This is a genomic window from Mesorhizobium qingshengii (assembly GCF_027563465.1).
GTDB classification, from domain to species: Bacteria; Pseudomonadota; Alphaproteobacteria; order Rhizobiales; family Rhizobiaceae; genus Mesorhizobium; species Mesorhizobium qingshengii_A.
The window spans coordinates 169,398-283,664 of sequence record NZ_JAPFQA010000007.1; the positions used below are offsets into that span (position 1 = coordinate 169,398).

Here is a 114,267-nt window from a genome sequence, read left to right on the forward strand (position 1 = left end):
GCCGGCAAATCGACATTGATGAAGATCCTGTCCGGCGTGACGACGCCGACATCGGGAAGCATCGAGCTCGACGGCCAGTCCGTTACTTTCTCCTCGGCCTCCGACGCCCGCGACCGCGGCATCTCGATCATCCATCAGGAACTCAGCCTCGCCCCCAATCTGAGCGTACGTGACAACATCTTCATGGGCCGGGAAATACCCGGCGCGACCGGCGTCGATTTCGCCGAAGAAGCCCGCCAGACGCGGTTGCTGATGGCCGACCTCGAGGAAGACATCGATCCGCTGACGCTGGTCCAGGACCTGCGCCTGGGGCAGCAGCAGATCGTCGAGATCGCCCGCGCGCTCTCGGTGGATTCGCGGATCCTGATCATGGATGAGCCGACCTCGGCGCTGAGCGCGACCGAGGTGGAGGTGCTGTTCAGGGTGATCCGCGACCTGACGGCCCGCGGCGTCTCGATCGTTTACATCTCGCACCACCTCGAGGAGGCGTTGCAGATCACCGACCACGCCGTGGTGCTGAGGGACGGAGCGATCACCGCGACGGCCAACGCCAGGCACATCAACCTCGAATGGATCGTCCGCAACATGGTGGGCGAGAACTTCGATTTGGGTTCGCCACCCACCGGATACGCCTTCGGCGAGGTCGCCTTGTCGGTCGAGGACGTCAGCGTCGCCGATGCCTCGAGTTCGGAACGCTCGGTGGTCGACAGGCTGTCGCTCGATGTGCGCAGCGGCGAGATCGTCTGCATCTACGGGCTGATGGGCGCCGGGCGCACCGAATTGCTGGAATGCATCGCCGGGCGCCTGCAGCCCTCGGGCGGACGCATTTTGCTCGGGGGCAAAGACATCTCCCGCCTCGGCATCGCCGAGCGCATCGCAAGGGGGCTTGTCCTGGTGCCCGAGGACCGCCAGCGCGACGGCCTGGTTCAGACGATGTCAGTGGGCGCCAACCTGTCGCTCGCCAGCATCGGCTCCTTCGTCAGGGGAATGCTCTTGTCCCGGTCGCGGGAGCGGTTGCTGGTCGAAGCCTCGATCCGCGACGTGCACGTCAAGACCGCGGGCGGCAGCGCCCCGATCGGATCGCTGTCCGGCGGCAACCAGCAAAAGGTCGTCATCGGCAAGATGCTGACCACCAATCCCAAGGTCATGCTGCTGGACGAGCCGAGCCGTGGCATCGACATCGGCGCCAAGGCGGAGGTCTTCCGCCTGCTCAGCGAACGGGCGGCACGTGGGCTCGCCGTCGTCTTCTCGACCTCGGAAGTCGCCGAGTGCCTGAGCATCGCGCACCGGATCATCGTCATGCATCGCGGCAGGATCTCGGCCGAGTTCGGTGGCGATGCCACGAAGGAGGAGATCATGGCCGCTTCGGGCGAGGCCGTGGTCACCGACCATGAGGAACACAGGAGCCACCACCGTGACCGACGCTAGCCCCGATCGCAGCCGCTCCCGTCCAAGGGTTTCGGCCGACGGCTTCAGCCTGGCCAAGCTTTTGCTGGAGGGCCGCGCGTTCTTCGCACTGATCGCGATCATCATCGTCTTCTCGCTTCTGTCTCCCTATTACTTCTCGGTCGGCAATTTCCTGACCATGGCCTCGCATGTCGCCATCTTCGGCATACTGGCGGTCGGCATGCTGCTGGTCATCCTCAATGGCGGCATCGACCTGTCGGTCGGCTCGACGCTGGGCTTCTCCGGCGTGATCGCCGGCTTCCTGATGCAGGGCGTGCAGCTGACCACGTTCGGCGTCATCCTCTACCCGCCGGTCTGGGTCGTCGCGGTGCTGGTATGCGTGCTCGGCGCGCTGGTTGGCCTGGTCAACGGCGTCCTCATCGCCTGGCTGAAGGTGCCCGCCTTCGTCGCCACGCTCGGCATGCTCTATGTCGTGCGCGGTGCAGCCCTGCTGATGACCAACGGCCTGACCTACAACGACCTCGGCGGCAAGCCGGAGCTCGGCAACACCGGCTTCGAATGGCTGGGCTTCAACCGCCTGCTCGACATCCCGATCGGCGTGCTGGTCATGGCAGTCATCGCCATCATCGGCAGCATCATCCTCAACCGCACCGCCTTCGGCCGTTGGCTCTATGCGTCCGGCGGCAACGAGCGCGCCGCCGAGCTCTCCGGCGTGCCGGTCAAGCAGGTGCAGGTTTCGGTCTATATGCTCTCGGGTATCTGCGCCGCGGTGGCCGGCCTCATCCTGTCCTCCGAGCTGACTTCGGCGGGCCCGACCGCCGGCACGTCATACGAGCTCACTGCCATTGCCGCCGTCGTCATCGGCGGCGCCGCACTGACCGGTGGCCGGGGGAACATCCGCGGCACGCTGGTCGGTGCCTTCGTTATCGGCTTCCTGTCCGATGGTCTGGTGATCATCGGCGTCTCCGCATATTGGCAAACAGTGTTCACCGGCGCGGTCATCGTGTTGGCGGTGCTGCTCAACGCCATCCAGTATCGCCGCCGCGTCAAGCTTCCGAGCCCGGCCGGCGGCTCGCCCACTTCTCCACAAAAGGACAAGGCCACAACGGCCGATCCCGCCCTCGAGAAGACCGCCGGTTGACCGGCGCGATTGCTAACCAAAGGAGGAACTCTATGTATCGCAGTGCCAGAATTCTGATGCTCTCGGCCTTCGCCCTAGCCGCACCGATCGTCGCGGCAAGCGCGGCGTCGGCCGGCGGCCTCATCTCGGTCATCGTCATCGATCCCGCCAACCCCTACTGGCTCACCGAAGGCAATGTCGCCAAGGCCGAGGCCGAGAAGCTCGGCTATACCGCGACTGTCGGCGCCTCCAAGGCCGACACCAACACCGAGAGCAAGCTGATCGACACGGCGATCACCAACAAATCCGTGGCCATCATCCTTGACCCGGCCGATGCCAGCGGCTCGATCGGCGCGGTGAAGAAGGCGATCGCCGCCAACATCCCGGTCTTCCTTGTCAATGCCGAGATCAACCAGGAGGGCCTCGCCAAGGCGCAGCTCGTCTCGAACAACGCCCAGGGCGCAGCGCTCGGTGGCCAGCAATGGGTGACGGCCATCGGCGAGAAGGGCAACTATGTTGAACTGTTGGGCGCCCCGTCCGATAACAACGCCGCGACTCGGTCGAACGGCTACGAGACCGTGATCAGCCAGTATCCGGACCTCAAGAAGGTCGGCTCGGAAGTCGCCAACTGGGATCGCACCCAGGGCCACGACAAGATGCAGAGCCTGCTGCAAGCCCATCCCGACATCATCGGCGTGACCAGCGGCAATGACGAGATGGCGCTCGGCGCGATCGCGGCTCTGAAAGAGGCCGGAAAACTGGCGAGCATCAAGGTCGGCGGCTTCGACGGCTCACCGGACGCTGTCGCCGCCATCAAGGCCGGCGACCTGCAATACACCGTGCTGCAGCCGGTGGCCGTCTACTCGGCGAAAGCCGTGCAGCAGGCGGACTCCTTCATCAAGACCGGCAAGACTGGCGCCGCGACCGAAAAGCAGCTGTTCGACTGCCTCCTGATCACCAAGGACAATGTCGACAAGTATACGGCTCCGTTCACGCTCTCGGAATAAAAAACGACGAGGAGTGATCCGGGATCACTCCTCGTATCCATTGGCGAGGGATCGCCTCAAGTGTCCATCAGCGCCGCCCACCGGCAGCGCTCAGCCAAATTATCCGGCCCAAATTATCCGGCATCGATCTCCGCCTGCAGCGCATCCATATGCGTCGCCGCTGCAGCTGTCGCTGCGCGCTCGATGGCTCGGAAACGGCTGACCACCGCCAGGCCGACCGCCGTCAGTTGCGCGCCGCCACCCTTGCGGCCGCCGGTCTGCGCCGCGACCAGCGGCTTGCCGAACACCCGGTTCATGTCCTCGACCAGGTCCCAGGCGTGCTTGTAGGACATCTCCATGCCGCGCGCGGCGGCCGAGATCGAGCCGAAGGCGGCGATCTGCTCCAGCAGTTCGATCTTGCCCGGTCCGATGCGCCCGTCTGGATCGAGATTTATCCGCAAGCTCAGCGACGGCATTTTTGCTCCTCCGCGGTCACGCCCGACGCCATACTAGAAGCTCCCCGGCCATACCGCTATTCCAAAAAAACATAGCGATGATCATCCATCCGCCTCGGCGGGCAGACCGGCGCCGGTGTTGGCCCGGTCGAAGCTCACCGTCTTGATCACGGCAAAGACATGCCCCCCGAGCCGCAGCTTCAGCGCATGCCGCGATTGTTCGGTGATGCGGGCCAGCACGGTCGCGCCATTGCAGTCGATGCCAACCTCGACCGCCGGCCCCTCGCCTGGGCTGATCGCAACAATGGTGCCGGGCAGGATGTTGAGCGCGCTGAGGCCCGCCGGTTGTTCGGTGGCGATCATCACGTCGCGGGCGCGGATGCGAATGCGGACCGGCGCTCCCGCCGCAGCCGCCAGCCGCGGCACCCGAATCTCACCGGCGGCGGAGCCCAGCACGGTCATGCCGAAATTCTCGTCGTGACGCAGCACCCTGGTGTCCAGCACGGCTCCGCCCTCGCCGCGCTCCTCCGCCGGCAACAGGTCGAGCCTTTGCATCACCGCCTCGGTCGGTCCGCTGGCGATGACATTGCCTTGCGCCAGCATCACCACGTCTCTCGCCAGCCGCGCCACCTCGGCGACCGAATGGCTGACATAGACGATCGGGATCTTCGTCTCGTCGCGCAGCCGCTCGATATAGGGCAGGATCTCGGCCTTGCGCGCCTCGTCCAGCGAGGCCAGCGGCTCGTCCATCAGCAGAAGCCGAGGACTGGCAAGCAGCGCCCGACCGATGGCCACGCGCTGTCTCTCGCCGCCCGACAGCTTTGCCGGTCGCCTGTCCATGAGTGGGCCGATGCCGAGCAGTTCGACCACGGCGTCCATGTCCGCGTAGCGCTCCGCCGCCGGCGTGAACCAGCGGCCGTAACGCAGATTGCCGGCCACGCTCATATGTGGAAACAGGCGCGCGTCCTGGAACACCATGCCGATGCGGCGCCTGTGCTTCGGCACGAAAATGCCCGCGCCGGTGTCGACCAGCACGCGGCCATCGGCCTCGATGCGACCCTTGTCGGGCCGGATCAGCCCGGCGATCATGTTGATCAGCGTCGTCTTGCCCGATCCCGAAGGTCCGAACAGCGCCGTCAGCCGCCCTGCGCTCTCGAAGCGAACATCGAGGCTGAAGTCGCCGAGGCGATGGCTGATGTCGACGAGGACCGTCATTCCATGTCCATGCGCCGGCCGACACGCCGCGCCAGCACTTCGGAGGCGACCAGCGCGCCCATCGAGATGACAATGGAGATCAGCGTCAGCCGGAGCGCGCCTTCATCGCCCCCCGGCACCTGCGTGAAGGTGTAGATCGCCGACGGCAGCGTCTGCGTCTCGTTGGGGATGTTGGAAACGAAGGTGATCGTCGCGCCGAACTCGCCCATCGCCTTGGCGAAGGACAGGATGGCGCCGGCGATCAGGCCGGGCAGGATCAGCGGCAGCGTGATGGTGGCGAACACCCACAGCGGGTTGGCGCCGAGCGTTCCGGCCGCCGCCTCCATCCTGCGGTCCACCGCCTCGATCGACAGCCGGATCGCCCGCACCATCAGGGGAAAGCCCATGACGCCGCAAGCGAGAGCCGCACCTGTCCAGCGAAACGAGAAGACGATGCCGAAATGCTCGGCCAGGAAGGCGCCGGCCGGGCCGCGCTTGCCGAAGGTCAGCAACAACAGATACCCCGTCACCACCGGCGGCAGGATCAGCGGCAGATGCACCAGTCCATTGAGCAGCGTCTTGCCCCAGAACTGACCTCGGGCAAGCAGCAGCGCGATCAATATGCCCGGCGGCAGGCTGAAAAGCATTGCCACCGTCGCCACCTTGATGGACAGCCGGACCGCATTCCATTCGTCGGGAGTGAGGTCCAGCAGCCAGTTCATATTGCGAAATCAGGCCCTTTTCGAACTCAGTTGCTTGGCGTGAGCACAGTGAAACCCTGATCCTTGAACAGCGCGCCGGCCTTGGCCGACTGCAGGCATTTCAGGAAGGCCGGCGTATCCTTGTCCTTCGAATCGGCGGTCTGGGCAACCGGATAGATGATCGGCGGATGCGAATCCTCCGGAAAAGTATCGACCACCTTGACGCCTTTTTCGGCATGCGCGTCGGTGGCGTAGACGATGCCGAGGGCCGCTTCGCCCGTGGACACCAGCTTGAGTGCCGCACGCACGTTCTCCGCCTGCGCCACCTTGCCTTCGACCGAGGACCAGACACCGAGCGATTCAAGCGCCGCCTTGCCGTATTTGCCGGCCGGCACCGCCTTGAAGTCGCCCATGGCGAGCTTGCCGTCGCCGATCAGCTTGGCCAGATCGAAGCCCTTCTCGATCTTGGTTTCAACTGTCGAGTCCTTCGGCGCCACCAGCACGATCTCGTTGCCGAGCAGCCTCGCCTCCGTGTCCGGCTTGGTCAGCTTCTTGTCGGAGAGATACTTCATCCAGTCGAGGTCAGCGGAGATGAAGACGTCGGCCGGTGCCCCGCTTTCGATCTGCTTGGCCAGCGCCGAACTCGCGGCATAGGAAACGGTCGCGGCCTCGCCGACATCGGCCTCGCAGGCCTTGTTCACCGCATCGAGCGCATCCTTGAGGCTGGCCGCGGCGAACACGACCACCTTGTCTTGCGCATGCGCGGCCGGCGCCGCGGCCATCAGGGTCGCCGCAAGACCACCGATCGCGATCGCCCTCAATCCGAAACCTTTGCGCATCAGCATGAAGTTCTCCCTGGGTTTGAAATCCGATTGGCTCGAAGCCTGTCAACCGATATATCCGCATGAACATAACAACGGAAGGCTTTTTGCCTGACACCTGCATTGAATCGGCATGCCATCACGGCCTACGATGGACCAGGCTGGATACAGCGAAATGCAAAAGGAGACGTCCAATGAAGATCAGCGCCCGCAACATCCTGAAAGGGACCATCGTCGAGATCGTCAAGGGAGCCACCACCTCGCATGTCAGGATCGACATCGGCGGCGCCGTCGTCACCGCGTCGATCACCAACGAGGCCGTCGCCGACCTCAAGCTCGAAAAGGGAAGGCAGGCCTATGCCGTCGTCAAGGCCTCTGACGTGATGGTCGGCATCGATTGATCGGTGCCCGATTTCGAGGAGCGGGCCAGCCCCGCGGGCTCAGACGGCGATCGGCGCCTTGATCGATGCGTCGGCGACGTAGTTTTCCAGCCGGAAGTCCTCGAAGCGGAAAGCGAACAGGTCCTTCACCTCCGGGTTGATCCACATCGTCGGCAGCGCCCTCGGCGTGCGTTGCAGCTGTTCGCGCGCCTGTTCGAAATGGTTCGAGTAGAGATGCGCGTCGCCAAGCGTATGGACAAAGTCACCGGGCTTCAGTCCACTCACTTGCGCCACCATCAGTGTCAGCAAAGCGTAGGAGGCAATGTTGAATGGCACGCCGAGGAAGATATCGGCCGAACGCTGGTAGAGCTGGCACGAAAGCCGGCCCTCGGAGACGTAAAACTGGAACAGGCAGTGGCACGGCGGCAGCGCCATGGCTTCCACCTCGGCCGGGTTCCATGCCGAAACGATAAGCCGCCGCGATTGAGGATTCCGGCGTATCTCCTTGAGAAGATTCGCGATCTGATCGATCGAGCCGCCATGGCCATCGGGCCAGGAGCGCCACTGCTTGCCATAGACCGGGCCAAGATCGCCATTCTCGTCCGCCCATTCGTCCCAGATCGAAACGCCATGGTCGGTCAGATATTTGATGTTGGTGTCGCCGGCCAGGAACCACAGGAGTTCATGGATGATCGACTTGAGATGCAGCTTCTTGGTGGTGGTGACCGGAAAGCCGCGCCCAAGATCGAAGCGCATCTGGTAGCCGAACACCGAGCGCGTGCCGGTGCCGGTGCGGTCGCCGCGATCGGCGCCGTTTTCCAGCACATGCTGCAAGAGGTCGAGATATTGGCGCATCGGTTCCGGCTCGATTCGGTTGTATAGCCATCATAGCCGACGGACGGGCTGCCGAACACAATAAAGCGGCGCAAGCGGCGCTTGCCCGATCACTCTTTCCGGGCGTTCGCGCCGCCCCTCATTGCCCTGCCCGGACATCCTCCCCGTATAGTGACGGGGAGGAAAGAGGCTGGCCGCAGTCGCGGCGCGCCCTTCCTGCAGTTGGCGAAACCATCAGCGATAGCGTCCCTCTCCCGTGCTATACGGGGAGAGGATGCTCGTCAGAGGGAGCCGAGTTTGCCCAGATCCTTGGCCACCAGATAGTAGAAGGTCACCCGGCTCTTGGTGTTGTCCGCCGCCATCGCCTTGCAGGTCTTCTGGATCGCGGCATCGGCTTTCGCCGCGTCGCTGACACCGAGTTTCTTGGCGGCCCAGCTTTCCTTGACGCGCTCGAGTTCCTTCGGGTCCGTGCACGACACCAGCGAAGAATCGCGGTTTCTGAGCGCAATACCCAGATGCTTCACGATCTTGTCGACCACGTCGGCGCTTGCCGCGGCGTCGTATTTCTTCACGTCTGCAAGATAATCGGCCATCAAAATTCCCCTCGTCGGCGCCACGAATCCGATCGATGAGGGCTGTGGCGCGCTGCTGCAACTTGTGCGCTAGGTCATGACTCCTCACCGCACACAAAGCTTCGGTTGAGACCGCGCCCGAGTCAACCCTTGGGAGCTGCCGTTTTGACACGGGGAGAAAGTGCCATTGCGGCCTTTCATTTCTTGCGATGCCCCCCTATATTCGGTTTGTCGGCTTGACCGACTATGGCGATAAATGGGCGATGAAATAAGCCGTTCGGACCCGGGGGCGGTACCCGGCGCCTCCACCAAAAGCCGCTGTTCACGACAGGGCGGTTTTTGCTGGGGGCGAAATAGGATCGACGAAGGTGTAAAGATCGTACTTTTGCCCGGCATGGTACCACCGTCATCGGGCTAAACCTGTAGTTGCAAATGACAACTATGCGGAAGCACGTCTCGCCGCGTAAGCGGTGCGATAGCTTCAATTCAAGCCCTAGGGGTTCGCACTTCTAGGCGGGGTTCGGAGGTACCTGGCAACAGAAACCTCCACTTCTCCTCTCTCCAATATGCGTCAAGCAAGGGCAGCTCCGGCTGATCAGAGCTTCGTTCGGCCTGTGGCCGCGAAGGCGCCGCGCTGCGCGCGCTTCTCCATGGACAAAAGTGAAAAATGATCCCGGTCGTTTCTTGGTGCTGACCGGCGACCCCGGGCTTCGTCACCTCGCTCGAAGCCGGAAACGGCATGATCCGCGACCAGGCCGCCATAGGTGGGAGCGCCCTGCCCCCGTGCCATCGCGCGCTGTTCGCCGAGCGGATGCTGCATGAAAAAGGCCGGGCATGCCCGGCCTTTTGGTATCCAAAGGGCGATTGCTATTCCGCCGGCGCTTCGACGGCTTCGCGAGAACGGCCGAGCGTGAACTTGGCCAGCGTGAACGAGATCACCGCGCAGAGCGTGATGCCCGCCACCATCGGCAGCGGCGTGCCGTCGAAGAACAGGCCGGCGACACCCATGGCGACCGCGCCGATGGCAAAGTGCAGCGTGCCCATCAGCGCCGAGGCCGTACCGGCGATCTCGCCATGCTCCTCCATCGCCAGCACCGAGGTGGTCGGGATGACCAGACCGAGGAAGCCATAGCCGATGAACAGCAGCACCGCCATCACATCGAGCCGGTCGATGCCCGTCGCCATCACCGCGAACAGCACCACCATCGTCGTCGCGTAGCCGGTCACCGCGACGCGCACCACGCGCCGCAGTCCGAACCGTTCGGCCAGCAGCCCCGTCAGCTGCGACATGCCGATGAAGGCCACCGCGTTGATCGAGAAGAACACGCTGTAGACCGAAGGCGACAGCCCGTAGTGGCCGATCAGGATGAAGGACGAACTCGACAGATAGACGAAGAAGCTCGCAATCCCGAAGCCGGCGATCGCCACGAGGCCAAGGAAATTGCGGTCCCCCATCAGGAAGCGGTAGCCGGCAAGTGCAGTTCCGAAGGAAGAACCGACGCGTTCTTCCGCCGGCCGCGTCTCCTTGAGCGAGGTCGCGAGCAGGATGGTGGCAAGGGCCGCCGCACCGGTCACCGTCCAGAACACGGCGCGCCAGCCGAAATTCTCGATGATCTGGCTGCCGGTCAGCGGCGCCAGGATCGGCGACACCGAAAACACCAGCATCAAGAGCGACATCAGCTTGGCGGCTTCGGTGCCAGTATGCAGGTCACGCACGATGGCGCGCGGAACGGCCATGCCGGCGCTGGCGCCAAGGCCTTGCAGGAAGCGGAAAGCAATCAGCCATTCGATGGTCGGCGCCATTGCCGAACCGATGCCGCCAGCCATGAACAGCGCAAGACCGCCATAGAGCGGCAGCTTGCGGCCGACCATGTCGGAGATCGGCCCCACGACGATCTGACCGAAGCCCATCGACAGGAAGAAGATCAACAGGCTCATCTGCACGGCAGCGGTGCCGGCATGCAGATCCGCGCCGATCGACGGCAATGCGGGAAGATACATGTCGATTGCGAACGGGCCGATGGCGGACAACAGGCCGAGCACGACCGCAATGCGGAGGAATTTGGGACTCATGATAAAGGCTTCTTTCGAATCTGGTTGCCGCCGCCAGGCGACGTCTAACCCTAGGACGTTCCATCCCATGAGGTTCCGACTCTCCAGGAGCGAATTCCATTCGTCTCTGGGCCGAAATCTCTTTATATCGTGTCCACAAATTTAGACACTCTTGTCCAAATCGTCAATCACCTCTATATAGTTTTTCATGAGACTGAGCGTTTCTCCTGACACTTTCCCGCCACGCGGCCACGAGGCCAAGCGCCTGTCGATCGTCGACGCCGCCGCCGGGGTATTCTGCCGCGAAGGCTTCGCCGGCGCCAACATCGATCTGATCGCCGCCGAAGCCGGGGTCTCGCGCCAGACCATCTACAACCATCATGGCGACAAGGAAAAACTGTTCGTTGCCGTGGTGCGCGACCTCACCGAGCGCTGCAATGCCGGGATCTTCGCCACCATCGCCACCTTCCCCGACCAGCCGAAGGATCTCGAGGCTGATCTGATCGGCTTTGCCGTGCGTCTGAACCAGAACTGCATCTGCAACCGCGATGGAAAATTCCTGCGCAAGCTGATCCAGACGGAAGGCGAACGCTATCCAGAACTGTTTGCCGAATGGCGTGAACAGGGGCCAGGCCGAACATGGCCGGCAATCGCCGCCCGCTTCGCCCGCCTCGCCTATGGCGGCTACCTCGCGATCGAGGATCCAGACGTGGCGGCGCGCCAGTTCCTCGGCCTCGTCAATGCCGAACTGCAGACCACGTTCATGCTCGGCGGCACGCCGCGCGAGGACGAAGTGCTGCAATCCGCGACAAATGGCGTGCGCACCTTCCTGCGCGCCTTCGGCAAGCGCCGGTCCGCCGCATCAGTGGAAAAGCAAAGCGCGCTGGCCGGCGTTTGAGCGATCAAATCGTTGGCAATAGTCCTCGCTTCGGCGCGGCGGTGATCTATATCAGGTTTACGCCGCCCTCAAGCTTGATTACAGCTATGCGGACGATTCAACGGAACCCTACCGCCACATGGCCGACGACCACATCCGCTACGACATTCTGGCCCAGGAGGCGTTGCGCGGCGTCATGCGCAAGGTCCTGGCCGAGGTCGCGCGCACCGGCCTCCCCGGCAACCATCACTTCTTCATCACCTTTCTGACCGGTGCGCCGGGCGTGCGCGTGTCTTCGCGGCTGCGCGAGCGCTATCCGGAGCAGATGACCATCGTCATCCAGTTCCAGTATTGGGACCTCAAGGTGACCGACACCGGCTTCGAAGTGGGCCTGTCCTTCTCCGACGTGCCGGAGAAACTCGAAATCCCGTTCTCGGCCGTGCGCGGTTTCTACGATCCGTCGGTCAATTTCGAGCTCGAGTTCGACGTCAAGACCGATGTGGTGGCAGCCGACGAGCCAGCTGCTCAAGCCCCGCCCGAGCCGCTGACCATCGTTTCCGAGAAAAAGCCGAAAGCCGAGAAGAAGGCCGCCGCCGAGGCCGAGAAGAAGCCCGCCGCCACCGACGCCGCCACCAAGGGCGCCGATGTGGTCTCGCTCGACGCCTTCCGCAAGAAATAGGCCCGCGGGTTCGCGCTGTGGCCGACATCGTCAATCTTCGCCAGGCCCGCAAGCAGAAGGCGCGGGACGAGAAGGTGCGCGTCGCCGAGCAGAACCGGGCCTTGCATGGCCGTTCCAAGGCAGAGAAGCAACGCGACCGCCTGATCGCCGACAAGAGCGACAAATTCGTTGCCGGCCACCGCCGTGAAACTCCCGGCGAACCGAGCGAACAGTGAGCGCGGTCGAAAAGCGCTCGGTGACCATTCGCGGCCACCGCACCAGCTATTCGCTCGAGAAACCCTTCTATGACGATCTCGTGGCGATCGCGGCGGCCAGGAAGCTGACGCTCGCCGCCCTTGTCGCCGAAGTGGACGAAGCGCGGCCTCGCGACACCAACCTGTCCTCGGCGCTGAGGCTCCATGTGCTGGACTGGGCCAAGCGCGGCGCGGACATCTGACCACACCGTAGCCGGGCCGATCCCGGGCCGTCACCCAAAAATTCTTCCCGGCACCTGAATCCTTTGGCTTCGCTGCAACGTCTCGGACATGAGCGGCCTCCAAGGCGCAGGGCACCCAAGGGAACAACTGAGATGAAACACCACCTGATACGCTACAAGACGAAGCCGGAGCGGGCCGACGAGAACGAGGGGCTGGTCAAGGCCGTCTTCCAGGAGCTGCGGGCCAAATCGCCGGACGGCGTTCGCTATATGACCTGGCGATCCGACGACGGCACTTTTGTGCATCTGGTCGAGACGGAAACCGACGCCCATGCCGATATCATCACTGGACTGGCGGCATTCGAGGCTTTTCAGGACGGCATCAGGGATCGCTGCAGCGAACGTCCGCATCGCGAGGAGATGACCGTGGTGGGCCACTATCGGATGTTGGACGAGTAGTCCCGGGTAGAACCACGTCACGAAACGGCAGGCGCATGAACATTCCCGGCGAAATCCGCGAGCCTTTTGATCGCCTGTTCGGCGAAATACGCCCCAGATTGCACCGCTACTGCGCCCGCATGACGGGCTCGGTCGTCGATGGCGAGGATGTGTTGCAGGAGGCGCTGGCCAAGGCGGTCGAGGCTTTGCCCAACGCCGGCCCGATCGCCAATCCGGAAGGCTGGCTGTTCCGCATCGCGCACAATGCGGCGCTCGACTTCCTGCGCCGTCGCGCCCGCGAAAAGGCCTTTTCCGATGAGGACCGGGACATGATCGTCGACCCGGCAAACCCCACCGTCGACCGTCAGGCCGCGGCCGCCGGCCTGCATATCTTCATGCGCCTTCCCGTCACGCAGCGAAGCAGCGTCATCATGATGGACGTTCTGGGCTATTCGCTGCAGGAGATCGGCACTATCCTCGACACCAGCATCCCCACCATCAAGGCGGCGCTGCACCGAGGCCGCGGCCGGCTGCGTCAACTCGCCGATGAGCCCGACGACCGTCCGCCGCCCAGGCTCAGCGCGGCTGAACGCCTGTTGCTCGACGCCTATGTCGATCGCTTCAACGCCCGCGACTTCGATGCGGTGCGCGACATGCTGGCGGATGAAGTGCGGCTGGAACTGGTGGCCAGGACGCGGCTCGCCGGGCGCAAGGAAGTCGGCACCTACTTCCACAATTATTCCAGGGTGCGGGATTGGCGTTTCGTGCCGGGGTTTGTCGAAGACAGGCCGGCGGTCCTTGTCCGCGATCGCGACGATCCGGCGGCGCGGCCATCCTATTTCGTGCTGCTGGGATGGCAGGCCGGCAAGCTGTTGACCATCCGCGACTTTCGACACGCCCGCTACGTCGCGGACGGCGCCGAAATGTCCATCCTCTGAGGCGATTGTTCTGCCCGACGGCCGCAGTCCGCTACTGCAACGACTTCAACAGATTGTCGATCGTGAACGGATTGGGCTTCGGCTTGGCCGGCGGCGGATTGTCGTTGGCTTCCGGCAGCGGCGCTCGCTCGACCTTCGCTGCCTGTTCCGCCGCCTTGCGCTCGGCCTCGAGCCTTGCCTTTTCCTGCGAGGCGGCGCGCATCGCCTCTTCCGCCTTCTGGCGATCCTGCTCGGCCTGCGCCTTGGCCGCTTCGTCGGCGGCTTGTTGCTCGGCCGCGGCCTTCGCGTCCGCATCCGCCTTTGCCTTGGCATCCGCGTCCGCCTTGGCCTTGGCTTCCGCATCGGCCTTTGCCTTTGCATCCGCTTCAGCCTGGGCCTTCGCTTCCTCTTCGGCCTTCGCCTTGGCGTCGGCTTCGGCCTTCAGGCGCGCCGCTTCCTCCTGCTTGCGCAGTTCCTCGGCGGCCTTGTCGCGCGCGTCCTGCAGCGCCGCGTAGTAGCGCACCTCACGCCGCAGCCGCTGCTTCTCAAGCAATGCTGCCTGCATCGCTTCGACGCGCTGTTGCTCCTTTTCCAGCGCGCGCTGGGTCAGGAACTGCGCCAGCGGCTCGCTGTCGAACTGCCGTCTCACGGCGCCGAACGGCCCCTCGGCGGTGAAATTCACGATCGGCTCGGAGCCGACCAACGCCTCGTCGCCGGGCCGATAGGTGACTGCTCCCTTGGCCGAAACCGTGCTGGTGTTGAGATCCGCCGTGATGTCGGCGGACAAGGTCGCCGCCGGATTCTCCAGGCTGATCGGCGGCACCCTCAGCGTGCCGCCGGCAACCGTGAAGGCAACGTCGATATCCTTCGCGGCGAAGCTGCCATCGGCGGCGATCTGCGGCGCGAAGCCGGCGGTCTTTGCCGCGTCGATGTCGCGCCCGATCGCATCCGCCTTGGCAAGGAACGCGCTGAACGCATCGGGATTGACGCCGGCGACCCGCAAGCTCTTCAGCGTCGCCGTGCCGGAGCCGGACAAGGCCGCCACCATCGCATCGACCGACTTGCCGCTGGTCGACAGCGCCGTCGAGAAATCGCCGTTGCCGCTGATGCCGGCATCCGGCAGCACGTTCGCTAGATCGGCGCCCGCCAGTTTCATCTGGCCGGTGAAAAGTCCGGTGCCGTCGGTGTTCTTCAGCTCGAACAGGCCGGTCAGGGCACCGCCAAGGAATTTCGCCTTCAGATCCGAAACGCGGATGCCTTCCTGGTCGAGCTTGAGCGAAAACGCGGCGTCATAGGCGGTGGCGAACGGCCCGGTGGCAAGCGCCGCCGTCGTCAGATCGAGGTCGGCGGTGAACGGCAGGCTGGATTTCTGGCTGAAGGGGGCGGCTGGCCACGCGCCACCCTTGTCACCGGCCCCCTTGTCGGCGAGGAAAGCCGAATCGCCGAACAGCGCCACCGCCATCGGATCGAAATCGAGTTCGTCGAGCGCCAGCGCGCCGGCCAGATGCGGCACGCCATCCTTGACATCGACATTGACGTCACCGGACACCGCCGCCTCGTTGATGGCGCCGCTGAGGCCATCCAGCACCAGCAGGCCGTTGCCATAGTCACCCTGCGCCGCCAGTGATGCCGACATGCCCGCCCCCATGCCGGGAAGCCCGATGCCGGTCGTCATCAGCCACGGCTCGATATCGGCTGCATCGAGGCTGAGCTTGCCCTTGGCGGTCGGTCCTTGCGGCGTATCGGCGATCGTCCCTTCGAAACCGGCCTTGAAGTCGTTGCCGGAGAGGCTGAAACTCGTCGCAAGGCCGCCGCCAAGCGTACCCTTGGCCGAAACATCCGTGCTTGCCTCGCCCAGCATGCCGAGCGGCAGCGCCGGCAGGCCGTAGAGCGCCAGCAGCGCGGTGGCGTCAGGATTCTTGGCATTGAAGGTCAGCGCCACCGGAGCTTCGATGAGCCTGTCCAGCGCTCCCTTCCCCGACAGCGACGCCGAAAATGCCGAGCCGCCGGCCTTGCCCTGGCCGCTCACCGCCAGGCCCGTGGTGCCATCGCCATTGTCGGCGGCACTCGCCACGAGATCGACGCGCGCATCCTGGAAAAGCTCGGGATAGGCGGAAGCCCGACTCGCCAGCCCCTTCAGCACGGCATTGTCGGGATAATGCTGGGCAGCGACGTCGATCAGCGGCTTCAGATCGACGGCGACCACCGATGCGTCGAGCTTGCCGGTCGGGCTCGCTGGAAAATCCTTGACCCTGCCGGTGGCGCTGATCGAGGCGCCGGCCAGCCCGCCCACCGAAAGCCGGTCGATTTCGAGCAGCCCGCCGCGCAGCCTGAGCGCCGTGTCGACCGTGTCGGCGGTCAGGCCACCGGCGCTGACCGGCCCGGCCTTGATCTGGAAATCGAGGTCGCGGTCGGAAAAGCGGTTGGCGCCCTTGTCGCTGACGAAGATCGAGGCAAAAGCCGCCAGCCCGTCGACATCGAGCTCGCCGCCTTCGAGCCGCATCAGCACCGACGGCTTGGCGTCGTCGGGCTGGCTGGAATCAATGCGGCCGGAGAACTTCGCCTTGCCCAGGATCAGCTCGAGATCGCTGAAGGCCTGACGCTTTTCCGACAGGTCGACCTTGGCCTTGAAGCCGGCGGCGGGCAAACGGCGGATCGCCTCGTCGACATCCTTCGACAGCCAGGCGGCAAAGCCGGAAGGTTGCGCCACCGCCAGCAGCAGCGAGCCGGTGAAACCGAAATGATCCTCGACGCTGAGCATGCCGTCGGCCTCCAGCGTGGTTCGGCCGGGCAAGGTCGCGGCGAGCGATTTCACCGACCAGCCGCCATCGGTCGGCTCGGCGGAAAGATGCACGTCGCGCACCGTGGTGTCGCCGGCCACCACCGCCGGCAGCTTGACCTCGACAGTGCCGGGTATGGTCGGCTTCGGCAGGTCGAGCAACGCTTGCTCCAGTCCGGCGATGCGCTGATCCAATGTCAGCCCGGCGCCGGCCTCGGCCCCCACCGCCTCGTCGAACTGCACCTGTGCGCCACTGGCCTCGATGGCGAAGCTCGGCTTCAGCCCGAGATCGACAGAAGCCTTGCCATCGGCGGTGTAGGGATTGTCCAGCGGTCCCGTCTCGAAACGGAATTCATCGACGCCGAGCTTCTGGTGGTCGAGCGAGAACTTGCCGTTCAGCCTAAAGCCCGGATCAGGCTTGCCGGCGCTGACCTTTACCGTCTCGCCATCGGTACCGCGCAGCTCCGCGCTGTTCCTGTCGGCGCTGTTCTTGTCGGTGCCGGAGATTTTGAACTGGCCGGAATAGACGGCGGCACCGTTGACGATGCCGGCATTGCCGTCGGTCTCGATGACCAGCGGATAGGCATCGGGATCGGCCTTAAGCCGCAACCGCATCTGCCCGTTGCCTTCGGCCTTGCCGGTCGACGCGGCGATGCTGGTGCGCAACCCGTCCAGCCGCAGCGTGCCGTCCATGCGCCACGGCCCGGCCAGTGACTTGGCCGAGATGGTCGAATTGATCTCGGACATGAGATGGCTGCGCCCGCCGGCGGCATGGCGCAGTTCGATCTGCCCTTCCGTCACCGTCAGCTTCTCGATCGAGATCTGGTTGAGGTCAAAGGGCGAGGACGGCCGCATCGCCCAGTCGACGGTGCCGTCATTGGCGATGTCGATGGTCGCTTTCGGCCGCACCAGCCGCATGTCGAAGATCAGCACCTCGCCGCGCAGGAAGGGTGCCAATTCCGCATCCATCGAAAACGTCTCGACGGTCATCGCCGGCTGGCCATTCGGGCCGCCGGCGACGGCGACGTTGGAGAAGGTCACCGAGGGGAACGGCAACAGCCGCGCCGTGGCATCCCCTTGTACGGTCACCTTGCGGCCGAGAATGGCGCTCGCCTCGCGCTCGAACTCGGCGCGATAGCCGGTCCAGTCGACAAAATACGGCCCCACCAGCGCCGCACACAGCACCAGCACGAACAGGCCACCAAAGATCACGAACAGGCGTGCGAGCATCAGCTCCGAACGGGTTGATTGAAATTCAGCCGCACTCTACCCGCATCCGCGTGTCGATAAAGAGGCAATTCATCCGCTGTTGCGTCATCCCTGGTGATCTGAAACAAATCCAGGAAAATGCGGAGAATTTCGGATGTCGGGCAAGAATTGGGACCGGGTGCCGATCGATGCGCAGAGCGTCGACGCGCCGCTGTCGCTATCGGCGGTCTTTCTGGTTGTCACCGTCGCCAGCGAACGGAATGCTCTCGCCAGGGTCGCCTCGGTGCTTGGCGGGCTTGACGATCTCGTCAAGACTGTCGGGTTCCGCGATCTTTCCGGCCGGCTGTCGTGCATTGCCGGCATCGGCCGCGACTTCTGGGATCGTCTCTCTTCCGGCCGGCGACCCCTGGAGCTGAAGCCGTTCGTGCCGATCAAGGGAGCGGTTCATTCGGCCCCGTCGACAGCGGGCGACCTTCTCTTCCACATCCGCTCCGAACGTCCCGACATGTGTTTCGAGTTCGAGCGCATTCTGCTCGACAACCTCGGGGACGCCGTGACGGTCGTCGACGAAGTCTCGGGCTTTCGCTATTTCGATGCCCGCGACCTGCTCGGCTTTGTCGACGGCACCGCCAACCCGACCGGCCTCGACCTGCCCGCCTCGGCGCTCGTCGGCGACGAGGATGCCGACTTCGCCGGCGGCAGCTATGTCGTAGTCCAGAAATATCTGCACGATCTCGCTGCCTGGGCGCGCATTCCAACGCCACTGCAGGAGGTGATCATCGGCCGCACCAAGATCGACAACATCGAAATTGACGATGACGACGCCCCGCGCAAATCGCACAAGTCGCTGGCCACCATCGTCGATGCCGACGGCAATGAATACGACATTTTGCGAGACAACATGCCGTTCGGGCGGCCGGGGCAACGCGAATTCGGCACCTACTTCATCGGCTATAGCAGGTATCTTTGGGTCATCGAGAAGATGCTGCAGCGCATGTATGTCGGCGACCCGCCGGGAGCCTACGACCGGCTGCTCGACGTCTCGACACCGCAGACCGGCACGACATTCTTCGCGCCGACCCGCCCGCTGCTGCAAGCCCTTGTCGAGGGCGTGCAGCAGCTTCCCGCCGCACGGTAGGGCGACGGCATGACGGCCACAATTTGCACGACCTCAGCGTGCGTCGCGCTTCGCTTGCGACACCTTGCCCGCCTTGCGCTGCCGGCCGAGTTCCGCCGGCCGGACCAGCTTCGGCGCCCGCTCGTTGGCAACGGCTCGCATGCCCTTGTGAGCCGTGCGCGAATTGTGTGCGGGACCGTCCGCCGACGCGCCTTGCTTCATGGCCAGCGCCTTGCGTGCATTCCCGACCAGCGAAATGCGAGCCGCCAGTTGGCGCCGCCGTTCGGCCTCGCCGTTCAGCCGCCGCATCGCGGTCGCAAGCACCGCCAGCTTCACCTGCGAGCCGCCATCGGCCTTTGACGGCGTGGCGCCTTTCGGCGCGCCCTTGCCGCGTATTTCACGCCTGCGGCGGTGCGCTTCGGCCTGTGCCTTGTCGCGTCGCTCGCGCAACAGCTTGACCAGTCCGGAAAGGTCGGCGTCGGAAAGCTCCTGCACCGCCGGATGGTGCGATTTCTCCACCAGGTCCTTTTCATCGGTGCTGAGCGCGCGCGCTTCTTCCTTGCGCGAAATCGCCATGACAGTCCTCCTCAGTTGGCGCGCCTGTCTGTTTCAGGCCTCGCTGCCGACCGAGTCTCGGCTCGAATGGCGGCACGGTCAAGACGAGCCGTCTGCGAACCTGACGTCACAGACTGGCCTGGTTTCCAGGCAGTATCTTGCCAGGGTTCATGATGTTCTGCGGATCGAGCGCTTGCTTGATCGTGCGCATGATATCGACGCCGTGGCCGAGTTCATGGCGCATGAAGCCGATCTTGCCCTGGCCGATGCCGTGCTCGCCGGTGCAGGTGCCGTCCATGCCGATCGCCCGCATGTTCAGCCGCGCGACGAATTTCTCCGACAGCGCGATCTCCTTCGGATCGTTCACATCCATCAGCACCAGCACATGAAAATTGCCGTCGCCGGCATGACCGACGATCGGCGCGATCAAGCCCATCTCGGCGATGTCGGCTTCGGTCTCGGTGACGCATTCGGCAAAGCGCGAGATCGGCACGCAGACATCGGTCGACAGGCCCTTGGCGCCCGGCCGCAGCGTCAGCGAAGACCAGTAGGCATCGTGCCTGGCCTTCCACAGTTTTGTCCGTTCCTCGGCAACGCTGGTCCACAGGAATGGCCCGCCGCCATTCTCTTCGGCGATCATGCCGAAGGTCTCGGCCTGCTCGGCAACACCCGCATCGCTGCCATGGAATTCGACGAACAGGCACGGGCTCTCGGGATAGTCGAGTTTCGAATAGTTCTTCATCGCCCGCATCTGCAGCGCGTTGACCAGTTCGATGCGCGCCACCGGAACGCCCATCTGGATCGTCGCGATGACCGCGTTGCAAGCGGCCTCGACGCTCGGAAACGGACAAACGCCGCCGGAGATCGCCTGCGGGATGCCTTGCAGCTTCAGTGTCAGCGACGTGATGATGCCGAGCGTGCCTTCCGAGCCGATCAGCAGTCGCGTCAAATCGTAGCCGGCCGAGCTCTTTTTCGCGCGCTTGCCGGTCGTCACCGTCTCGCCATCGGCCATGACGGCCGTCAGCGACAGCACATTCTCGCGCATCGTGCCGTAGCGCACCGCATTGGTGCCGGACGCCCGTGTCGCCGCCATGCCGCCGAGCGAGGCATTGGCGCCGGGGTCGATCGGAAAGAACAGGCCGGTGTCGCGCAGATGCCGGTTCAGGTCCTCGCGGGTGACACCGGGTTCGACCGTGCAGTCGAGATCCTGCGGATTGACCGCGAGGATACGGTGCATGCGCGAGGTGTCGACCGATATGCCCCCGCCGGGTGCGTTGGTGTGACCTTCGAGCGAGGAGCCGACGCCGAAGGCGATCACCGGCACGCGGTGCGCGGCGCAGGCGCGCACGATCTCCTGCACCTCGGCCGTCGTTTCCGGGAAGGCGACGCCGTCGGGCGCCTGCGTCGGGATATAGGTGGTGGTGTGCGCGTGCTGGGAGCGGATGGCCTCGCCGGTCTGGAAGCGCTCGCCCAGCCGCTGCTTGAGGATCCCGAGCACCGCCGCGATGCCTTCCTCGTTGCGTTCGACCGGATTGAGGTCGCTCAGAGCCATGAATTCCTCCGCGAATGGACCAGTGTCCACGCTTGTTATGCAGCTATGGATGATGCCTAACGCAATTCCAGGAAAAGTGTGAAGCAGATTCCGGTCCGGAATTGCGTCAAAACAAAGAGACCCTCATCGGCCACGCCGTGTGCAGCACCAGAACAAGGAAGTTTCGATGTCCATCCCCGCCCCGTTCGTTTCCAAGCCCATGGACATCGAGAAGGACTGGATCGATTACAACGGCCATCTCAACATGGCCTATTACAACGTGCTGTTCGACCGCTGCTCGGACGAGGCCTTCGAGGCGATGGGCATGGGGCTGGACTATGTGAGACAGCGGCGGCTGACCATCTACACGGCCGAAGTCCATGTCTGTTATGTGCAGGAACTGCATCTCGACCACAAGGTCACCGTCTCCTTCCAGCTCATCGACCACGACGACAAGCGGCTGCGGGCCTACCAGGAAATCCGCCATGTCGACGGCTGGCTCGCCGCCACCTCCGAAACGCTGTCGCTGCATGTCGACATGTCCGGGCCGAAGGTGGCGCCCTTCCCCGCCGATGTGCTGGCCAAGGTCGAAGCCATGCGCGCCGCCCATTCGGTGCTGCCAATGCCGGAGCGCGCCGGCCGTTCGATCGGGATTCGTCGCAAGACCGCTTGAAGCCATCGACCGACCGCGTTAACCTTACCGGGGTTTTAACGGGAACAAGCCAATTGAGCCGTTGAACGACTCAGCGGAGCGGTCGAAAACGATCCGCATGGGTTGCCATACGGGCGGCGGGGCGAAGCCGGTTCGAGGGACGTGCATGAAAACCGACATCAAGGTCGAGGTGGACAGGCTGGCCGCCGATCCGCGCATCACCGACTATGATTTCTGGCGCTCGCTCAAGAACGTCAACAACGAGATCTTCCACATCGCCAACAACAACGAGCCGATCCCGTTCGACATGATCCGCTGGCGCGCCATCCTGAAACAGGCGCGGATGAAGCGCGGCCACGTCTAGCACATTCGTATCGACAAGCCCTTCGTCCTCAGACCGGGCGCTTCACCGCCGCCAGCGGTGAGCGCGCCACCACCGGTGACGACTGGATGATGGCCGTGTTGGTCATCGCATAGGGAATGATGCGGTCGATCACCCGTTCAAGCTCGGCAACAGAGCCGACATGCGCCAGCGCGATGAAACAGTCCTCGCCGGTCACCCGGTCGCATTGCGCGATCTCCGGCAGCTCGCGGATGATCTCGGCCACGACAGCCAGTTGCCCCGGCACCGGCCGAATGCGCAGCCATGCCGACACCGGCAGCCCAAGTGCCGCGGGGTTGATCCGAACCGAATAGGCTTCGATGATGCCGCTTTCCTGCAGCCGCTTGATGCGTTCGGCCACGCTCGGCGCCGACAGGCCGACCGAACGCGCAAGTTCCGCAGTGCTGGTGCGCGCATCCTTCTCCAGCAGACGCAGGATCTTCATATCCGCCGCATCGAGGTCGGTTTTTTCGTTCCGAAGGTGTTTCAAGGAAAACTCCTTGCTTTCAGGAGAAAGATGACCATTTAAACCAATCATCATCCATATAAGTCGGAAGATTCACCTGCGATACTGATCCGATGGATGATCAAACGCAAGCTCCTCCGGCAGGCCCTGCCCTTGCCGGCCTTGCCCTCGGCAGGCTGGCGACAAAACTGCCGCCGCATGTCTGGTTCGGTATCAGCGCCATCTTCCATTATCTCGGGCCGGCATTCGCCGTGCTGCTTTTCCAGCATGTCGGCGTGCTCGGCATGGCATGGCTGCGCATCGCCACCGCCGCCCTGATCTTCACGCCGCTGACCAGCCCATGGCAAACCTTCGCCCGCGCCGATCGCCCAACGCGGCTGTTGTTGCTGGCCTTCGGCGCCTGTCTGGCGGTGATGAACTGTTCGTTCTACCTGGCGCTTGACCGCTTGCCGATCTCGCTGGTGGCGGCAATCGAGTTCGTCGGCACCATCGGCGTTGCACTCATCGGCCTCAGGAGCCTTCGCAATCTCGCCGCCCTGGCCGTTGCCGTCATCGGAACCTTGCTGCTCATCGACGTCAAATGGTCCGATGATCCCTTCGGGCTGTTCTCGGCCTTCCTCAACGGCGCACTGTTCGTCGGCTATATCGTGCTCGGCCACCGCGTCGCCCGCTCGGGGGCGGGCGACGGCATCGCCGGCCTTGGCGCGGCGATGGTGGTCGCCTTCCTTGTCGTGCTGCCGATCGGCTTCACTGACGCTCTGCCCGCCTTTTTCTCACCGCTGCTGTTGCTCGCGGCCATCGGCGTCGGCATATGCTCGTCGGTCATCCCCTACATCTGCGACCAACTCGCCATGTCCCGGCTGCCGCGTGCAAGCTTTGCCCTGATGCTGTCGCTTTTGCCGGTCACCGCGACACTGATCGGCGTCATCGTGCTCCATCAGATTCCGGGCCTGACCGATTGCCTCGGCATTGCGCTCGTGGTCGCCGGCGTCGCTTTCCACAAGCCGGCATCCGCCAACTGAGCGCGATAAATAAAACAATTTCAATTGCTTACAGAAGTCACGCGCTGGTTCCCCACTACGACTGACTGCGACAACAAGCTCAAGATTGAACCAATCGCGCATCTGCGCCGTTGTCCCCACGAACACGGCTTGGAGTGACAAGATGGACTGGAAACGAACCAGGGAACCCGCCGACGCCTGGCACATGACGGACGATCTTCATGTCGAGCACGGCAAGGGTGACCCTTTCGCGGCAGTATCCGTGCCACACGCATGTCGATGATCATCACCGATCCGCGGCAGCCCGACAACCCGATCGTCTTCGTCAACGACGCCTTCCTGCGTCTGTCCGGCTATGAGCGGCAAGAGGTGCTGGGCAAGAATTGTCGGTTCCTGCAGGGCCCTAAAACCGACAAGGCGACGGTCGACCAGCTGCGCGAGGCGATCGCCGAGAAGGTCGACGTCAGCGTCGACATCCTGAACTATCGCAAGGACGGCTCGACCTTCTGGAATGCGCTCTACATCAGCCCGGTCTCGAATGATCGCGGCGAACTCCTGTTCTTCTTTGCCTCGCAGCTCGACGTCTCGGACCGCAAGCGGTCCGAGCATCGCATCACGGCGGACAAGGATCGTTTCGAAAAGGCTGTGAAGGAGCGCACCAGGGAACTCGAAGCCGCGCTCGAAGCGCAGACGACGCTGCTGCACGAAGTCGATCATCGGGTGAAGAACAACCTGCAGATGATCTCCTCGCTCATCGTCATGCAGAGCCGCACCATCAAGGATGCAGCGACCAGGAAATCGCTGGCCACCATGCTGGAGCGCATCGAGGCGTTGAGCACCGTGCATCGCCGGCTGTACCAGTCGAAGGACGTCAGCAGGTTCGATGTCGCCGATTTTGCCAGGGATCTTGTAACCGACCTGTTGACGGCTTCGGGGCGCTCCGAAATCAAGTCGACGCTTGATCTCGAACCGATCGTCATTTCGGCGGAGAAGGCGACCCCCGTTGCCCTGATGGTCAACGAACTCGTCACCAACGCGCTGAAGCATGCCTTCAAGGAAAAGCCCGACGGCACCACGGCTGGCCGCATTGGCATCAAGATGAGCCAACCCGACGGCCACTTCAACATCGAGGTGTCCGACGACGGTGTCGGCATGGCCGATGCCAGTGGCGACGCGTCGTTCGGCATGCGGCTGATCAAGTCGCTTGCCCGACAGTTGCATGCCGATATCGAATGGCGCGACGCCGGCCCTGGCACGAAGGTCGTCATCTCGATGCCGAACGAACCGCAGCAAAAAGGGAATGTGTCATGATTGAGCCCCTCAAGGTCCTGATCGTCGAGGACGAAGCGCTGCTGGCGATGGAGCTGGAAAGCCTTGTCGAGGAAGCCGGGCACAGCGTCGTGGGCTGGGCAACCTCCTCGGCCGAAGCCAAGGCCATGGTGGACTCGACAGAAGCCGACATCGCCTTTGTCGACATCCACCTGACCGATGGTCCGACCGGCGTCGACGTCGCCGAATATATTGGCGAGAAGAAGAACTCGATGGTCGTTTTCATGACCGCGAACCCGAAGCGGATTCCCGATCATTTCGCCGGCGCGATCGGCGTCATCGCCAAGCCCTATACGATGAACGGGCTGATCTGCGCGTTGCGCTACCTGCAGGAAGGCGTGCGCCGGCCGCCCCCCAAATCCGTACTGCCGGCCGGCTTCACCCTGTCGCCAGCCTTCGAGACGGTCTGGGCGCCGGTGCCCTGACGCTGATCGCTACGCCAGCTTCTGCTTGAGAAAAGCGATGGTTCTGCCCCAGGCGAGGTCGGCCGCCTTCTTGTCGTAGCGCGCCGCCGAGGTGTCATTGTTGAAGGCGTGGTTTGCGCCTTCATAGACATAGACCGCGTATTCGACATGCGCCGCGTCGAGCGCTTTCTTGAAGGCGTCGATGCCGGCGTTGGTGCGCTCATCGAGCCCGGCATAGTGCAGCAGCAAAGCCGCCTTGATCTTCGCCACGTCGGCGGCCTTCGGCTGCATCCCGTAATAGGCAACGGACGCACTGAGATCGGGCGCGTTGACGGCCAGCATGTTTGCCGTGCCGCCACCCCAGCAGAAGCCGACGGCGCCGACCTTGCCGTTGCCGTCCTTGTCGGCCTTCAGGAAGGCGACGGTCGCCACGCCGTTGGCGACCGTTTGCGTGGGATCCAGTTTGGTGAACATGTCGCGCGCCTTGTCTTCATCACTCGGCGTGCCGCCCAGCGGCGACAGGAAATCGGGGGCGAGCGCCACGAACCCCTCCAGCGCCACCCGCCGCGCCACGTCGCGAATATGCGGGTTGAGCCCTCTGTTCTCATGGATGACGATGACTGTGCCGAGCTTGCCTGACCTGTCAGCCGGCTTGACCAGATAGCCCTTCATCTCGCCGCTGCCGCCGGGATAAGTGATGTCCTCGCCCTTCACGCGGGCATCGTCTTCGGCGACGATAGCCGCCTGGGCGGAGTTCGCCGCCAAAAGCGGCGCGATCGCGGCCGCCGCCGCGCCCGATCCGGCAAGCCGGGTCAACTGCTCCATGAAGCGGCGGCGATCGAGCGTCAGATGCGTGTATTCGTCATAGGCATCGATCATCGCCTGGGTGATGGCAGGTTTCGTCATGGGCGCGCTCCTTCGATCTCGGTATCTCGACTTTGATATCTTCGCCGTTCGCAAGATAGGAGCGAGCCCCTCATCGTCCAGTCACGGGTCGGTGACACCGCTTCCTGTGTTATCTGCGCCCGCGATCGGCCTGCGGGCCGCGAGATCATCACTTTTTGGTCATCGGCAATAAATCCTGCTGGCGCTGCTACAATAGTGAGAGAAGCTGTCTGCTGGCGATGGCACCTTACCGCGTGCCTTCACGTCCCGCCCCGGAAGGAGCGAACCGATGACCTTGCCCTCCCCGATCCTCGCCAGCGCATTCGTCCTTGCCGCGGCAGCCGCCCTGGCACTTCGCTCGATGGTTGTGGATGCAGGCAGGCGATCGTTGGTCAGGGTCCGCAGCAACGGGAACCGCAGTACATATGAAAACCCAAGGTTGAGGTGAGACCATGAATGTCCAGGATATCGTCAACACAGTCTCGCAAAAAGCGGGTCTCGACCAGGCGACGACGGAGAAAGTCGTCGGCACCATTTTCTCGGTGCTCGAACACGAGGCGGAAGGCACCAGCGCCTCGTCATTTTTCGCCAAGATCCCCGGCGCCGACGACCTTGCCCACCAGTATGACGTCATGGCGGTCGCTCCGGCCAGTGGTGGTGGCTTCCTGTCATCGCTGCAGGGCGCGCTTGGCGGCGTTCTCGGTGAAAAGGCGGGCGCGCTGGTCAACGGCCTCGCCGCGCTCAAGGCGTCCGGGCTCGATTTTGCACAGATCCAGAAAGCCGGCACGACGCTGATCCAGCAGGCCGAAGCGGCCGCCGGCCCCGACCTGACCAACCAGGTGCTCGGCTCGGTGCCCAGCCTGAAGAGCCATCTCGGGCTTGGCTAGAAGGGCACGGCCAACCGGCAGGCTGGGCGTGCCGCATTGCGGCGCTTTGCGGGCCAAGGCTAGCGCCGCCCCTCATCCGGCTGCCGGATCACTCATCCAGCCAGAAGCTTTCTCCTACTTCGGCAGCGCGTAAGCCATCACATAGTCTCCCGGCTTGGTGCCGACCGAGCCGTGGCCACCGGCGACGATGACCACGAACTGGCGTCCGTCGACCACCGTATAGGTCATCGGCGTCGACTGTCCGCCGGCCGGCAGCCGCGCCTGCCACAGCTGCTTGCCCGATGTCAGGTCATAAGCGCGCAGATAGTCGTCGACCGCTGCGCCCAGGAAGGCGACGCCGCCGGCGGTGATCATCGGCCCGCCAATGCCCGGCACGCCGACCTTCAGCGGCAGCGGCAGCGGCGTCATGTCGTAGACGGTGCCGTTGCGATGCTTGTAGGCGATCGCGCCAGTCCTCAGATCCACGCCGGCGACATAGCCCCAGGGCGGCGCCTGGCAGGGAACGCCGAGCGGCGACAGGAACGGTCCCATCACCACCGCATAGGGAGCGCCCTCATTGCGGTTGAGCCCCTGCTCGCTGCCCTTGGTGTTGTCACCGGGCGGCGGTACGTCAGCGCGGGGAACAAGCCTGGACGTGAATGCGAGATAGGTCGGCATGCCGAACAACACCTGCCGCACCGGATCGACCGCCACGCCGCCCCAGTTGAAGACGCCGAAATTGCCGGGATAGATCAACGATCCCTGCAGTGACGGCGGGGTATAACGCCCTTCATAGCGCAGCTTGTGGAAGGCGATCCGGCAGGCCAGCTGGTCGAACATGGTGATGCCCCACATGTCGGCATCGGTCAGCGGCCTGGGGTTGAAGCTGAGGTCGGAGGAAGGCTGCGTCGGTGAAGCCTTGTCCCCCTCGATGGCGCCGCCCGGCGCCGGCACTTCCTTGACCGCCATCACCGGCTCACCGGTGCGCCGGTCGAGCACATAGAGATCGCCCTGCTTGGTCGGTCCGACCAATGCCGGCACCACGGTGCCATCAGCCCTGGTGATGTCGATCAGGCTCGGCTGCGCCGGCACGTCCATGTCCCAGAGGTCGTGGTGCACCGTCTGCCGCACCCATTTCAACTGCCCGGTGTTGAGGTCGAGCGCGGTGATCGAGGAGGAGAACTTCTCGACATTGGCGCTGCGTCCGGCGCCGAGCTGGTCCGGCGTCTGGTTGCCGAGCGGCACATAGAGCAGGCCAAGCTTCTCGTCGGCACTCGGCGTCGACCACATGTTGGGCGAGTTGGCGGTGTAGGTCTGCCCGGCCGGCAGCGGCGTCGTCTGGTCCGGATTGCCGGAATCCCAGTTCCACACCAGCTTGCCGGTGGCGGCGTCATAGGCGCGGATGACGCCGGATGGCTCCTGCGTCGAATAATTGTCGTTGACCGCGCCGCCGACGATGATCTTGCCACCCACGATCAGCGGCGCCGAGGTCGAGTAATAATAGCCCGACTTCGGATAGGGCATGTTGGTCAAGAGGTTCAGCGTGCCGCCTTCGGCGAAGGCGGGACAGACCTGCCCGTTGGCGGCGTCGAGCGCGATCAGCCGCGCGTCCGAGGTCGGCAGGTAGACGCGGGTCGCGCAAGGCTGGCCGGCGGCGATGGCTGGATCGGCATAGTAGGAAACGCCGCGGCAGGTCTGGTGCTGGCGGTCCTTGTCGAGCTTGATCTTGGGATTGTAGCGCCATTTCTCCTTGCCGGTCGCGGCGTCGATGGCGATGGCGAAATTGTGCGGCGTGCAGATATAGAGCGTGTCGCCGATCTTCAGCGGCGTCACCTGATAGGTGGTCTCGCCAATGTCGTCGGGTCCCTTCACATCGCCGGTGCGGTAGGTCCAGGCCGGCTGCAGGCTGGCGACATTGTCCGGCGTGATCTGGTCGAGCGGCGAGTAGCGCTGGCCGAACGGCGTGCGGCCGTAGAAGTGCCATTCGCCGGCTGGCACATCGCCGCCGAGATTGGCGGTCGGGATCACCTTGTCGGTGTCGAGTTCGCCGGCAATGTCCTTGGGGTCCGTCGTCATCGAATAGCCGGCCACCGCCAGTGACGCCAGCACGGCAAGGATGAGCGGCGCCCGGCCGTCGGGCCCGGCAAGGCCACGCCTCGCCCACGGCGTCAGCAGCCACAGCGCCACCAGCACGATGATGCCGCCGCGTGGACCCAATTCCCACCAATCGAAGCCGGTTTCCCACACCGCCCAGGCCAGCGTGCCGAGCACGATCGCCGCGTACAACCACAACGCGGTGGATCTGCGCCGATAGAGCAGCCAGGCGGTGATCAGGAAGGCAAGACCGACGATAACATAGTACCAGCTGCCGCCCAGCATCGCGAGGCGGATACCGCCGCCGCCAAGCACCAGACCGATGAGGAGAAGGATCACGGCGGTAAGGACGGTTGCCACAACGACACTCCTTCAAGCGCAGCAGGCGGGCGGCCGAAAACCGCCGTCACGAAATGGAAACTAGCCCGCTTTCGATTCTGTTTCATCTCGTTGCTGCAGTTTTCCGCCCGCCCGTGCGCGGTGTCAAATCAGGGGGCGCTTGGATAAGTGCGCGTCACTCCGCCCTGCCTCTGGTCCTGGCGCCGCTCATTCCGAACTGACGGGGCGCTGGCATTCGCCATTCTTCTGCCGGCCTTCAGGTAATGCTATGCTTTGCCTATGAAAGCCGATGCCGCCTCGTTGCTCGAACAGGCCCGCCATGCCTACGGACAGCGGGCATGGGCGGATGCATTCGAGCTTTTCCGGGCAACGGACGAGATCGCGCCGCTGGGCGCGGAAGACCTGGAGCGACTGCTCTGGACGGCCGGCATGCTGGACCGCGATGAGGACAGCTTCGCCACCGGCTCGCGCCTCTTCGACATGCACATCGAAGACGGCCGTGGCGATAGGGCGGCGTATTGGGCATTCTTCCGTGGCTTCCGGCTTTTTGCATTGGGCGAGGAAGGCCACGCAACCGCCTGGATACAGCAGGCGCAACGCCTGGCGGATGGTTTCGGCCGCGAATGTGCCGCGCATGGCTACCTGGTGTTGCTGGGGGCCCAGAAGGAGCTCATGACCGGCAATGATCCGGCATCGGAGGGGTTGGCAAGGCACGCGCTGGCGATCGGCGAACGTTGTTGCGATACCGACCTGATCGCCTTCGCCAGATGCTATCTCGGCCGCGCATTGGTGCGGCAAGGCAGGATCGAGGAAGGCATCGCCCTGCTCGACGAGGCCATGCTGCCAGCCGCCGACGGCAAGCTTTCGCCGATCATCACCGGCCTCATCTATTGCAACCTCATCGCCTCCTGCCGGCAGGTCTATGCGCTCGACCGCTCGCGCGAGTGGACCGAGGCGCTGTCGAACTGGTGCGGGTCGCAGCCACAGCTGGTCCAGTTCAACGGCATTTGTCTGCTGCACCGCGCTGAAATCATGGAATTGAACGGCGCCTGGCAGGAGTCAATTGCCGAAGCTCGGCGCGCGGCCCGGTCGCTGGCCCACGCGATCGGCAACGAGACGACGGCAGGCGCGGCCTATCAGGAGGCCGAAATCCATCGGCTGCGCGGTGAATTCGCCGCCGCCGAGGAGCTTTACCGCGCCGCCAGCCGGCTCGGGCTCGAACCGCAGCCCGGCATGGCCCTGCTGCGTCTCATGCAAGGCCGGGCAGGACAGGCGGCGGCAACCATTCGCCGCGTGCTTGGCATGACCAAGGCTCCGCTGAGCCGCGCCCGCCTGCTGCCGGCGCTGATCGAGATCATGATCGCTGCGGGTGCGGTCGGGGAGGCGCGCGACGCCTGCGAGGAATTGCAGGTGATCGCCGATCGTTTCGCGACCGACATTCTTGCTGCAATGGCATCCCAGGCGACAGGTGAAATCGAGCTGAGTGCAGCCAATCCGGCGGCGGCGCTCGGCCACTTCCGTGCCGCGCTGACCACCTGGCAGCACGCCGGCGCTCCCTATCTCGAGGCGCGGTTGCGGGTCCTGGCCGGGCAGGCCTGCCGGGAGCTTGGCGACGAGGACAGCGCCGAGCTTGAATTCGATGCCGCCCGGGCGGTTTTCACGGAACTTGGCGCCACGCCCGACCGCGACCGTGTCACCGCGCTGATCGCGCCGACAAACTCGCGTCCGCACGGCCTGACCCGGCGCGAGATCGAAGTCCTCGGCCTTGTCGCCACCGGCAAGACCAACAGGCTGATAGCGACCGAGTTGGGTCTCAGCGAAAAGACCGTAGACCGGCATGTCAGCAACATATTCGACAAGCTGGCGGTCAACTCTCGCGCTGCGGCGACAGCCTACGCTTTCCAGAACGGCCTGCTTTAGGGCGACGCGGGGCATGGGTAAAAGTCCCCATGCCATTTCTTTTTCTGATGGGGTGTCTCCCCGAAGCGCCGGTGCGCCGATTCGCTATTTTGCTCCGCGGTTGACGAAAACCAGGAGACGATCATGAATCCGACTTCGACACTTGGCCCGACTTCAATGCGCGCAATGAAGCCACGTGGCAGTCGCAACATCGGCATCGCCGAGACCAAGGCACGTGCCGGCTCACTGCTGGAGCAAGGGGCGGCGTTCACGCGACTTGAGGCTGACGCACTGCAGGCAGCGGGTGGCCAGGCGCCATCAGACGACAAAACGCGGCCAGCGCTCAGGGAAGAACATGTCGATGTCGTCGTCATAGGCGCCGGCCAGAACGGCCTGTCCGTCGGCTATCATCTCGCCCGCAGGGGCCTGAAGTTCGTCATCCTGGAGGCACGCGAACGCGTTGGCGACATATGGCGTTCACGCTGGGATTCGCTGCGCCTGTTCACGCCGGCACGCTTTGACGGGCTGATCGGCATGCCCTTCCCCAGTGACCGCTATTCGTTCCCGAGCAAGGATGACATGGCCGATTATCTTGAGGCCTATGCGATAAAATTCTCCCTGCCGGTGCGCACCGGCGTCAAGGTCGACGAGGTGACCCGTTCAGGCGACCGCTACATCGTCACATCCGGTCGGACCCGCTACGTCGCGAGCCATGTCGTGGCCGCGGCCTCGAGCTACCAGAAGCCGAAGATCCCCGATTTTGCCGCGCTGCTCGATCCGTCGATCCGGCAATTGCCTTCGAGCGCCTACAGGAATCCTTCTCAGCTCAATCCGGGCGGTGTGCTGCTGGTCGGAGCCGGCAATTCCGGCGCGGAAATCGCCATGGATCTCGCGCCTACGCACCAGGTCTGGCTGGCTGGCCGGCATCCGGGCAACATCCCGGTCGCCTACAATGGCTATTTCGCCATGCGTCTGGTCCTCCCGGTCGTCTTCCGTCTTGTTTTCCACCGACTGCTCACCGTCGATACGCCAATGGGCCGGAAGGCCAAGCCTGAGCAACTTTCCCATGGCTTGCCGCTGATCCGGGTCAAGCCTCGGGACCTGGACGCTGCCGGCGTCCGCCGGGTGTCCCGCGTCGCCGGCGTCCAGGATGGCAAACCGATGCTCGACGACAGCCAGGTTCTCGATGTCGCCAACATCATCTGGTGCACGGGTTTCCGGGCGGGGCTGGATTGGATCAGGCTGCCGATATTCGACGAAACCGGCCGGGTGAAACAGTATCGCGGCGCTGTGGACGGCGAACCCGGCCTCTATGTCTGCGGCCTGCATTTCCAGCACTCGACGTCCTCGACGATGATCCATGGTGCGGCACGCGATGCAGGCTATGTGGCCGACAGGATCGGCGAACGGCTGCGGGCGGCAGCCAGGTAAAGCCTGGCGGAGCGCTTTTGGTCGAACTGTCGAGCGCTGGGGCGATAATATTCGGACACCGATCGGCAATCTGGCTTCTAAAGCGGAACAAAACGTAGACACTTCTGGCCTTTCGCCGCCGAATCACTACATTCGGGGGGAAGATGTCCGGCTTTTCCGAAGACATGCCCTTTTTCGACGAACCCAATGCGCGGCCCACGGCACCGTCGGGCATTGCCGCGCGCGCCATGGCTGCCCGCAGCGGCCACATCAACGCGCCCGACTATCTTAAGGGTCTGAACCCCGAGCAGCGGCTGGCGGTGGAAACCACCGAAGGCCCGGTTCTGGTGCTGGCAGGCGCCGGCACCGGCAAGACCCGTGTCTTGACCACCCGCATCGCCCACATCCTCGCCACCGGCAAGGCCTTCCCCTCGCAGATCCTCGCCGTGACCTTCACCAACAAGGCCGCGCGCGAAATGAAGACCCGCATCGGTCATCTGGTCGGCGAAGCGGTCGAGGGCATGCCGTGGCTCGGCACCTTCCACTCGATCGGTGTCAAGCTGCTGCGCCGCCACGCCGAACTGGCGGGTTTGCGCTCCGATTTCACCATCCTCGACACCGACGACGTCGTGCGGCTGATCAAGCAGCTGATCCAGGCCGAGGGGCTCGACGACAAGCGCTGGCCGGCCAAGCAGTTCGCCCAGATGATCGACGGCTGGAAGAACAAGGGGCAAGGGCCGGCCGACATCGCCGAGGGCGACGCCCGCGCCTTCGCCAACGGCAAGGGCCGTGAACTCTACAAGGCCTATCAGGCGCGGCTGCAGACGCTGAACGCCTGCGACTTCGGCGATCTGCTCTGCCACCCGATCCGCATTTTCCGCGCCAATCCGGATGTGCTGAAAGAGTATCACAAGCGCTTCAAATACATCCTCGTCGACGAGTATCAGGACACCAACACCGCCCAGTACATGTGGCTGCGCCTGCTGGCCCAGCGGCCCGATGCCGGACGCGCCTCGACATCGACAGATCTGCGACCGGCCGAAGGCCGCAAGCCCGACCGGGCGTCGGCCGGCCAGGCTGCCCCCACGGAGGCCAGCGAGCGAAACTCGCGTACGGCCGTGATCGATAACAAGGTCAATATCTGCTGCGTCGGCGACGACGATCAATCGATCTATGGCTGGCGCGGCGCGGAGATCGACAACATCCTGCGCTTCGACAAGGATTTTCCCGGCGCCACCATCATCCGCCTGGAGCGCAATTACCGCTCGACCGCGCACATACTAGGCGCCGCCTCCCATCTCATCGCCCACAATGAGGGCCGCTTCGGCAAGACGCTGTTCACCGACCGCGACGAGCCGGAGGACGGCAAGGTGCATGTCCACGCCGCCTGGGATTCCGAGGAGGAAGCCCGCGCCGTCGGCGAGACCATCGAGGCCTACCAGCGCCAGAAGCACAATCTCAACGACATGGCCATCCTGGTGCGCGCGTCCTTCCAGATGCGCGAGTTCGAGGACCGCTTCGTCACGCTCGGCCTCAACTACCGCGTCATTGGCGGACCGCGCTTCTATGAGCGCCTCGAAATCCGCGACGCGCTGGCCTTCTTCCGCGTCGTCGCGCAAGGCGCCGACGACCTTGCCTTCGAGCGTATCGTCAACGTGCCCAAGCGCGGGCTGGGCGAAGCCACCATCCGCCAGATCCATGATACGGCCCGCGCGCTCCGCGTGCCGATGCTGGAAGCCGCCGCCAAGCTGGCCGAAAGCGATGAATTGAAGCCGAAGCCGCGCGCAGCATTGCGCGAGGTATCGGCCAATTTCGAACGCTGGCAGAAGGCGCTGGAGACCACGCCGCACACCGAGCTGGCCGAGACCATCCTCGAAGAGAGCGGCTATACCGACATGTGGAAGAACGACCGCTCGGTCGAAGCTCCAGGCCGGCTGGAGAACCTCAAGGAACTGATCCGCTCCATGGAGGAATACGAATCGCTGCGCTCCTTCCTCGAGCATGTCGCGCTGGTGATGGACGCCGAGCAGAACGCCGAGCTCGACGCCGTCAACATCATGACGCTGCATTCGGCCAAGGGCCTCGAATTCGAGACCGTCTTCCTGCCCGGCTGGGAAGAAGGCCTGTTCCCGCATCAGCGCGCGCTCGATGAAGGTGGCCGTTCCGGGCTGGAGGAAGAGCGCAGGCTTGCCTATGTCGGCCTGACCCGCGCCAAGAAGAACCTGCATCTGTGGTTCGTCTCCAACCGCCGCATCCACGGCCTCTGGCAGTCGACCATACCGTCGCGCTTCCTCGACGAACTGCCGGAAGCCCATGTCGAGGTCGCCGAAAGCGGCAACTCCTACGGCGGCTACGGCAATTCCTATGGCGGCGGCTCATTCGCCCCGGGCCGTGGCGGCCAGGGTGCAGGCAGGCAGAACCCTTACGGCGCCTCGCGCTTCGACAGCGTCGGCGGCAACAATGGCGGCGCGGAAAAGTCCGGCGCCTTCTCCAACACCTACGCGACGCCGGGCTGGCAGCGCGCGCAGGCCAACCGCACCGAGGCGACCGACCGCAACTGGGGCTCGCGCTCCGGCCATCAGGTCGAACGCATCGGCTATGGCGAGACCGATTCCGGCTACGGCGCCGGCCGAACCTCGGTCAAGGGCCGCACCATCGACGGCGAACTGGTCGCCAAATCCGTCGCTGACAAGCCATCGGCCTTCAGCGTCGGCGACCGCGTCTTCCACCAGAAATTCGGCAACGGCAACATTTCCGCCATCGAAGGCAACAAGCTGACCATCGACTTCGACAAGGCCGGCCAGAAGCGCGTGCTGGACGGGTTCGTGGCGGCGGTGTGAAACGGGCGGTGCTCCATGATGCCTCCCCGCCCCCGGATATCGAAGCCCAGCGAACAACGGCTCTGGATTGTTCCGGCCTGTCGCTTGGCGAATTGGGAAAGTCCCGCGGACTGGAGATCGGCTGCGCGTTTTCCGGACATGCCGATCCGCGGTATCGCCGGCTGCTTGCGCATCACTGCCGGCTGACCGTGCCGGAATGGCAGTTGAAGCCGCGATTTCTGCGCCCTCGCCGTGCCGCGCCATACAATTTCGGTCCCGCGGATGCGATCGCCAGCTTCGCGGCGTCCAACGCCATGGCGTTCCACGGCCATACGCTGTTCTGGCACGAAGAGCCGATCCGCTGGGCGCAAGGTGAAAACTTCGAGCGGGTGAAGCGCAGCTATGGCGGCTTCATCGGCGATGTCATGCAACACTACCCGCAGGCGGTCTCGTGGGATGTCTTCAACGAGGTCGTCGGGGAGCAGGCACCGTTGCGCGACGAATTTTTCGTCCAGACCTTCGGGCTGCGGTTCATCGATTACTGCCTGCGCCTCGCCGGGGACTGTGCCCCGGCCGCGCGCCTCGCCCTCAACGATTACAATCTGGAATGCGCCACCGACTGGTCCCGGACCAAGCGGGACAACATGTTGCGGCTGATCGAGCAGATCAAGGCCATGGGCGGCCCGCTGCATGCGATCGGCATCCAGGGCCACCTGTCGTCAATCCACAAGGCGTCGGCCGAATCCACCGTGCGCTTCATCGACCGGTTGGCGGATCTCGGTCTCGACGTCTTCATTTCGGAACTCGACGTCAACGACTCCACCATGCCCGCCGATATTGCGGTTCGCGACATTGAAGTCGCGGCCTACTACGAAGAGTTCCTGACAGCGGTATTGAGCCGACCGGCCGTCAAGCGCCTGGTATTCTGGGGCATCTCGGATTTCGACAATTGGGTGGTTCGGCGCCAGACGCGGGAAAGGCGTCGATCCGGCAAGGCACGCCCAGCCCTCTTCGACGAACGGCTTCAGCCGAAGCCGGCTTTTGACGCGGTGGTGCGCGCATTGCTGAGCGCACCACCACGCTGAGAGGGCTTAACCGCCGCAGAACTAGGCCTTGACCACCCGATCGCAGACAATGCCGTTGCGCTGCATGGCGTTGCGCGTGTCGATGATCAGCCGCGAATGATTGGCCAACAAGCCGTAATCGATCCCGTCATGATCGGTGACGATGACCACGGCGTCATAGGCGCCGATGGAATCACGGCTGAGCCGGATGCAGTTCTTGCCGGCAAGTGTCGGGTGTTTGCGCGTCTTTGGGATGCGCGCAACGTGAGGGTCGTGATAGGCGATGTCGGCAGCGCGCGTTTCCAGCAATTCGATCAGCTTCAGCGCCGGGCTTTCGCGAACGTCCGAAACGTTCTTCTTGTAGGCGACGCCGACGATGAGGATGGACGCCTGGCTGAGCGGCAGGCCGAGATGCGTGTCGAGTGCTTCCGTCAGCTTCGACATCACGTAATGTGGCATGGAGACATTGATCTCGCCGGCGAGCTCGATGAATTTCGTCGACACTTCGAATTCACGCGACTTCCAGGTCAGATAGAACGGGTCGATCGGGATGCAGTGGCCACCAAGCCCGGGTCCGGGGTAGAAAGGCATGTAGCCGAACGGCTTGGTCTTTGCCGCCTCGATCACTTCCCAGATGTCGATGCCCATGGCGCCGTAGATCACCTTGAGCTCATTGACCAGGGCGATATTGACCGCCCGGAAAATGTTCTCGGTGAGCTTCACCACTTCGGCGACCTTGATGCTTGAAACAGGCACGACCTTGTCGACGATCGAGCCATAGAACTGCGCGACCAGCGCGGCCGCGACCGGGCCATCGCCGGCGACGACCTTGGGAATGGTCGTGGTTTCGTATCCGGCGCTGCCCGGATCTTCGCGTTCGGGAGAATAGCCGAGAAAGAAGTCACGCCCCGATCGATAGCCCCCCGCTTCGAGGATCGGCTTCATCACCTCATCCGTGGTTCCGGGATAGGTGGTGGATTCAAGAACGATCAGCTGGTCCTTTCTCAAATACGCGGCGATGGCGCGCGTGGTGTTCTCGACAAAGGACAGGTCGGGCTCGCGCTGCTTGGTCAGCGGCGTCGGCACGCATATCGAAACGACATCGCATTCAGCGAAAGCCGCAAAGTCGGATGTCGGCCTGAACGATCCGTCCGACATGACGGACTGCAGCGTCTCGTCCGTGACCGCGCCGATATAGGAGCGGCCGGTCTTCAGCTTTTCGACCTTGCTGTTGTCGACGTCGAAGCCGATCACCTTGAAGCCGGCGCGCGCCGTCGCCGCCGCCAACGGCAGGCCGACATAGCCGAGACCCACGACGCCGATCGTGGCTGTACGCATTTCCAGTTTTGAAAGGAGCACCGCTCCTCGCGATTGCCCGACCAGTACGGTCATGTCACGCCTCCTGCTCATACAGCGACGTGTTTCGACGCTGTATCCTGAATTTTGCGAGCCGTTATGCTGGGGAAGCTGGACAAGCTGCCTGGCGTCGCGGTTCGCGCCCACAGGGCAAAGCGCAACCTTTGTGCCAGTTTGAATTCCGGGACGGATCCCGCCTTGGGAACGGCGCAGGAGGTGGGGAAACGAGCTTTTCGGCTGCTACGGAAGCATCGGCTTGTCAAGCTTCACCGGTGTTCCATTTTCGGACACTCTTGTTGCAAGATAGCGCATGCAATGCCGGCTACTCAAAAAAACATAATGATTACAGAGGCGTAATTAACCAAAGCCGTTGACCATATCGTTAACGATTAGTTGCATTGCCTGTGGAAATGTTCATTCCATGTGAAAAGCGCACAACGACCAGGTGCGATTTCCCCTGCACTCAATGCTGGATTGCTCATATGAACAAAACCAAAGAGCTCAAGTGCCTGATCGCTGGCGGAGCCGGATTTGTGGGAACCAACCTTGCCCGCCGCCTTCTCGAACAGGGCGCCTCCGTCGACTGTGCCGACAACTTTTCGACAGGTCGAAAATCCAATGTCGCGGATCTCGCGCGGTATCCGAAATTCCGTTTCCTGAAGCTCGACATCGCCGATGCCGCTTCATGCAATCGCCTGTTGCGTCGCCGTTACAGCCACGTCTACAACCTGGCCTGTCCGACGGGCGTTCCCAACATTGCGCTGCTCGGCGAAGAAATGCTGATGGCCTCGTCCCTCGGTTCGCTGAACCTGCTAAAGGTGGCTCGCCGTTCGAAGGCCAAATATCTCTTTGCCAGCACGGCGGAGGCCTATGGCGACCCCGAGATTTTCCCGCAGCCGGAAAGCTATGTCGGAAAGGTCGATCCGGTCGGCCCGCGCAGTCCCTATGAGGAGGGAAAACGCTTCGGCGAAGCCCTGACCCGCTTCTGGGGGCGCAAGCACAATGTCGATGTTCGCATCGTGCGCATCTTCAACACCTACGGTCCCGCAATGTCGCCGGACGACCAGCGTGTCGTCCCGCAGATGCTGTCGCGGCTGATCGCCGGCAAGCCGGTACCGATCTATGGCGATGGCAGCCAGACCCGCACCTTCCTGCATGTCGACGATCTCGTGCGTGGCCTGCTGACCGTGATGGAAAAAGGCGAAGGCGCCGAGGTCTACAACATCGGCGGCGCCACGCAGATCACCATCCGCGAGTTGTTCGAGCTGGTGAAAACAGCAACCGGTCTTCTCGGCAAGGCCGTCTTCGAAAAACATTTCATCGCCGATCATCGTGGCCGCTGGCCTGACACGACCAAGATACAGGCGCTGGGCTGGCGCCAGCAGGTGGCACTCGCGGACGGCATCCGCCAAAGCCACCGGGATCTGCTGGCTTCCATCGAGGCCCGGCGGGTCACGAAAACCGCCCCCCAGGTGAAACGCCCTGCCCTGGTCGAACGTCGCCCCGCCGGTCCCGATCAGCAGTGGCAGACCTTGCCATGACCGACGTCGCCGCGGCCAACGTCCTGATGATGGTGCTGAGCGCGTCGCTCGGCATCAACATCGCGTTCTGGTGCGCTGTCGGCCTCGTCAGGTTCGTCGCCGAGATCGGCTCGGCAAGGCGTTTCGAAAATCCGACTACCATCGGCGTTGCCGACGTCGCCGTCGTCATCCCGGCCCACAACGAGGAAATCGCGCTGCCGAAATGCATTGCGGCCCTGACGGCGATCATTCCGGCAAGACAGATCTTCGTCGCCAGCGACGGGTCTCGCGACGCCACCGTCGCCATCGCGCGCGCCGCCGGCTGCAGGGCGCTCGACATCCAGCCGAATGGCGGCAAGGCCAAGGCGATCGACAAGGCGATCAACCACTATCGGCTGTGCGATCGTTACCAGGCCGTGCTGATCCAGGACGCGGATTCGGAAATCGACCGGCACTATTTCGAACATGCCTTGCCGTTGTTCGATGATCCGGACGTGGCGGCAGTGGCGGGCCACGTGTTGTCGCGCTGGCGCGAGCAGCGCTGGCCGAGCATGGATATGCTCTATGCGGCGTACAGGACGCGCCTCTACCGGATCCTGCAGACGGCGTTTCAGTACGGGCAGTCCTGGAAATGGACGAATGTCAGCTACATCGCGCCCGGCTTCGCCAGCATCTACCGCGCGAGCGCGCTGCGCCAGATCGATATCACGGCGCCCGGCCTCGTCATCGAGGATTTCAACATGACCTTCGAGGTCCAGCGCAAAGGGCTGGGTCGCGTCGCGTACTCGCCCAAGGCGCGGTGTTCGTCGGAAGATCCGTTCACCCTCAACGACTACCGCAAGCAGGTTCAGCGCTGGTATCTCGGTTTCTGGCAGACAGTGCGGCGCCACGGCATCTGGCCGAGCCGCTTCTGGCTGTCGCTTGGCGGTCTGCTTGCGGAACTGCTCGTCATCTCGCTGTTTGCGCTGGCACTGCCGGTGGCCGCTATCGTCTATCTGGTGACGGGCGTCGAAACGCCGGCCCTCTCGCTAAGCGAACTTGCCGTGCACCCCGTATCGCCGCTTGGCCTCCTGGCACTGTTTCTCGCCGTCGATTACGCGCTCACATTTGTCGTGGCGGTCATCGAATGCCGGCCGAGCATGCTCCTCTACGGCATCGCGTTCCCGGTCATTCGGCTTCTCGACGCGGCGCTCTTCCTGCGCGCGCTGTTCAAGTCATTCTCCGTGCAATCCGATGGCCGCTGGGTCAGTCCGGAACGATACACGGCGGTCGTTCCGGCAGGGAGGTAGAGATGAACATAACCCGTCGCACCGCTGTTCTTGGTGGCCTGGCGATGCCGCTGCTGGCATTGGCGGGCAAGGGCATTTCGCGAACCGAGGCCGCCGAGAAATTGCCCAACCCGCTGATCGTCGCGATCAGCGGACTCGATGCCACGGCAACGCCTGCCCGGCTTGCTGCGCTTACCGATGCGTTCCTGACCCGCAAGGTGCCGATCCTTGTCACGATCGCGCCGATCGATCCCGCGGGCAATTTTCTCGATTACAATTCCGAAGTGGCCAAATGGCTGCGCCGGACGGCGTTGCTCAATACGGACGGTATCGAATTCGGCGCGCACACAAACATCATCACGTCGGACGATCCGTACTTCCAGGCACGGCAGGCCAGCGATATCCAGGCCGCTTTTTCCTATCTGGCCAACGAATACCAGAGATATCAGTCGAAGGCCGTGATCACGGCTTTGACGATGACAACCAATTCGCCGCTGCGCTCGCACCAGGACGCGTCGTCGCTGCGCGCGGCCGGAATCCGTTCGCTCATCAGGCTGCGTGGCGGGCTCGAGGACAAGGTCAGGCTGCAGCCCGAGGATGGCGGCTACTGGAGCACCACCACCGACCTGGTCAACATCTTCGCCTCCGCCCTGACCTCGACCAGACCGGCGGTCGCGGGTGCAGGACCAATGGACGCGCCAACCCTCGGCGCGAACATCGCCGGCTTGGCTGCCGGCGGCAATCCGATCGTTGTCGATGTCCCATTCGCGGCGCTGGCAGGCCTCGGCGACGGCGATCTCGCGGATTACGCGGCCAATGTCGCACAAGCAGTTCTCTCCGCCATTTCGACGGGCAAGGTGCGTGGCATTCTGCCGAAGAAACTCTACGTCCAGAGCAAGCAGACCAGCCGCCTCATCGTCGTCCGGGTCGATGATCTCAGGCTGGACACCGACACCGACCCGAGCCACATGGCTTTTGTCTACGGGCTGATCGAGGACGGCTACCCCGTTACCGATGCGATAATCCCGTCGCCGCGGTCGGGCCTTTTGTCCAAGGATGAAAAGAGCAAGGCCTTTCTGCGCGCCATGCTGCCGGAAAAGCACTACGACATCGCCGCGCATGGCTGGAACCACACGCCGCAGGAACTGCTCGGCAATTCGTCGCAAAAGGATTTCGACCTGATCAGGGACGGCATAAGCGAGGTCTATCGCTCGACAGGCAAGTTCCCGACCTCCTACATCCCGCCCAACGACGCCTTCGACGACAGCACGCTGAATGCGCTGGCTGCCACCGGGACGCCTGTTTTCAGCGCCGAAAAAGGCGATCTGCGCCGGTTCAGCGGCCTCGACAGACGCGGCATCCTGCATGTCTCGAACACGATGAAATTCGAGAAAGCCTGGACCCCCGACCTTCCCTATTTCACCAAGCAGCAGGTGCTCGACTATTTTGGCACCGAGAACGATGCGGTGTTCTGCATCCATCCCGGCACCGCCAATACGCCTGAAAAGCAGGCATTGATCCTGGACATGCTGGCCGAGCTTTCCAGCCAGCGCGGCACGAAACTCGTGAACTTCGACGAATATTACCGCGCCGTCGCTCCGGCGATGCCCAAGGTCGATCTCATTCGAAGCGCGCGCGCCGACGTATCCGTGCGCGACTGGAAGAAACCGGATCCGTATCCGCTGGACGACGGCGTGCTGAAGGCGGACGCGGCCCTGGCCTGGAGCTATTTCGACTGGGGCGCGAAGAACTACAACGGCATGGTCCCAGCCACGTCATGGATCGAGTTCGGCAAGCAGACGGGTTATCCGTTCACGACGATGTGGGACGTGGGGTCGCATATTCTCGCCGCCTTGTCGGCCGAACGCCTGGGCATCATCGGCCAACCGGAATTCGAGACGACCATCAGCCGCATCATTGCGTTCCTGGGGGAGACGAACTTCCGTTATGCAGGCGGAAAATTGCCATACACCGAGCGGGCGCTGAAACCGCAAGACGGCCAGCGCGACGGCTTCGACAGCGCCGACACCGGACGCTTGCTGATTGCCCTCAAGATTCTCGACAACTACACGGCCGGCGCATTCCCTGTTTTCGATCTCGTGTCCGGCTGGTCCTTCAAGCCCGTACTCAAGGGCGGCGAGATGCATGTCGTGAATGACAACGGCCGGATCTCGTCGGTCCATGCCAACAGCTATGCCGGCTATGCCGGTCGCGGCTACAGCCTCTGGGGCGAAGAGATCAAGCCAGTCTTCGGCACGACGGATCCCGGCCACAGCATGGACGACGCGGTTCTCGCGCTGACGGAAATCCAGCGTCGGGGCCGCATCGCCACCGAACCGCATGTCACCGAGGAGATCGAGCTCGGCGGTTCGCCGCATGGCCGCCTGATGGCCGATATCCTCTACGCGGCTCAGCTCAAGCGCTATCGCGAAACCGGAATAGCCACCTGCGTCACCGAATCCGCCATGGCCGGCGCGCCCTACTTCACCTACCAGGGCTATCAGCTGACCGACAATGGAGGGACCTTCACCGTCGATACGCAGAAAACTTCGGCGCCCGACAAGGCAGCCAAGCTTGCTGATTCATTGCGCCTGGTCAGCGCCAAGGGTGCATATCTCTGGCATGCGGCGCGTCCCGGTGACTATTCGGGCACCCTCGTCGACCTGATCAGGAACAAGGCGAAAATGCCCGGCATGGGATTCTCCTCCGGCATTTCGGAAAAGACGGGCAAGGCCATCCCCGTGACGGACATCAACACCAACGGCATCATCCTCGAGGCCGTCGCCTATATCCTTGGCGGGCGAAAGCCGCTCCTGCTTTCCGAAGGGGCAGCCTGAGGGCCGGTGCCTTCGCAGCAGCTGTTCACCGATAGCGCGCCTGGTTCCATTTGTGGCCGAGCAGCGACAGGATGATGATCAGGCCGTTGAAGTGGAAGCCGCTCAAGCCCTCGCCACAACGAGGCCGGTGGCCACGCGGTGACACCGCTGGTCATGCGCTCCGAGGACCCGCCGACCGCCATTATCTTCAACAATGACGCGATGGCGCTCGGCGGCTGCAAGGCGCTGGCCGAGATGGGGATCAGGCCCGGTCACGACATCGCGGTGACCGTCATCGTCGACACGCCGCTCTGCCGCTACTTCTCGCCGGCGCTGACCGCCTTCCGCCCGGCGCTGGAGCCGATGGGACAGCGGCTGGCCGAAATGCTGCTGGCTTCGATCCCGGCCTTCGCCGGTCCGGAAGGTCCGCGGATCATCCGCGAGGTCTGGCCATTGGAACTGGTTGCGCGCGACAGCGATTGATTTGACGCAGCGGCTGCTGCGTCAAAGGCCGGCGGCTTCAATCCACCTTCTTCTCGCCTCTCTCGCCGGCCTTGACGATATCGCCTGACGTGAACAGGATTTCCTTCAGTTCCGCCCGCCACTCCTTCTTCTGGCGCAGCAGGAATTCGAGGTCCATGCCGAAATGCTTGAACTCCTCGCCCTGCGCGTTCTTCATGATGGCGCGCGCCTGCGGGTCCTTCTCCACCGACATGCGCTGTTCGTACCAGCCGATCGCTTCAGCCTCCTCGATCAGCGAGGTGATCATGCGGGCAAAGGTCCGTACCTTCTGCGACAGTTCTTCAGGCGGTTCGTGATACTGGTCGAAACCCATGTCGTCCTCCGTGGTTCATTCCCATGAATGCCTGGGAAGGACGCCGGTTCCGCATCATGGCTGCGATTCCGCCAGCGCTCACGACACCGGTGCCGCTCCGCCCTCCGCGGTGCGCCGCGCGATGAACTCGTCGAGCACGCCTGATGTGGCGACAGCCGTTGCCGGCGGCACGAAATCGGCAAGTGTGCGTCTCCAGACACCGGTGGCGCGTTCGCTTGCCGTCTTCGAGCCGCTCTGCGTCCAGTTGCCGAAGTTCGACCAGTCGGCCACCAGCGGCTCATAGAAAGCCGTGCGGTAGCGCGCCATTGTGTGGCCAGCCGAGAAGAAATGGCCGCCCGGCTGCACTTCGGCGATCGCCTCGAAGCCGATCGTATCGGTATCGCCGGGCGTCGCGGCGCACAGTTCAGCCACCGTCTGCAGCGCCTCGATGTCGGTGATCAGCTTCTCGAAGGAGACACTCAGGCCCCCCTCCAGCCAGCCGGCGGCATGAATGCACATCGTCGCCCCGGCCAGCACCGAGCCCCACAGCGCGAACTGCGTCTCGTGCGCCGCCTGCGCGTCCGAGATGTTGGCCGCGCTGCCGCCGCCCGACCGCCACGGCAGGCCGGTGAAGCGCGCCAGCTGGCCGGCCCCCAGCGTCGCCTTGACATGCTCCGGCGTGCCGAAGGCGGGCGCGCCCGATTTCATGTCGACATTGGAGGAAAAGGAGCCGTAGACGACCGGCGCACCGGGCCGCACGATCTGCGCCAGCGTCAGCCCGGCCAGCGCTTCCGCATGCTGCAGCGTCAGCGCGCCGGCGACCGTGATCGGCGCCATGGCGCCCGCCAGGCAGAACGGCGTGATGACGGACACCTGACCCGCCCTGGCGAAATCGATGATGCCTTGCGCCATCGGTATGTCGAGCTGGCGCGGCGAGTTGGTGTTGATGACGGTGTAGCAATGGGCATTTGCGAGAAACTCGTCCTCCGACAGGCCGCGCGCCAGCCGCAGCATCTCGAAGCCGTCCTCGACCTGCGGCGTGCCGCGCGCGAAGATGAACGGAAACTTGTCGGACAGCGTCAGCTGCGCGCGGTTGACGGCATAGTGGCGAAAGCGGTTGTCGACATCCTGCGGCTCGATGCAGGGTCCCAGCATATGCAGCACGTCGAAATGCTGCACCAGCCGGATCAGGTCCTCGAAATCGGCCAGCGTCCCCGGCCGCCGGCCGCGCTCGAGATCGGTGACGTTCGGCGCCCCGCACCCGGCCAGGAACGTCATCGAGCCGAGTTCGAGCGTGAGATCGCGGGCACGAGAACCGGCATGGGCATGGATCGACTTCGGCGCCGAGGCCAGTGCCGCCGTCACCAAATCGCTGCCGATGCGCACCATGTCGGTGTCAGGGTCAACCAAGGCGCCGGCGTCGGCGAAATACGCCCGCGCCCGCGGCAGCAGCACCTTGATGCCGAGCTCTTCCAGCACGCGCAATGCGGTGTCGTGGATCGCGGCGACCTGATCATCCGAAAAGATCGGCTGCGGCAGGAACGGGTTCTTCAGCGAATGGTAATTGGGCCGGCGGCTGCTTTCGCTGCCCGCCTCGCCCACCCGTCCACGCCGGCGTTCGCGCCTGCTGTCACGTACCGCGTCATCGACCATCGGAAATCCTCCTCATTGCCGCATCGCCTTGCCCGAGGGATCGTAGGGCGAGGCCGCGATGACGCGCGTCGGCCGCTCCTCACCCACGATATGCACCGAGAGCGCGGTGCCCTCGCCCGCGAAATCGCGGTCGACAAGCGCCAGCGCCAGGCTTTTGCCAACCGCATGGCCGTAGCCGCCCGAGGTGACGAAGCCGACGCGCCGGCCCTGATTCCAGACCGGCTCGAAGCCGCCGGCGTCGGCGTCGATGGCATCAACTTCCAAGGTCACCAGGCATTGAGGGGTGTCGCCCGCCTTGCGCTCCTTCAATGCCGCTGCGCGGCCGATGAAGTCGCCCTTGTCGAAAGCGATGAAGCGGTCGAGACCGGCCTGGCCGGGCGTGTAGCCCTGCGTGAATTCGCGCGACCAGATGCCGAAGCCTTTCTCCAACCGCAGCGCATTGAGCGCATGGTAGCCGATCTCGGCAAGGCCGAGATCCTCGCCGGCGGCAAGCAGCGTCTCGCGCAGGCTGGCATGCATGGTCACCGGGCAACTGATCTCGAAGCCGAGTTCGCCGGCGATCGACAGCCGCGCCACGCGAGCCTGAACCATGCCGATGTCGAATGCGCCGCAGGCCATGAAGGGCAGTGCCGCGCCGGACACATCCTGATGCGTCGTGCGTTCCAGGATCTTGCGCGCGTTCGGTCCAGTCAGCAGGAAGCCGCTCATCGTGTCGGAAAGGTCGGTGACGGTGACGCCCGCCGCCGCGTGGCTCTCGAACCAGCGCATGTGGAATTCTCTGAGATAGTAGGAGCCCATCTGCCAATAGCCGCCGCCACCCCAGTTGAAGACGGTGAGGTCGCCCTTCAGCCGCCCGTCATGGCCGAGCATCGGCGCCAGCCTCGCCTGCCCCGGCTTTGGTAGCCTGCAGGCGAGCAGCCGGTCGAGCCATGCCCCAGCGCCCGGCCCGGACACCGCATAGCGAGCATAGGCCGAGATATCGACAAGGCCGGCGGCGCGCCGCACCTGCAGCGCCTCGTCGCGGACAATTTCGAAGGCGTTGGAGCGCCGCAACGTCGTGTTCTCGGCAAACCCCATCGGCGCGAAATAGGCCGGAATTTCCAACCCCCACGACGCCGTCCATTCGCAGCCCGCCGCTGTCATGCCGTCATAGGCACCAGGGCGTTTCAGCGGCCGGCCGGCGGGCAGCCGCTCATTGGGAAAGGTCATGACGAAGCGGCGCGAATAGAACTGGCGTGTTGTCTGCCGCAGATACTCGCGGTTGGCGGCGAAGGCGCCGTAGCGGGCAATGTCCATGCCGAAGATGTCGGCCTGCGGCTCGCCGAAAATCATCCATTCGGCCAACGACTTGCCGACACCGCCGCCCTGGCTGAAGCCGGCCATGACGCCGCAGGCGACCCAGTAGTTCCTCAAGCCACGCACCGGTCCGACGATCGGGTTGCCGTCCGGCGTGAAGGTGAAGGCGCCGTTGACCCATTTGCGGATGCCCGCGCTCGCCAGGCAGGGAAAGCGCTCATGCGCCTTGGCGAGTTCCGGGCTGATGCGGTCGATGTCCTCCGGGATCAGCTCGATGCCGTAGTCCCATGGCGCGCCATCCATGTTCCAGTGTCTTGGATTCTGCTCATAGACGCCGAGCAGCACACCCTTGCGCTCTTGCCGCAGGTAGGAGAAGCCGTCGAGGTCGACGGCGATGCCGATCTCCCGGTCGAGCGCCGCGATCTCCGGAATGTCCTCGGTGATGAAATAATGATGCTCCATCGGCGTCACCGGCAGGTCGACCCCGGCCATGCGGCCGAGCTGCTTTGCCCACAGCCCGCCCGCATTGACGACATGCTCGGCGACGATGGTGCCCTGTTCGGTGACGACGTCCCAGCTTCCGTCGGCGCGCGCCTTCAGCTCGACGACCCGGTTGCGTAGGATGATGTCGGCGCCGCGCTTCTTCGCGGCGCCCGCATAGGCATGCGTCGTTCCGTAGGGATCGAGATGACCTTCGTTGGAATCATGCAGGCCGCCGAGCACACCCGTGACATCGACGATTGGGCAGATTTCCTTGATCTCGTCGGGCGTCACCAGCCGGGCTGTCTCGATGCCGACCGACTGGAACACCGCCCAGGCCGATTTCAGCCATTCCCAACGCGCGGGATCGCTGGCGATGTTGACGCCGCCAGTCATGTGCAGGCCGATGTCCTGGCCGGACTCGGCCTCGATCTCGCGGTAGAGGTTGATGGTGTAGTCCTGCAGCGCCGCGACGTTGGGGTCGGCGTTGAGCGCATGGAAACCGGCCGCGGCGTGCCAGGTCGAACCGGCCGTCAGCTCCGCACGCTCGATCAGCGCCACATCGCTCCAGCCGAACCGCGTCAGGTGATAGAGCACCGAGGCGCCGACCACGCCACCTCCGATGACGACTGCACGGTAGCGCGACTTCAAGGCATCCCCCTCCCTGTCAGAAGCAGCACCATATACGCACTGGACATAAGTGTCCAGTGCGGCGCGAATACATCATGCCTGGTCGAGCCGATGCGTGACGGGGTGACCAGTTCTTTCGCGCAACCACACGTTTTGATCGGCGCATGAAAAAGCCGGCGGACATGCACGGCGCGCTGTCACGCAAGCATCACGTTCGCGCCGTAGACCGCTTTTGGAGAGGCGCGCGGCATCGTCGATGTGGCGCCTCTTTCAGCTTTCATCCTTCGGCCGCTCCGGCTCGCTTTGTCACAAGAGGATCATCCATGAAACACCTGTACCGAACCGCGTCGCTTGGCGTCGCGTTGGCCTTGTTCACCGCCTTGACGCCGGCGCTCGCCGACAGCACCGCGACCGTCGGCGGCACCAGCTTCGCCAACAAGGGCCTGGTCGGCGTCGGCCGCATCCCGGCCGGTCAGCGCGACAAGTTCGGCGAGACGTTCGGCTCGGGCTCCGGCATGGCGATCGACACATCAGGCTGGACGCATGATGCGGCTGGCTACAAGGGTTCGCTCTGGCTGCTGCCGGATCGCGGCTACAATGTCGCCGGCACCACTGACTACCGGCCGCGCCTCAACACCATCGGCATCGAGTTCTCCCCCGTCGCGCCCGGTACCGCTCCTGCTGCCGGCCAGGAACAGACCGGCGTCAAGGCGACGCTGGCCGACAGCCTGCTTCTCACCGACGACAAGGGCGCGGACACCACCGGGCTCGATCCGTTGTCGGATGTGCGCGCGGCAAGCGGCGACATGCCGATGCTGCCCGCCGCCACCAATGGCAAGCTCGCCCTCGACAACGAGGCGATCGTGCGGCTGCCCGACGGCTCGATGTTTATCTCGGACGAATATGGCCCGAACATCTACCGGTTTTCCGCCGAAGGCCGCCTGATGTCGGCGACCCAGCCGCCGGCAGCCCTGGTTCCGATGCGCAAGGGTGCGCCGAATTTCTCCTCGGACAACCCCGGCCCCGGTGCCGCCGACCCCGATCCCAAGGATCCCGACACCGGCCGCCAGAACAACCAGGGCCTCGAAGGCATGGCGATGACGCCGGACGGCAAGTTCCTGATCGCCGTGCTGCAATCAGCGGCGAGGCAGGATGGCGGCGATTCCCCTGCAACCCGGCAGAACACCAGGGCGCTGGTCTATGATGCTTCTGACCTCGCCCATCTCAAGCTGGCGCATGAATATGTCGTGCCGCTGCCGGTGTTCAAGGATGCCAAGGGAAAGACCAAGGTCGCCGCGCAAAGCGAGATCGTGGCGCTGTCTGACCAGACGTTCCTGATGCTGATGCGCGACAGCGGCAACGGCCAGGGCCTGAAAGGCGACACGTCGCTCTACCGCGAGATCAACATCGTCGATCTTTCCGGCGCAACCGACATCGCTGGCGGTCCTTTCGACGCCGCCGACAAGCCGGTCGCGCCCAAGGGCGTCGTCGATCCGTCGGTGACGCCGGCCAAGCTGACGCCGTTCATCGACATCAACGACAACGCCGAGCTTGGCCGCTTCGGCCTGCACAATGGCGCGCCGAACGACCACAACAACCTCTCCGAGAAATGGGAAGCGATGTCGCTCGCCAGCGTGCTCGATCCAAAACTGCCCGACGACTATTTCCTGTTCGTCGCCAACGACAACGACTTCCTCAACCAGGACGGTTTCCAGGTCGGCGCGGGCTACAAGGCTGATGACGGCGCCAATGTCGACACCATGTTCCTGGTCTATCAGGTCACGCTTCCCGGCCTCGCCAGGAAGTAATCGCCACCATCCAGGCGGACGCGCTCGACGCGTCCGCCTGAGCCATCACGGTCGAATGGCCGATCTTGAGGACATTTACTTCAGGAACTCCGCGTCCTTCGGCACACCCGCATCGATCGGCTCGGCCGTCCTGCTCGACACGGCCATGATCTTGCCGGCAGGCGACAGGTTGGGACGTACGAAGACCGGCACGGGACCGTTGACCCGGCTGTAGAGGTCGATGATGTCCTGGTTCATGAAGCGCACACAGCCGGACGAAGCGTTCTTGCCAATGGAATCCCACTCCGGCGTGCCGTGCAGCCGGTACATCGTGTCCTTGCCGTCGCGGAAGAGATAGAGCGCGCGGGCGCCTAGCGGGCTCTGCGGGCCGGGCGGCATGCCATCCTTGTATTTCGCAAGCTCAGGCCGGCGCTGGATCATTTCCGGCGGCGGCGTCCAGACCGGCCACTTCTTCCTCGCCTGAACCACGGCGCTGCCGGTCCATCCGAAACCGGCCTTGCCGAGGCTGACGCCGTATCGGATAGCCTTGCCGCCGTCGCGCACCAGATAGAGGAAGTGCTCGGAGGTATCGACGACGATCGTGCCGGGCTTTTCCCCGGTCGGGTCGGACACGATCTGGCGAACGAACTTCGGATCGATCTTGGCTACCGGGATTGCCGGCAGTTGATAGCCCTCGTCGACGCGCGCAGCATACATGCTTGCGGCATCGCCGAAAGCCGGCTCGCTTGGCGGCGCTGCCACCGGAGGCGTCACCACGTCCGTCGTGGTGCACGCCGAAAGAGCGACGGCGGCCGCGCCCAAAGCGGACGCGCCGAGAAACGCGCGCCGGCTCAGGCGCTCAGAAAAAAGCGGAATATCGGACATGAACCCCCCGGTCTATCCATCAGATTTTAGAGCATGATCCTGAAAAGTGGAAACCGGTTTTCGGAAAAGATCATGCTCGAACAAAGATATGCGGCCCCACGCGGCGACGATCAATATCCTATTCCGGAGGCTTTGAGAACATGATTGGATCACGGCACGCCAGAACATCTCAGGCCGATCTTTTCCGATGCCGCATCGACCTGTCTCGTTGAATCGGCGATCATCACGAACCGGACCCACGCAAACTTCGCCGAGTTGCCAGCCATGGACGAAAAAATGCCCGCGCGCCGGCGCACCGGTGACCTGACCAGCGGTCCAATCCCGCGCACACTTCTGCTGTTCGCCCTGCCAGTGCTCGGCTCCAACGTGCTGCAGTCGCTCAACGGTTCGATCAACGCCGTCTGGGTCGGCCGCTTCCTTGGTGAAGCGGCGCTGACCGCCACCTCCAATGCCAACCTCGTGCTGTTCCTGATCCTCGGCACGGTGTTCGGCATCGGCATGGCGGCGACCATCCTGGTGGCACAGTCGGTCGGCGCCCGCGACCTGCCCGAAGCCCGCCGCATCGTCGGCACCAGCGCCACCTTCTTCTTCCTCGTCTCGGTCGTCTTCGCCGTCTGCGGCTGGATCTGGGTCGACGGCATCCTCAACACGCTCGGCACGCCGGCCGACGCCTTGCAGCTCGCCCGCTCCTACCTGCGCATCATCTTCGTCGCCGTGCCGATGATGAACCTTCTGTCCTTCGTCATGACCGTGCTGCGCGGCGCCGGTGATTCGCGGACACCCTTCATCTTCATGGCGCTCGCCGTCGTCCTCGACATCGTGCTCAACCCGCTGCTCATCCGCGGCATCGGTCCGTTTCCCGAACTCGGCATCGCCGGATCGGCCACCGCGACACTGATCGGCCAGACGGTGAGCGTGATCGCAATCCTCGTCGTGCTCTATGCGCGCAAGCATCCGCTGCGGCTGGCCGGCGCCAATCTCGCTTTGCTGCGGCCCGCCCCCGCATTGCTGCGCATCGTCGTCTTCAAGGGCGTGCCGATGGGCCTGCAGATGATCGTCATCTCGGCGGCGGCACTGACCGTGATGGGCATCGTCAATTCCTACGGCTCGCAGGTCGCAGCCGCCTATGGCATCGCCGCCCAGCTGTGGACCTACATCCAGATGCCGGCGCTCGCCATTGGTGCGGCGGTCTCCTCCATGGCGGCGCAGAATGTCGGCGCCAAGCGCTGGGACCGGATCGGCCGCATCGCCGCCTCCGGCGTCGGTTTCAACCTGGTCCTGACCGGCGCTCTCGTCGCGCTGCTATGGGTCTTCGACCGCCCGATCCTCAGCCTGTTCCTGAGCAGCGACAGCACGGCGATCGACATCGCCGCCCACATCAACAAGGCCGCCTCCTGGTCGTTCATCCTGTTCGGCATCACCATCGTGCTGTTCGCCACGGTGCGCGCCACGGGTGCTGTGATGCCGCCGCTGATCATCCTGGTGATCTCTGTGCTGGTCGTGCGCACCGGCTTTGCCTATTTCATGCGCGGCGTGATCGGCGAGGAAGCGCTGTGGTGGAGTTTTCCGGCCGGTTCGATCACGTCGCTGATGCTGGCCGCCGCCTACTACCGTTTCGGCCGCTGGCGCACCATGCACATGATCGAGGACAGGCCGGCCGCCGGCGAGCCGCCGGACACAGGGCTTGGCGTGCCGCGCCAGCGCGCGAATATGGCGCCCGGGACGCCAAACGGTTGAGAACCGGCTTCCAGGCCTTTTCCGATGCGGTTCAGCTCATCTAGACTGGCGACCCGGCGGCAGGGAGAATCCATGTGGGCAAAGGCAGGGTCGAGGCATTCACCGACGGCGTGGTGGCCATCATCATCACCATCATGGTGCTTGAACTGAAGGTTCCGCATGGCGAAGACCTTTCGGCCCTGGTGCCACTGTGGCCTGTCTTCCTCAGCTACGTCTTGTCCTTCATCAATGTCGGCATCTACTGGAACAATCTGCACAACATGTTCCACACCGTGCAGCGCGTCGACGGCCGCGTGCTGTGGGCGAATCTCAATCTGTTGTTCTGGCTGTCGCTGATGCCGGCAACGACGGCCTTCATGGGCGAGAATCATTTCGCGCCGGTGCCGGTCGCCGTCTATGGCGCCGACCTTGCGCTATGCGCTGTCGCCTTCAACATCCTGACCAGCGCTCTGCACCGGCTTCACGGCGGCGACAGCGCCTTTGCCAGGGCACTGGGCAACGACCGCAAGGGCAAGATCTCGCTCGCCTTCTACCTCGCGGCGATCCCGCTCACCTTCGTCAGCCAGTGGATTGGCGTCGCGATCTATGTGCTGGTCGCGACCATATGGCTCGTGCCGGATACGCGTTTCGCTCGGGTCGTCGAAAAATAGCTCTTTTGTTTGACGCAATTCCGGACGGAAAATCGCTCCACACTTTCCTGGAATTGCTCTACGTGCGCATCGCTTTCAGCTTTTCCGCCACCGAAGCGGCAAGATCGGCATAGCGTTCCTCCAGCCGTTCCGCCGCCTTGATGATCGAGAAATCATGGCCGAACTTTTCCAGCGCCATGCGCAGCTTCTCGACGAACTCGGCTTGTTTCTCCAGGGCGGAAAACAGCGTCTTCACCTGTGCTTCGCTGATATCGGGGTTGGCCAGCATCTGCGGTACCTCGCGGCCCATCTGGTCGCCGGTGGCGGTCTGTTGCTTCAGAATTTCGACCCAGTCCGTCAATCAGGAAATCTCCGTTTCGCCCCGGCAAAAACCTTCGTTTGCCAAGGCAGCATGCGCAGCCTCGGCCGGACTGGTCAACCCGGACAACCGTGGAACCGAACAAGGGTGGAGACGGGCTTGCGCAAGCCCGCTCCAGCGCTAAGTTCGGCGTCACTGAAAGAAGGAACCGATAGCCCATGATCGCCGACGCCGATATCCAGACCGCCCTGCCCGCGCTTGGCCCAGGCAACACCGCCGTCATCACCGGCGCGGCCAGCGGTATTGGTCTTGCGGCCGCCAAGCGGCTTGCGCTGATGGGCATGAAGATCGTCCTCGCCGATGTTGGCGGCGCGCGCCTTGACGATGCCTCGCGCGCGGTGGCAGCCATTGCCGGAGACGATGCGGTGCTCGCTGTCGCCGCCGACGTCTCGAAGGCGGAAGAAGTGGACCGTCTCGCCGACAGGGCGTTCGGCGCCTTCGGTGAGGTGTCGCTGCTGATGAACAATGCCGGCGTCGGCAACAACCCGGGAAAGCCGTGGGAAAACCGCGACGCCTGGAAACGGCTGCTGGACATCAACTTCTGGGGCGTCGTGCAGGGCGTCGAGGCCTTCGCGCCGCGCATGCTGGCATCGGCCAAGCCCGGCCTGATCATCAACACCGGCTCCAAGCAAGGCATCACCACGCCGCCTGGCAACCTTGCCTACAATGTTTCCAAGGCCGGGGTGAAGACCTTCACCGAAGGCCTGGCGCATGCCTTGCGCAACGAACCCGGCGCCCATGTCGCCGCCCATCTGCTCATCCCCGGCTTCACCTATACCGGCCTGACCGAAGGCGCGACGGAAAAGCCGGCCGGCGCCTGGACCGGCGAACAGGTTGTTGATTTCATGCTGGAATCCCTGACCAGGGGCGACTTCTACATCCTGTGCCCGGACAATGAGGCGGCACGGCCGCTGGATGAAAAGCGCATGGCATGGGCGATCGGCGATATCATCGAGAACCGGCCCGCTCTGTCGCGCTGGCATCCGGACTACAAGGAGCCTTTCGCTGCCTTCATGAAGCAATGAACATGACCGCATGCACTGACCTTCGGTTTGGAGAGGTCATGTTCAAACAAGGACCGATGCTCGTTTCGAATTAAGTCCCTGACGCTTCAGGCCGCCTGCTTTTTCGGCCCGCGCTTCCGCGCCACCGCTTTTTTTGCCGCCATCGCCGCGATCTTCTCGTCATGCCGCTTCGCCGCCCGCTCGCATCTGTCGCGGATTTCCTCGACCTCGGCTTCGGTCAGGTGCTCGATCCCGATAAAGCGGTTGTGGCCCTCGCTGACGCGGATCAACTCATCCAGCTTGGCCTGGATCGCCGCGCCATCTCGGTTCTGGGTGTTCTGGATGAGAAACACCATCAGGAAGGTGATGATGGTCGTGCCGGTGTTGATGACCAACTGCCAGGTGTCCGAAAAGCCGAACAGCGGCCCACTGAGCGCCCAGACGATAACGATCAGGCAGCAGGCGGCAAATGTCAGCGGCAGGCCGGCAAGATGGGCGACCGTGTTGGCGATCCTATTGAAGAGCTTTTCCATTATCGAGATCCCTCAATGGCTGCCGCGCGACGAGAAACAACTGGCGGCTCTTCAGGTTCCCGCCGGCAACAAAACAACCGGCACAATCAAATACATGCATTGCGTGCATAAGTCTGAAAACACACCTTATGGGTTCAGTGCCACTGTAACCGCGCGGGCAGAGAGCCTGTTCCTTCCGCTTCACAGCGGTTTGCCTCCAGCCCCTTCCGCCGCGCCACCCCCGCATGGCGGAAGGGGTTTCAGTCCGGAGAGCGCGGGGCATGGCGCCCGCCGAAGCCCGGCACGCCCAAGCGCTCGTGTACGGCTTAGACCGCGCTGTCTTCCCAGCGATCGAGGAAGGCCTCGATTGGCATGGCCTGCATGTCAGGAACCGCCCTCGCGAGCTTTTCGACCGGCCAGTCCCACCAGGCGAGGCGCTCGATACGCGCCGCGATGTCGGCGGCGAAACGAAGCCTGAGCGGTCTGGCCGGCACACCGGTGGCGATCGTGTAGGGCGGCACATCATGCGTCACCACCGCATTGGCACCAATGACGGCGCCATTGCCGATATGCAGGCCCGGCATGATCACCGCGCCGTGGCCGATCCAGACGTCATGACCGATGGTTACGGCTTGCGCTTGCCGTCGCTCGCGGAACGAGGCATCGACGCCCAGCCAGCGAAAATACTCGTTCGGCCGATAGCTGACCTTGTGCTGGGTCAGCCGCTCGATGGGATGGTCCAGCGCGTTGACGCGGCTGTTGGCGGCGATCGAGCAGAATTTGCCGATCGTCGCGTAGATCGCTTCCGAATGGCGCTCAAAATAGGAGAAATCGCCGACCGTCACTTCGCGCAGCACCACCCGCTCGCCGATCGAGGCATAGCGGCCGAGTTTGCACCCCTTCAATTCCGCGGTCGGATGGATGCGCGGCTCGGGGTCCTTCGGGACGAGATGTTCTGAACGATCCATGCCGGCGGCTTTACGTCAGAGCAATTGGTCCCGCAAGCGGGACCAACCGTCCGTCAGACCAGTTCCGGGAAAGAGCTCGATCCACCTACTTTGGCTTGCCGTTGGTCCACACAACGTTCTGGCCGTAGAGCGGCACGGTGGTGACCGACATTTTCGCCGAGCCGTTCTGCACCTGGCGCGAGTGCGACAGGTAGATCAGCGTCTCGTTGGCCTTGTCGTAGATGCGGTTCACCACCTGCTTCTTCCAGATCAGGCTGATGCCTTGCTTGAACACTTCCTCGCCGGCCTCGCTCATGTCGATGTCGCCGATGGTGATCGGTCCGGTCTGGCGGCAGGAAATCGAGGAATCGGAAGGATCCTCGAACCAGTTGCCCTTGTGCAGGCGGTCGATGATGCCGCGATCGAAATAGGAGACGTGGCAGGTCACGCCCTCCACCTTCGGATCCTTGATCGCCTCCACGATGATGTCGTTGCCGAGCCAGTCGACGCCGACCTTGCCGACTTCCTCGGCGACGGCCGCACCGGCGCCCAGGACAACAAATGCGGCCAGCGCGCCGCCGATCAGTTTTCGCAAGGGAGTCTCCCGCGGTTCGAGTTTTCCGGTCTCAGGTGGGGCGAACAGCTTGGCTTTGCAAGCAGATACGTAAACACCATATGCTGTTGCGGCAACGCGGCACTTTGCCTGGACGGGGTCGAACCGCTAAGACTGTCGCGCTGGCGCGGCACGAAGCCGGCGCCACCGATGATTTCTGCAGACGGACCTTACTGATGATGCGTTCTATCCTGGTCGGCATTCTCGTCCTGATGGCGGCCGGCATCGGCTGGCTGACCTTCGACTGGTACCGCGGCCACTTTGGCGGCGAGCCTTTCGGCACCGCCTTCACCCTGGTCGACCAGAAGGGCGCGCCGATCACCGAAGGCGCGTTCAGGGGCCAGCCCAGCGTCGTCTTCTTCGGTTTCACCCATTGCCCGGAGGTCTGCCCGACGACGCTGTTCGAACTGGCCGGCTGGCTGAAGACGCTCGGCGACGACGGCAAGAACCTGCATGCCTATTTCGTCTCTGTCGATCCGGAGCGCGACACGCCGGAAGTGATGAATGCCTATGTCAGCAATTTTTCCGACCGCATCACCGGCATCACCGGCGACCCGGACAAGGTCCATGCCATGGCCAAGTCGTTCGGCATCTACTGGAAGAAGGTCGACACCGGCGACGGCGACTACACGATGGACCACACCGCCTCGGTGCTGCTGCTCAACGCCAAGGGCGAATTTGCCGGCACGATCGCCTATGGCGAAAGCGCGGATACGGCAATCGCCAAATTGAAGCGGCTGGCGGCGAAGGGCTAGAGCATGATCCCCAAAAGCGGGAACCGGTTTTCGCGGACAAACGGTTCCGTTTGTCCAGAGATCGTGCTCAAACAAGAAACGCATTCATGACCCAGACGCGGCTTCATTTCATCACCGGAAAGATCGAGGCAGACCTCATTTTCGCGGCGTTCGAGGCGGCGTTCGAGGACGAAGGCCTGCCGATCGCCGTGCTCGAGGTCGATGAGGACCAGGACATCCACGAAGTGTCGCTCTATGCCGATGGCGATGTCGACGCGGTCGAGGCGCGGGTGAAGGACATTCTTGCCAGCCTCGCGCTGTCCAGGCCGGTCGAACGTGAGGCCCTGCCCGACATCGACTGGGTGGCGCGCTCGCTGGAAGGGTTGAAGCCGGTGCGCGCGGGGCGCTTCTTCGTTCACGGCGCGCATGACCGCAGAAAGCGCCACAGCGGCGAACTCGCCATCGAGATCGAGGCCGGCCTTGCCTTCGGCACCGGCCACCACGGCACCACCGCCGGCTGCCTGGAAATGCTGGAAAGGGTTGTGCGGCGCGAACATCCGCGCAATGCGCTCGATCTCGGCACCGGCAGCGCGGTGCTGGCCATTGCCGTCGCCAAGCTTGCGCATATTCCGGTGCTGGCGACCGACATCGATCCGGTGGCGGTGAGGGTCGCCGCCGCCAATGCGCGGCTCAATCACGTCAAGGCGCTGGTCGAAACGGTGACCGCGCCGGGCTTTCATCACCCGATCTTCGGCAAGCGCGCGCCTTTCGATCTCATCGTCGCCAACATATTGGCGCGGCCGCTGATGCGGCTTGCGCCGCAAATGGCTGATCACATCGCGCTTGGCGGCTCGATCGTGCTGTCAGGCATCCTCGAACGCCAGCGCGATGCCGTCGTCTCGGCCTATGTCGGCCAGAACTTCCGCCACGTGCGCACCTTGCACCGCGAAGGCTGGGTGACAATCCATCTCAAGCATTGAGACCGGCAAGGCAGTTGCCGGTCCTCGATGGCTGCAATTCCTAGAATTTCACGCCCAGATTGGCCTTGAAGCCATTGTCGAAGGCATCCGGCCCGAACTGTCCGGCATAGGACAGGCCAAGCGTGGCATTCTGCGCCAGCTGCACGTCGAAGCCGGCTTCGACCAGCATCGCATCCCTTGAGATCGGCACGCCGGCAATGGTGAAGTCGCCGCCGCCGGCGAAGGCGAAGGTCGACAGCGGCGTCACGTCACCGAAGGCATGGCGCCAGCCGAACATGCCGCGCGCGGTCGCCGTCACGCCGCCGACAGTGACGTCGGTCGACGCCCTGACGCCGAGCGTGGTGAAGGTCGCATCCGTGGTCGTGCTGCCGCTGGTCAGCGCCGCGGCGCCGCCGCTCTCCGTGAAACCATCGGTGTGCAGATTGACATAGGCGAGATTGGCGAACGGCTCGAAGGCAAATGGTCCGGCATCGGTCTTGTAGGCCAGTTCGCCGAAAGCCTGCGCGGTCGCGGCGTCGTAGTCGGCCGACAGACTGTCGGTGAAGCCTTGCAAAGCGACCGACCGCGATGTCGAGATCCGATGCCAGGTGTAGGCGGCGCCGGTGCGCAACGCGACAGCGCCCCAATTGGTCCCGCCATAGAGGCCGAGATGATAATTGTCGCTGTCGCCCGACGAGCGCCCGTCGTCCGCATTGAAGCTGGTGCGGCTGTAGCCGCCGACCACGCCGACCCGCCAGGCGCCGGCCAGGCCGTCGGCGCCCATCAGCAGCCCGCCGGTGGAACGGTCGAAGGCCGCCGCATTGCCGTCGCTGTCGGTACCGCCCCAGGAGCCAAATCCCTGCGCCCAGACGGCGAAGCGATCCGTGTCGGCGACCACGGGCTGAACGCCCTCCTCGCCATAGGCCATGACCGGCAGCGACGCAGTCTTGCCGCTGTCGCCGAAGGCGCCACGCAGGCGAGCCGTCACCGCATCCTGCAGGAAGTGGCTGTCCTGGAGGAGCATGCCCTTGGCCGAGGCATGGATTTCGCCCGAAAGCTGATCGAAAGCGGCTTGCGCCGCCGCGTCGCTCGGCAAGGCAAGCACCGCGCTGACCAAGGCACTGCCGGCGGCGCTGTCCAGCCCTTGACCGGTGGCGATCTGGTTCGGCGTCAGGCCGGCCGAGCCGAAGGTCTTTGTCTGGGTGACGTCGACATAAGCATGCGTTGCATCGGATGTGGTGCTCAGGCTGGCAAAGGCGGAGACCTGCGGATCGCCCACCAGGGTGAAGGTGCCGGTGACGCTGCTGGCCACCAGCACGGTGTAACGGGTGCCCGCCACCAGGCCACCCAGCCCAATGTTGGTGACCGTCAAGCCGGCACCGTTGTCGATGGTCGCCGCACCGGACGCGTCGATCAGATCCGAAAGACCAGCCGAATTGAGTTCCACCGCATAAGTCGAGCCGGACTCGAACTTGGCGGTGCCGTTGACAGCCAGCGTGCCGATCGCGTCGTTGCCGGGCGCGACCGTGCCGGAAGCATCGAGCGAGCCAACCGTGCCGCCGCCGGCGAGCGTGGCGCCACTGTCGACCGAAACCGCCGAACCGGCCAGCGAGCCCGAGACCAGCAAGGTGCCGGCCTTCACCTCTGTCGCGCCGGACAAGGTGCTCGAACCCGACAGCTCGAACGTTCCCGTTCCGTCCTTGATCAACCCGCCGGTACCGGTGATGCCGCCCGAAAAGACCGTCGAGCCATTGTTGCCTCCGGTCGTCAGCTTGCCTGTTCCGCCATCAACCGTTCCCGCGCCGGCTAGTGAACCGATCACCTGGCTGAAATTGTTGAGGGCCAGCGTGGCGCCACTGTCGACCGTGTAGGCGCTGTTCGCGCTGAAGATGTTGGTAGCGCCCGCTTTCAACGTGCCCTGGGCAACGTCGGTGGCCGTGGCATAGGTGTTATTGCCAGCGAAACCGTCCACCGTCAGCGTTCCGGCTCCTGTCTTGGTGAACGTCCCGCTTGGCGTGTCATTGTCACCCATGCTGGCGGTCGTGCTGACGTCGAACCCGTTCGTGTCGATAGTGCCGCCAGCAGCGCCAAACAGGATCGAAACATTGGCAAGGGTGAGGTTTGCACCCGCCTGCAACGTGCCGCTATCCAGCGTGATCGGACCCGAGCCCAAGGCATGATCGGCCGTAACCCGGATCGTTCCCTCCTCGATCCTGGCGCCCGAGCTGAAACTGTTGCTGTTGTTGGTCAGCACAAGCGTGCCCGCCCCGGTCTTGACGATCGTGGACGGATCGCTGAACTCGGAAATCTGACCGGCGTACGTTCCGGTTGCCCCCGAGGCGACATTGATATTCTGGCTGAGATCGATGGTCAGGTTGTTGTTGATCGTGACGCCATCCTGGAGGTCGATCACGGTTCCGCTGAAAGCGGCGAGCGAGCCGGTTCCAAGGGCGTCATTGTTGCCAAGGCTGAGCGTGCCGCCATAAAGATTAGTGCCGCCCGCATAGGTGTTTGCCCCATTCAAGGTAAGCAAGCCATCGCCATTCTTGGTCAGGCCGCCCGCGCCCGAGATCACACCATCCGCCGTAAAATGAGCACCGGCATCAACCGTGAAAACGGTGTCGGAGATGAGATTGAAGCTGGCGCCGGCGTCCAGATCGGGAATGAGATTGTTGGTTTGCACGTTGATCGCGGCCTGCCCGGAGGCCTCGAAATTCAAAACACCGTTTGTAAACCGGTAGCCGCCGGAGGTGCTCGTGGCATTCAAGTTCAACGTGCCTACCGTGTAGGGCCCTCCTGACAGGTCAACGCCATAGCCGAGCCCCTGGTCCGGCGCATCATGGTCGAAGTTCGCGACCGCATCGACACCGTTGGGAACCGTTGCGGGAGTCCAGTTCGCAGCCGTACCCCAGTTGCCGCTGCCGTGAACGAAATCTGCAGCCGAGGCGACACCAGACACAATCGGCGTCATGGCTACCGCGACGAGCCCGGCCGTCAGCAAAGCCGGGAGCGATGTCGACGCGAACAGCGAGCATGCAGGCCGCGCGTTCCCCTCGCCTTCGGCGCGCGCCGTGAAAACCAAATGTCGCATGCAAATCCCCCGACCAGCCATCCAGTGACTGGATCGACCCTTGAGCCCGTCGCGACGCTACGAGACACGTCGCCAGGAGACAAGGCCGCAAAGACTCCGGAACCAGGCAGCCCAGGAGTCGGAAAGAATTTGGATCAGATCCGTTGCGAATTTGCATCATGAATAGTTGGCCACGTCACATGTCGAAAGCAAAAGGCACGGCTTTTGCCGATCGCCTTTTTGCGCCGCGGCTGGACCAAGCGCGCTTGGTTGTCAGCCATGCGGCGCCGTAGCAGTTTGCGCCGGCTGGAAATCGATTCCGCTTTCCAGGGTCATACGCTACGGTCGCGCGAGTACAAGGAGGCCCACCATGTTCCAAACCTTCGATTCCGCCGGCGACCCGGCAGTCGGCAAGCCGCGCGTGGCGCTGCTGCGCCAATGGCTGGCGGCCAACGGGCTGGATGGCTTCATCGTGCCGCGCGCCGACGAGCACCAAGGGGAATACGTCGCCGACCGTTCGGCGCGGCTGAAATGGCTGACCGGCTTCAGCGGCTCGGCCGGTGTCGCCATCGTTCTGCGCGACCGCGCCTTCGTCTTCGTCGACGGGCGCTACACGCTGCAGGTGCGAGGCGAAGTCGATCTCGATATCTTTTCGATCGAAAGCCTGGTCGACAACCCGCCGGCTGTCTGGCTCCCGGATAACATCGGCAAAGGTGCGCGGCTCGGCTTCGATCCCTGGCTGCACACCCTCAGCGAAGTCAAGGCGTTGCAGGCCTCGGCCGACAAGTCCGGCGCGGTGCTGGTGCCACTCGAGAAGAACCCGATCGACATCATCTGGAAGGATCAGCCCGCCGCACCCGTGACCCCGGTCGAGCTTCACCCGATCGGCTTTGCCGGCGAACTCGCCAAGGACAAGCTGGCGCGGCTGGCAACGGCGATCGGCAAGGACGGCGCCACCCATGCGGTGCTCACCGACCCCTCCTCCATCGCCTGGGCTTTCAACATCCGTGGCGGCGACGTGCCGCACACGCCGCTGGCGCTTGGCTTCGCCATCCTTGCCGCCGACGGATCGCACCAGCTTTTCATGGATCGGCGCAAGTTCTCGCGCCAGGTCGCGGCCTACCTCACCCAGCTCGCCGATCTGCACGAGCCCGGCGAATTCGAAGCGGCGATCGTGGCTCTCGCCAAGGGTGGCGCGAAAATCGCGCTCGACCCTGTGCTGGCCGCCGACAGGCTGCGCATGCTGGTCGAGGACAATGGCGGCGCCGTGATTGCCGCACCCGATCCCGCCCGCATCCCGCGCGCCACCAAGAATCAGGCCGAGATCAACGGTTCCCGCGCCGCGCATCGCCGCGACGGCGCCGCGGTGGCGAAGCTGTTGTGCTGGCTGGAACGCCAGGAACCGGGCTCGCTTGATGAGATCGCGGTCGTCACCAGGCTGGAAGAGAGCCGCCGGCAGACCGGCGAGGAAACGCAGATGCCGCTGCGCGACGTCTCCTTCGACACCATTTCCGGCGCCGGTCCGAACGGCGCCATCATGCATTACCGCGTGTCGCGCGCCACGAGCCGCAAGCTGCAGGCCGGCGAGCTGTTCCTGCTCGATTCCGGCGCGCAGTATCAGGACGGCACCACCGACATCACCCGCACCGTGCCGATCGGCCAGCCGACCGAGGAGATGCGCGAGCGCTTCACGCTGGTGCTGAAAGGCATGATCGGCATTTCCACGCTGCGCTTCCCCGCCGGCACGCGCGGTTCGGAAATCGATGCCGTCGCGCGGATGGCGCTTTGGAAGCACGGCTGCGACTTCGCTCACGGCACCGGCCATGGCGTCGGTTCCTACCTAGCCGTGCATGAAGGCCCGCAGCGCATCGCTCGCACCGGAACCGAAAAGCTGCTTGAGGGCATGATGCTGTCCAACGAGCCGGGCTACTACAAGGAGGGCGCTTACGGCATCCGCATCGAGAACCTGATCCTGGTGACGCCAACTCAACAGATCGAAGACGGCGACATCGCCATGCACGGCTTCGAGACGCTGACGCTGGCGCCGATCGACACCCGCCTGGTGCGGTCAGACCTGCTGACGCGCGACGAACTGCAATGGCTCGACGCATACCATGCGCGCGTGCTGACCGAGATCGGGCCGATGCTCGACGGCGAAACACTGGCCTGGCTGGAGAAGGCGACCGCGCCGCTGCCGCACGACGCGAAGATTTGAGGTGGCCGATATTCAGCTTGGAAGACTGCTGCGCCGCCCCTCATCCGCCTGCCGGCACCTTCTCCCCGTATAGTGGCGGGGAGAAGGGAGCTGCCTTGGTGCTTTTTCTGCAGCGTTGACGATTGGCGAAATCGGGAATGAGGGCGTCCTTCTCCCCGTCACTATACGGGGAGAAGTGCCCGGCAGGGCGATGAGGGGCAGCGCCAACGGTCCAAACCGATCGCGCCTGGAAGATCACCCCACAAATTGCCGCGCGATGATCAGCACCGCCGCACCGGCCAGGAACATGGACATCAGCCCGCCGCGCAGCGAAACAACGGCAGTGACCACCAGCGCCGCCCATTCCGCCGGCCCGGCATTCAAAAGCTCCGGCGCCACCAGCGTCGTCAGCACCGCCGCCGGCACGGCGTTGAGGCCCGCCTCGACGCGCGGATGGATGTTGTCGAAGCGCGAGATGACCAGATGCCCGCCGATGCGCGTGAGATAGGTCGCGACCGCGCCGGCAATGATGATCCAGAATGTCGCGCTCATGGCCGTGCCTTCACGCCGCTATGGTGGGGAGGCAGGATGACGGCAAGCAGCACACCGGCAATCGCGCCGATCGAGACGTGCCAGGGCGAGCCCACCGTCTTGTAGGCGATGATGGAGGCGGCGGCACTGGCGACGACCACCGGCAGCCACAGCGGCCGCTTGCGGAAGCCCATCACGAGGCCAAGAAAATAGATCGGCAGCAGGAAATCGATACCCAGCGCATGCGTGTCGGGAATGAGCTTGCCGAACACCGCCCCGAGCGCGCTTTCGATCACCCAGAACACATAGACCGGCAGGCCAAGCCCCAGATACCAGGCGAAGCCGACCGTCCGGCCGGACGCCGCCCTCGCCTCGGCCACCGCGTATTGCGGATCGGTGAGGATGAAATAGCCAAGCGCCTGCTGGATGACAGGCCAGTGCGCGATGCGCCGGCCGATGCCGGCGGAATAGAGCACATGGCGGAAGTTGACGGCAAAGATCGACAGCACGATCAGCCACGGCGCGACATGCTGGCCGAACAGCTGGATGCCGACCATCTGGCTGGCGCCGCCAAAAACCAGCGCGCTCATCAGAAAGGCCTCGAGCACGGAAAATCCGTTGTCGACGGCAAGCGCCCCGAACAGCACCGCGAACGGCGCCGAAGCCACGACAACAGGCATCGAGAGCCGCACGCCCTGCCAGAAATCGCTCTTCGCGCGGCTTTCGGAAATTGCTTCTGCGGACATGGCCACTCCCTGGGCAAGGGCCTGATGTAGGAAGCACCGCCGCCCTTGTCACACGAATTCGCTTGAGCCAAACGATCAGCGGAAATGATCGTCACAGCGCCCTGTCGAATGGCTAGCCCGCAAGGGCTCTGCCCTCGATCGCCCTGCCCCAGTCGAGCAACGGCCTGGCGCGCAAGGTAAAATCGACGAGTTCATCGACCAGTGCCGGACCATGGATTCCAGCCGGATCGATTGCGTGCCGAACGACAAAATGCCGATTGCGAATGGCGGCGACAAGACCCGCGTCGGTGACATGCTCGAAGCCGCGCGGCGTGCGCTTCATGCAGCCTTCGGTGTCGAGTTCGAGCCCGTTTTTCTTCAACGCCTTCACCATGGCGCGAAACTTGTCGGGCTGCGTCGCGATGGCCCTGCGCATCGCCAACAGCAGTACGGCCCCCGGCTGCCACCAGGCGACGCCGGCAAAGCAACCTTCAAGCCCGATATGGGCGTAAAACACGCCCTGCTCCATCTTGGTGCCGTCGGGCGAAAGGATCGCCGACAAATGCCTGTTGTACGGCCGCTTGTCCTTGGCGAAGCGCACGTCGCGGTTGATCCGGAACAGCGACTTCTTGCGGTCGCCGCGCAGGCCGAGCCCCGCTGCCGCGAAACGCTCCGTCAGCGTTTCGACCAGATCGCCAAACGGCTCGCGCAATTCCCTTTCGAACAGGTCGCGATTTTCCAGGAACCACTCCCTGCTCTGGTGGAAATCGAGCGCCTTCAGGAACGGAATGGCCTTTTGGCCGAACCCTTTGAATGCACCTTCCATCACGCCTTGCCGATCCGCACCAGCCAGGCGTCCTCGTCGATCACCTCGATGCCGAGCTCGCTGGCAAGCTTGAGCTTGGAGCCGGCGCCCGGCCCGGCCACGACAAGATCGGTCTTCGCCGAAACCGACCCAGCGACCTTGGCGCCGAGACGTTCGGCCATCGCCTTGGCTTCGGAGCGCGTCATCTTTTCCAGCGAGCCCGTGAACACGATTGTCTTGCCGGCGACCACGCTGTCAGCCGAGACGTTCACGATGTACGGCTTCGGCTTGACCTGCGCGAGCAGCGCCTCGAGCACATCATCGTTGCGTTCGTTGCCGAAGAAATCGCGCAGCGCGCCGATCACCGTGTCGCCGATGCCGTTGACCGATGGGAAAACGGTGTGTGGATCGGCTGCTGCCGCTGTCTCCTTGCCAACACGGATCAACTCTTCGATGGTCGAAAAGGTTCGGGCAAGCACGGCGGCCGTCGTTTCGCCGATATGGCGGATGCCCAGCGCGAAGATGAAACGATCGAGTTCGGGCTCGCGGCGAGAGTCGATGGCGGCGAAGAGCTTGTCGAGGCCTTCGTAGTTGCGTTCCTCGACACTGCGCACATTCTTGCGCGTCTTGCCCGAGGTGGCCTCGCGCTGCCTGGCCTGCTCCTCACGCCGCTCGGCCAGCGCCTTGGTGACGGCGGGGCGACGATCCCTGAGCGTGAAGATATCGGCAGCTGTCTTGATCAGTCCGGCATTGAAGAAGAGATCGATGTTCTCGGCGCCCAGGCCTTCGATATCCATGGCGCCGCGCGACACGAAATGGCGCAGTCCTTCCACGGCCTGCGCCGGGCAGATCAGTTCGCCGGTACAGCGTCGGCGCGAATCTTCCTTGCCGGTCTTCTCGTTGATCTCGCGCGTCGCGGGCGAGCCACAGATCGGACAGGTGTGCGGGAATTCGTAGGGCATGGCGCCAGGTGGACGCCGGTCGATGACGACGCTGACGATCTGCGGAATGACGTCCCCTGCCCGCTGGATCACGACCGTGTCGCCGACGCGCACGTCAATGCCGTCGCGGATCGGCTGGCCGGTGCTGTCCAGACCCTTGATATAGTCTTCGTTGTGAAGCGTGACATTTTCGACCACGACGCCGCCGACCGTGACAGGTGCAAGCCGCGCAACCGGTGCCAGCGTGCCGGTGCGGCCGACCTGGATGTCGATCTTCTGCACGATCGTCATCGCCTGTTCGGCCGGGAATTTGTGCGCGACGGCCCAGCGCGGTTCGCCGGTGACAAAACCCCATCTGCGCTGCAGCTCCAGCTGGTCGACCTTGTAGACGACGCCATCGATGTCATAGCCCAGCGACGAGCGCTGTTCCTCGATCCGATGATAGTGCTCGATCAGCTCGTCGGCCGACTTCGCCCGCACCATCAGCGGACTGATCTTGAACCCCCAATCGGCGAATCTCTGCACCGATTCATATTGGGTCGGAGCGGGGTCCTCCGTTGTATAGCCCCAGGCATAGGCAAAGAATTTGAGGTTGCGGCTGGCGGTGACGGATGGATCCTTCTGCCGCAGCGACCCTGCCGCCGTGTTGCGCGGATTGACGTAATCCTGACCGCCGGCCGCCGCCGACCGTTCCTTCAGCGCCTCGAATTCCGCGTAGGTCATGTAGACCTCGCCGCGTATCTCGATGACCTCCGGCCAGCCCGAGCCCTTCAAGGTCTTGGGGATGTCGGCGATGGTCCTGAGATTGGCGGTGATGTCCTCGCCGACCGTGCCGTCGCCGCGCGTTGCACCCTGCACGAACACGCCGCCTTCATAACGCAGCGAAGCCGACAGCCCGTCGATCTTCGGCTCGGCCGTGAAGGCGATGTCGAGATCCTTGTCGCGATCGAAGAATCGCCGGCCACGTTCGATGAAGTCCGCGACATCCTCATCGGTATAGGCCTTGGCGAGGCTGAGCATCGGCACCGCATGGCGCACCTTGGCAAAGCCTTCCGCCGGCGCTGCACCGACCCTGCGCGATGGCGAATCCTCGCGCACGAGCGCGGGGAAGCGCTGTTCGATGGCGAGGTTGCGCCGCGTCAGCGCATCATATTCCGCGTCGGTGATAACAGGCGCGTCCTCGGTATGGTAGTGCCGGTCGTGCTCGGCGATCTCCTCCGCCAGGCGCTTCAGCTCGGCTTCGGCCTCGCTTTCCGTCAGGGCATCGACTGGTTTTTCCGACATGGTTTCAGACCCGGCTCCCAGTGCATGTCGCCCAAAAGTGGCTCCGGTTTTGGGAGAACGACATGCAAAAAACAAAGACCCAAAGCGCGTCGCCCGAATCCGTTCAGACGCGGCGCACTTTGGTGGTCCGCGACCATAGATCAGCTTTCGGATTCAAGGGAGCCAAATTCTGATAAAACCGCGCTGAAACAGCAGGATGGCGCCACAAGCTGACTCTGTGCCAAAGCCCGGATCATGCCAGCCAGGCGATCACGCGCTCAGGAAGCCGCCGTGTTCTCGCGCAGCAGGCGCTCGGCCGCGGCGCGCGCCTCGTCGGTGATGGTGGCACCAGCCAGCATGCGCGCGATCTCTTCCTGCCGCGCCGGCCGATCCATCTCGGCAATGCCGGTCGCGACGCGATCGGCGCTGCCCGACTTGGAGATCAGGAAATGCGTCGCCGCGCGCGCCGCCACTTGTGGCGCGTGGGTCACCGAAAGCACCTGGACGCGCTTCGACAATCGCGCCAGCCGCTGGCCGATGGCGTCCGCGACGGCGCCGCCCACGCCGGTGTCGATTTCATCGAACACCAGCGTCGGGGCCGAGCCACGATCGGCCAGCGCCACTTTCAGCGCCAAAAGGAAGCGCGAGAGCTCGCCGCCCGACGCCACCTTCATCATCGGCCCGGGCCGTGTGCCGGGATTGGTGCGCACCCAGAACTCGATCTGGTCGATGCCCTCTTCCATGCGGCTCTCGGCCTCGGTCTTCATCTCGACGATGAAGGCGGCGCGCTCGAGTTTCAGCGCTGGCAGTTCGGCCATCACGGCCTTGGTTAGGCCGACCGCGGCGGCGTGCCGCAGCGAGGACAGCCGCGCGGCGGCAATGTCGTAGGTCTCGCGCGCCGCGGCGGCCTGCTTCTCCAGCCCGTGCAGGCGCTCCTCGCCGGCATCGAGATCGGCGAGATCGGCAGACATGCTATCGCGCAACTGCGCCAGGTCATCGACGGCGACGCTGTGCTTGCGGGATGCAGCGCGCAATGAAAACAGCCGCTCCTCGGCCTTCTCCAGCCGCTGCGGATCATATTCGGCGGCGCGCAGTGCTGCCTCGACGCCCGATTGCGCCGCGTCGAGCGACAGCATCGCCTCGTCGAGCGACTTGACCACGTCGTCGAGCAGGCCGGGCGCTTCCGTCACCTTGCGTTGCAGCCGGCGCAGCAGGCTCGCCAGTTGCGGCAGGGGCGAGGACGGGCCGGAAAGCACATCCTGCGCATCATGGATTTCCGATGCGATCTTCTCGGCCCGCATCATCGACGCGCGCACCTCGGCAAGATCGGTCTCCTCACCCGGCTGCGGGTCGAGCTTTGTCAGCTCCGCGACCGCCGCGCGCAGATAGTCGGCCTCGCGCGCTGCTGCCGCCACCTTGGCGCGATGTCGGGAAAGCTCCTGCTCGCAGCCGCGCCAGTGCCGCCATGCCTCGCCGGTTGAACGAACGGCGCCGAGATGGCCGCCAAAAGCATCGAGCACCTCGCGATGGGCGCCGGGATCGACCAGGGCGCGTTCATCGTGCTGGCCGTGGATTTCGACCAGCGCGCGTCCGACATCGCGCATCAAGGTCACGCTGGATGGCTGATCATTGACGAAGACGCGGGTGCGGCCATCGGCCGTCTGCAGCCGGCGCAGGATGATGTCGCCGTCATCGTCGATCGCGTTGTCGGCAAGCAGGGCTCGGGCGGGATGATTGCGCGGCACGTCGAAAACGGCAATGACCTGGCCTTGCGCCGCGCCATGGCGAACCAGCGAGGCATCGCCGCGCGCGCCGAGCGCCAGCGACAAGGCATCGAGCAGGATGGATTTGCCGGCACCGGTTTCGCCGGTCAGCACCGAAAGACCGGGCGCAAAATCAATGTCCAGCTTCTCGATCAGGACGATATCGCGGATCGACAGTCTGGAAAGCATCTCTACGCCTGCTTCAGGCGCCGGTGATCAGCTTCCCGGCCTTGGAAATCCACGACCCGGCATTCTCGCGTGGCGCAAGCCCATTGCTCTGCAGCAGCTTGTAGGAATCCTTGTACCACGGGCTGTCGGGGTAGTTGGTGCCGAGCACGGCGGCGGCGGTCTGCGCCTCCGAGGTCAGCCCCATCGCGTAATAGCTTTCGGTCAGGCGAGCCAGCGCTTCCTCGACATGGCGCGTGTTGGAATAGTTCTCCACCACGGTGCGGAAGCGCTTGACCGCGGCGATGTATTCGCGGCGCTCGAGATAGTAGCGGCCGATCTGCATTTCCTTGCCGGCCAACTGATCGTTGGCGAAGCGGATCTTTTCCTTGGCGTCGTCGACATATTCCGATGTCGGCCAGCGCGTCACCAGATCCTGCATTGTCTGCATGGTCAGGCGCGCTTCCTTCTGGTCCTGCGTCACGTCCTTGATCTGGCGATAATAGCTCAGGCCGATGATGTATTGCGCATAGGCGGCATCATCGGTCGACGGGTAGAGCGTGAGATAGCGCTTGGCCGCACCGATAGCCTCATCGTAGTTGCCCTGGCGATAATCGGCGAAGGCCCCCATCACCATCGATTTGCGAGCGAATTCCGAATAGGGATGCTGGCGGTCGACCGCGTCGAACTTGCGGCTCGCCTCTTGCAGGCGCCCGGCATTCAGATTGGCGAGGCCCTGATTGTAGAGAACATCGGCCGGTTCGGTCTGGTCGACATAGGTCGACAGGTCGATATCTTTCTCCGACGACATGCAGGCCGACAGGAAGAGCGATGGAACAACCACCGAAAGCGCCAGCAAAACAGCCCGCCGCGGTGCTTTCGATTGACCAACTCGCTTGAAGAACATGATTGGATTCCGCCCTTTCGGCGTTACTTTGATGCGCTTTGCATGTCGTTGTCCCAAAACCGGCTCCCACTTTCGGGCGACATGCACCAGTCAACGGCAGCAGCCATAAACCATAATCGCCTTACCCGGCAACGCTATCTCCGGCCAATCGCACATTTTTGTGGCGGTCGGACGCAGCTTGAACATCCATGCTGTTTCGCTGGCGGGTGGTGCATTCATGCAACACTCGCTCCACGCCGTGGGATCCGGAAAAATCTGGAAAATCAGATCATCCAGGGCGCATAGAGGGGCGCGTTGACGGCATTCATCTCGGCCGCGCGGCCACGCTCGCGGCGCGTCGTCTCGACGATCTCGAACGCCGCACGGTCCGAGAGCAGACGGCGCAATGCGGCGGCATTCAACCTGTGGCCGCCGCGATAGGAGCGGAAGCAGCCGATGAAGCGGGCGCCGGCCAGCGCCAGGTCGCCCATGGCGTCAAGCGTCTTGTGGCGCACGAATTCGTTGGGATATCGCAAGCCTCCCATGTTGATGACGCGGTTGTCGTCACCGATCACCAGCGAGTTCTCGAGTGATGAGCCGAGCGCGTAGCCGGCGGCCCACAACCGCTCGACGTCCTTCATGAAGCCGAAGGTACGGGCGCGCGCGATGTCGCGGCGGAAGATATCGGCATTGAGGTCGGAAGCGAACAGCTGACGGCCGATTGCCGGGCTTTCGAAGTCGATCTCGATCTCGAAGCGGGTGCCGTCATAGGGCCTGAATTCCGCCCAGGAGGCGCCGTTCTCGATGCGGACCGGCTTCATGACCCTGATGTAGCGCCGCTTGATCGGCAGCGTCTCAACCCCGGCCTGGTCGACGGCCTCGACAAACGCCATGGCGCTGCCATCCAGGATGGGAACCTCGTGGCCATCGATCTCGATGGCGACATTGTCGATGCCAAGCCCGAACAGCGCGGCCATGATGTGCTCGACCGTGGCGATGTGCTCGCCGGCGGGATCGCCAAGCATGGTGCACAGGTCGGTGGCGCCGACCTCGGAGACCAGGGCGCGGAACTCGCGGCCCTGTTCGCCACCCCTGAAAAGCTGGAAAACGATGCCGGTGTCGGCATCCGCCGGCACGAAGCTGATGGAAACTTCCTTGCCGCTGTGGACGCCGGTGCCGGTAAGCGACGCGCGCGTCTTCAATGTCGTCTGATAGTCGTGCAAGACAATCCCCATAAGCCCGTAATGCCTAGGTCCGCTTCTCCAGCCCGAGGGCGCGGCTCTTGTTTGAAATCGGCAGGCAGGGCTACTTCCCCCGAAATCCCGGCAAACCGACTATGGTAGGCAGCGAAGATAGTGTCCCGGGAGGGAGACTCCAAATCACGGTTTCTTACCCTTTGTAACCGCGAGCTGGAACATGTACGGCTTTATAACTAATTGAAATTACATCATTTTAAACGTTAACAGGCAAGCAATTCCTTGCTTGCCTGTTAACAATTGTTACAACCCGTTTACCAATCAGTTGGCCTGGCGGCGCAGGAACGCCGGAATCTCCAGCTGATCGTCGTCCTGAGTCGCCCTGGTCTGCGGCGTCAGGCGGCCCTGGTCGTCCAGTTGGCCGCGGCGCGGTGCGTAGAGCTGCGCGTCCTGGCTGGCGAGACGGCGCACTTCGGGTGCGGCCTGGCGCAGCTTGGGTTCACGCGGCTGCGCCGGCTGCAGCCTTGCAGGCTCTTCTTCGCGGCGGGTCAGGCCGTTGGTCAGGCGCTTCAGCAGGCCCATCGGTCCGCTGTTGTTCTCATGGTCGGCCGGACGGCTCTTGGCATCCACCTCGGCCTTCACGACGGGCGGGAAGTCCTCGACGCGAGGCATCCGCTGCGGTGCCATCGCAACCGGCTGCGGGGCTTCGCGCTGCAGCATTTCACGCGGCTGCGGAGCCGGCTGCATCATCTGCTGGACCACCGGCTGCGGCTGTGCGGGCGGCGCCTGGAAGATCTTGCTCTGCGGGCGGAAATCGTCCGCCTGGGCGACGGGAGCCGGGCGGGCCTGGGCCATGGCCGCGGCATTGGCTTCGGCCAGATGGATGGCTTCGGCGACCGGGTCGATACCGCGCGGTTCGTATGCTGCCTGCTGGACCGGCGCCGGGCGGCTTTCCACCGCGGCAACGGCCGGACGGCTGGCCGGCTTCGGCGGCGCCGTGCGGATCGAGATCGGCGCGGCGGCGATCTCAGCCGCCGACTTGTCGATGCCGGTGGCGACCACCGAGACGCGGATGACGCCTTCGAGTTCTTCGTCGAAGGTCGCGCCCAGGATGATGTTGGCGTCCTGGTCGACCTCCTCGCGGATACGGGTCGCCGCCTCGTCGACTTCGAACAGCGTCAGGTCGCGGCCGCCGGTGATCGAGATCAGCAGGCCCTTGGCGCCCTTCATCGAGGTCTCGTCGAGCAACGGGTTGGCAATCGCCGCTTCGGCGGCGGCCATCGCGCGACCCTCGCCGGATGCCTCGCCGGTGCCCATCATCGCCTTGCCCATCTCGCGCATGACCGAACGCACGTCGGCGAAGTCGAGATTGATCAGGCCTTCCTTGACCATTAGGTCGGTGATGCAGGCAACACCGGAATAGAGCACCTGGTCGGCCATGGCGAAGGCGTCGGCGAAGGTGGTCTTGTCATTGGCCAGCCGGAACAGGTTCTGGTTGGGGATGACGATCAGGGTATCGACGCATTTCTGCAGTTCCTCGATGCCCAGGTCGGCCGTCTTCATGCGGCGCTGGCCTTCGAAGTGGAACGGCTTGGTGACGACACCGACGGTGAGGATCCCCTTCTCACGGGCAGCGCGCGCCACGACCGGAGCAGCACCGGTGCCGGTGCCGCCGCCCATGCCGGCGGTGACGAAGCACATATGGGTGTTGGACAGATGATCGATGATCTCGTCGATGCACTCTTCCGCCGCCGCACGGCCGACTTCGGGTTGCGATCCGGCGCCGAGGCCCTCGGTGACATGCGCGCCGAGCTGGATAAGCCGATCGGCCTTCGACATGGTCAGCGCCTGCGCGTCGGTGTTGGCCACCACGAACTCGACACCGCGCAAGCCGGCGGTGATCATGTTGTTGACGGCATTGCCGCCGCCGCCGCCGACACCGAACACGGTGATGCGCGGCTTAAGCTCGGTGATGTCCGGCTTCTGCAGATTGATGGTCATTGTCTCCGTCCTTTGCCTTTCACGCCGCTTCGCCGCCGCGGCCGCCTATGGGGCTGTCCCCGTCAATTAGAAACTGTCTCTCAACCACTGACTCATGCGATGCAGTTTTCCGCCCGTCCCGGTCATCCTGAGACCGGAAATTCCTTTCGCCGGATGGCTCTCGAAGCTCGCCATCTGCGGATAGATCAGAAGCCCCACCGCGGCCGAGAAGGCCGGCCCCTTCGCCGCTTCCGGCAGGCCAGCCACGCCGAGCGGACGGCCGATGCGTACATTGCGTCCCAGGATGCGCCGCGCCGCCTCCGGCAGGCCGGCAAGCTGGCTGGCGCCGCCGGTCAGCACGACGCGCTTGCCAACCGCATTGCCGTAGCCGGACTTGTTCAGCCGGTCGCGCAACAGTTCGAGCGTCTCGTCGATGCGGGCGCGCACGATGCGCGTCATCACCGAACGCGGGATCTGCAAAGGCACGTCACCATCGTCGCCGATCGGATGGATCGAAACCAGGTCGCGGTCGTCGGCGCTGCCCGGCAGCGCCGAACCATGCATCACTTTCAGCCGCTCGGCGGCATCGAGCGAGGTCGAAAGCCCCTTGGCCATGTCCAGCGTGACATGGTTGCCGCCGATGGCGATGGCGTCGCCATGGACGAACTTGCCTTCCGAAAACACCGAGATCGTCGTCGTGCCGCCGCCCATGTCGATGCAGGCAGCGCCCATTTCCAGCTCGTCGTCGACCAGGGCCGCCAGCCCGCTGGCATAAGGCGTCGCCACCATGCGTTCCACCGAAAGGTGCGAACGGTTGATGGAAAGCTCCAGATTGCGCATCGGTGCCGCGTCACCCGTCAGCACATGCATGTCGACACCGAGCGCGTCGCCGACCATGCCGCGCGGATCGCGCACGCCGCGTTCGGCATCCAGCGAGAAGCCCACGGGCAGCGAATGGACCACCTCGCGCTCGGCCTTCATCGCCTGCTTTGCGCCGGCGCCAAGCACGCGCTTGATGTCGGCCTCGTCGGCCTCGTGGCCGCCAAGGTTGATGGTGGCCGCGAAGGCTTCGCTCTTCAGCCGGCCGGCCGTCATGTTGACGATCAGCGAATCGACCGTCAGCCCCGCCATGCGCTCGGCCGCATCGACGGCAAGACGGATGGCATGCTCGGCCCGGTCGAGATCGATGACGACGCCCGACTTCACGCCCTGCGACTTCTGATGGCCGATGCCGATCACCTGGATGCGGTGCGAACGGCCGCGCAGCAACTTGCCGTCATCGCGCGGCTTCAGCTTCGCCACCATGCAGCAGACCTTGCTCGAACCGACATCCAGCACCGTCAGGGTGCCGGACCGGCGCGACGAGGCATCGCCATGACCGCCAAGCCAGCTCATATCTTCGTCTCCGGCTTGCGCTTCAGGCTCTTCGGTTTCTCGCTGAGCGCGGCTTCGCGCTGCGTCGCCGCCTCCGGCGTCAGCTGCACGACCAGCCGATCGGTCAGGCGCATGTCGACGGCGGCGATATCGCGCGACAACAGCCCCTTGTCATGATCCATGCCGACGAGCTCGGCGATCGCCTGATCCTCGCCATCCTCGGGAAGCTTGACGGTGATGCCGTTGTCCAGCTTCAGGTCCCAGCGCCGCTCGCCAACGCGGACATAGCCTTTGACCCGGCTCGCGAGCTCGGGATATTTTTCGATCTTGGCCAGGAAATCCGGCGCCTTGGCCGGCGCGCCGGCGCCGATCAGCAACGGCAACAGCACCTGCGTGCCCCCCGAGAACGGCGCGATCACGGCGCCATCCTTCTCGATGACAGAGAGATCATTGCCTTGCTGCCAGAGCGCGAAGGGCTCGCGCTCCTCGACGCGCACCTCCAGCGTATGCGGATAGACCTTGCGGACCGCGGCAACCTCGATCCACGGCAGGCCGGAGATCCGCTCGCGTGCCGCCTCGGCATTGAAGCCGATCAGCGACGTCCAGCCGTCGAGTTCCAGCCTGTCGAGGATATCGATCTCGGAAGTCTGGCGATTGCCGACCACCTTGACCTGATCGACGGCGAAGCCGGTGCGAGCCGTGATGCTCTGAACGATACCCTCGACGTCACCGCCGAGATAGGCGCCATAGGCACTGCTCGAGGCGATCAGCACACCCGACAGAATCGCGGCGGAGAAGCGCGGCGCCTGGAATTCGCCCACGCCCAGGCGCGCCAGAACGCGCACCGGGCGGCGAAGCACACGCGGCAGCACGAAATGGCCCGGTGACAACGGCAGGCCGAACAGCGCCGGCCCGGCCGCGCCCCTCTCCTTGCCTTGTCCCCATTTCAACGCAGACACGAAGCGTCCTCCACCATCCAACTCAACAAATCGCCAAACGAGTGCCCGGCCTGGGCGGCGATTTCAGGCACCAAGGACGTCGGCGTCATACCCGGCTGGGTGTTGACCTCGAGCCAGACAACCTCGCCGTTTTCGGAATGCCGATCGTCATAACGGAAGTCCGACCGGGAAACGCCCCGACAGCCGATCGCTTGGTGAGCCTTGAGCGCCAGTGTTTGTATTTTTTGGTAAATATTCGGTGAAACTTTTGCGGGGCATTCGTGCTTTGATCCGCCAGCGACATATTTTGAATCATAGTCGTAGAAGGAATGGCCGGTCGGGATGATCTCGCAGACCCCGAGCGCCACATCGCCCATCACCGCGCAGGTCAGCTCCCGCCCGTGGACGTAGCGCTCGACCATGACGGTATCGCCATATTTCCACTCCGACGAGCCGATGACCTGCGGCGGATGTGACTGCCCCTCATGCACGATGACGACGCCGAAGCTCGAACCCTCATTGACCGGCTTGACCACATAGGGCGGCTTCATCGGATGCTTGCTCTGGATGGCGAAGCGGCTGGCAACCTTCGATTCGGCGACCGGGACGCCGACTGATTTGGCAATCCGCTTGGCCTGCTCCTTGTTCATGGCCAGCGCCGAGGCGAGCACGCCGGAATGGGTGTAGGGAATGCCGAGATATTCAAGGATACCCTGGATGGTGCCATCCTCGCCGAACGGGCCATGCAGCGCATTGAAGGCGACATCGGGCTTGAGCTCGGCGAGCACCGACCCGACATCGCGCCCGACATCGACGCGCGTGACCTGGTAGCCTTCCTTCTCGAGTTCATCGGCGCAAGCCTTTCCCGAGGACAGAGACACGGGCCGCTCGGACGAAAAACCACCCAGCAGGACGGCCACATGCTTGCTTTTCATTCCCCGGCATCCCCTCTCACGGCGGACCAAAAACCAAGATTTTCCGCAACATTGAGTCCGAGTCTCCCGGCAGGTTACCCCCCAGACGGAAAACGCGGGTAACGCGTCGAACGACTCAAATCAGGAAACGCTTTCCAGCAGAGAATCAGAGAGTTGATTCACTGGCAAGTGCTTACGATTCCGAGAGATTCACTTTCTGAGAAAACGGATGCGAAAACCGTGTCGTTGAGCCATTACAGCAACGGTCACACGGCTGTTTTGATCTCGTTGAAGTTCATGCATCACTTGAACTTCAACCGTGCTAAAGTAGCTGCCCAAGAAACTCCTGGACAGCATGGCCCGGCCGGAAATTGCCGATGCGCTTGATTTCCCACTGCAGCCGGATGCCCGAATTCTCCAGCACCCGCGTGCGCACCGTCTCGCCGAGATATTCAAGGTCGTAGCCGGTCGCGGTTCCGGTGTTGATCATGAAGTTGCAGTGCATCGGCGACATCTGCGCGCCGCCAATCATCAGACCGCGGCAGCCCGCCTTGTCGATCTCCTTCCAGGCCGACGTGCCTTCGGGATTCTTGAAGGTCGAGCCGCCGGTCTTCTCGCGGATCGGCTGCACGGTCTCGCGGTGGCTCTGCACCGCATCCATCGCCGCCTTGATCGCCGCCTTGTCCTCGGAAAAACCTTCGAAGATGGCCGAGGTGAAGATCAGCCCGGAAGGTGCCGACGAATGACGATAGGCGTAGCCCATTTCGGCATTGCTCAGGGTCTGGATATTGCCCTTGCGGTCGAGCGCCCGCAGTTCGACGACGCGCTCGCGCGTTTCGACGCCGTTGGCGCCAGCATTCATGACAAGCGCGCCGCCGATGGCGCCCGGAATGCCATGATAGAAATGAAAGCCGCCAATACCCGCCTCATAGGCGACAGCCGCAACACGCTTGTCCGGCGTCGCGGCCCCCGCCTTGATCGTGGTAGGGCCAATCACCTCGGCTTCGCCAAAACCCTTGGCCGAAAGCCGGATGACGAAGCCCGGAATGCCGCCATCCCTGACCAGGAGGTTCGAGCCGATGCCGACGACGGTCAGCGGAATCTCTTCGGGAACCGCGCGCAGGAACGCGGCGAGGTCCTCCTCGTCGGCAGGCTGGAACAGGACTTCAGCCTGCCCTCCGGCGCGGAACCAGGTGATCTTGTCCATCTCGGCATTCGGCGTGAGGCGGCCGCGCAGGCCGGCAAGCCGGTCGCCAAGTCTGTCGATCAAAGCCTGGCCGTGCATCATGAGACGGTCCCGCCAAGCTCCTTGGGCAGCGCATAGGCCCATTGGGTGATGTTGCCGGCGCCGAGGAAGACGACGAAGTCGCCGGGCTTGGCCAGGTCGCGGATGATCGGCGCGATTGCTGCCGGACCGTCGATGTAGCGGGCGTCGCGATGGCCGCCGGCGCGGATGCGCGACACCAGCGCGTCCGAGGTCACCCCGTCGATCGGCTCTTCGCCGGCGGCGTAAACCGGCGCCACCATCACCGTGTCGGCGTCGTTGAAGCAGGTGGAAAACTCGTTGAACAGATCATGCAGCCGGGTGAAGCGATGCGGCTGGGCAATGGCGATGACGCGTCCCTTGGTGGCACTGCGCGCCGCCTTCAGCACCGCCGCGATCTCGACCGGATGATGACCATAGTCGTCGAAGATGTCGACGCCGTTCCAGGAGCCGGTATGGGTGAAGCGGCGCTTGACGCCGGCGAACGAAGACAGGCCCTTCTTGATCGCCTCGGCGGACAGGCCGAGCTCATGCGCCACAGCGATCGCCGCCGTCGCGTTGGAGACGTTGTGACGGCCGGGCATCGGCAGGCGCAGGCCCGAAATCGTCGTCTGGCCGCCGGTCTTGCGGTCGCGGATCACGACGTCGAATTCCGAAACAGCACCGGCCATGCGATGGTTGGTGAAACGCACATCGGCCTGCGCGTTCTCGCCATAGGTGATGACGCGGCGGTCCTCGATGCGGCCGACCAGCGCCTGCACTTCGGGATGGTCCGTGCACATCACCCCGAAGCCATAGAACGGCACGTTCTCGACGAACTGGCGGAACGCCTCGCGCACCTTGTCGAAGCTGCCATAGTGATCGAGATGCTCGGGATCGATGTTGGTGACGACGGCGATCTCAGCCGGCAGCTTCAGGAACGTGCCGTCACTCTCGTCGGCCTCGACCACCATCCACTCGCCATCGCCCATGCGCGCGTTGGTGCCATAGGCATTGATGATGCCGCCATTGATGACGGTCGGGTCGAGTCCGCCGGCCTCGAGCAAGGTCGCCACCATCGAGGTCGTCGTCGTCTTGCCATGCGTGCCGCCGATCGCCACCGCCTGGCGGAAGCGCATCAGCTCGGCCAGCATCTCGGCACGGCGCACGATCGGCAGCAGCTTCTCGCGCGCGGCCTTCAGCTCGGGGTTGGATTTCTTGATCGCCGTCGAGACGACCACGACCTCGGCATCGCCGAGATTCTCGGGCTTGTGGCCGACGAAGCATTCGATGCCCTTGTCGCGCAGCCGCTGTACATTGGCGCTCTCGGCCTGGTCGGACCCTTGCACCCTGTAGCCGAGATTGTGCAGCACTTCGGCAATGCCGCTCATGCCGATGCCGCCAATGCCGATGAAATGCACAAGGCCGATCGTCTGCGGCATCTTCATGCGTGCGTCCCCTTCCTGAAATCCGAAACGGTTTTTTTCGACGCAATAGCCTCTGTGAGATCGGCGAGCAACCGTGCCGCGTCCGGCCTGCCGGCCGATTTCGCTCCCGCGGCCATTGCCGCAAGCCGCTCGGGATCGTCCATCAGTCCGCCGACGAGCGCTGCGATGCGCTCGGGCGAAAGCGAGGATTGCGGGTGCACTTCGCCACCGCCGGCGGCGGCAAGGGCCGCCGCGTTGGCCGCCTGGTCGTGGTCGAGCGCATAGGGATAAGGCACCAGCAGCGCCGGCCGGCCGATGACGGCGATCTCCGAAACGGTCGAGGCGCCGGAGCGCGAGATGACCAGATGCGCCGCCGCGATGCGCGCCGCCATGTCGGTGAAAAAGGGCGAGACCTCGACACCGACACCAAGGGCTGCATAGGCCGCCTTCACCCGCGCCACGTCGTCGGCGCGCGCTTGTTGCGTGATCACCAGCCGTTTGCGCTGGGCATCGGAAAGCAGCGCGATGGCCGCCGGCACCGCATAGGAAAAGAACTGGGCGCCCTGGCTGCCGCCGAACACCAGCAGGCGGAACGGCTGTTCCCCGGTCGACGCCGCATAAGGCGTCCTGGCCGCTTCCAGCACTTGCGGGCGAACCGGGTTGCCGGTCGTCACCGTCTTGACGCCGGCCGCGCTCGTGTCCTGCGGCAGGAAGCCGCCGGCGATCGCGTCGACGCGGCCGGCCAGCGCCCGGTTGGCGCGGCCCATCACCGCGTTCTGCTCGTGAATCAGCGTCGGCACCTTGCGCCGCGTCGCCGCATAGAGCGGCGGCAGGGTCGGATAACCGCCGAAACCAACAACGGCATCCGGCTTGATCCTGGCAATGATGGCCGAGGCCTGGCGCACGCCGCGCCAGATTTTCCAGAAGGCGCCAAGCAGGGCGAAAGGATTTTTGGAGCCCATCGTCGCCGACTGGATAGGATGGACGGCGGCGGCCGGGAAGTGGCCGGCAAAACGCTCGGCGCGGTCATCCGTCGCCAGATGCACTTTCCAGCCGCGCTCGTTCAGCTCATGCGCCAACGCCTCGGCCGGAAAGAGATGTCCGCCGGTTCCGCCCGCCGCGAGAAGGATAACACCCTTGGGCATCCGGCCTCATTCCGCCGGCACGGCGCGTTGCGACAGGGCAAAGCCCATCTGCTTGCGCTTTTCCGGCCGCTTGCGCGTCAGCGCCAGCACCATGCCCATCGAGATGGCGATGGCGATCTGCGAGGAGCCGCCATAGGAGATGAAAGGCAGCGTCATGCCCTTGGCCGGCACCAGCTGCAGGTTGACGCACATGTTGATGACAGCCTGCAGACCAAAGACGGTCACGAGCCCGCCGACCGCATAGCGGGTAAAATCGTCATGCTCCTTCAGCGCCGTATTGAGACCGCGCAGAACGATGAAGGCGAAGATTGACATGATGAAGAAGCACATGATCAGCCCGAACTCCTCGCCGGCGACCGAGAAGACGAAGTCGGCATGGCTGTCCGGAATGACCCGCTTGACGGTACCCTCGCCCGGCCCGACGCCGAACCAGCCGCCATTGATCAGCGCCTCGCGTCCCATGTCGACCTGGAAAGTGTCGCCTTCGCCGGTGAGGAACTTGTCGATGCGCAGGGCAACGTGCGGAAACACCGAATAGGCGGCGAACACACCGCCAACGCCGGCGCCGCCGAGTGCGATGATCCACAACCATGGCAGCCCCGCCATGAAGAACATCACGCCCCAGGTGCCGGTCACCAGCATGGTCTGGCCGAGATCGGGCTGCGCGACCAGCAGCGAGACGACCAGGGCAAGCAGCAGCATGGCGAACAGGTTGCCCGGAATGTCGGGCTGGCGCTTGTGCTCGGCGAACAGCCAGGCGCACATGATGACGAAGGCGGGTTTGAGGAACTCCGAGGGCTGGATCGACAGGCCGGCAAGCGATACCCAACGGCGCGCGCCCTTGACCTCGACACCGATGTAGAGCACCGCCACCATCAGCACCAGCATGAGGCACAGCATGATCAGCGCCATGCGCCGGATCTGCCGCGACTCAAGGAACGAGACGGCCAGCATCACGCCGAGAGCCGGAACTGTGAAGATGATCTGCCTGGTGGCGAAATGGAAACTGTCGAGGCCGATGCGTTCGGCCACCGCCGGGCTGGCCGCGAAGGAAAGCACGATGCCGAGCCCCATCAGCGACAGGAACGCCGCCAGGAACCAGCGATCGATCGTCCACCACCATGTCGCAACCGGGCTTTTGTCGAGACGGCTCTGCATTATCGTGCCCCTCCGATGGGTTTCACACCCTCGATAGCATTCGCGGCTTGCCTGAAGGCTTCGCCGCGAACTTCGAAATTCTTGAACTGGTCGAAACTGGCGCAGGCCGGCGACAACAGCACCACCACCTCGCCGCTGTCGTCTCGAGCCGCGTCATGCGCGGCGTGCTCGACCGCCGCGGCCAGCGTGCCTGATATCTCGTAGGGCACGGCCTCACCCAGGGTCGCCGAGAAGGCAGGCGCCGCCTCGCCGATCAGATAGGCCTTGGCGATGCGCGGGAAGAAGCCGCGCAACGGCTCGATGCCGCCTTCCTTGGGCAGGCCGCCGGCAATCCAGTAGATGCGCGGAAAGCTCGACAGCGCCGGGGCCGCCGCATCGGCATTGGTCGCCTTGGAATCGTTGATGAACAGCACATGATCCTTGCGGCCGACCTGTTCCATGCGATGCGCGAGGCCGGGAAAGCTCTCCAGTCCCGACTGGATCTCGCCGAGGTCCAGCCCGACCCTGAGGCAAGCGGCAACCGCCGCCAGCGCGTTCTGCGCATTGTGCTGGCCGCGCAGCGAGCCGATGCCTTCGAGGAAGGCGACGCGGCTGTAGCGGCCGTGCACCGCTTCCATCAGATTACCGGAGTCGGCGAAATAGCCATCGGTCAGCGGCAGGCGCTTGGAAATGCGGATCACATGCCGCCCCGCCCGCTCCAGACGCTCGGCGATCTGCGCGCACCAGGAATCGTCGATGCCGATGATGGCCGTCTCGCTGCCGGCCACCAGCCGCTCCTTGATCGAAGCGTAGTGCTGCATGGTGCCGTGGCGGTCGAGATGGTCGGGCGTCAGATTGAGCAGGATGCCGGCCGTCGGGTTGATCGAGGGCGCGAGGTCGATCTGGTAGGACGAGCACTCGACCACATAGTGCCGACCGGGCTGCGGCGGATCGAGCGTCATCACCGCGCGGCCGATATTGCCGCCCATCTGGGTATCGCGTCCCGCGGCTTTCAGGATATGCGCGGCCAGCGCGGTCGTCGTCGACTTGCCGTTGGTGCCGGTGATGGCGATGAAGGGCGACATTGGCGCGCCGAGCATCCGCTCGCGGCAGAACAGCTCGATGTCGCCGATGATCTCGACGCCGGAACCGCGTGCCAGCTCCACCGTCCAGTGCGGCTTGGGATGGGTCAGCGGCACGCCTGGCGACAGCACGAAAGCCGAGAACCTTGCCCAGTCGGCGCCACGCAAATCGGCGGTCGCGATTCCGACATCCGCCGCCTTGGAGACGCTGTCGGGATTGTCGTCCCAGGCCAGCACCTCCGCGCCGCCGGCAATCAGCGCGCGCGCCGTCGCGATCCCCGAGCCACCGAGCCCGAAGAGTGAAACGCGCTTGCCTGCGAAGGATGCGGCGGGGATCAAAGGATTTTCCTATCTCAGTTTCAGGGTGGACAGGCCGACCAGCGCCAGGATGACGGCGATGATCCAGAAGCGGATCACCACCTGGCTTTCAGTCCAGCCGAGCTTTTCGAAATGATGGTGGATCGGCGCCATCAGGAACACCCGCTTGCCGGTCATCTTGAAGTAGCCGACCTGGATGATCACCGACAGGATTTCGACCACGAACAGGCCGCCGACGATAACCAGCACGATCTCGTGCTTGGTGGCGACGGCGACCGTGCCGATCAGGCCGCCCATGGCCAGCGATCCGGTATCGCCCATGAAGATCGCCGCCGGCGGCGCATTGAACCAGAGGAAGCCGAGGCCGGCGCCGATGACCGAGCCGAGCACGACAGCCAGTTCACCGGTGCCGGGCACGAAATGGATCTGCAGATATTCGGCGAACACGGCGTTGCCGGACAGATAGGCGATGACGCCGAAGGAGGCCGCCGCGATCATGATCGGCACGATCGCCAGCCCGTCGAGGCCATCGGTCAGGTTCACCGCATTGCCGGCGCCGACAATGACGAAGCAGGAGAACGGAATGAAGAACCAGCCGAGATTGATGATGAATTCCTTGGCGAAGGGAAATGTCAGCGACGACGAGAACGGCGCCTGGCCATTGTGCATGATCACCCAGGCGGCGATGCCCGCGATGATGAATTCGAGCCCCAGCCGCGCCTTGCCGGAGAAGCCCAGATGCGATTGCTTGGTCACCTTAAGATAGTCGTCGTAGAAGCCGATCGAGCCGAAACCCAGCGTGACCAGCAGCACCACCCAGACATAGATGCTCGACAGGTTCGCCCACAGCAGTGACGAGCCGATGATGCCAGACAGGATCATCAGCCCGCCCATGGTCGGCGTACCGGCCTTCTTGAAATGCGTCTGCGGCCCGTCGGCGCGGATCGGCTGGCCCTTGCCTTGCCGCAGCCGCAGCGAATTGATGATCGTCGGTCCGAAGATGAAGACGATCAGCGCCGATGTGATCAGCGCCCCGCCGGTGCGGAAGGTGATGTAGCGGAAGACATTGAAGACCGAGATCTTGTCCGCAAAATCGACGAGCAGTGTGAACATGCGCTTTTCGTCCCCCGACTTGACCTAGGTCTGTTTGCTGGTTGTGGGTTCCGCCGGGAATTTGCCCAGCAGCGCATCGACCAGTTTTGCAAAACCGATACCCTTCGACGATTTGATCATCACCACGTCGCCCGGCTGCAGGGCGGCAAGCAGCACCGGCTTCAGGTCCTCGACGCCGGCGCGGTATTCCGTCTTGACCTCGCTTGGCAATGCCTCGGCCAATGCCCGCATCTCCGGGCCACCGAGAAAGACGGTCTGCGTCCCGGTGCCGACGATGAGATCGGCGAGAGCGGCATGCAGCTTGGCCGAATGGTCGCCCAGCTCCAGCATGTCGCCGAGCACGGCGATGCGCCGGCCCTCGCCCGTCACCGGCGTCGCGTTGAGCAGCGCCATGGCAGCAGCCATCGACGCCGGATTGGCATTGTAGCTCTCGTCGATGAGCGTGATCGGCCCGCCGGGGTGGCTCGAAGTCGAGCCACCGGGATGACGCAGCACGTGGCGCTTGCCACGACCGCGCTCGGCCGAGAGATCGTTCAGCGCGATTGCCACCTTGTCGAGATCGGCGCCAACCAGCTGCGCCGCGCCCAGGACCGCCAGCACGTTCTGCACCATGTGGCGGCCGGGCGCGCCGATACGGGCAATCATGTCATGGCCGCCGATCCTGGCCGCGATGTCGGAATGGTCGGCGTGCAATTCGCATTTGGTGAGCTTGAAGGTCGAGCGTGCATTCTCGCCGAAACCGTAGACATGCTCGACGCCGGCGGCATGCGCCATCTTGTCGAGAAGCTTGAAGCGCGCATCGTCGCGGTTGAGGACCGCAGCGCCATCGGGCTCCAGCCCTTCGAAAATCTCGGCCTTGGCCTTCGCGATCTCGTCCAGATTGCGGAAAAAGCCGAGATGCGCCGCCGCGATCATGGTGACGATGGCGACATGCGGCCGCACCATCTTCACCAACGGCCGGATCTCGTCGGGATGGTTCATGCCGATCTCGAACACGGCATAATCGCAATCATCGGGCATGCGCGCGAGCGTCAGCGGCACACCCCAATGATTGTTGAAGGACTGTGCCGAGGCATGCACCTTGCCGACCGCCGACAGCACGTGGCGCAGCGCTTCCTTGGTGGTGGTCTTGCCGGCCGAACCGGTCACCGCGATGATCTTGGCCCGGGAGCGTGCTCGGGAGGCCACGCCGAGCTTTTCCAGCGCCGCCAGCACGTCCTCGACGACGATGATCGGCGCCGTCAGCCGGCCGAGCGACGGCAGCTTGCCTTCGGCCACCACCAGCACGCCGGCGCCGGCCTTGATGGCTGCCGTGGCGAAGTCATGACCGTCCATCGCCTCGCCCTTGATGGCAAAGAAGGCATCGCCCGGCTGCAGGCTGCGGCTGTCGATCGAAATGCCCGATATGCCGTCCGGCATCGGCCCGAGCGGCCGTCCGTCCATGGCGGCAACCAGAGCCTCGGAGGTCCAAAGCAAACTCATGCGGCACGCTCCCGCAGCGCCGCGCGCACTTCTTCATGATCGGAGAAATGCAAGGTCTCGGAGCCGATCGTCTGGCCTTCCTCGTGGCCCTTGCCGGCCACGATCAGCGTGTCGCCGGCATGCAGCATGCCGACCGCCTCGTGGATCGCCTGGCGCCGGTCGCCGATCTCGATCGCCCCGGGTGCGGCGGCAAGAATGGCGGCGCGGATCGTTTCAGGCACTTCCGAGCGCGGATTGTCGTCGGTGACGATGACGACATCGGCGAGCCGCGTCGCGATCTCGCCCATGATCGGCCGCTTGCCGCGGTCGCGGTCCCCGCCGCAGCCGAACACGACCATGACACGGCCGGTGGTGAACGGGCGCACCGAGGCCAGCACATTTTCCAGCGCGTCGGGCTTGTGGGCGTAATCGACATACACCGGCGCACCGTTGGCGGTGGTGCCGACAAGATCGAGCCGGCCCGGCGCGCCCTTCAGTTTCTCCAAGGACATCAAGGCCTTGGCGACAGGTGTTCCGGTAGAAATGGCAAGTCCCGCCGAAACCAGCGCGTTCGAAATCTGGAAATCGCCGGCAAGCGGCAGGTCGATCTCGTAAAGCACGCCGTCGGCCTCGACCTCGGCGCGCTGGCGATGACGCTCGTGCTCGACCCGCTTCAGCTTGAGGAAATCGCCATGGCGGCCAACCGTCAGCACATCGAGCCCGGCCGCCTGCGCCGCCTGGATCGTCGGCGCCGACCACGGATCGTCTGCGAAGATGACGGCCGGCGCGCCCTTCGGCAGCAGCGTGTCGAACAGGCGCAGCTTGGCGCGGTGATAGTCCTCGACCGTCGGATGATAGTCCATATGATCGCGGCCGAGATTGGTGAAGCCGCCGGCGGCCAGCTTCACGCCGTCGAGGCGGCGCTGGTCGAGCCCATGGCTGGAGGCTTCCATGGAGGCGTGGGTGACGCCGGCATCCGCCAGTTCCCTGAGCAACTGGTGCAAGGCGACCGGATCGGGCGTGGTCAGCGAGCCATAGTCGTTGCGACCCGGCGCCACCACGCCCGTCGTGCCGATCGAAGCGGCGGCATGGCCGGCCTGTTCCCATATCTGCCTGGTGAAGGCAGCGACGGACGTCTTGCCGCTGGTGCCGGTCACCGCGACCATGGTCTGTGGCTGCTTGCCGAAATAGCGGGCCGCACTCAGCGCCAGCGCCAGGCGCGGATCATCGACCGCCAGCACTGGAACCTGTAGCCCGGCAGGGACACTGCCCTTGCCTGCAACGATCGCGGCCGCACCGCGCCCGGCCGCGTCGGCGGCGTAGGCCGCGCCATCCGCCTTGGTGCCGGCGAGCGCAAAAAAGACGACGCCCGGTCTTACCTGGCGGGAATCCGACGAAATCCCGGTAACCTCCAGATCGGCGGAAGCTGTTCCTTCGACTGGCAGGATACCGGCTAGATCTCTGAGCTTCATCGAGTTCCGTTCACCGCAACAAAATAGCGCGCAGTTGCCGGCGCGCCCCAAGAATCACTGATAGGAAACCAGCGTTGCACCATTTTCATGGCTGAAATCTGGCTTCACGCCAAGCATGGCGGCCGTACGTCTGATGATGTTTCCCGCCATGACCCCCGCATTCGCGGCCGCGACGTCTGTCATGCCAGGCTTTTCCGGGTGCGGGGCGTCGGCAATCGTGAACACGAGGTATTGCGGATCGTCCATCGGGAAGGCGGCGACGAAGGTATTGAAATTCAAGTCCTTCGAGTAGCGGCCATTGATGACCTTCTCGGCTGTTCCGGTCTTGCCGCCAACGCGGTAGCCGGGGACTCTGGCGTTTCTGGCCGAGCCCTTCTCGGCGTTGAGCGAATAGAGGTAACGCATGCCTTCGACCGTCTTTTCGCCGACCACTTTCTTGGCCACCGCCATCGCATCCTGCTCGCTGCGGACCAGGAATGTCGGCTCGATCAGGTAGCCGCCATTCATCAGCGCCGCACAGCCGACGGCCGCCTGCAGCGGCGTCGTCGACACGCCATGGCCAAAGGCGATGGTGAACGAATTGACCTGCTTCCAGATTTTCGGTTCAGTCGGGCGGGCGACTTCCGGCAGTTCGGTCTGCATCCTGTCCAAAATTCCAAGGCGATGCAGGAATTCGCGGTGTCCCTCGATGCCGACCAGCTCGGCCTCCCTGGCCGACCCGATATTGGACGAATAGAGGAACACCTCCGGCAACGACAGCACACGGTTCTTGCCGTGGAAATCGTGAATGGCCTGATGACCGACCCGGATTGGATGCGAGGCGTCGAAGCGGCTCGCCATCGTCGCCTTGCCGGAATCGAGCGCCATGGCCGAGGTGAAGCTCTTGAAGGTCGAGCCCATCTCATAGAGGCCCGCCGACATCCGATTCAGCCGGTCCTTTTCCTGTGCATTGTAAGGATTGTTCGGATCGAAATCCGGCACCGAGGCCATGGCCACCACTTCGCCGGTCTTGACGTTGAGCACAACGGCGCCAGCGCCGATGGCGCGATAGCGCTCGAGGCCGGCGGCGATCTCGTCGCGCACGACATGCTGGACGCGCAGATCGATCGAAAGCTTGACCGGTTTCAGGTCCTTGGCCACTGCCAGACCCGATGCCTGCAGATCGCTCAAGCCTTGCTCGTCGACATACTTCTCCATGCCGGAGATGCCCTGGTTGTCGATGTTGGTGAGGCCGACAATGTAGGACGAGGTCTCGCCACTGGGATAGAACCGGCGCTTCTCGGTGCGGAAGCCGAAGCCGGGAATGCCGAGCTGCATGATGTCGGCCTGCTGCTTGGGCGTCAGCTGCCGCTGCAGCCAGACGAAGCCGGCGCCGCTCTTCAGCTTGTGGTAGGTCTGCTCGTAATCGATCTCGGGCAGCACCGTCGACAGCTTCTCGATCGCCTCGTCGGCATCGACGATGCGGCGCGGCTCGGCGAACAGCGACGCCGTCTTGATGTCGGTCGCCAGCACCTCACCGTTGCGATCGACAATATCGGGCCGCGAGGCGGTCACCCGGCTCTGCGGGCCGCCCGACAGGTCGGGGGTCTGGAAGCCGAGATAGACCAGCCGCCCGGAAATGACCGAGAAGATGCCGAAGAACACCGCCATCGTCATCGCGATGCGTGCCTTGCCTTTGCCGCCGGTCGCCTTGCGGGCGCCCTCGACGACGATCGATCCGTCCTCACCCGTCCTGGTGCGACGCTTCAGCAGTTTCCCGATCATTGCGCGATGCCTCCGGTCACGACGGGATCCTTGCCCAAAGGCGCCTTGTCGGAATTGCCAGCGGTGGTGTCCTGGCGTCCTTTCAGGATGTCCTGGATGTCCAGGGCTTTGGCCGGCAAGTCGCTCAAGCCCACGATCTGGCGGGCGCTGACCGGCTCGAGTGCGAGTTGCGCCTTGTAGAGTTCGGCCAGCTTCTGCAGCCGCGACGGCTGCGTGAGCAGGCTCCAGTCGGCCTTGAGCAGGTCGATCGTGTCCTCCTCATAGCGTATCTGGGCATGGATCTTCTGCACCGCCGCCAGTTGGTCCTCGGCCTCGCGCTTGGCCTTGTAGGTCAGGGCCGCCGCCGAAACCATGACGGCGATCAGGACAATGTCGCTGGTACGGAACACGTGCTCACCTCTCTCCCGGCCGGTCTGTACCGGGAAGTTTTGGGCCAGGAAGCTTTGGAAGGCCGAAGATCGAAAAGTCGCTGCTGCGCGCCGGCGCCTCGGTGCGGATCGCCGCGCGCAGCCTGGCCGAACGGGCGCGCGGATTGGCCGCGACCTCGGCGTCGCCGGCAGTCACGCCGCCACCCGCCTTGCGGAAGGTCGCGGTGCGCGCATGAGCCTCGGGCAGGTGACGCGAGCCGGTCGCGACGTCGGCCCGGTCGGCGATGAAGCGCTTGACGATCCGGTCTTCCAGCGAATGGAACGTTACTACGGCGAGCCGCCCGCCCGGCTTCAGCGCGCGTTCGGCCGCGAACAAGGCCTTGGCCAGTTCGCCGAGCTCGTCATTGACGAAGATGCGCAGCGCCTGGAAGACGCGCGTGGCCGGATGGATCTTGTCCTTCGGTGCGCGGCCGACATGCGTCTCGATCGCATCGGCGAGTTCCAGCGTGCGCTCGAACGGACGCTTTTCACGGCGCGCCTCGATCATGCGGGCAATGCGCCCGGCATGACGCTCCTCGCCGAGGAAGCCGAAGATGCGGGCAAGGTCGCCCGGCTTGAAGCTGTTGACGACATCGGCGGCGCTGAGACCCGCTTGCGCCATGCGCATGTCGAGTGGTCCATCGGCGCGGAACGAAAAGCCGCGCTCGGCCTGATCGAGCTGCATCGAGGACACACCGATGTCGAGCACGACGCCGTCGGCGCTCTCGACATGCTCGTCCAGCGTCGAGAACGGCGCCTGCACCAGCCTCAGCCTGCCGCCCGATTGCGCCTCGAGATCGCGCCCGGCGGCGATGGCGTCAGGGTCGCGGTCGATGGCCACCACGGAGGCCCCGGTGGCCAGGATAGCCCTGGTGTAGCCGCCGGCGCCGAATGTGCCGTCGACGATGATGTCGCCCGCCGCCGGCGCCAGTGCCTCGAGCACTTCGCCAAGGAGGACCGGAATGTGGCGGGCCGATCCGCCAACGGCGTGAAGGTCATCGCCGTGGCCCACCGTCATTCCGGTCGCTCCCCAGGCTTCGTCCCCTGCCGAAGCTGCAAAAGCCGGGCCCGCGCCTGCGCGCCATAGGCAGCAAGCCGTCCCGGCTCCCAGATCTGAAAGAAATTGCCGCGTCCGACAAAGGCCACTTCCGCCGAAATGCCGGTGTGCTCGCGAATGAAATCGCTCATCGTGATGCGACCGTCCTGATCGAGCTTCAGGAAGGTGCCGTCGCCATGGCAAAAGAACGACATGTCGTCCGCCGTCTGCAAGAAGGGATCCTCGAGCGCGATACGCTGCTCGTAGCGGTCGAGCAGGTCCAGCCCCCCGACATCCATCGCCGGCAGGTCCAGGCAGCGCAGCGCGTAGAGCTCCGAATAGCCGCGCTTCTGCACGACGGCGCGGAAATGCGCCGGAACGGACACCCGTCCCTTCGCATCGATCCTGCTCACCGTGTTTGACAGAAACCGGTCCATCACGCGTTACAGCCGCTTGCGCCGCCGCACCCCTCTCCATCTTGTCAAACGCGCCGCCGCGGCGCGTTCCCTGCCCCGTCTCAGCCTCATCCGCATGGGCAAAACCCGGCAAACGCACAGCCGCCGCGGCTGCCCGATTGGCGTACGCTTTACCCTGACGCGGAACGAAGGCTTTGATGTCGAAATGGGATATCATGGGGCACTATGGGCGTCAACGGGAATAGGCTTCACAAACATGCGCGCCGTGGCCAATGAGAGCAGCCTTTACGGCACGTCCCGTCTTTATGGTCCATTAAGCCTAACGAAGCGTTTAGAGCCGCCTGGCCCAACCGGACGCGGCTTGCCGCGAGCCGCGGCCGGGCATAGCGTCGCGCCACATCTCGTCGGCCGCCAACAGGGTTAGAAATTCGATGTCTGAAACAGCAAGGTCACGCGCTGCGGCACTTCCTCATCTGCGTCGCGATGGGCTTGCCATAGGCGATTCCATCCCGCTGCCCCTGACCATGGCCGCCATTTTTCACGCGCCTGGCGATGCCACCGGTTTCAACCAGTACGGCCGTTTCAGCAACCCGACCTGGGACGCGGTTGAACATATGCTGGCACACCTCGAAGACGCGCCCTGCGTCGCCTTTCCTTCGGGAATGGCGGCAATCTCGGCGGCGTTTTTTGCCGTGCTCAAAGCCGGTGACCGTATCCTGCTGCCTTCGGACGGCTATCACACGACAAGGGCGCTGGCCGACCGCTTCCTCGAGCCGCTCGGCATCGCCCACGATGTCAGGCCGACCTCGACCTTCCTCGATGGCGGCTTCGAGGGCTACCGCCTGGCGTTTGTCGAAACCCCCGCCAATCCGGGGCTGGACATCTGCGACATAGCGGCCGTCGCCGAAGCCGCTCACAGCGCGGGCGCGCTCCTTGTTGTCGACAACACGACGATGACGCCTTTCGGCCAGCGGCCGCTCGACCATGGCGCCGATATCGTCGTTGCCGCCGACACCAAGGCGCCCAACGGCCATTCCGACGTGCTGTTCGGCCATGTCGCCAGCCGCAATGCCGATATCATCAGCGCCGTGACCGGCTGGCGCGAAGTTTCCGGCAGCATTCCCGGGCCGTTCGAAGCCTGGCTGGTGCATCGCGGCCTCGAAACACTGGATGTGCGCTTCGACCGCATGTGCTCGTCGGCGGAAGTGATCGCACGGCGGCTGAAAGGCCACCGGGCGGTCAGCGGCCTGCGTTTTCCCGGACTGGAAAGCGATCCGTCGCACAACCTTGCCCGCGCCCAGATGGAGCGCTTCGGCTTCCTGGTCTCTTTCGAACTCGCCTCGGAGGACAAGGCCGAGGATTTCATCAACAACTGCGACCTGATGCAGGCCGCGACATCCTTCGGCGGCGTCCACACTTCCGCCGAACGCCGCTCAAAAAGAGGCGATGCGGTACCCGCCGGTTTCGTTCGCCTGTCGGTCGGCTGCGAACCCGTGGAAGAACTCTGGAAGGCGATCGAGGCGTCGCTGGATAAAATTAGCGGCTGACCTGATCCGGAAAGGCTGGGACGCTACAGGCCGGCAGGGACTTCGAACAAGTTGAATCAACAGCCGCGCCCGAGGGCGCAACCTGCTGATCTCAAAAGGTTTCCGTTCGATATCGTGGGAGAAAACTGCCAGCTGGCCTGTAAGCCGGGTTCTGTATGGCCCCCGCCCTTGCGGGCGAGGACGTGGCGGCCATTCATCTTGGGCGCATGTTGCCATGCGCCTCACGCAACCTACCCGGACGGTGAGCCGGAAACAGCCCTCGAGGGTTTCCCCCCGCACCGCCCCTATTCGGTCTTGCTCCCGGTGGGGTTTACCGTGCCGCTCCTGTTGCCAGGCGCGCGGTGGGCTCTTACCCCACCCTTTCACCCTTGCCACGGTAAACCGTGGCGGTTTGCTTTCTGTGGCACTTTCCCTGGGGTCGCCCCCGCCGGCCATTAACCGGCACCGTGTTTCCATGGAGCCCGGACTTTCCTCACCCACAGCCTTTCGGCATTTGTGGGTGCGGCCGCCCGGCCAGCTGGCAAGGCGTATAAAGGGGTTCACGTCCGAAAACGCAAACGAAAAAGCCGGCCTTGCGGTCGGCTTCTCACCGGCGGTCGACTACAGCGCCGCCATCTGCACCTTGACCTTGCTGCAATAGGCGGCCGACACCGGGTTCATCCGCGTCGCGGCATGGCCGGCATTGTATTTCAGGATCGTGCCGCAGGTGGTGCCACCGCCGAGATCCTGCGCCATGGCGAGATACTTCATTCCGTATTTGATGTTGGTATCCGGATCGAAGAGCCCCTTGGCCGAACCGTTGTAACCCATCATCCGTGCCGTTGCCGGCTTGATCTGCATCAGGCCGATCTCGCCGGCGCTGCCGACCATGTTGGGCCGGTAGTTGCTCTCGATCCTGATGACCGCATGCGCGAGCGAAACCGGTACGCCGTAGCTCGCGGCATAGCGGGCGACGATCGCCGAATACTGACCGCCGCTGGCCACCGCGGCCGTTGACGCCGCCGCGTTCCTGAGACCAATCGATGCCGTTGTCGTCATGTCGATGGTCTTGCGGCCTCGCTTCGTCTGCCTTTTGGCGGTGGACTTCTTTGTCCAGCTTACCTTTTCCGCTTTGGCGGAAACCCGCTTCGCGCCGTGGCTTGCCTGCGTCTTGCCGCCTCTGGCCAGCGTGGCCTTGCCGCTTTTCGCGGATACCGCGATGACCCCTTGATCAGCCCGCGGGCTGAGTGACGCGGCATTCGCGGCGCTGAAGGCAAAAGTCATTACGCCGGCAGCAAGAGCTGCCGTTACAACGGTCAATTTCTGCATGTGATCCTGTTCTGTCTGAACCGCGCGAAGACATTCACGCAGCAACGCTCAATTAATATCGGAACATCCGGGGGGCTGGGGGTCCGATATCTGCACGTCAGCCGTTTGACGCTCGAATTGGTGCCAAACAAGGCCAGGCAAGTCACTTTGCGTGACACATTGTAATTTAAGGACCTGGAAAGAATTACTTCGCCGTGACCTTCCTCTGGGTCAGAGTCTCACGGAAGCAAGCAGCCTCTGCAGCGTCCGCAGTGTCGAGCCATCGGCAACGCCATCCACTTTGCGCGGCCGGAAATGCCGCTGAAACGCCTCGACGACGATCTCCGTCCGCCGGTCGAAAACGCCCGATATCTCGACACCATAACCATAGAGCGCCAGCATCGACTGCAGCGCCTCGACCTCGGCGCCCGCGGCGCCGGCCTTGAGCGCGGCCCCTCGCCTGACCGGGGCCGCCGGCACGAGATGGCCGACACCGGCTTCGAACAGGGCTTTCCACGGAAATTTCTCGCCCGGATCGATCTTGCGCCCCGGCGCCACATCGGAATGCGCAAGCACCCGCTCGGCGGCGATCGAATGCCGCCAGGCGATTCCCTTGCACAGGCCGATCACGGCGTCGACCTGCCGCCTGGGAAAGCCGGAATAGCCGAGCGAATGTCCCGGATTGACGATCTCGATGCCTACCGAACAGGAATTGATGTCGGTGCGTCCGAACCACGAACTCTTGCCGGCGTGCCAGGCGCGGTCGCTTTCCCTGACCATCTGCACGATGTGGCCATTCTCATGGACGAGATAATGCGACGAGACCTCGCTGGCCGGATCGCACAGCCATGCTTCCGCTCCAGCGCCTGTCGCCATGCCGGTATAGTGCAGCACGATCATGTCAGGCTTGAGCGTGTCGCGCCGCGGACCGAAATTCGGCGATACCCTGACCTCGGCGCTGGGCTCGTCGGGCAGGAAGCCGCTCATGCGTGCCGCAGGCCCCGCTCGATCATCTCATAGGCCGCATTGATCGCAGCGACCCTGGTCGTTGCGATCTTGATGAACTCCTGCGGCAGGCCGCGCGCGATCAGCCTGTCGGGATGGTTGTCGGACACCAGCTTGCGATACCGCTTCCTGACTTCCTCGAACGGCTTGCCGCGCTCGATGCCGAGCACAATATAGGGATCCCCGGCGCCGAGATTGACGTGCCGCGCCATGATGCTTTCGTAATGCGCCTCGTCGATGCGGAAAATCTCGGCAATACGGTGCAGGAAAACGCCTTCGCGCTCATGCACCAGCCCGTCGGCCTTGGCGATGTGGAACAGGCCGTCGAGTATGTCCTCCAGCATCACGCAGTTCGAATGGCCAGAGCCGCAAAGCTGCGCCATCCGCTCGGCATAGGTCTCGAAACCGGCCACGTCGCGCTGGGCGAGATCGAACAGCCGCGCCACGTTGCGCGCTTCCTTCGGCGGCACTTCGAATATTTCCTGGAAGGCACGCACCTCATCCTGGGTCACGATGCCGTCGGCCTTGGCCATCTTGGCCGAGAGCGCGATCATTGCCACCGAGAAGGCGACGCGGCGGCGCAGGTCGGCATCGCCGGAGAAAACCGTGCGCACGGCCTCGACGACGTCGGCGACGCCCGACGTGGCTGAAGACGAAACCCGCGTGATGAAGTCGCCGAGGCGATCCCAAATCGACATGGCCCGCTTCATAGAGCCAACCGGTCCCCGCTATCAAGCCAATAACGGCCGGTGTCGGGGTTGTGAAGGACTGGCAAGAAAGGGCCGGCGCGAGGCCGGCCTTTTCTCCCAAGACACACTTACCGATACAAACTACTGCGCGGGGGCAGGAGCAGGCGTTGCCGGAGCCGGCTCGGCTGGCTTGGTGGAATTATCGGCCGGAGCAGCGGGCTTCATCGGCTGTTCGGCGGCCGGCGGGTTGGTGCTCTGGGTGGTGGTGTTGTCGGTGCCCTTGCCGCTGTCGCTGCAGGCCGCGACGCCAAGCAAGGCAACAGCCGAAACTGAAGCAAGAATAAGTTTCTTCATGATATCTCTCCTCTAGTAACACCCCCGTTGCCGGCGGGCGGTCGAAGAGAAAATGCATCAGACGGATATGGGTTTCGTAACGTTGCGTGTCCGCATGTAACATCATGCGCATGGCCGTTGCAGGTCAAGCCATTGCGAACTAACAGATTGCATCGACAAGAATGCCGGAGCATGCCGCATGACCGCGAAGTGGGATTTCTGGATCGACCGCGGCGGCACCTTCACCGATGTCATCGGTCGTGATCCGCAAGGCGGGCTGCATCCGCGCAAGCTTCTATCCGAAAACCCCGAAGCCTACGCCGATGCCGCCATCCAGGGCATTCGCGACCTTCTCGGCCTGGGTTCCGGCGCCGCGATCCCGCCCGGCCTGATCGGCGACATCAAGATGGGCACCACGGTCGCCACCAACGCGTTGCTGGAGCGCAAGGGCGACCGCGTCCTGTTGCTCATCACCAAGGGGTTTCGCGATGCGCTCAGGATTGCCTACCAAGCGCGGCCCGACATCTTCGCCAAGGAGATCATCCTTCCCGAACAGCTCTACGAGCGCGTCATCGAGGTCGACGAGCGCGTGCTCGCCGACGGCTGCGTCGAACGGTTGCTCGACGTCGCCGCCTGCCGGCCGGCGATCGAGCAGGCGAAAGCCGATGGCATCGACGCGGTGGCCATCGTCTTCATGCATGCCTGGAAATATCCCGATCATGAGAAGGCGGTGGCAAAAATCTGCCGCAAGCTTGGATTCGGCCAGGTCTCGGTCAGCCATGAGGTGTCGCCGCTGATCAAGCTGGTCGGGCGCGGCGACACCACGGTGGTCGATGCCTATCTGTCACCGATCCTGTCGCGCTATGTGCAAAGGGTGGCGGGGGAGCTCGGCGTCACGGCGGGAGACAGCGGCCAATCCCCGCATCTCATGTTCATGATGTCGTCGGGCGGCCTCACCGCCGCCGACATGTTCCAGGGCAAGGACGCGCTGCTGTCCGGGCCGGCCGGCGGCGTTGTCGGCATGGTCGAGACGGCGAAGCTCGCCGGCTTCGAGAAGGTCATCGGCTTCGACATGGGCGGCACGTCCACCGACGTCGCCCACTATGACGGCGAGTATGAGCGCGCCTTCGATACCGAAGTCGCCGGCGTGCGCGTTCGGGCCCCGATGATGCGCATCCACACCGTTGCCGCCGGCGGCGGCTCGATCCTGCACTATGAGGCAGGCCGCTTCCGTGCCGGGCCGGACTCCGCCGGCGCCAATCCAGGCCCGGCCGCTTACCGGCGCGGCGGCCCCCTGGCCGTCACCGACGCCAACGTCATGCTGGGCAAGCTGCAGCCGGAATTCTTCCCCGCGATCTTCGGCCCCGGCCAGAACGAGCCGCTCGATGTCGGGATCGTGCGCGAGAAATTCGCGGCGCTCGCTGCCGAGATCGGCGACGGCCGGCCGCCGGAAGCGGTTGCCGAAGGCTTCATCACCATCGCCGTCGAGAACATGGCCAACGCCATCAAGAAGATTTCCGTGCAGCGCGGCTACGACGTCACCGAATATCTCCTGAACTGCTTCGGTGGCGCCGGCGGCCAGCATGCCTGCCTGGTCGCTGACGCACTCGGCATGGAAGCGGTGCTGATCCACCCGTTCTCCGGTCTGCTTTCAGCCTATGGCATCGGTTTGGCCTCGGTCTTTGCCTCACGCCAGCAGGCACTGCTCAAGCCTCTTGCCGACGAGTCCAGAACCGAGATCGGCACCCTCATTGCCGCCTTGAGAAAAGCCGTCATCGCCGAGCTCGCGGCGCAAGGCATCGCCGAGGATGCCGTTGCCGCGAAGCCCGTGCTGCACATCCGCTATGACGGCACTGACACGACACTGCCGGTGGGTTTCGAGGCGGACTCGATTTTCCAGGCCAAGCGCGATTTCGAGATCGCCCACAAGGCGCAGTTCGGTTTCGTCTATGACGACAAACCGATGATCGTCGAGACAGTCGGCATCGAAGGCACTGACACCGGCGGCGCCCGCCGCGACGAACATCATTCAGAAACCGAAGATCTCACCTTGAGCCCTTCGCAGACCCGCGAGATCTTCACCGAAGGGGCGTGGCGAGCTTCCGGCGTCTTCCTTCGCGACGCGCTGAAGCCGGGCAACAGGATTGCCGGTCCTGCCTTGATTATCGAGCCGAACCAGACCGTGGTCGTCGAGCCGGGCTGGCAGGCCCAGATCACCGCGAGGAACCATGTGCTCTTGCGCCGCGTCGAGAAAAAGCGCCGCCAGGCGGCGCTCGGCACCGAAGCCAACCCGGTCATGCTGGAAGTCTTCAACAACCTGTTCATGTCGATCGCCGAACAGATGGGCGTGACGCTGCAGAACACCGCCTATTCCGTCAACATCAAGGAAAGGCTGGATTTTTCCTGTGCCGTCTTCGACCACAGCGGCGCCTTGGTCGCCAATGCGCCGCACATGCCGGTGCATCTGGGCTCCATGGATCGTTCGGTTGAAACCATCATCCGGCTCAATTCCGGCGACATCCACCCCGGCGACGTCTTTGCCCTCAATGCCCCCTACAATGGCGGCACGCATCTGCCCGATATCACCGTGGTGACGCCGGTCTTCGACGACATCAAGCAGAAGATCCTCTTCTGGGCGGCCTCGCGCGGCCATCATGCCGACATCGGCGGCACGGCGCCCGGCTCGATGACGCCGCTCGCCACCACGGTCGACGAGGAAGGTGTCTTGTTCGACAATTTCCGCATCGTCGATCGTGGAAAATTCCGCGAGAAGGAATTGCATACGCTGCTCACGGACCACCGCTACCCGGCCCGAAACCCGCACCAGAACATTGCCGACCTCAAGGCACAGATCGCCGCCAACGAGAAGGGTGTCGCCGAACTGCGCAAGATGGTCGCGCATTTCGGCCTCGATGTCGTCGAGGCCTATATGGGTCATGTCCAGGACAATGCCGCCGAAAGCGTGCGCCGGGTGCTGGAACGGCTGCCGGATTCCTCGCAATATGAGTACCCGACCGACACCGGCCAGGTCATCAGGGTGAAGATCACGGTCGACCGGCAAAAGCGCGAGGCGACCGTCGACTTCACCGGCACATCGCCGGTGATGAAGAACAATTTCAACGCGCCCGAGCCGGTCGCCCGCGCCGCGGTGCTCTACGCCTTCCGCGTCATGGTCGAGGACATGATCCCGATGAATGCCGGGTGTCTGCGGCCCATCAACATCATCATCCCCGACGGCTGCATGCTCAAACCCTCCTATCCGGCGGCAGTCGTCGCCGGCAATGTCGAGACCTCGCAGCATGTCACCAACGCGCTGTTCGGCGCCATGGGAGCCATGGCCAATGCACAGGGGACGATGAACAACCTCACCTTCGGCAACAAGCAGTACCAGTATTACGAAACGATCTGCTCCGGCTCACCGGCCGGGCACATGAACTCCGGCCGCGGCTTTGCCGGCACCTCCGGCGTCCACACCCACATGACCAATTCGCGCCTCACCGACCCGGAAGTGCTCGAGCTGCGTTTCCCGGTCCTGCTCGAGGACTTCCACATCCGCGAGGGATCCGGCGGCAAGGGCAAATGGAGCGCCGGCGACGGCACCAAACGCACCATCCGCTTCCTCCAAAAGATGGAATGCGCGATCCTGTCCTCGCATCGCAACCGGCCGCCGCAAGGCCTGGACGGCGGCGGCGACGGCGAGGTCGGCTCGACCAGGATCCGTCGCAAGAACGGCACGGTCGAAATGCTGAAGGCCTGCGACCAGACCGTGCTTCAGGCGGGCGACGCCGTCATTCTGACGACGCCGACGCCGGGCGGGTTTGGCAAGGCCTGAACTGACGTCAACAGGCTGTCACCGGCCTGTCATGACCCTGCGCTACCCGCTTGCGCCAAAGCAAACGGGGAATCAGCTTGCCATGACGGACGTTTCCGCAGATCTGGTTTTTCGCCGCGGCAAGGAAGTTGGAAAAGCCGTCTACCAGAACCGCCCGCTGTCGAAAGCCGGCATTTCCGAACGGCTGTTCGCCTTCCTGTTTTCCGGCCTCGTCTATCCGCAGATCTGGGAAGATCCTGATGTCGACATGGAAGCGATGCAGCTTGGCCAGGGCCACCGCGTCGTCACCATCGCCTCTGGCGGCTGCAACATCCTGGCCTACCTCACCCGCTCGCCGGCACGGGTCGACGCGGTCGACCTCAACGCCGCGCATATCGCGCTGAACCGCATGAAGCTGGAGGCTGTGCGCCACCTGCCGTCGCAGGGCGACCTGTTCCGCTTCTTCGGCGCCGCCGACACCAGCCACAATTCGCAAGCCTACGACCGTTTCATCGCGCCGCATCTCGATCCGGTCAGCCGTCATTATTGGGAGCGCCGCAACTGGCGCGGCCGCCGGCGCATCGCCGTCTTCGACAGCAACTTCTACCAGACCGGCCTGCTCGGCCTGTTCATCGCCATGGGCCATCGCACGGCGAAGTTCTTCGGCGTCGACCCAGCCGGCATCATGCAGGCCCGCAACATCGGCGAGCAGCGGCGCTTCTTCAACGAGGAGCTGGCGCCGGTCTTCGACAAGCCGCTGCTGAAATGGGCGACCTCGCGCAAGGCTTCGCTGTTCGGCCTCGGCATTCCGCCGGCGCAGTACGATTCGCTGATCACCTCGGGTGACGGCACCATGGCCAGCGTGCTGAAGGCCCGCCTGGAAAAGCTCGCCTGCGATTTCCCATTGCAGAATAATTACTTCGCCTGGCAGGCCTTCGCCCGCCGCTATCCCGAACCCGGCGAGGCTGCCCTGCCCGCTTATCTGGAAAAGCGGAATTACGACACCATCCGCGGCAACATCGACCGCGTCGCCATCCACCATGCCAATCTGATCGAGTTCCTCGCCGGCAAGGATGCCGGCTCGGTCGACCGCTTCGTCCTGCTCGACGCGCAAGACTGGATGACCGATGACCAGCTCAATGCGCTGTGGTCCGAAATCACCCGCACCGCTTCCACTGGCGCCCGCGTCATCTTCCGCACCGCCGCCGAACCCAGCCTGTTGCCCGGCCGCGTCTCGACCTCGCTGCTCGACCAATGGGACTACCAGGACGAGGCCTCGCGCGAATTCTCGGCCCGCGACCGTTCGGCCATCTATGGCGGCTTCCACCTCCATGTGAAGCGCGCCGCATGAGCACCACCGAGCTGCCGGCCAGCCATGCCGAACTGATGGACGGCGTCTACCGCTGGCAGCGCCACATCTATGACCTGACCCGCAAATACTATCTGCTCGGCCGTGACCGGTTGATCGACGGGCTGGATGTACCGGCTGGCGGCACCGTGCTCGAACTCGGCTGCGGCACCGGCCGCAACATCGTCCTCGCCGCCCGCCGCTACCCAGACGCCCGCTTCTTCGGCCTCGATATTTCAGCCGAAATGCTGGAGACGGCCGGTGCCGCGATTGCCCGCGAGGGCCTTGTCGATCGTGTCACGCTCGCCCAGGGCGACGCCACGGCGTTCGATGCCAGGGCACTGTTCGGGCACAGTGGCTTTGATCGCGTCTTCGTGTCCTATTCGCTGTCGATGATCCCCGGCTGGGAGAAGACGGTGTCGGCGGCACTTGCCGCCCTCGCCCCCAGCGGTTCGCTGCACGTCGTCGACTTCGGCCAGCAGGAGGGCCTGCCGCGCTGGTTCCGGGCGATGCTGCGCGGCTGGCTGAGGAAATTCCACGTCGCACCGCGCTCGACCCTGCGCGAGGTCCTGGAATCGGAATCTCGGCGAACCGGCGCAAGCTTCCGTTTCCGCACGCTTTATCGCGGCTATGCCTGGCTGGGCGTGGTAGGATTGCCCCGATAGGCTGCTAATGCAGCGCCTTCACCAGCGCCCCCACCATCGTCTGCGGGCGGTAGCCGAGCTTGGTCGGCGTCAGGCCAAGCCGCACCACCACCAGCTGTTCTGATGGAATGATGGTGACCGTCTGCCCGTCATGCCCTTCCATCCAGTAGGTGTCCTTGGGCAGGCCGGCGGCCACGCCTGCGCCGGGGCTGTCCTCATCGCCAGGTGCCTCGATCCACAGTTGGCCCTTGCCGTAGACTTTCGAGGCGGGCGCAGGCTCCCGCATCCAGTCGACGAAACCGGCTGGCAGCACCTGGTTGCCGTTCCAGACACCACCCTGCAACAGGAACTGGCCGAAGCGCGCCCAGTCATGCGCCGTGGCGTAGAGATAGGACGAGCCGACGAAGGTGCCCTGCTCGTCGGTCTCGAGCACCGCGCTGTGCATGCCGAGCGGCTCGAACAGCGCCGTGCGCGGCCACGTCAGCGCCTTGGCCTTGTCGCCGATCGCGGCCTGCCACAGACGCGACAGCATCACCGCCGTGCCGCTCGAATAGGAAAACACCTTGCCGACCTCGGCTGCCAGCGGCTTGGCTTCGGCGAAGCCCGCCATGTCGGGCTCGAGATAGAGCATGCGCGTGACATCCGCGACATCGCCATAGTCCTCGTTGAACTCCAGCCCGCTCGACATCGCCATCATGTCGGCAAGGCTGATCGCGGCACGGCCGTCGGCCTTCCACGGCGCGAACAGCCCCTTGTCGGTGACAGCCATCTTGCCATCCTTGACCAGCGTGCCGATGAGCGCGGCATTCACCGTCTTGGTCATCGACCAGCCCAGCAGCGGCGTCTTTTCCGAAAACCCGGCGCCGTAGCGCTCGGTGACGACGCGGCCATTCTTGACCACCACCACCGCGCGCATGCCTGTGCCGGTCAGCGCCGCATCGTCGAGCAGTTTCGCAATCACCGGATCCTGCGATGCATCGACCCGCTCGCCTTCCGGCCACAGTGCATCCTGGATAACCGCCGACGGCTCGCTATGGATCACCGTGTGCCGCGCCTTGCCGACATCGCCATCGGGAACCGAGGCGCAGCCCAGCCCGTCGCGGGCGACGGCGACGCTCTTGCCGAGGAAGCCAAGCAGCCCCGCCGAGACCGTGCCCCGGTTCTTGTCCACCGAGACCAGCATCAGCCGCAGCAAAGGATGCCCGGGCGCCTGCACGTCGACGGCAAGCACCTCGTTGGGATCGCGGCCGGCGATGAAGACGTTCGAGCAGACGATCTTGGCCGAGTAGCCTGAGCCGACGCGGATCAATTCGGGCGGCGCGATGTAAAGCCAGGCAAACAGAGCGGCGACCGCCAGCGCGATCAGGCCTAGAAGCCATTTGATGAGCTTGACGACGAACCGCATTTATTTCCTCCCAGGCTCTCGCCTGCGCCTTATGTCATCGATTTGCCGCCATTGCTTCCGCAAATCGTGGTGCTTGTCGAGCGCCGTCAACTGATTATCAACCATGATCGGCGATCACAGGATGCATGTCGCCCAAAAGTGCGCAGCGGTTTTGGACAACGACATGCAGGAAAATGAAGATGCTGGGCGATGCTGTGGGGCAATCGCTCGGAGGGGGCCGGACCAGGCGGCGGCCATCGAATCACAGACCCATCAGCGACCGGCTGAATCCGGCTCGGGAATTGCGATGCGCCGTCTTGCGGCCCTTTTCATGCTGACGCTGCTCGGCGCCTGCTCGACCGTGGACGATCTCTCGCCGCTGTCGCCCTCCAGCAGCCAGACGGTTGCCGTGCGTGCGCCCCGCTTTGCCGATTCCAAGCCGCATGAATGGGACAGCGGCGCGCCGTGGAACTATGCCGTCCATGGCACCGACGTCTCCAAATACCAGACCTCGGTCGACTGGCCGGCGGCCAAGGCCAGCGGCATCTCGTTCGCCTTCATCAAGGCGACCGAGGGCGGCGACCGCTTCGATGAATATTTCAACGAGCATTGGGCCCGCACGAAAGCCAACGGTGTTCCGCGCGCGGCCTATCATTTCTTCTATTTCTGCACCCCCGCGGCCCAGCAGGCGCGCTGGTTCATCCAGAATGTCCCTGTCGATCGCTCGGCGATGCCGCCAGTCCTCGACATGGAATGGAACCCGAAATCGCCGACCTGCAGGCTGCGCCCCGACGCCGCCACGGTGCGCGCGGAGATGACCACCTTCCTCGAAATCGTCGAGCGGCACTACGGCAAGAAGCCGATCATCTACACCTCGGTCGATTTCTTCGACGACAACCAGCTGTCGACCTTCCGCGGCTATCCCTACTGGCTGCGCTCCGTCGCCGGCCATCCGCGCGAGAAATACGGCAGCCTTCCCTTCACCTTCTGGCAGTATACCGGAACCGGCATCGTTCCCGGCATGACCGGCAAGTCCGACATCAACGTCTTCAACGGCAGTGAAGCCGCCTGGAACAAGTGGCTGCGGCAGAACACCCGTTGAACCGGGGTCAACAGCACCACCTTGGATCAAATCATTCCAGCAGAATTGCCGTTGAACCGGGTTCAACGGCAGCTCCACCTTGGACAAATCATTCCAGCAGAATTGCCGTTGAACCGGGTTCAACGGCGGCAAACCGCTTGAATCATGTCGCTCCAGCAGAAGTGCCGTTGATACCAGGGTTCAACGGCAGCGAGCAGCCAGGAACAAGTGGCTGTGGCAGAACACCCGTTGACACCGGGCCTGCCGCCTGCTTTTCGACACAGCCAGCGGTAAAGTCTGCAACCGCCGGTACTCCAGAGCTCTGCGCCCGATGGTTGCGCAAGGACGCCTTGGAATTCTGAATGTCGAAAGGAAGCCGATGCGACTGCGTTCGAAAGCCCTCGCGGCGCTGTTCTTGTGCGCCACGGCCTTGCCGGCGGTGGCGCAGGAATGCGGCGGCGACTTCGAAGCCTGGAAGCAGGGCGTGGCGGCGGAAGCCAGGGCGGCTGGCGTCGGCGCCGCCGGCCTCGACGCGCTGGAGGATGCGACCATCGACGACAAGGTTCTGGCGCGCGACCGCGCCCAGGGCGTCTTCACCCAGACCTTCATCGAATTCTCCAACCGCATGATCTCGGCCTACCGGCTGAAGCAAGGTGCCGCAAACCTGAAGAAATACGCCGACGTCTTCGCCCGCGCCGACCAGCAGTTCGGCGTCCAGGCACCGATCATCGCCGCCTTCTGGGCGCTGGAAACCGATTTCGGCGCAGTGCAGGGCGATTTCCACACGCTGAGCGCCCTGGTGACGCTCTCCCATGATTGCCGCCGCCCACAGCTTTTCCGGCCGCAGCTCATCCCTCTTTTGACGCTGATCGATCGCGGTGTGCTGCCGGAGAACGTCACGGGCGCCTGGGCCGGCGAGATCGGCCAGACGCAGATCCTGCCTTCGGACTATCTGGCGCGCGGCGTCGACGGCGACGGTGACGGCAAGGTCGACCTGCGCAACAGTGTCCCCGACGTCATCATGACCACGGCCAACAAGGTGCTGTCGCGCGGCTGGAAGCGCGACCAGCCCTGGATCGAGGAAGTCCGCGTGCCCGACGACATGCCGTGGGACCAGACCGGACGCACCAACAAATTGCCGCTGTCGCAATGGGCGCTGTGGGGGGTCACCAACCCGAACGGCACGCCGCTGGTCGACAACGGCCTGAAGGCCGGCCTGGCCTTGCCGATGGGGCGCAAGGGTCCTGCCTTCCTCACCTACGACAATTTCGATGTCTATCTCGAGTGGAACCAGTCCTTTACCTACGCGCTGACCGCGGCCAATCTCGCCAACAGGCTGGCAGGCGCGCCGCAGTTCGATCCCCGCAATCCCGAGACCGGCCTCGACAACGAGCAGATGAAGGCTTTGCAGACCAAGCTGGAAGCCAGTGGCTACGACGTCGGCACGGTCGACGGCATCCTGGGCACCAACACCCGTGAAGCGATCCGCAAGGAGCAGATGCGGCTTGGCCTGCCGGTGGATGGCTGGCCAACGCCGGATCTGCTCGCGAGGCTTTAGCGAGTAGCGAGTAGCGAGTAGCGAAGAAGATAATTCCCCTATTCGCTACTGCCTATTTCCTACTCACTAATCAGCCATCGTCTCCAAACTCGCAAAGCCTTGTGGCGCGTCGCCCTCGTCGAACGGCGTCGTCACCTCGACGAAAGTGTCGGGATAAAAGCCGTTGAAGCGGGTCCTGAGCGACAGCGAATAGGCGCCGATATGGCCGATCTCGATCCAGTCGCCTGTGTCGACCGTTTCCGGCAGCCAGAACGGCCGTGACAGGATGTCGACGGAATCGCAGGTCGCCCCGCAGACCTTGAACGGCACGATGTTCTTTTCCTCGCCATTGCGCGAGCGGATCGCCGGGTCGGGAATGAAGCGTGCCGGCAGCGTGATCTTGCCGGTCCATGAATCCGACAGCGACGCCCAGATGCCGTCATTGATGTAGAGCCGCTTGCCCTTGCGCAGCAGCACCCGCACGATCAGCGACAGGCAGCGCGCAACGATCACCCGGCCCGGCTCCGCGACCAACGGCATCTGGTCGAACTGGTATTCCTTCAGGTCTCCGGAGAGCCGCGACATGATCTGGCCGAGCGACGGCATCTCGATCTGCTTGCGGTTGGGATCGTGCCCGTATTCGGCCGGAAAACCGCCGCCAACATCGAGCCCGGCAATGTCGAAGGTCAGCCGGTTGCGCACCCAGTCGGCCGAGGCCAGCGCCCGCTCATAAGTGTCGGGGTCCTCGATCTGGCTGCCGACATGAAAGCACAGGCCGACCTTGTAGCCGGTGCGGTTAAGCCGCTCCGCCAGCTCGACGGCATAGGCAGGCCCGGCGCCGAACTTCTTCGACAATTCGTAGGCGGCGAGGCCCTTGGTCTGCACCCGCACGAACACGCTGATCGAGCCCGGATCGATGTCAAGCGCGCGGACCACCCGCGTCAGCTTGGTGATCTCGTCCTCATGGTCGAGCGAAATGACGCGGATGCCATACTTCTCCAGCGCCAGCTTGATGTCCGACTGCGCCTTGACCGGGTGCATATAGAGCATCTCGGCATCGGCGGAGACGGCGCGCACGGCGGCGAACTCGCCGGGCGAAGCGACGTCGAAGGCATTGACGCCGGCCTCGACCAGGGTCTTCAGCACGATCTGCTCGCCATTGGTCTTGACCGCATAGGCGGTCTTGCCCGGGAACATGCCCATGAACTGCCGCGCATCGGCCTTCAGCACCTGCGGGCGGAAGCAATAGATCGGATCGTCCGGGCGAAGCGCCAGTGCCGCCTCGCGGGCATTCTCGAATCGCTGCATGGACGAATCCTCACCTCTCGGCTGCGCACAATTAATCCAACCTAGCGGCTAATGAAAACAATTCTGTGTCTCGCGGCCCCGATGCGGCGGCGCTAGGTCTTTGGCGGCAACGTCTGCCATCAATCAGGTTTCGGGTGGCCCTTGTCGCCGAACCCGATATTCCTTCCGCCTGACTGGCTGGCATTCAGGCCGTCTGGGAGGACGATAGACATGGCAATAGCCGCGACATCCACGCCACGCGGGCCGATGGTGCTCAAGGACTGGGGACAGCTCCTACTGCTCGGCGCGATCTGGGGCGGCTCGTTCTTCTTCGCCCGCATCGCGGTGGCTGAGCTTCACCCGCTGGTGCTGGTGCTGTTTCGCGTCGCCATCGCCGCGATCGCGCTGCAGGTCTATCTCGGTCTGCGCGGACCGTCTTTCCGGCTCGCTTTTCCTCACGCCGGCCTGTTCTTGCTGCTGGCGCTCACCAACAACGTCGTCCCCTTCTCGCTGATCTTCGCCGGCCAGACCCAGCTTGGCGCCGGTGTCGCCTCGGTGCTCAACGCGACGACGCCGTTCTGGACGCTGATCCTCGCCAACGCGCTGACATCAGACGAAAAACTCTCCTGGAACAAGCTCGCCGGCATCGCCCTTGGTGTCGCCGGCACGGCGGTGATGATCGGTCCCGGCCTGCTTGCCGGGCTCGGCGGCCCGGTCTGGGCCAAATTCGCGCTGATCGGCGCTTCGCTGTCCTATGGGATTGCCCTGATGGTCGCCCGCCGCTTCAAGGGCGTGCCCTCGCCGGTCATCGCCACCGGACAGCTGACCGCCTCGACCATCATCATGATCCCGATCGTGCTCTTCACCTATGGTCCGGCTGGCCTGTTCTCGGCCTCGCCCCCGGTCTGGGCGGCGGTGCTGGCGCTGGCGCTGCTGTCCACCGCCTTCGCCTACATCCTCTATTTCAACCTCGTCGCCTCGGCGGGCGCCACCAACGCCTCGCTGGTCACGCTCATCGTGCCGGCCAGCGCCATGCTGCTTGGTTTCCTGTTCCTCGGCGAGCGGCTCGAACTGTTCGAAATCGGCGGCGTGGTGCTGATCGCGCTTGGCCTCGTCACCATCGACGGGCGAGTGTTCGGTAGAGGTTAGAGCGCCGCGCGTCCAACTGGACGTGCAAAGGACGCTCCAGCTGAATCGCCTTATCGTGCTTTCCGGAAGTCGAATTCGACTTTCGGGGGCGATGCGGTAGCGCTGCCATGACACGCCAGCGACACACCGCCGCCATAATTTATTCACAGGTCCGAAGCCGGTTTTTGCCTAGGAGTTTCAACACCTAATGGCAGAATCGAAGTCGCAAATTCCACAATCACGTCGCAATGCAGCATATTTTCTGCTTGCCTGTGGCACAAATGAACCTAGACTCCAGTGCATAGCTCTTTAAGAGGAGGCTATGCCATGGGACTTACGAGGCCAATCAACGCATTGATGATCTGTGCTGCGTTCGCCTTCATCGGAGCCCTTATTATGGGCTTTCTTCCCTGACCCGCCAACCTGGGAAGACCAGCACCCAATAGTCCAACCGATTCGAAAGGCCGGGTTTTTGCCCGGCCTTTCGCTTTTTCTGCCTGTTCATGCCGCGGCTGACCCGGCTGCCTCCACTTCATGCGAGCGAATGCCGATCATGTGGCAGACCGCGAAGACAAGGTCAGCCCGGTTCATGGTGTAGAAGTGGAAGTCGCCCACCCCGCGCTCGACCAGGTCCAGCACCTGTTCGGCCGCCACCGCCGAAGCCACCAGCGCATGCGTTTGCGGATCGTTCTGCAAACCGTCGAAGCGCTCGGCCAGCCAAGCCGGCACCAGCGCGCCGCAGCGCGCCGAGAAATTGGCGACCTGGGTGAAATTGTGCACCGGCAGGATGCCGGGCACGATCGGGATGTAGATACCGGCGCGGCGCGCGCGCTCGACATAGCGCTCATAGAGATCATTGTCGAAGAAGAACTGGGTGATCGCCCGCGTCGCGCCATTGTCGACCTTGCGCTTCAGCATGTCGATGTCGGTGGCGAAGTCAGGGCTTTCCGGGTGCTTCTCCGGATAGGCCGAAACCGAGATGTCGAAATCGCCGGCATCCTTCAGCGCCCCCACCAGCTCGGCGCCGTTGGCGTAGCCGTCCGGATGCGGACGATAGGCGGTTCCGACGCCGGCGGCTGGATCGCCCCGCAAGGCGACGAAGCGCTTCACGCCCATATCGGCGAATTCCTGGATCACCGCGTCGACCTCATGGCGGGCGGCGTCCACACAGGTCATGTGCGCCGCCGGTGTCAGGCTGGTCTCTTTCAGGATACGGCCGATGGTGCGTGCGGTGCGCTCACGCGTCGAGCCGCCGGCGCCATAGGTCACCGAGACGAATTTCGGCTTTAGCGGCTCCAGCCGGGTGACCGTGTCCCACAGCCTCGATTCCATCTCGTCGGTCTTCGGAGGGAAGAATTCAAAGGACACGCTGACCTTGTCGCCAATGTCCGGGCGGCGGGAAAAACGGAACTGGTTCATCAGGCGATTTCCCCTATCGAGCTAACTTTGGCCTGGCGGCTTTCATTGGAAGGATCGGCGATCAGCAGCCGCCGGTCGCGGCCAAGCCAAAGCTTGACGGTGAGCTTGGCCTCATTGCCGCCGCGCGGCTCGAACTCTTGGGCATCCTCGAGATCGAGGCCGGCTTCGGAAAACCACTCCTTGATCTGCCGGTCCGAAAAGCCGAGCCGCATATGCGCGTGTTCGTCACGCAGGAACTCCAGCGCATGCGGCGCGAAATCGACGATGACCAGCCGCCCGGCCGGGCGCAAAAGCCGCGCGGCCTCGTGGATGGCGCGGGCGGGGTCGTCGAGATAGTGCAGCACCTGGTGGATGGTGACGAGATCGAAGGCATCGCGCTCGACCGGCGGCGCGAAGATGTCGCCCTGCCGCACCTGCGCATTCGAAATGCCTGCCTTGTCGAGATTGGCGCGCGCCACGGTCAGCATCTCACGCGACATGTCGATGCCGACACCGCGCCGGTAGAGCGGCGAGAATATCTCCAGCAGCCGCCCGGTGCCCGTGCCGAGATCAAGCATCGACTGGAATGGCCGCTTGCCGACCAGCTTCAACATCGCGGCTTCGACGGCGCGGTCCGGCACATGCAGCGAACGGATATGGTCCCAGCTCGCCGCGTTCACCGAAAAATATTCGGTGGCGCGGTCCTGACGCTTGCGCTTGACCGAGGCCAGCCGCTCAAGGTCGCGCTCGACCTGCGGGTCGGCACCGCGAATGCCGGAAACCAGCCCCATCACGAAATCGCGTGCGGAATCGGCGTCCGACAGGCGGAAGAAGGCCCACGACCCTTCCTGGTAGCGGCCGATCAGCCCCGCCTCCAGCAGCAGCTTCAGATGCCGCGAAACGCGCGGCTGCGACTGGCCGAGAATTTCGGTAAGATCGGAAACGGTGAGGTCGCCGCGCGACAACAGTGCCAATATGCGCAGCCGGCTGGATTCGGCCGCCGCCTTCAGTGTGTCCACCATGGTGTCGAGCGAAACATGCATCAGCGTATTCTCTTTGAAAAAGATATAAACATATGTTTATGTCGATTTTCCAAACCTTGCAAGCGCTATGTCGCTTCCGGACAACAAAATGCCGCATGCGTGATTTCCCGCTCCATGCCTCCCAAAACGGTGTAGCGATCTGGGGACAAGGACATGCGCCAACAGGAAGATGGGCAGAATGACCGCACCGCGTGAAATGTTCGAGGCGCGCGAAGGCGAGCAGAGACTGCAAACCGACCCGGCAACGATGCCGCCGGATGGCGGGATCGTCTTCATCGGCCGCATCGCCTCGCCATGGAAGACGCGGGAGACCTGCCCGAAGAACATGCGCGCCGCGCGCGAAACCGGGCGGCCGGCGGTGCTGACCATCGACGCGCCTTACCGTGAAGGCCTGCGGGGACTGGAACGAGCCAGCCACGTCATCATCCTGTCCTGGCTGCACCACGCGCCGCGGAATCTGATTGTGCAGAAACCCCGCCATGCGGCTGAAGCGAAAGGCGTATTCGGCCTGCGCTCCCCTGCCCGGCCGAACCCGGTCGGCCTGCATGTGGCCAGGCTCGTCGGGCTCGACATCGGCACCGGGCGCATCGACCTTGACGCCATCGACGTGCTCGACGGCACGCCGGCCATCGACATCAAGCCCTATTTCGCGTCGACCGACGCCATATCAGAGGCGACCATTGAAGGGCGCGACGAGCGATGAAGGCGACGACCGGCCGACGTCGCGCCATCGCCAAGGCGCTGACCGCGCTTCTGCCGCTGGCGCCCTATGCCGACATGGAGAAGATCCGTACCGACGCCGGCGCGGTTCATATGAAGACCTTGCCGCCTTCCATCGCCGTGTGGCTGGCGACCATTGCCCATGTCCGTCATGCCCATACCGACTACGAAAAGCTGCTGAGCGATGGCTATGACCGCGACTCGGCGCGTTTCTTCGTCATCGAGCAGACCAACATCGTGCTCACCCGCTGGCGCGCGACACGGCTGCTCGACGCTGATGACGAGGATGAATAAGGCGGTAAGTCCGCTTATTGCCGCGTCAGGACGGCGACCGCATTGTAGGGCTGGCCGTCCGCCTGGCCGACCCACGTCCAGGACAGGTTCCCCTTGAAAAACCTGACGGTGATGTCGCCGCCGTCGATGCACTTGTCCTGGCCGTAAGTGATGCTCTCATGGTATTGCGCCGATGTTTCGTCCCTGGACGTCTGCGACAGCGATCCGCCGCAGCCGAGCGATGGATAGTCTATCGACGCGACACCATCCCCAATCGTCATGGCGATCGACCAGTCGGCGCCGGCGTCACCAGCCGGACTCTGGTGGCCCTTGCCTACCCAGGTGCCGGTCAGCGTCGGTACATCCACCCCGCAAGGAACGTTCTGGAAGATCGGCGTCAGTTCGCTGCCTGTCTTCTCGCAGCGATAGGTCTGGCCGCCCTGGCACAGTTCCTCGCCTTCTTTCGCGCACTGCGCACTGGCTTCGCCCGCGGCGGCGAAAATCATCATGGCTGCAATGACGGTCCCAAGCCTGCCCATGTCCCCTCCCGTTCAGAGCCCCCCACGATTGTATGGCAATTCCAGTCCAGTGTATCGGCCAGTTCGCCATGGAGGACGAACAGCGCCGGACGGGTGGCTCTATCGCTTCCGCCTGGGGCCGATAGCCTGCGGATTCCGCCTTGCGAGAGGAGCCCCCGATGAGCCAGACGACGGCAATACAGGCCGCCAAGCTGCTGCCTGCGGTCAGCGACCGCCACGTCGACCCGCATTCCTATCCCCAGGGCATCGCCTTCCTGGACGGCCAGTACCTGCCGATGTCGCAAGCCAGGATTTCGGTGCTGGACTGGGGTTTCCTCCATTCCGACGCAACCTACGACACGGTGCATGTCTGGAACGGCCGCTTCTTCCGCCTCGATCTGCATCTCGAGCGCTTCTTCGGCGGGCTGGAAAAGCTGCGGATGACGATCCCCTTCGACCGCGAAGGCGTGACTGAGATCCTGCACAATTGCGTCGCGCTGTCGGGCCATCGCGCAGCCTATGTCGAAATGCTGTGCACGCGCGGCGCCTCGCCGACCTTCAGCCGTGACCCGCGCCAGGCGGTCAACCGCTTCATGGCCTTCGCGGTACCGTTCGGCTCGGTCGCCAATGCCGAGCAATTGCGGCGCGGCCTGCATGTCGCGGTCAGCGACAAGGTGCGCATTCCGCCGGCCTCGATCGACCCGGCGATCAAGAACTACCACTGGCTCGACCTCGTGCGCGGCCTCTATGATGCCTACGACCGTGGTGCCGAGACCGCGCTCATCCTCGATTTCAACGGCAATGTCGCCGAAGGTCCGGGCTTCAACGTCTTCTGCGTCAAGCACGGCAAACTGTCGACGCCGGCCATCGGCGTGCTGCCCGGTATCACCCGCCGCACCGTTTTCGATCTCTGCGCCGAGGCCGGACTTGCCGCCACGACCGCCGATGTCAGCGTCGCCGCGCTCAAGGCGTCCGACGAAGTCTTCATCACCTCGACCGCCGGCGGCATCATGCCGGTGACGCGGATCGACGGCGCCCCGGTGGCGGACGGCAAGGTCGGCGCGATCACCAGCCGGCTGATGGCGCGTTACTGGGAGAAGCATGACGATCCGGCATGGTCGAGCCCGGTGCGCTATCCCTGATCCAACGGATGGCTGTCCAAAAAAGATTTCCCCTCACCTCTGGAAAATCCCGGGATACGCCGTATATGCCCGAAAGCGGAGAAGCCTCCGCTTTCATCAGAAAAATCGCGCCCGCAGGGGCAAGGATTCCTATCATGACAAACAAGGTTTGGTTCATCACCGGATCGTCGAAGGGTTTTGGCCGCGTCTGGGCCGAGGCCGCACTGGCGCGAGGCGACCGCGTCGCCGCGACCGCCCGCGATGCCGGCACGCTCGCCGATCTCGTCGAGACATATGGCGACAAGATCGCCGCGATAAAGCTCGACGTCACCGACAAGAAAGCCGTCGACGCCGCTGTCGCCGAGGCGCACAGGCGCTTTGGCCGGCTCGACGTCGTCATCAACAATGCCGGCTATGGCCATTTCGGCGCCATCGAGGAAGTCAGCGAACAGGAAGCCCGCGACCAGATCGAAACCAATGTGTTCGGCGCTCTCTGGGTGACCCAGGCCGCGCTGCCGATCATGCGGGCGCAGCGCTCCGGCCACATCATCCAGATCTCGTCGATCGGCGGCGTCAATGCCTTTGCCTCGCTCGGCCTTTACCACGCCTCGAAATGGGCGCTGGAAGCCTTCAGCCAGTCGCTGAGCATCGAGGTCGCGGAATTCGGCATCCATGTCAC

Annotated in this window: 98 protein-coding genes and 2 other RNA genes (2 of these 100 running past the window's edge); 44 read left to right on the forward strand and 56 right to left on the reverse strand. The window is 64.0% G+C overall.

Features of this window, described 5'->3' with window-relative positions; translation table 11 throughout:
- The 3 genes in view from OOJ09_RS17745 to OOJ09_RS17755 are tightly spaced (at most 32 nt apart) and all read left to right on the forward strand, a layout consistent with a single transcriptional unit that may run on beyond the window.
- On the forward strand, positions 1-1,428 hold the 3' portion of the coding sequence (locus OOJ09_RS17745; protein ID WP_269906418.1) for a sugar ABC transporter ATP-binding protein. The gene continues 153 nt to the left of window position 1, outside the view; the window shows 1,428 of its 1,581 coding nt (coding positions 154-1,581); its start codon lies beyond the left edge, outside the window; the stop codon is at positions 1,426-1,428.
- Positions 1,391-2,548 carry an ABC transporter permease gene (locus OOJ09_RS17750; protein WP_269906419.1) on the forward strand — a complete coding sequence of 386 codons (1,158 nt, stop codon included), beginning with the start codon at positions 1,391-1,393 and terminating at the stop codon, positions 2,546-2,548. Before OOJ09_RS17745 ends, OOJ09_RS17750 begins: the two co-directional genes overlap by 38 nt.
- A 32-nt stretch (positions 2,549-2,580) precedes the next feature.
- Positions 2,581-3,534 (forward strand): D-ribose ABC transporter substrate-binding protein, encoded by a 954-nt coding sequence (locus tag OOJ09_RS17755; protein ID WP_269906420.1) that lies wholly within the window; start codon positions 2,581-2,583, stop codon positions 3,532-3,534.
- Between the two features lie 113 nt (positions 3,535-3,647).
- Here the strand turns inward: OOJ09_RS17755 and OOJ09_RS17760 are convergent, their stop codons facing one another.
- The 4 genes from OOJ09_RS17760 to modA form a co-directional block, all read right to left on the reverse strand.
- On the reverse strand, positions 3,648-3,989 hold the full coding sequence (locus OOJ09_RS17760) for a winged helix-turn-helix domain-containing protein (protein WP_269906421.1): 342 nt from the start codon (positions 3,987-3,989) through the stop codon (positions 3,648-3,650).
- 81 nt (positions 3,990-4,070) lie between these two features.
- Positions 4,071-5,183, reverse strand: coding sequence for a molybdenum ABC transporter ATP-binding protein (modC, locus tag OOJ09_RS17765; RefSeq protein WP_269906422.1), 1,113 nt, complete (start codon positions 5,181-5,183; stop codon positions 4,071-4,073).
- Positions 5,180-5,884, reverse strand: coding sequence for a molybdate ABC transporter permease subunit (gene modB, locus OOJ09_RS17770; RefSeq protein WP_269906423.1), 705 nt, complete (start codon positions 5,882-5,884; stop codon positions 5,180-5,182). Before modB ends, modC begins: the two co-directional genes overlap by 4 nt.
- 26 nt (positions 5,885-5,910) lie before the next feature.
- The gene (gene modA, locus OOJ09_RS17775; RefSeq protein ID WP_420107519.1) at positions 5,911-6,708 is read right to left on the reverse strand and encodes a molybdate ABC transporter substrate-binding protein; all 798 of its coding nucleotides are present in this window, start codon (positions 6,706-6,708) and stop codon (positions 5,911-5,913) included.
- A 170-nt stretch (positions 6,709-6,878) separates the two neighbouring features.
- Between modA and OOJ09_RS17780 the strand changes: the two genes are divergently transcribed.
- Entirely contained in the window at positions 6,879-7,085 is a 207-nt protein-coding gene (locus tag OOJ09_RS17780; protein ID WP_269906424.1) for a TOBE domain-containing protein, read from the forward strand.
- A gap of 39 nt (positions 7,086-7,124) precedes the next feature.
- On the opposite strand, the gene OOJ09_RS17785 is transcribed toward OOJ09_RS17780, so the two are convergent.
- On the reverse strand, positions 7,125-7,919 hold the full coding sequence (locus OOJ09_RS17785; protein WP_269906425.1) for a thymidylate synthase: 795 nt from the start codon (positions 7,917-7,919) through the stop codon (positions 7,125-7,127).
- 260 nt (positions 7,920-8,179) lie between these two features.
- A complete protein-coding gene (locus tag OOJ09_RS17790; RefSeq protein WP_269906426.1) occupies positions 8,180-8,491 on the reverse strand; it encodes a DUF2853 family protein in 312 nt (103 codons plus the stop codon).
- Positions 8,492-8,661: 170 nt separating this feature from the next.
- On the opposite strand from OOJ09_RS17790, the gene ssrA reads away from it, so the two are divergent.
- Positions 8,662-9,021: a transfer-messenger RNA gene (gene ssrA, locus OOJ09_RS17795) on the forward strand.
- Positions 9,022-9,337: 316 nt separating this feature from the next.
- Here the strand turns inward: ssrA and OOJ09_RS17800 are convergent.
- Positions 9,338-10,543 carry a multidrug effflux MFS transporter gene (locus OOJ09_RS17800; RefSeq protein WP_269906427.1) on the reverse strand — a complete coding sequence of 402 codons (1,206 nt, stop codon included), beginning with the start codon at positions 10,541-10,543 and terminating at the stop codon, positions 9,338-9,340.
- A 187-nt stretch (positions 10,544-10,730) separates the two neighbouring features.
- Between OOJ09_RS17800 and OOJ09_RS17805 the strand changes: the two genes are divergently transcribed.
- The 6 genes from OOJ09_RS17805 to OOJ09_RS17830 all read left to right on the forward strand — a co-directional run bounded on the left by OOJ09_RS17805 (position 10,731) and on the right by OOJ09_RS17830 (position 13,869).
- Positions 10,731-11,420 carry a TetR/AcrR family transcriptional regulator gene (locus tag OOJ09_RS17805; RefSeq protein WP_269906428.1) on the forward strand — a complete coding sequence of 230 codons (690 nt, stop codon included), beginning with the start codon at positions 10,731-10,733 and terminating at the stop codon, positions 11,418-11,420.
- A gap of 118 nt (positions 11,421-11,538) precedes the next feature.
- Entirely contained in the window at positions 11,539-12,078 is a 540-nt protein-coding gene (locus OOJ09_RS17810; RefSeq protein ID WP_269906429.1) for an SspB family protein, read from the forward strand.
- Positions 12,079-12,095: 17 nt separating this feature from the next.
- Positions 12,096-12,293, forward strand: coding sequence for a DUF4169 family protein (locus OOJ09_RS17815; protein WP_269906430.1), 198 nt, complete (start codon positions 12,096-12,098; stop codon positions 12,291-12,293).
- Positions 12,290-12,514 (forward strand): ribbon-helix-helix domain-containing protein, encoded by a 225-nt coding sequence (locus OOJ09_RS17820; RefSeq protein WP_269906431.1) that lies wholly within the window; start codon positions 12,290-12,292, stop codon positions 12,512-12,514. Before OOJ09_RS17815 ends, OOJ09_RS17820 begins: the two co-directional genes overlap by 4 nt.
- 132 nt (positions 12,515-12,646) lie before the next feature.
- The gene (locus tag OOJ09_RS17825) at positions 12,647-12,952 is read left to right on the forward strand and encodes a hypothetical protein (RefSeq protein WP_269906432.1); all 306 of its coding nucleotides are present in this window, start codon (positions 12,647-12,649) and stop codon (positions 12,950-12,952) included.
- Between the two features lie 35 nt (positions 12,953-12,987).
- Positions 12,988-13,869 carry an RNA polymerase sigma factor gene (locus OOJ09_RS17830; protein WP_269906433.1) on the forward strand — a complete coding sequence of 294 codons (882 nt, stop codon included), beginning with the start codon at positions 12,988-12,990 and terminating at the stop codon, positions 13,867-13,869.
- Positions 13,870-13,900: 31 nt separating this feature from the next.
- Here OOJ09_RS17830 and OOJ09_RS17835 read toward each other — a convergent pair whose 3' ends face one another.
- Positions 13,901-17,857 (reverse strand): AsmA-like C-terminal region-containing protein, encoded by a 3,957-nt coding sequence (locus OOJ09_RS17835; RefSeq protein ID WP_269906434.1) that lies wholly within the window; start codon positions 17,855-17,857, stop codon positions 13,901-13,903.
- A 133-nt stretch (positions 17,858-17,990) separates the two neighbouring features.
- On the opposite strand from OOJ09_RS17835, the gene OOJ09_RS17840 reads away from it, so the two are divergent.
- Complete coding sequence (locus OOJ09_RS17840; protein WP_269906435.1) at positions 17,991-18,974, forward strand: Dyp-type peroxidase; 984 nt, start codon at positions 17,991-17,993, stop codon at positions 18,972-18,974.
- Positions 18,975-19,007: 33 nt separating this feature from the next.
- Here the strand turns inward: OOJ09_RS17840 and OOJ09_RS17845 are convergent, their stop codons facing one another.
- Complete coding sequence (locus tag OOJ09_RS17845; RefSeq protein WP_269906436.1) at positions 19,008-19,529, reverse strand: hypothetical protein; 522 nt, start codon at positions 19,527-19,529, stop codon at positions 19,008-19,010.
- Between the two features lie 106 nt (positions 19,530-19,635).
- The gene (locus OOJ09_RS17850) at positions 19,636-21,060 is read right to left on the reverse strand and encodes an FAD-binding oxidoreductase (RefSeq protein ID WP_269906437.1); all 1,425 of its coding nucleotides are present in this window, start codon (positions 21,058-21,060) and stop codon (positions 19,636-19,638) included.
- A 166-nt stretch (positions 21,061-21,226) separates the two neighbouring features.
- Here OOJ09_RS17850 and OOJ09_RS17855 point away from each other — a divergent pair, with 166 nt between their 5' ends.
- Entirely contained in the window at positions 21,227-21,712 is a 486-nt protein-coding gene (locus OOJ09_RS17855) for a thioesterase family protein (protein ID WP_269906438.1), read from the forward strand.
- Positions 21,713-21,857: 145 nt separating this feature from the next.
- On the forward strand, positions 21,858-22,055 hold the full coding sequence (locus OOJ09_RS17860; protein WP_006204908.1) for a hypothetical protein: 198 nt from the start codon (positions 21,858-21,860) through the stop codon (positions 22,053-22,055).
- A 28-nt stretch (positions 22,056-22,083) separates the two neighbouring features.
- On the opposite strand, the gene OOJ09_RS17865 is transcribed toward OOJ09_RS17860, so the two are convergent.
- The gene (locus tag OOJ09_RS17865; protein ID WP_269906439.1) at positions 22,084-22,563 is read right to left on the reverse strand and encodes an Lrp/AsnC family transcriptional regulator; all 480 of its coding nucleotides are present in this window, start codon (positions 22,561-22,563) and stop codon (positions 22,084-22,086) included.
- 89 nt (positions 22,564-22,652) lie between these two features.
- Between OOJ09_RS17865 and OOJ09_RS17870 the strand changes: the two genes are divergently transcribed.
- The 3 genes from OOJ09_RS17870 (at position 22,653) to OOJ09_RS17880 (ending at position 25,294) form a co-directional block, all read left to right on the forward strand.
- Positions 22,653-23,561, forward strand: a complete 909-nt coding sequence (locus OOJ09_RS17870; RefSeq protein ID WP_269906440.1) for an EamA family transporter — start codon at positions 22,653-22,655, stop codon at positions 23,559-23,561.
- A gap of 252 nt (positions 23,562-23,813) precedes the next feature.
- Entirely contained in the window at positions 23,814-24,851 is a 1,038-nt protein-coding gene (locus OOJ09_RS17875; protein ID WP_269906441.1) for a histidine kinase dimerization/phosphoacceptor domain -containing protein, read from the forward strand.
- Positions 24,848-25,294, forward strand: coding sequence for a response regulator (locus tag OOJ09_RS17880; RefSeq protein ID WP_269906442.1), 447 nt, complete (start codon positions 24,848-24,850; stop codon positions 25,292-25,294). Before OOJ09_RS17875 ends, OOJ09_RS17880 begins: the two co-directional genes overlap by 4 nt.
- Positions 25,295-25,303: 9 nt before the next feature.
- Here the strand turns inward: OOJ09_RS17880 and OOJ09_RS17885 are convergent, their stop codons facing one another.
- Positions 25,304-26,179: a dienelactone hydrolase family protein gene (locus OOJ09_RS17885; RefSeq protein ID WP_269906443.1), complete on the reverse strand. Its 876-nt coding sequence runs from the start codon at positions 26,177-26,179 to the stop codon at positions 25,304-25,306.
- A 431-nt stretch (positions 26,180-26,610) separates the two neighbouring features.
- Here OOJ09_RS17885 and OOJ09_RS17890 point away from each other — a divergent pair, with 431 nt between their 5' ends.
- A complete protein-coding gene (locus OOJ09_RS17890) occupies positions 26,611-27,045 on the forward strand; it encodes a hypothetical protein (RefSeq protein WP_269906444.1) in 435 nt (144 codons plus the stop codon).
- Positions 27,046-27,159: 114 nt separating this feature from the next.
- Here OOJ09_RS17890 and OOJ09_RS17895 read toward each other — a convergent pair whose 3' ends face one another.
- Positions 27,160-29,478: a glucose/quinate/shikimate family membrane-bound PQQ-dependent dehydrogenase gene (locus OOJ09_RS17895; protein WP_269906445.1), complete on the reverse strand. Its 2,319-nt coding sequence runs from the start codon at positions 29,476-29,478 to the stop codon at positions 27,160-27,162.
- 258 nt (positions 29,479-29,736) lie between these two features.
- Here OOJ09_RS17895 and OOJ09_RS17900 point away from each other — a divergent pair, with 258 nt between their 5' ends.
- The 4 genes from OOJ09_RS17900 to OOJ09_RS17915 all read left to right on the forward strand — a co-directional run bounded on the left by OOJ09_RS17900 (position 29,737) and on the right by OOJ09_RS17915 (position 36,670).
- Entirely contained in the window at positions 29,737-31,377 is a 1,641-nt protein-coding gene (locus tag OOJ09_RS17900) for a helix-turn-helix transcriptional regulator (protein WP_269906446.1), read from the forward strand.
- 123 nt (positions 31,378-31,500) lie between these two features.
- The gene (locus OOJ09_RS17905; RefSeq protein ID WP_269906447.1) at positions 31,501-32,787 is read left to right on the forward strand and encodes a flavin-containing monooxygenase; all 1,287 of its coding nucleotides are present in this window, start codon (positions 31,501-31,503) and stop codon (positions 32,785-32,787) included.
- Between the two features lie 143 nt (positions 32,788-32,930).
- A complete protein-coding gene (locus OOJ09_RS17910; protein ID WP_269906448.1) occupies positions 32,931-35,606 on the forward strand; it encodes an ATP-dependent helicase in 2,676 nt (891 codons plus the stop codon).
- Between the two features lie 8 nt (positions 35,607-35,614).
- Positions 35,615-36,670 carry an endo-1,4-beta-xylanase gene (locus OOJ09_RS17915; RefSeq protein ID WP_269906449.1) on the forward strand — a complete coding sequence of 352 codons (1,056 nt, stop codon included), beginning with the start codon at positions 35,615-35,617 and terminating at the stop codon, positions 36,668-36,670.
- A 21-nt stretch (positions 36,671-36,691) separates the two neighbouring features.
- On the opposite strand, the gene OOJ09_RS17920 is transcribed toward OOJ09_RS17915, so the two are convergent.
- Positions 36,692-38,041: a nucleotide sugar dehydrogenase gene (locus OOJ09_RS17920; protein ID WP_269906450.1), complete on the reverse strand. Its 1,350-nt coding sequence runs from the start codon at positions 38,039-38,041 to the stop codon at positions 36,692-36,694.
- Between the two features lie 446 nt (positions 38,042-38,487).
- Between OOJ09_RS17920 and OOJ09_RS17925 the strand changes: the two genes are divergently transcribed.
- From OOJ09_RS17925 to OOJ09_RS17940, 4 genes are all read left to right on the forward strand, one after another.
- Entirely contained in the window at positions 38,488-39,546 is a 1,059-nt protein-coding gene (locus tag OOJ09_RS17925) for an NAD-dependent epimerase/dehydratase family protein (protein WP_269906451.1), read from the forward strand.
- Complete coding sequence (locus OOJ09_RS17930) at positions 39,543-40,814, forward strand: glycosyltransferase (protein ID WP_269906452.1); 1,272 nt, start codon at positions 39,543-39,545, stop codon at positions 40,812-40,814. The genes OOJ09_RS17925 and OOJ09_RS17930 overlap by 4 nt, the downstream gene beginning before the upstream one ends.
- Positions 40,815-40,816: 2 nt before the next feature.
- Positions 40,817-43,630 carry a DUF3131 domain-containing protein gene (locus OOJ09_RS17935; RefSeq protein ID WP_269906453.1) on the forward strand — a complete coding sequence of 938 codons (2,814 nt, stop codon included), beginning with the start codon at positions 40,817-40,819 and terminating at the stop codon, positions 43,628-43,630.
- A 138-nt stretch (positions 43,631-43,768) separates the two neighbouring features.
- A complete protein-coding gene (locus OOJ09_RS17940) occupies positions 43,769-44,092 on the forward strand; it encodes a substrate-binding domain-containing protein (RefSeq protein WP_269906454.1) in 324 nt (107 codons plus the stop codon).
- Positions 44,093-44,129: 37 nt separating this feature from the next.
- On the opposite strand, the gene OOJ09_RS17945 is transcribed toward OOJ09_RS17940, so the two are convergent.
- From OOJ09_RS17945 to OOJ09_RS17955, 3 genes are all read right to left on the reverse strand, one after another.
- Positions 44,130-44,444: a hypothetical protein gene (locus tag OOJ09_RS17945; RefSeq protein ID WP_269906455.1), complete on the reverse strand. Its 315-nt coding sequence runs from the start codon at positions 44,442-44,444 to the stop codon at positions 44,130-44,132.
- 78 nt (positions 44,445-44,522) lie between these two features.
- Entirely contained in the window at positions 44,523-46,076 is a 1,554-nt protein-coding gene (locus tag OOJ09_RS17950) for a trimethylamine methyltransferase family protein (RefSeq protein ID WP_269906456.1), read from the reverse strand.
- 12 nt (positions 46,077-46,088) lie between these two features.
- On the reverse strand, positions 46,089-48,503 hold the full coding sequence (locus tag OOJ09_RS17955) for a GcvT family protein (protein WP_269906457.1): 2,415 nt from the start codon (positions 48,501-48,503) through the stop codon (positions 46,089-46,091).
- Positions 48,504-48,805: 302 nt separating this feature from the next.
- On the opposite strand from OOJ09_RS17955, the gene OOJ09_RS17960 reads away from it, so the two are divergent.
- On the forward strand, positions 48,806-50,290 hold the full coding sequence (locus tag OOJ09_RS17960) for an esterase-like activity of phytase family protein (protein WP_269906458.1): 1,485 nt from the start codon (positions 48,806-48,808) through the stop codon (positions 50,288-50,290).
- 75 nt (positions 50,291-50,365) lie between these two features.
- Here OOJ09_RS17960 and OOJ09_RS17965 read toward each other — a convergent pair whose 3' ends face one another.
- Positions 50,366-51,154, reverse strand: coding sequence for a L,D-transpeptidase (locus OOJ09_RS17965; RefSeq protein WP_269906459.1), 789 nt, complete (start codon positions 51,152-51,154; stop codon positions 50,366-50,368).
- Positions 51,155-51,418: 264 nt separating this feature from the next.
- On the opposite strand from OOJ09_RS17965, the gene OOJ09_RS17970 reads away from it, so the two are divergent.
- Complete coding sequence (locus OOJ09_RS17970; RefSeq protein ID WP_420107520.1) at positions 51,419-52,891, forward strand: MATE family efflux transporter; 1,473 nt, start codon at positions 51,419-51,421, stop codon at positions 52,889-52,891.
- Positions 52,892-52,965: 74 nt separating this feature from the next.
- The gene (locus tag OOJ09_RS17975; RefSeq protein ID WP_269906461.1) at positions 52,966-53,541 is read left to right on the forward strand and encodes a TMEM175 family protein; all 576 of its coding nucleotides are present in this window, start codon (positions 52,966-52,968) and stop codon (positions 53,539-53,541) included.
- Positions 53,542-53,599: 58 nt separating this feature from the next.
- Here OOJ09_RS17975 and OOJ09_RS17980 read toward each other — a convergent pair whose 3' ends face one another.
- The gene (locus tag OOJ09_RS17980; RefSeq protein ID WP_091580374.1) at positions 53,600-53,881 is read right to left on the reverse strand and encodes a hypothetical protein; all 282 of its coding nucleotides are present in this window, start codon (positions 53,879-53,881) and stop codon (positions 53,600-53,602) included.
- Between the two features lie 176 nt (positions 53,882-54,057).
- On the opposite strand from OOJ09_RS17980, the gene OOJ09_RS17985 reads away from it, so the two are divergent.
- Complete coding sequence (locus OOJ09_RS17985) at positions 54,058-54,924, forward strand: SDR family NAD(P)-dependent oxidoreductase (RefSeq protein WP_269906462.1); 867 nt, start codon at positions 54,058-54,060, stop codon at positions 54,922-54,924.
- An 86-nt stretch (positions 54,925-55,010) separates the two neighbouring features.
- Here the strand turns inward: OOJ09_RS17985 and OOJ09_RS17990 are convergent, their stop codons facing one another.
- From OOJ09_RS17990 to OOJ09_RS18000, 3 genes are all read right to left on the reverse strand, one after another.
- A complete protein-coding gene (locus OOJ09_RS17990) occupies positions 55,011-55,436 on the reverse strand; it encodes a low affinity iron permease family protein (protein ID WP_269906463.1) in 426 nt (141 codons plus the stop codon).
- A 305-nt stretch (positions 55,437-55,741) separates the two neighbouring features.
- Positions 55,742-56,383 carry a DapH/DapD/GlmU-related protein gene (locus OOJ09_RS17995; protein WP_269906464.1) on the reverse strand — a complete coding sequence of 214 codons (642 nt, stop codon included), beginning with the start codon at positions 56,381-56,383 and terminating at the stop codon, positions 55,742-55,744.
- 85 nt (positions 56,384-56,468) lie between these two features.
- Complete coding sequence (locus OOJ09_RS18000; RefSeq protein WP_269906465.1) at positions 56,469-56,957, reverse strand: CreA family protein; 489 nt, start codon at positions 56,955-56,957, stop codon at positions 56,469-56,471.
- Positions 56,958-57,151: 194 nt separating this feature from the next.
- On the opposite strand from OOJ09_RS18000, the gene OOJ09_RS18005 reads away from it, so the two are divergent.
- Both OOJ09_RS18005 and OOJ09_RS18010 read left to right on the forward strand, forming a co-directional pair.
- Positions 57,152-57,730, forward strand: coding sequence for an SCO family protein (locus OOJ09_RS18005; protein WP_269906466.1), 579 nt, complete (start codon positions 57,152-57,154; stop codon positions 57,728-57,730).
- Positions 57,731-57,816: 86 nt separating this feature from the next.
- Positions 57,817-58,689 (forward strand): 50S ribosomal protein L11 methyltransferase, encoded by an 873-nt coding sequence (locus tag OOJ09_RS18010; protein WP_269906467.1) that lies wholly within the window; start codon positions 57,817-57,819, stop codon positions 58,687-58,689.
- Between the two features lie 40 nt (positions 58,690-58,729).
- Here the strand turns inward: OOJ09_RS18010 and OOJ09_RS18015 are convergent, their stop codons facing one another.
- On the reverse strand, positions 58,730-61,759 hold the full coding sequence (locus OOJ09_RS18015; RefSeq protein WP_269906468.1) for an autotransporter outer membrane beta-barrel domain-containing protein: 3,030 nt from the start codon (positions 61,757-61,759) through the stop codon (positions 58,730-58,732).
- Between the two features lie 349 nt (positions 61,760-62,108).
- Between OOJ09_RS18015 and OOJ09_RS18020 the strand changes: the two genes are divergently transcribed.
- A complete protein-coding gene (locus OOJ09_RS18020) occupies positions 62,109-63,953 on the forward strand; it encodes an aminopeptidase P family protein (RefSeq protein WP_269906469.1) in 1,845 nt (614 codons plus the stop codon).
- A gap of 234 nt (positions 63,954-64,187) precedes the next feature.
- Here the strand turns inward: OOJ09_RS18020 and OOJ09_RS18025 are convergent, their stop codons facing one another.
- The 23 genes from OOJ09_RS18025 to mraZ all read right to left on the reverse strand — a co-directional run bounded on the left by OOJ09_RS18025 (position 64,188) and on the right by mraZ (position 91,455).
- Positions 64,188-64,484, reverse strand: a complete 297-nt coding sequence (locus OOJ09_RS18025; RefSeq protein ID WP_269906470.1) for an AzlD family protein — start codon at positions 64,482-64,484, stop codon at positions 64,188-64,190.
- Positions 64,481-65,209 carry an AzlC family ABC transporter permease gene (locus OOJ09_RS18030; protein WP_269906471.1) on the reverse strand — a complete coding sequence of 243 codons (729 nt, stop codon included), beginning with the start codon at positions 65,207-65,209 and terminating at the stop codon, positions 64,481-64,483. The genes OOJ09_RS18025 and OOJ09_RS18030 overlap by 4 nt, the downstream gene beginning before the upstream one ends.
- Positions 65,210-65,321: 112 nt before the next feature.
- On the reverse strand, positions 65,322-66,014 hold the full coding sequence (locus OOJ09_RS18035) for a DUF2461 domain-containing protein (RefSeq protein WP_269906472.1): 693 nt from the start codon (positions 66,012-66,014) through the stop codon (positions 65,322-65,324).
- Positions 66,014-68,218, reverse strand: coding sequence for an NAD-dependent DNA ligase LigA (gene ligA / locus OOJ09_RS18040; protein ID WP_269906473.1), 2,205 nt, complete (start codon positions 68,216-68,218; stop codon positions 66,014-66,016). Before ligA ends, OOJ09_RS18035 begins: the two co-directional genes overlap by 1 nt.
- A 257-nt stretch (positions 68,219-68,475) precedes the next feature.
- Positions 68,476-70,149: a DNA repair protein RecN gene (gene recN / locus OOJ09_RS18045; RefSeq protein WP_269906474.1), complete on the reverse strand. Its 1,674-nt coding sequence runs from the start codon at positions 70,147-70,149 to the stop codon at positions 68,476-68,478.
- A 13-nt stretch (positions 70,150-70,162) separates the two neighbouring features.
- Positions 70,163-71,032, reverse strand: a complete 870-nt coding sequence (locus OOJ09_RS18050; protein WP_269906475.1) for an outer membrane protein assembly factor BamD — start codon at positions 71,030-71,032, stop codon at positions 70,163-70,165.
- 263 nt (positions 71,033-71,295) lie between these two features.
- Positions 71,296-72,246 (reverse strand): UDP-3-O-acyl-N-acetylglucosamine deacetylase, encoded by a 951-nt coding sequence (gene lpxC / locus OOJ09_RS18055; RefSeq protein WP_269906476.1) that lies wholly within the window; start codon positions 72,244-72,246, stop codon positions 71,296-71,298.
- 282 nt (positions 72,247-72,528) lie between these two features.
- Positions 72,529-74,208, reverse strand: coding sequence for a cell division protein FtsZ (gene ftsZ, locus OOJ09_RS18060; protein ID WP_269906477.1), 1,680 nt, complete (start codon positions 74,206-74,208; stop codon positions 72,529-72,531).
- A 66-nt stretch (positions 74,209-74,274) separates the two neighbouring features.
- Positions 74,275-75,582, reverse strand: a complete 1,308-nt coding sequence (gene ftsA / locus OOJ09_RS18065; protein WP_269906478.1) for a cell division protein FtsA — start codon at positions 75,580-75,582, stop codon at positions 74,275-74,277.
- Positions 75,579-76,520 (reverse strand): cell division protein FtsQ/DivIB, encoded by a 942-nt coding sequence (locus OOJ09_RS18070; RefSeq protein ID WP_269906479.1) that lies wholly within the window; start codon positions 76,518-76,520, stop codon positions 75,579-75,581. The genes ftsA and OOJ09_RS18070 overlap by 4 nt, the downstream gene beginning before the upstream one ends.
- Complete coding sequence (locus OOJ09_RS18075) at positions 76,508-77,434, reverse strand: D-alanine--D-alanine ligase (RefSeq protein WP_269906480.1); 927 nt, start codon at positions 77,432-77,434, stop codon at positions 76,508-76,510. The genes OOJ09_RS18070 and OOJ09_RS18075 overlap by 13 nt, the downstream gene beginning before the upstream one ends.
- A 301-nt stretch (positions 77,435-77,735) precedes the next feature.
- Complete coding sequence (gene murB, locus OOJ09_RS18080) at positions 77,736-78,701, reverse strand: UDP-N-acetylmuramate dehydrogenase (RefSeq protein WP_269906481.1); 966 nt, start codon at positions 78,699-78,701, stop codon at positions 77,736-77,738.
- Positions 78,698-80,104: a UDP-N-acetylmuramate--L-alanine ligase gene (gene murC / locus OOJ09_RS18085; RefSeq protein ID WP_269906482.1), complete on the reverse strand. Its 1,407-nt coding sequence runs from the start codon at positions 80,102-80,104 to the stop codon at positions 78,698-78,700. The genes murB and murC overlap by 4 nt, the downstream gene beginning before the upstream one ends.
- Entirely contained in the window at positions 80,101-81,228 is a 1,128-nt protein-coding gene (murG, locus tag OOJ09_RS18090) for an undecaprenyldiphospho-muramoylpentapeptide beta-N-acetylglucosaminyltransferase (RefSeq protein ID WP_269906483.1), read from the reverse strand. Before murG ends, murC begins: the two co-directional genes overlap by 4 nt.
- A gap of 6 nt (positions 81,229-81,234) precedes the next feature.
- On the reverse strand, positions 81,235-82,386 hold the full coding sequence (gene ftsW, locus OOJ09_RS18095; RefSeq protein WP_091580325.1) for a putative lipid II flippase FtsW: 1,152 nt from the start codon (positions 82,384-82,386) through the stop codon (positions 81,235-81,237).
- Entirely contained in the window at positions 82,386-83,786 is a 1,401-nt protein-coding gene (gene murD / locus OOJ09_RS18100) for a UDP-N-acetylmuramoyl-L-alanine--D-glutamate ligase (RefSeq protein WP_269906484.1), read from the reverse strand. Before murD ends, ftsW begins: the two co-directional genes overlap by 1 nt.
- A gap of 9 nt (positions 83,787-83,795) precedes the next feature.
- Positions 83,796-84,878, reverse strand: a complete 1,083-nt coding sequence (mraY, locus tag OOJ09_RS18105) for a phospho-N-acetylmuramoyl-pentapeptide-transferase (protein WP_269906485.1) — start codon at positions 84,876-84,878, stop codon at positions 83,796-83,798.
- A gap of 24 nt (positions 84,879-84,902) precedes the next feature.
- Positions 84,903-86,360 carry a UDP-N-acetylmuramoylalanyl-D-glutamyl-2,6-diaminopimelate--D-alanyl-D-alanine ligase gene (locus OOJ09_RS18110; RefSeq protein WP_269906486.1) on the reverse strand — a complete coding sequence of 486 codons (1,458 nt, stop codon included), beginning with the start codon at positions 86,358-86,360 and terminating at the stop codon, positions 84,903-84,905.
- A complete protein-coding gene (locus OOJ09_RS18115) occupies positions 86,357-87,811 on the reverse strand; it encodes a UDP-N-acetylmuramoyl-L-alanyl-D-glutamate--2,6-diaminopimelate ligase (protein WP_269906487.1) in 1,455 nt (484 codons plus the stop codon). Before OOJ09_RS18115 ends, OOJ09_RS18110 begins: the two co-directional genes overlap by 4 nt.
- A gap of 54 nt (positions 87,812-87,865) precedes the next feature.
- Positions 87,866-89,575: a peptidoglycan D,D-transpeptidase FtsI family protein gene (locus OOJ09_RS18120; RefSeq protein ID WP_269906488.1), complete on the reverse strand. Its 1,710-nt coding sequence runs from the start codon at positions 89,573-89,575 to the stop codon at positions 87,866-87,868.
- Positions 89,572-89,964, reverse strand: a complete 393-nt coding sequence (gene ftsL, locus OOJ09_RS18125; protein ID WP_269906489.1) for a cell division protein FtsL — start codon at positions 89,962-89,964, stop codon at positions 89,572-89,574. Before ftsL ends, OOJ09_RS18120 begins: the two co-directional genes overlap by 4 nt.
- A gap of 4 nt (positions 89,965-89,968) precedes the next feature.
- Positions 89,969-91,000 carry a 16S rRNA (cytosine(1402)-N(4))-methyltransferase RsmH gene (rsmH, locus tag OOJ09_RS18130; protein ID WP_269906490.1) on the reverse strand — a complete coding sequence of 344 codons (1,032 nt, stop codon included), beginning with the start codon at positions 90,998-91,000 and terminating at the stop codon, positions 89,969-89,971.
- Positions 90,997-91,455, reverse strand: coding sequence for a division/cell wall cluster transcriptional repressor MraZ (mraZ, locus tag OOJ09_RS18135; RefSeq protein ID WP_056582893.1), 459 nt, complete (start codon positions 91,453-91,455; stop codon positions 90,997-90,999). The genes rsmH and mraZ overlap by 4 nt, the downstream gene beginning before the upstream one ends.
- Before the next feature lie 410 nt (positions 91,456-91,865).
- On the opposite strand from mraZ, the gene OOJ09_RS18140 reads away from it, so the two are divergent.
- Positions 91,866-92,981 (forward strand): cystathionine gamma-lyase, encoded by a 1,116-nt coding sequence (locus tag OOJ09_RS18140; protein ID WP_269906491.1) that lies wholly within the window; start codon positions 91,866-91,868, stop codon positions 92,979-92,981.
- Between the two features lie 124 nt (positions 92,982-93,105).
- Here the strand turns inward: OOJ09_RS18140 and rnpB are convergent.
- From rnpB to OOJ09_RS18165, 5 genes are all read right to left on the reverse strand, one after another.
- An RNA gene (gene rnpB / locus OOJ09_RS18145) (RNase P RNA component class A) lies at positions 93,106-93,502 on the reverse strand.
- A gap of 79 nt (positions 93,503-93,581) precedes the next feature.
- Positions 93,582-94,289, reverse strand: a complete 708-nt coding sequence (locus tag OOJ09_RS18150) for a lytic transglycosylase domain-containing protein (protein WP_269906492.1) — start codon at positions 94,287-94,289, stop codon at positions 93,582-93,584.
- A gap of 210 nt (positions 94,290-94,499) precedes the next feature.
- The gene (locus OOJ09_RS18155) at positions 94,500-95,255 is read right to left on the reverse strand and encodes an N-acetylmuramoyl-L-alanine amidase (protein WP_269906493.1); all 756 of its coding nucleotides are present in this window, start codon (positions 95,253-95,255) and stop codon (positions 94,500-94,502) included.
- Positions 95,252-95,971, reverse strand: coding sequence for a J domain-containing protein (locus OOJ09_RS18160; RefSeq protein WP_269906494.1), 720 nt, complete (start codon positions 95,969-95,971; stop codon positions 95,252-95,254). The genes OOJ09_RS18155 and OOJ09_RS18160 overlap by 4 nt, the downstream gene beginning before the upstream one ends.
- A gap of 132 nt (positions 95,972-96,103) precedes the next feature.
- A complete protein-coding gene (locus OOJ09_RS18165) occupies positions 96,104-96,316 on the reverse strand; it encodes a hypothetical protein (RefSeq protein WP_269906495.1) in 213 nt (70 codons plus the stop codon).
- A gap of 178 nt (positions 96,317-96,494) precedes the next feature.
- Here OOJ09_RS18165 and OOJ09_RS18170 point away from each other — a divergent pair, with 178 nt between their 5' ends.
- From OOJ09_RS18170 to OOJ09_RS18180, 3 genes are read left to right on the forward strand one after another with little or no spacing between them, the layout of a single operon-like run.
- Complete coding sequence (locus OOJ09_RS18170; RefSeq protein WP_269906496.1) at positions 96,495-100,127, forward strand: hydantoinase B/oxoprolinase family protein; 3,633 nt, start codon at positions 96,495-96,497, stop codon at positions 100,125-100,127.
- Positions 100,128-100,158: 31 nt separating this feature from the next.
- The gene (locus OOJ09_RS18175; RefSeq protein ID WP_269906497.1) at positions 100,159-101,457 is read left to right on the forward strand and encodes a DUF3419 family protein; all 1,299 of its coding nucleotides are present in this window, start codon (positions 100,159-100,161) and stop codon (positions 101,455-101,457) included.
- A complete protein-coding gene (locus tag OOJ09_RS18180) occupies positions 101,454-102,119 on the forward strand; it encodes a class I SAM-dependent methyltransferase (RefSeq protein ID WP_269906498.1) in 666 nt (221 codons plus the stop codon). The genes OOJ09_RS18175 and OOJ09_RS18180 overlap by 4 nt, the downstream gene beginning before the upstream one ends.
- Before the next feature lie 4 nt (positions 102,120-102,123).
- Here OOJ09_RS18180 and OOJ09_RS18185 read toward each other — a convergent pair whose 3' ends face one another.
- Complete coding sequence (locus OOJ09_RS18185; protein WP_269906499.1) at positions 102,124-103,503, reverse strand: serine hydrolase domain-containing protein; 1,380 nt, start codon at positions 103,501-103,503, stop codon at positions 102,124-102,126.
- A gap of 286 nt (positions 103,504-103,789) precedes the next feature.
- Between OOJ09_RS18185 and OOJ09_RS18190 the strand changes: the two genes are divergently transcribed.
- Both OOJ09_RS18190 and OOJ09_RS18195 read left to right on the forward strand, forming a co-directional pair.
- Positions 103,790-104,584, forward strand: a complete 795-nt coding sequence (locus OOJ09_RS18190; protein WP_269906500.1) for a GH25 family lysozyme — start codon at positions 103,790-103,792, stop codon at positions 104,582-104,584.
- Positions 104,585-104,942: 358 nt separating this feature from the next.
- Positions 104,943-106,121 (forward strand): lytic murein transglycosylase, encoded by a 1,179-nt coding sequence (locus OOJ09_RS18195; protein ID WP_269906501.1) that lies wholly within the window; start codon positions 104,943-104,945, stop codon positions 106,119-106,121.
- 66 nt (positions 106,122-106,187) lie between these two features.
- Here OOJ09_RS18195 and OOJ09_RS18200 read toward each other — a convergent pair whose 3' ends face one another.
- Positions 106,188-107,408 (reverse strand): alanine racemase, encoded by a 1,221-nt coding sequence (locus OOJ09_RS18200; protein ID WP_091580275.1) that lies wholly within the window; start codon positions 107,406-107,408, stop codon positions 106,188-106,190.
- Between the two features lie 210 nt (positions 107,409-107,618).
- On the opposite strand from OOJ09_RS18200, the gene OOJ09_RS18205 reads away from it, so the two are divergent.
- The gene (locus tag OOJ09_RS18205) at positions 107,619-108,536 is read left to right on the forward strand and encodes a DMT family transporter (protein WP_269906502.1); all 918 of its coding nucleotides are present in this window, start codon (positions 107,619-107,621) and stop codon (positions 108,534-108,536) included.
- A 480-nt stretch (positions 108,537-109,016) separates the two neighbouring features.
- On the opposite strand, the gene metF is transcribed toward OOJ09_RS18205, so the two are convergent.
- Entirely contained in the window at positions 109,017-109,934 is a 918-nt protein-coding gene (metF, locus tag OOJ09_RS18210) for a methylenetetrahydrofolate reductase [NAD(P)H] (RefSeq protein WP_269906503.1), read from the reverse strand.
- Positions 109,934-110,956: an ArsR/SmtB family transcription factor gene (locus OOJ09_RS18215; RefSeq protein ID WP_091580268.1), complete on the reverse strand. Its 1,023-nt coding sequence runs from the start codon at positions 110,954-110,956 to the stop codon at positions 109,934-109,936. The genes metF and OOJ09_RS18215 overlap by 1 nt, the downstream gene beginning before the upstream one ends.
- Before the next feature lie 178 nt (positions 110,957-111,134).
- On the opposite strand from OOJ09_RS18215, the gene tsaA reads away from it, so the two are divergent.
- Together tsaA and OOJ09_RS18225 are read left to right on the forward strand one after the other, a co-directional pair.
- Positions 111,135-111,659, forward strand: a complete 525-nt coding sequence (tsaA, locus tag OOJ09_RS18220; protein ID WP_269906504.1) for a tRNA (N6-threonylcarbamoyladenosine(37)-N6)-methyltransferase TrmO — start codon at positions 111,135-111,137, stop codon at positions 111,657-111,659.
- The gene (locus tag OOJ09_RS18225) at positions 111,656-111,970 is read left to right on the forward strand and encodes a DUF2293 domain-containing protein (RefSeq protein WP_269906505.1); all 315 of its coding nucleotides are present in this window, start codon (positions 111,656-111,658) and stop codon (positions 111,968-111,970) included. Before tsaA ends, OOJ09_RS18225 begins: the two co-directional genes overlap by 4 nt.
- Positions 111,971-111,984: 14 nt before the next feature.
- On the opposite strand, the gene OOJ09_RS18230 is transcribed toward OOJ09_RS18225, so the two are convergent.
- The gene (locus OOJ09_RS18230) at positions 111,985-112,488 is read right to left on the reverse strand and encodes a hypothetical protein (protein WP_269906506.1); all 504 of its coding nucleotides are present in this window, start codon (positions 112,486-112,488) and stop codon (positions 111,985-111,987) included.
- A 158-nt stretch (positions 112,489-112,646) separates the two neighbouring features.
- Between OOJ09_RS18230 and OOJ09_RS18235 the strand changes: the two genes are divergently transcribed.
- Both OOJ09_RS18235 and OOJ09_RS18240 read left to right on the forward strand, forming a co-directional pair.
- A complete protein-coding gene (locus tag OOJ09_RS18235; RefSeq protein WP_269906507.1) occupies positions 112,647-113,609 on the forward strand; it encodes a D-amino acid aminotransferase in 963 nt (320 codons plus the stop codon).
- Between the two features lie 134 nt (positions 113,610-113,743).
- Positions 113,744-114,267, forward strand: the 5' portion of a protein-coding gene (locus tag OOJ09_RS18240; protein WP_269906508.1) for an SDR family oxidoreductase. 316 nt of this gene lie beyond the right edge of the window; only the first 524 of its 840 coding nucleotides appear in the window; it begins with the start codon at positions 113,744-113,746; its stop codon lies off the right edge, out of view.

Excerpts from the sequence above, each read along its gene's own strand:
- OOJ09_RS17750 (WP_269906419.1), top strand. The coding sequence starts at position 1,391 with ATGAGGAACACAGGAGCCACCACCGTGACCGACGCTAGCCCCGATCGC.
- OOJ09_RS17755 (WP_269906420.1), top strand. The coding sequence starts at position 2,581 with ATGTATCGCAGTGCCAGAATTCTGATGCTCTCGGCCTTCGCCCTAGCC.
- OOJ09_RS17760 (WP_269906421.1), bottom strand. The coding sequence starts at position 3,989 with ATGCCGTCGCTGAGCTTGCGGATAAATCTCGATCCAGACGGGCGCATC.
- modC (WP_269906422.1), bottom strand. The coding sequence starts at position 5,183 with ATGACGGTCCTCGTCGACATCAGCCATCGCCTCGGCGACTTCAGCCTC.
- modB (WP_269906423.1), bottom strand. The coding sequence starts at position 5,884 with ATGAACTGGCTGCTGGACCTCACTCCCGACGAATGGAATGCGGTCCGG.
- modA (WP_420107519.1), bottom strand. The coding sequence starts at position 6,708 with ATGCTGATGCGCAAAGGTTTCGGATTGAGGGCGATCGCGATCGGTGGT.
- OOJ09_RS17780 (WP_269906424.1), top strand. The coding sequence starts at position 6,879 with ATGAAGATCAGCGCCCGCAACATCCTGAAAGGGACCATCGTCGAGATC.
- OOJ09_RS17785 (WP_269906425.1), bottom strand. The coding sequence starts at position 7,919 with ATGCGCCAATATCTCGACCTCTTGCAGCATGTGCTGGAAAACGGCGCC.
- OOJ09_RS17790 (WP_269906426.1), bottom strand. The coding sequence starts at position 8,491 with ATGGCCGATTATCTTGCAGACGTGAAGAAATACGACGCCGCGGCAAGC.
- OOJ09_RS17800 (WP_269906427.1), bottom strand. The coding sequence starts at position 10,543 with ATGAGTCCCAAATTCCTCCGCATTGCGGTCGTGCTCGGCCTGTTGTCC.
- OOJ09_RS17805 (WP_269906428.1), top strand. The coding sequence starts at position 10,731 with ATGAGACTGAGCGTTTCTCCTGACACTTTCCCGCCACGCGGCCACGAG.
- OOJ09_RS17810 (WP_269906429.1), top strand. The coding sequence starts at position 11,539 with ATGGCCGACGACCACATCCGCTACGACATTCTGGCCCAGGAGGCGTTG.
- OOJ09_RS17825 (WP_269906432.1), top strand. The coding sequence starts at position 12,647 with ATGAAACACCACCTGATACGCTACAAGACGAAGCCGGAGCGGGCCGAC.
- OOJ09_RS17830 (WP_269906433.1), top strand. The coding sequence starts at position 12,988 with ATGAACATTCCCGGCGAAATCCGCGAGCCTTTTGATCGCCTGTTCGGC.
- OOJ09_RS17835 (WP_269906434.1), bottom strand. The coding sequence starts at position 17,857 with ATGCTCGCACGCCTGTTCGTGATCTTTGGTGGCCTGTTCGTGCTGGTG.
- OOJ09_RS17840 (WP_269906435.1), top strand. The coding sequence starts at position 17,991 with ATGTCGGGCAAGAATTGGGACCGGGTGCCGATCGATGCGCAGAGCGTC.
- OOJ09_RS17845 (WP_269906436.1), bottom strand. The coding sequence starts at position 19,529 with ATGGCGATTTCGCGCAAGGAAGAAGCGCGCGCGCTCAGCACCGATGAA.
- OOJ09_RS17850 (WP_269906437.1), bottom strand. The coding sequence starts at position 21,060 with ATGGCTCTGAGCGACCTCAATCCGGTCGAACGCAACGAGGAAGGCATC.
- OOJ09_RS17855 (WP_269906438.1), top strand. The coding sequence starts at position 21,227 with ATGTCCATCCCCGCCCCGTTCGTTTCCAAGCCCATGGACATCGAGAAG.
- OOJ09_RS17860 (WP_006204908.1), top strand. The coding sequence starts at position 21,858 with ATGAAAACCGACATCAAGGTCGAGGTGGACAGGCTGGCCGCCGATCCG.
- OOJ09_RS17870 (WP_269906440.1), top strand. The coding sequence starts at position 22,653 with ATGGATGATCAAACGCAAGCTCCTCCGGCAGGCCCTGCCCTTGCCGGC.
- OOJ09_RS17875 (WP_269906441.1), top strand. The coding sequence starts at position 23,814 with ATGTCGATGATCATCACCGATCCGCGGCAGCCCGACAACCCGATCGTC.
- OOJ09_RS17880 (WP_269906442.1), top strand. The coding sequence starts at position 24,848 with ATGATTGAGCCCCTCAAGGTCCTGATCGTCGAGGACGAAGCGCTGCTG.
- OOJ09_RS17885 (WP_269906443.1), bottom strand. The coding sequence starts at position 26,179 with ATGACGAAACCTGCCATCACCCAGGCGATGATCGATGCCTATGACGAA.
- OOJ09_RS17890 (WP_269906444.1), top strand. The coding sequence starts at position 26,611 with ATGAATGTCCAGGATATCGTCAACACAGTCTCGCAAAAAGCGGGTCTC.
- OOJ09_RS17900 (WP_269906446.1), top strand. The coding sequence starts at position 29,737 with ATGAAAGCCGATGCCGCCTCGTTGCTCGAACAGGCCCGCCATGCCTAC.
- OOJ09_RS17905 (WP_269906447.1), top strand. The coding sequence starts at position 31,501 with ATGAATCCGACTTCGACACTTGGCCCGACTTCAATGCGCGCAATGAAG.
- OOJ09_RS17910 (WP_269906448.1), top strand. The coding sequence starts at position 32,931 with ATGTCCGGCTTTTCCGAAGACATGCCCTTTTTCGACGAACCCAATGCG.
- OOJ09_RS17920 (WP_269906450.1), bottom strand. The coding sequence starts at position 38,041 with ATGACCGTACTGGTCGGGCAATCGCGAGGAGCGGTGCTCCTTTCAAAA.
- OOJ09_RS17925 (WP_269906451.1), top strand. The coding sequence starts at position 38,488 with ATGAACAAAACCAAAGAGCTCAAGTGCCTGATCGCTGGCGGAGCCGGA.
- OOJ09_RS17930 (WP_269906452.1), top strand. The coding sequence starts at position 39,543 with ATGACCGACGTCGCCGCGGCCAACGTCCTGATGATGGTGCTGAGCGCG.
- OOJ09_RS17935 (WP_269906453.1), top strand. The coding sequence starts at position 40,817 with ATGAACATAACCCGTCGCACCGCTGTTCTTGGTGGCCTGGCGATGCCG.
- OOJ09_RS17945 (WP_269906455.1), bottom strand. The coding sequence starts at position 44,444 with ATGGGTTTCGACCAGTATCACGAACCGCCTGAAGAACTGTCGCAGAAG.
- OOJ09_RS17950 (WP_269906456.1), bottom strand. The coding sequence starts at position 46,076 with ATGGTCGATGACGCGGTACGTGACAGCAGGCGCGAACGCCGGCGTGGA.
- OOJ09_RS17960 (WP_269906458.1), top strand. The coding sequence starts at position 48,806 with ATGAAACACCTGTACCGAACCGCGTCGCTTGGCGTCGCGTTGGCCTTG.
- OOJ09_RS17965 (WP_269906459.1), bottom strand. The coding sequence starts at position 51,154 with ATGTCCGATATTCCGCTTTTTTCTGAGCGCCTGAGCCGGCGCGCGTTT.
- OOJ09_RS17970 (WP_420107520.1), top strand. The coding sequence starts at position 51,419 with ATGGACGAAAAAATGCCCGCGCGCCGGCGCACCGGTGACCTGACCAGC.
- OOJ09_RS17985 (WP_269906462.1), top strand. The coding sequence starts at position 54,058 with ATGATCGCCGACGCCGATATCCAGACCGCCCTGCCCGCGCTTGGCCCA.
- OOJ09_RS17990 (WP_269906463.1), bottom strand. The coding sequence starts at position 55,436 with ATGGAAAAGCTCTTCAATAGGATCGCCAACACGGTCGCCCATCTTGCC.
- OOJ09_RS17995 (WP_269906464.1), bottom strand. The coding sequence starts at position 56,383 with ATGGATCGTTCAGAACATCTCGTCCCGAAGGACCCCGAGCCGCGCATC.
- OOJ09_RS18005 (WP_269906466.1), top strand. The coding sequence starts at position 57,152 with ATGATGCGTTCTATCCTGGTCGGCATTCTCGTCCTGATGGCGGCCGGC.
- OOJ09_RS18010 (WP_269906467.1), top strand. The coding sequence starts at position 57,817 with ATGACCCAGACGCGGCTTCATTTCATCACCGGAAAGATCGAGGCAGAC.
- OOJ09_RS18015 (WP_269906468.1), bottom strand. The coding sequence starts at position 61,759 with ATGCGACATTTGGTTTTCACGGCGCGCGCCGAAGGCGAGGGGAACGCG.
- OOJ09_RS18020 (WP_269906469.1), top strand. The coding sequence starts at position 62,109 with ATGTTCCAAACCTTCGATTCCGCCGGCGACCCGGCAGTCGGCAAGCCG.
- OOJ09_RS18025 (WP_269906470.1), bottom strand. The coding sequence starts at position 64,484 with ATGAGCGCGACATTCTGGATCATCATTGCCGGCGCGGTCGCGACCTAT.
- OOJ09_RS18030 (WP_269906471.1), bottom strand. The coding sequence starts at position 65,209 with ATGTCCGCAGAAGCAATTTCCGAAAGCCGCGCGAAGAGCGATTTCTGG.
- OOJ09_RS18035 (WP_269906472.1), bottom strand. The coding sequence starts at position 66,014 with ATGGAAGGTGCATTCAAAGGGTTCGGCCAAAAGGCCATTCCGTTCCTG.
- ligA (WP_269906473.1), bottom strand. The coding sequence starts at position 68,218 with ATGTCGGAAAAACCAGTCGATGCCCTGACGGAAAGCGAGGCCGAAGCC.
- recN (WP_269906474.1), bottom strand. The coding sequence starts at position 70,149 with ATGCTTTCCAGACTGTCGATCCGCGATATCGTCCTGATCGAGAAGCTG.
- OOJ09_RS18050 (WP_269906475.1), bottom strand. The coding sequence starts at position 71,032 with ATGTTCTTCAAGCGAGTTGGTCAATCGAAAGCACCGCGGCGGGCTGTT.
- lpxC (WP_269906476.1), bottom strand. The coding sequence starts at position 72,246 with ATGGGGATTGTCTTGCACGACTATCAGACGACATTGAAGACGCGCGCG.
- ftsZ (WP_269906477.1), bottom strand. The coding sequence starts at position 74,208 with ATGACCATCAATCTGCAGAAGCCGGACATCACCGAGCTTAAGCCGCGC.
- ftsA (WP_269906478.1), bottom strand. The coding sequence starts at position 75,582 with ATGAGCTGGCTTGGCGGTCATGGCGATGCCTCGTCGCGCCGGTCCGGC.
- OOJ09_RS18075 (WP_269906480.1), bottom strand. The coding sequence starts at position 77,434 with ATGAAAAGCAAGCATGTGGCCGTCCTGCTGGGTGGTTTTTCGTCCGAG.
- murB (WP_269906481.1), bottom strand. The coding sequence starts at position 78,701 with ATGATGCACGGCCAGGCTTTGATCGACAGACTTGGCGACCGGCTTGCC.
- murC (WP_269906482.1), bottom strand. The coding sequence starts at position 80,104 with ATGAAGATGCCGCAGACGATCGGCCTTGTGCATTTCATCGGCATTGGC.
- murG (WP_269906483.1), bottom strand. The coding sequence starts at position 81,228 with ATGCCCAAGGGTGTTATCCTTCTCGCGGCGGGCGGAACCGGCGGACAT.
- ftsW (WP_091580325.1), bottom strand. The coding sequence starts at position 82,386 with ATGCAGAGCCGTCTCGACAAAAGCCCGGTTGCGACATGGTGGTGGACG.
- mraY (WP_269906485.1), bottom strand. The coding sequence starts at position 84,878 with ATGTTCACACTGCTCGTCGATTTTGCGGACAAGATCTCGGTCTTCAAT.
- OOJ09_RS18110 (WP_269906486.1), bottom strand. The coding sequence starts at position 86,360 with ATGAGTTTGCTTTGGACCTCCGAGGCTCTGGTTGCCGCCATGGACGGA.
- OOJ09_RS18115 (WP_269906487.1), bottom strand. The coding sequence starts at position 87,811 with ATGAAGCTCAGAGATCTAGCCGGTATCCTGCCAGTCGAAGGAACAGCT.
- OOJ09_RS18120 (WP_269906488.1), bottom strand. The coding sequence starts at position 89,575 with ATGATCGGGAAACTGCTGAAGCGTCGCACCAGGACGGGTGAGGACGGA.
- rsmH (WP_269906490.1), bottom strand. The coding sequence starts at position 91,000 with ATGACGGTGGGCCACGGCGATGACCTTCACGCCGTTGGCGGATCGGCC.
- mraZ (WP_056582893.1), bottom strand. The coding sequence starts at position 91,455 with ATGGACCGGTTTCTGTCAAACACGGTGAGCAGGATCGATGCGAAGGGA.
- OOJ09_RS18140 (WP_269906491.1), top strand. The coding sequence starts at position 91,866 with ATGTCTGAAACAGCAAGGTCACGCGCTGCGGCACTTCCTCATCTGCGT.
- OOJ09_RS18150 (WP_269906492.1), bottom strand. The coding sequence starts at position 94,289 with ATGCAGAAATTGACCGTTGTAACGGCAGCTCTTGCTGCCGGCGTAATG.
- OOJ09_RS18155 (WP_269906493.1), bottom strand. The coding sequence starts at position 95,255 with ATGAGCGGCTTCCTGCCCGACGAGCCCAGCGCCGAGGTCAGGGTATCG.
- OOJ09_RS18160 (WP_269906494.1), bottom strand. The coding sequence starts at position 95,971 with ATGTCGATTTGGGATCGCCTCGGCGACTTCATCACGCGGGTTTCGTCT.
- OOJ09_RS18165 (WP_269906495.1), bottom strand. The coding sequence starts at position 96,316 with ATGAAGAAACTTATTCTTGCTTCAGTTTCGGCTGTTGCCTTGCTTGGC.
- OOJ09_RS18170 (WP_269906496.1), top strand. The coding sequence starts at position 96,495 with ATGACCGCGAAGTGGGATTTCTGGATCGACCGCGGCGGCACCTTCACC.
- OOJ09_RS18175 (WP_269906497.1), top strand. The coding sequence starts at position 100,159 with ATGACCCTGCGCTACCCGCTTGCGCCAAAGCAAACGGGGAATCAGCTT.
- OOJ09_RS18180 (WP_269906498.1), top strand. The coding sequence starts at position 101,454 with ATGAGCACCACCGAGCTGCCGGCCAGCCATGCCGAACTGATGGACGGC.
- OOJ09_RS18185 (WP_269906499.1), bottom strand. The coding sequence starts at position 103,503 with ATGCGGTTCGTCGTCAAGCTCATCAAATGGCTTCTAGGCCTGATCGCG.
- OOJ09_RS18190 (WP_269906500.1), top strand. The coding sequence starts at position 103,790 with ATGCGCCGTCTTGCGGCCCTTTTCATGCTGACGCTGCTCGGCGCCTGC.
- OOJ09_RS18195 (WP_269906501.1), top strand. The coding sequence starts at position 104,943 with ATGCGACTGCGTTCGAAAGCCCTCGCGGCGCTGTTCTTGTGCGCCACG.
- OOJ09_RS18200 (WP_091580275.1), bottom strand. The coding sequence starts at position 107,408 with ATGCAGCGATTCGAGAATGCCCGCGAGGCGGCACTGGCGCTTCGCCCG.
- OOJ09_RS18205 (WP_269906502.1), top strand. The coding sequence starts at position 107,619 with ATGGCAATAGCCGCGACATCCACGCCACGCGGGCCGATGGTGCTCAAG.
- metF (WP_269906503.1), bottom strand. The coding sequence starts at position 109,934 with ATGAACCAGTTCCGTTTTTCCCGCCGCCCGGACATTGGCGACAAGGTC.
- OOJ09_RS18215 (WP_091580268.1), bottom strand. The coding sequence starts at position 110,956 with ATGCATGTTTCGCTCGACACCATGGTGGACACACTGAAGGCGGCGGCC.
- tsaA (WP_269906504.1), top strand. The coding sequence starts at position 111,135 with ATGACCGCACCGCGTGAAATGTTCGAGGCGCGCGAAGGCGAGCAGAGA.
- OOJ09_RS18225 (WP_269906505.1), top strand. The coding sequence starts at position 111,656 with ATGAAGGCGACGACCGGCCGACGTCGCGCCATCGCCAAGGCGCTGACC.
- OOJ09_RS18230 (WP_269906506.1), bottom strand. The coding sequence starts at position 112,488 with ATGGGCAGGCTTGGGACCGTCATTGCAGCCATGATGATTTTCGCCGCC.
- OOJ09_RS18235 (WP_269906507.1), top strand. The coding sequence starts at position 112,647 with ATGAGCCAGACGACGGCAATACAGGCCGCCAAGCTGCTGCCTGCGGTC.